The organism is Deltaproteobacteria bacterium (assembly GCA_016178705.1).
Lineage (GTDB): Bacteria > Desulfobacterota > Binatia > HRBIN30 > JACQVA1 > JACOST01.
The window spans coordinates 748,289-849,945 of sequence record JACOST010000028.1; the positions used below are offsets into that span (position 1 = coordinate 748,289).

A 101,657-nucleotide genomic window follows, 5' to 3' on the forward strand; every position below is an offset into this window, starting at 1 on the left:
AAGGCGGCGACTGGGGCGCGATCATCACCACCTGCCTCGGCTCGCAGCACGCCAAGCAACTGGCCGGCATTCACCTCAACATGGTGGTGGCGTTCCCGCCCGATGAAGCCAATCCGGGCGACGGGCTGAACGAAGCGGAGATCGTCCGGTTGATGGAGATGCAGCGCTTCATGCGCGAAGAAACCGGCTATCAGCAGATCCAGGGCACCAAGCCGCAGACGCTCGGCTATGCGCTCAACGACTCGCCCGCCGGGCTCGCCGCCTGGATCGTCGAGAAGTTTCGCACCTGGACCGATTGCAATGGCAACGTCGAGAGCCGTCTCAGCAAAGACGAGATGCTCACCAACATCACCATCTATTGGGTGACCGAGACCGCACCGTCGTCGATCCGCTTGTACTGCGAGGCGATGCGCTCCGGGTTATTCCCGCCGCGCGGCATTCGCATCGACGTGCCGACTGGCTGCGCGATCTTTCCGAAAGAATTGTTCAAGCCGCCGCGCGCGTGGGCGGAGAAAGTTTACGACGTGCAGCGATGGACCGAGTTCGAATCGGGCGGACACTTCGCTGCGATGGAAGAGCCGCAGGCGCTGGTCGATGACATTCGCGCGTTCTTCCGCCCGTTGCGCGGTTGAGCGGCGCGGCGGCGGTTGATCGCGCGGGCCGGCATGCGACGGGGCGGAGTCGAATGGCTGGTGCCGGCGGCGCTGGCCGCCGCGATGCTGGCGTTCACCGCGCTTTACGCTGCCGACGTGCCGTTCTCCGATTCGTGGGATCACACCGAGCTGATCGCGGGCATTCGTCCGCTCACGCTCGAATACCTGTGGCAGCAACACAACGAGCATCGCTTGATCTACGAGAAGCTGCTGCTCGCCGCCGGCTGGTGCCGGGCGACGCATTGGAACGAGTACGGCGCCGCGTTCGGTTGCACCATTCTCCTCGTACTCGGCGGATTCGTGTTCCTGCGCGGCGCGCTCCGCGAACGGCCGCAGCTCAGCGCAACCGTACGCGTGCTGCTCGTGGCCAGTCTCGCCGGCTGGTTGTTCACGCTGCGGCAGTGGGAACACATGGTGTGGAGCAGCGGCTTTTCATGGGGCGTGTTGTATCTGTTCATCGTCCTGTTCGGCGAAGCATTCCGCCGCTACGTCGACACCGGCCGCGGCGGATGGCGAGTCGCGGTGTTGGTGGTGGCCACGCCGCTCGGGCTGATTCACGGTCTGGCCCTCTCGCTGTTCGTGCTTGTATTCGGTGCGCTGACACTCGCCGCCCGCGAGTCACTGCCGCGCGGCTATCTCGGGCTCTGTGTGGTGGCCGGGCTGGTGCTGGCGACGTACTTCATCGGCTACGAAAAACCCGCCGGCCATCCCGATATGCTGGCGGCGCTGGTGGATCCGCTCGCCACGCTCAAGTACGTGCTGATCTGGCTCGGCAGTCCGTTCTTCCCCCGGCCATGGGGCGCCGGCGTGTCGGGGATCGCTCTCGTACTGGCGGTGCTGGCCTGCCTCGTCCGCACGATGGCGATGAGTGATCCGCTCCGCGCGCTGCGTGATGTCGCGCGGCGCTATCCGCTGATGATCGTCGGCGCGATCATCCTGGCGATGACGATGGTTGGCCGCGTCGGGTATGGCTACACGCAAGCGATCACGCCGCGCTACGTTCACCTCTCGCTCCTCATCGTGGCCAGCGCGAGCTTGTTCGTCTTCGACTGCGCCCGCAATTGGCCGCGCCGCGCGCGCACGGCGCTCGTACTCGTGCTGCTGTTGGTCTCCGCCCGAAGTTGGGTGGCGGGATCCGCCAACGCCGCGATCGATGCCGCGACGCTGCGCGCCGCGCGCCTCAACTATCGCGACTGCGTGCTCGCGCACGGCGACGACTTCTCCGGTTGCGATCCAACCGCCCTGTATCCCGGCGGCCACCGGGTGCACGAGCGCACCGCCATTTTGCGCGAACACGGACTCAGTTTCTTCCGGCGTTGACGCCGAGGGATCGTCCTACGGCCGCACTTCGTAGTACGCGTTGACCGGATTCTCGAAGTCGTGACGGGTGAAGCGGGTGAAGCCCGCGGCGGCCGTCATCTCGCGCGCCACTTGCTCGGTGAACCCGAGCGTGCCCAGTCCGGCGCCGCCAGGCTCCGACAAGGCCGACGACATGCAACTCATGATCGAGAAGCCGTACATCATCGCCACCATCGGATTGCGTTCGAGGTTCTCTTCGAACGTCGGCTTGCCGTTGATGTCGGCGATCAGCAAGGTGCCGTCGAGTTTGAGCGCCCGACGGATCGCGCCGATCGCCACGTCGGGATGTGCCATGTCGTGCAGGCAATCGAAGGTGGTGATGAAGTCGAAGCCGGCGTCGCCCGGCAACCCATCGGTACGCGCATCGTGAAACGTGGTGTTGGTGACGCCCGCCGCTTGCTGGTTCACCGCCGCGCGCGCCAAGGCGTGCTTGGAGATGTCGTAACCGTGAAAGGTGGACTTCGGATACGCCTTCGCCATCTCCAGCAACGCCACGCCGGCGCCGCAGCCGACGTCGGCGACGAGCGCGCCGCGCATCAGCTTGGCAACGACACCATCCAACTTCGGCAAAGCCACCGGCACGAGGAACGTCCGGAACCACGGCGCGAGGAATCGTTCGATGCCAACCGCGCCTTCGGGGCCAAGCGCGTCGTAGGGCAAACCGACGCCCGTCTTGAATGCCTCGGGAAGCTTTTCGAGCACAGCGAACTGTTGCGGCAACGAGCAAAAGCCGCCGGCCGCAAATGCCGGGCTGTTCTCTTCAGCGAGTACGAAGGTCGCCTCGATGCCGAGTTCGAACCGACCATCTCCTTTGTACTCGATCAGATGCGCGCCGGCTTGCGCCCGGAGCCACTCCCTCACCCAGCGCTCGTTGAGCCCGGTCTTGCGCGCGAGCTCGTCGCTGGTTACCGCGCCCGCGCCTTGCAGCGCGCGATACAAGCCGAGCCGATCGCCGAGATAGATCATCCCCGAAACCGTCGCCCCGCTGAGGAAGCCGAACACATGCTCGATGAAGGTTTTCACCTTTTCAAAATCAACCTGCTGCGAATCTGTGGCCATAGCTGTAACGCTCCCCTTCTCTGGATTGACTCCGCCGATTCACGACTCCCGATTCACGACTCCCGATTCACGAACACGAGTCACGATTCACGAACACGAGTCACGATTCACGACCTCACCGATGAATCACCAGCCGCCAGAGCGGTGGTGCGTGCTCCACCAGATCGACCGCGTAGCCTTCGGCCTCGGCTGCACGCGGGATGTCGCGCGCGCCCTTTTCGTCGTCTAGCACCAGCTCCAACGCGTCGCCGTGCGGCAGCGCCTCGAGGTGCACCTTGGCCTTGGCCCAACTGAGAGGGCAACGCACTCCCCGCAGGTCAAGGTGCTTGGGCTCAGACATGGGCTTCCGTACACGCATCACACAAAGCTACGGTGCGTTCTTTTGCCGCTGCGCCGCCGTTGCTATAGTTGAGCCGTCTCATGTCTCTCATTGCCGCTGTGCGTGCCGCGCTGTTGCCGGCCGGCCTCAACTTGGTGGCGGCGCTGCCGGTCGAGCGCTACGACCGCGACGTACCGGAACGCTATCGTCTGCGCAAGCGCTATCCCACGAGCCAGTCGCTTATCGTCATCGGCAATGGCGGCGGGCCGTTCTGGGAGGGGTTTCGTCAGCATCGCGATGGGCGCGATGCGCAACCGCAAACCCAGGAACCGAATCCGCTCGATTGTTACGCGGCGACGATCATCGAGCGTGATGTTCCTCCTGTGCTCGCTAGTATGGGGACCGCGGGGCGCTTCCTCTATCCGTTTCGGTTCGATGAAGAGCCGGTGTCGTTCATCCATCTCGGCGCGCTCGCCGGATTCGGAGCGCGCAGCCTGCTCGGCGTGTTGGTGCACCCGGAGTACGGGCCGTGGATCGCGCTACGCGCGGCGTTGCTGCTTGACGTCGCGATCGAGTCGACGCCGGTGACTCCGTTCGATCCGTGCGGAACATGCGCCGACAAGCCGTGCATCAGCGCCTGCCCGGGGGCGGCGATCAGCGAGCGCGGCTGGGACGTGCCGGCGTGTACGGCATATCGCGCAGGTCTCCCGGTTCATCGAAGAGAGCGACAGGGTGAGCCGCGCAACGCACCGGCGCTCCACTCTAACCCTCACCCAGGGGGAGAGGGGGCGGAGGTGCCAGGAAACTGCGCCGATCGTTGCCATGCTCGGTGGGAGTGCATCTATGGTCGCGCGCATCGCTATCCGGCGGATGCGCTCGCGTACCATCAGCGCCGCGCGCTCGACGTCATGCGGGCCAGCGATGCCGCCTGAACCGGAGAAATACACGTTGCGGCGCGGGCTGCTGCCGCCGCGCGAGCCCGAGTTTCGCATCGAGTATGCGCAGCAACTCAATCCGGCGCAGCACGACGCGGCGACTTCGCTCGACGGGCCGTTGCTGGTCATCGCCGGCGCCGGCACCGGGAAGACCCGCGCCCTCGTCTATCGGGTGGCGCGCTTGGTGGAGTCGGGCGTCGATCCGCACAACATCTTGCTGCTCACCTTTACGCGCCGCGCGGCCGCCGAGATGCTGCGCCGTGCCAGCCAACTGCTCGACGGGCGCTGCGAGCGGGTCGCCGGCGGCACGTTTCACTCGTTCGCCAACACTGTCCTGCGTCGCCACGGCACCGCGCTCGGCATCCCGTCGGCCTTCACCATTCTCGATCGTGGCGATTCGGAGGACGTGATCAACCTGCTGCGCGCGCAGCTCGGCTTCGACAAGAAGGAGAAGCGCTTCCCGCGTAAGCAGACCATCGCCGAGATCTACAGCATGGCGGTCAACAAGTCGGTGGCGTTGCCCGACTTGGTCGAGGGCGAGTATCCGCACCTCATCGAACTTTTGCCCGATCTGCTGGCGCTGCAGGAGCGCTACGCGATTTACAAACACGAGCGCTATCTGGTCGACTACGACGATCTGCTGGTGAAGTTGCGCGATCTGCTCGCGCAGCACGACGACGTGCGCCTGCGTTTGTCGCAGCAGTACCGCTTCATCATGGTCGATGAGTACCAGGACACCAACGCGATCCAAGCCGACATCGTCCGCTTGCTCGCCACCGCGCACGACAACGTGATGGTGGTCGGCGACGACGCGCAGAGCATCTATTCCTTCCGCGGCGCGGATTTCCGCAACATCATGGAATTCCCGACGCTGTTTCCGAGCGCGCGGCTGATCAAGCTGGAAGAGAACTACCGCAGCACGCAGTCAATCTTAAACGTCACCAACGCCATCATCCGCCGCGCGCAGGTCGGCTACGCCAAGGAGCTGTTCACCAGCCGCACCGGCGGCGAGGCGCCGTTGCTGGTGGTCGCCGACACCGAGCAGTTTCAGTCGCGCTTCGTCAGCCAACGCGTGCTCGAATTGCGCGAAGAGGGTGTCCCGCTGACCGACATCGCGGTGTTGTTTCGTTCGAGCTTCCATTCGTTCGATCTCGAAATCGAACTAGCGCGGGCGGAGATTCCGTTCGTGAAGCGCGGCGGCTTCAAGTTCATCGAGTCGGCGCACATCAAAGACGTGTTGGCGCACCTGCGCATCGTCGCGAACCCACGCGACGCGGTGTCGTGGCATCGCGTGCTATTGCTGCTCGAAGGCGTCGGCCCGCGCACCAGCGAAGAGATCATCGATTGGGTCTTCGCAGGCGCCGATCCGGCGACACAGCTCGCCAGCTTTCCCAGGCGCAGCTTCTCCACCGATCTGCACGCGCTCGCCGGATTGCTGCGACGGCTCGCCGACGAAGGGCGCAAGCCCGCCGAGTTGCTCAACGAGGTGTGCAAGTACTACGAGCCGATTCTCAAGCGCGTCCACCGCGAAGACCATCCGAAGCGGCAGAAGGACCTCGATCAATTTGGCGCGATCGCGATGCGGTTCGAGAGCCTGCAGTCGCTGCTCACCGACATGGCGCTCGAACCGCCGACCGACGTGGTCGGCGACACGCTGGCGAGCGGCGAAGACGACGAGGGGTTGCTCACGCTGTCGACGATCCACTCGGCGAAGGGATTGGAGTGGCACAGCGTGTTCATCATTTGGGCCGTCGATGGCCGGTTTCCGTCGTTCTACAACGTCAACGACGAGAAGGATCTCGAAGAGGAGCGCCGCCTGATGTACGTCGCCGCCACGCGCGCCAAGCAGCAACTCTACTTCGTGCAGCCGGTGAACATTTACGACCGCGCGCTCGGCATGGTGTTGGGCAAACCATCACGCTTCATCGACGATCTGCCGCGCGAGTTGTTGCGCCCGGTAATGTTGGTCGACGATACCGCCGCGGTGTGAGCGGGTTGCGGCAGCGGACTCAACTCCGATTTCCAGGCCGACTCCGTTTGCCCACTCTTCGCACACGCTGCTAGGCTGCCACCCGTTGCGAAGATTGTCGTCGGTTTCGATGGAGAATCCGATCCAGGCCAGCAAGTAGTTTGAGGCACTCGAGCAAGTTCAGGTGCAACGCGGTGAAGGATCATTTCCGACGAGAGGCATATTGGATGGCGGTGCTCCCTCTGGCGCTGATCACCCTCGCGTTCTTCGTCGCGCTCCTGGCGCCCAGGCTCCTGCGCCAGGTTGCCATCGATCGTTGCCTCGATCGGGGCGGCAGGTTCGACTATACATCGAGCAAGTGCGAATCGACGGCTCCCACGGCCGCTCCGTCTGCGGATTGATGAGAGGGCGTTCCACGACCTCTAACGCGCCGCCGGATCTGGCGGTGGGCGGGAGCCGGCATAGTTGTGCGAACTTCGCGTTTGCCTGCGGCAGCTCGACTCCATAGTGCAACTCTCCGACGATTCACAAGCCTCGTTCCGTCGGCTCGCGCTGGCGTGGTATGGTGCGCCCGATTCAGGAGGCTGACTGTGGCGTACCAACATCTCATCGCGGATTGTAGCGGCCCGATCGCGACCATCACGCTGAACCGGCCGGAGCGGCGCAACGCGCTGTCGCTGGCACTGATGACCGAACTGATCGATTGCCTCACCGCCATCGGCGGCGCGCGGGACACACGCGCGGTGATTCTTGCCGGCAACGGTCCGGCGTTCTGCGCTGGACACGATCTGAGCGAGATGATCGATCGTGACATCAATGCCTATCGCCAGCTCTTCGACGTGTGTGCGCAGCTGATGCACACCGTGCAGGCGATCCCGCAGCCGGTGATCGCGCGCGTGCACGGCATCGCGACCGCGGCGGGCTGCCAATTGGTTGCGACCTGCGACCTCGCGATTTCCGCCGACACGGCGCGCTTCGCGACGCCGGGGGTGAAAATCGGGCTCTTCTGCACCACGCCGATGGTGGCCTTGTCGCGCGCCGTCGGCCGCAAGCGCGCGATGGAGATGCTGCTCACCGGCGAGATGATCGATGCGCCGACGGCAGCCGAGTGGGGGCTGATCAATCGCGTCGTGCCGGCCGCCACGCTCGACAGCGAAACGCGCGCCTTGGCCGAGAAGGTCGCCGGCGCTAGTTCGCTGACCGTGGCGATCGGCAAGCAAGCGTTCTACGCCCAGATCGACCTCGATCAGCCGAAAGCCTACGCCTACGCGAAAGAGGTCATGAGCATGAACGCTCTGGCCGCCGACGCGCAGGAAGGCATGAGCGCGTTCGTCGAGAAGCGCACGCCGTGCTGGGTGGGACGGTAGGTTCGATTGCGGAATGTGGATTGGGGAGTGCGGAATAGCGAATGCGGAATGTGGGCATCGTGAGCGCTCGTAGCCACATTCCGACGCCCGAAGCCACCGAGATGACGCCATACCTGTGGGCGTTGCTCGGCATGCTGGTGTCGGCGACCGTCTTTGACGCCTTCAACATTTCGATTCTCTCCACCGTCGCCCCGATCATTCAGGAGACCAATGGGCTGAGCAACACGCAGTGGGGACTGGTCAACATGGTGATCCGCGTCGGGGCGGTGTCATCGTTCTTCGTCCTCTCGCTCGCGGACCGCTACGGCCGCCGCCCGATGATCACGATCAGCGTGCTGGGCTACGCGGTGTTCACCGGCCTCACCGGGTTTTCGCGCTCGATTGAAGTGTTCACCTTCTACCAGTTCTGTGCGCGCATCTTTCTCGCGGCGGAATTTGCGCTGGCGCTGATCATCATCGGCGAAGAGTACCCGACGCGCTGGCGCAGCGTCGGCATCTCGCTGCTGGCGGGCGTCGGCGCGCTCGGCACCATCGCCGCCTTTGTCACCGCGCGCTACGTGCTGGCGAGTTACGACTGGCGCACGATGTATTGGATCGGCCTGGCGCCGATCGCGTTGGTGCTGCTGGTGCGCTTGGGCATGCGCGAGACGCGGCGGTTCGCGCACGTGCAGCAGCGCGACGGGGCGATGTCGTTCCGCCAACACCTCGCCAATATGCGCGTGCCGTTTCAACCGCGCTATCGCTTTCGCTCGCTCTTGGTCACGCTGATCTGGAACTGCAACCACTTCGTCACCGCGCCGGCGGTGACGTTCTGGACCATCCACGCCGCGCGCGATTTGCACTACACGCCGCAGCAGTACTCCGTCGTGGTGGCGGCTGGCTATCTGTTCGGCTTCCTGACCGGAGCGCCGACGGCAGGGCTGCTGATGAATCGCTTTGGTCGCAAGCGCACCTGCGCCTTCTACTACATCGGCGCGGCGGTGGTGATCTTTGGTCTGTTCGCGTCGACCAGCACCTCGTTAGCGATACAGACCGCGCTGATGTCGGTGAACATATTCTTCTTCCTCGGCGCCGGCGCGTCGACCAACACCTTCGCCACGGAACTGTTCCCGACCGAGATCCGCGCCACCGGTTACAGTTGGACCACCAATCTGTTCGGCCGCTTCTCGGAGATCCTCACGCCATTCGCCATCGGCATTTTGGCTGATCGCATCGGCATCCCGTACGCCGTGGGTATCATGGCGATCGGGCCGATCGTCGGCGGACTGATCATCCTGCGCTACGCGCCCGAAACCAACAACAAGACGCTGGAGGAAATCAGCGCCGAGTTGGACGGCGCGGCGACGGCCGCTTGATGACTTTGCCGACGTAGACGTAGTCGAGATCGAGGGACGTCAGCGGGGCGTCGTCACGACGTAGCGTAACGCGCTCGATGTGGGCCACGAACAACGAGTGATCGCCGGCGGCGTATTGCGCGACGACCCGGCATTCGAACGTGGCGGTGGCGGCCGCAAGCAGCGGCAACCCCTTCTCACTGAGCGTGTGCGCGATGTCATCCAGGTTGTCAGGCCGCTGCGCGGCGGCGGAGTAGAAGTAATCTTCCAACTCGCGCCCGCGTTCGCCGACGACGTTGAGTGCGAACGCTCCCGTGCGTTCGATCAGACCGTGTGTGGCGTGCCGCTGATCCACCGCCGCCATCAGCAGCGGTGGGTCGCCCGACACTTGGGTCACCCACGACGCCGACATCCCGTGGCGTTGTCCGGCGGCGTCCGCAACGGTCAACACATAGATGCCGGTGGTGAGGAGAGCCAGGGCGTCAGCGAGGTCTGAGTCCATGGTAACCGGATCGCGGGGCGCGACGATAGCGCTCGGCGTCGGTCCGCAGCAAGGTGAAGTACAAGAATTGTTAGGAGGGCGGACAGGGCCGGAGTTGCCCGGACCCTGTCCATTCGGCGGGAGCTTGCAACCGCGGTTACGCGGCGAGGGCGTCGGCGATGTGCTTGTCGGCGAAGTTGCCGGTGAGCACAACGCGCTGCGTCTTCAGCATATGGGCGATGATCGCGACGACTTCCTCGTCTGTACCCGCGCAATCTTGAACCGTTTGCACCAGCTCCAGCATCGTGGAGCGACGTGTCTGTTTCTTCATGACGGATCTCCTCGGTACTCCTTCGATGCCGCGGCTGGACGTACGTTACGCGAACTCCACCGCCGTGCGGAACGGCAGCGGGACCTTGCAACAGATCATACCGATGATCCGGCCGTTCCGTCTCACCGAGTACGCTCGCCAGCTGGGTAACCATGTCAGCTTGATCATGTGCTCGCTCTCTTCTGCTCACGGTAATGAGCAGGTGCCGTGCCAGGCCCAGGAATGGCCCACACAAACAAACCCGCTCGACATCTTCAGACACGAGTGCCGCAATGCGCTGCGGACAGAGCGTTTCAACATGCGGTAGAAGTGTCGCTGCGGCGAGAAATAGCCGGCACATGGCGCGGCACCTGCCACGCGGCCCCGTTGATACCGCGAAGAGATGCCTCCTGCCTTATCGGCGCCGATCATCCCCTGCATTCGGTATCCCAGATTCGACGATTTCAGCGCGCCGTTCGCTTGCGAGCGCGGTTGTGGGGACGAAAACGGATTGGCCGCGTCGCGCGGCGGCCGAAGTCGCCTCGATCACTGACGCTTCCTCGGGCAAGTTGCCACCACCACGGTCACTCTGGTAGGGTCCGCCGTGCGTTCGCGAGGGCAACGGCTCTGGAGTCGAGCGTGGCTCGACTCGCCGATTTTGAAAGGAGACCTCTCATGGCAGGCGGAAAAACATTCAAGCGCGATCAGAAACGCCGCAAAGAGATGGCCCGCAAGCTGAAGCAAGAAGAGAAGCTGCGCAAAAAAACCGAGCGCCGCGAGAACAAGACGGGAAGCGAGGACGACGTCGAGAACATGGAGCCGTTGACCGCGCCGATCCACATCATCGATAGCTGATCATCTGCTACGGCGGAGTGTTGCGCCGCGTCATCGAGTGTCGACTGAGCCCAGTCGACGGGCCTACTCACTCAATTTGGTGAGGTGCTCGGGGCTGAACCACTCATCCGCAAAATCCCGCACGAACGTCTCGCGGGTGTAACGTCCGGTGGGCGTGCCGCGATTCTCCCGTTCGTTGATCCCGGTCATCAGGAACGCCGTCGGGGCGGCGAACTGGCCGTCCGGCGTGCGCCCCCAGCCGGTGCCGCAGAAATTGGTTTGGAACTGGTCGCCGCCTTTCGAGTACCCGATCTTATAGTACGCGTGGTAGAGTTCGCGGTCGATGTACAGGATGACCTTGCCGAGGTCGTAGTATGGATCGCGCGGCTTGCCCTCCACGATCCACACCGGCCGCCGCACGAACACGTTGCCGAGCGTCAGCCACGGCGCGCCGGTTGCGCCCGGCACTTCGTAGACCGCGCGGTTGTATGGCACCTCCATGACCCAACGCTGACCCTTCTCGCGCTTGAGCGGGCGCGCGTACGGCGAGTCGGTGCCGAGCGGCCCGATCACTTCGCCGCTGCCCACCAGTTTCCACTCGAAGTATTCGACCTTGCCGTCGTAGCAATCGGCGTCGTCGCCGTAGACTTCGAAGCCGGGGATGCGTTCACCACGCGTCGATGTGCGCACGCGCCGCACGCGGCGGATCGACGGCAGGTACGCCCACACTTGGTCCCACGTCGTCCAGTCGTTGAACCGCCAGGTCAGCACGCCGACGCCGGCCACGTCTTTCGGTTCGGTGGCCGCCGCGAGTTGGCGCGACTCGGTGTTGTCGGGCAGCGTCTTCGGAGGCACGCTGGTTGTCCCGAGATAAAATTTGTACGAGAGAAAAATCTGCACCGAGCGCAACACCTGGCTGTCGGCGGTGACGTCGGCGAGTGAGAAGTAGTGGATCGCACCGTCGCCCTGCATCTGGCGCAACCGATAGTTGTGCAGGATCTTGGCCCCGGAGAGCGGATCGCCGGCGTCGATCGTTGGGAACGGCAAGCCGTACAGCGCCGTCGGACGCGCCTCGCCGCCGGCCTCCTTCAGCCCGCCGGTGACCACGTCGATGGCATACTTACCGGCGTTGTTTTCACTCGCCTTCCAAAACCGATCGGTGTAGTTCGCCCGGAACTTCTTCGCATCGACCGGGACGACTTTGAAGTAATACTCGCCTGCCTTGAGCCGGTGGTAGATCGGCTCGGGCAACAACTCTTTGTACTGCTCGGCGTTGTCCTTAGTCAGCATCCAGGCGCCGGCCGGGTCCGCCGCCGCCGCCGCGGAGCGGATCAACGTGGCGACCAACAGCGTCGCGATCATTCCACCGGCGGCGCGCATGCCTTGCCTGTCTGCTGACGACACGACTATAGTTTCCGCGCTCGCAAGCCAAGAGGAGATCTCATGCGTGTTCGTCTGATCGCTCGTTTCATGCCGCTGGTCCCGGTGCTCCTGGTTGGGCTCAGTGGTTGCGTGTTTGTTTCCGCCAACCTCAATCCCTTCGGCGGGAACATCGAACCTCTTGCCGAGCGCAAGGTCGCCGGTGAGGGCAAGGACAAGGTGCTGCTGGTGGACATCACCCGCACGATCACCGCCGACGAGCAGCCGGGTTCGTTCGGATTCAAGCGTCAGGAGAGCACGGTGGCGCGGCTCGAATCAGAGCTCCAGCAAGCGGGGGAAGACGAACGCGTCAAGGCCATCGTGTTGCGCATCAACAGCCCCGGCGGCACGGTGACCGCCAGCGACGTGATCTACCATCGCTTGATGGCCTTCAAAGCCGAGCACCACGTGCCGGTGATCGCCCACTTCGGCGATATGGCAACCTCGGGCGCATACTACGTTGCGCTCGCGGCGGATGAAATCGTCGCCAGCCCGACGAGCGTGACCGGCAGCATCGGGGTAATTCTGTTCGGGCTCAACGTCAAGGGTCTCATGAGCAAGCTCGGCGTGACGGATCAGACGATCAAGTCGGGCGTGCACAAAGACATCGGCTCGCCGCTGCGCAAGATGACCCCGGAGGAAGAGGAGATCATGCAACGCGTGCTCGACGATATGCGCAACCGCTTCGTCGGGCTCGTGCGCGAGCGGCGGCCGCAGTTCGATGGCACTGCCTCGTACATTGATGGCCGCATCCTCACCGCGTCGCAGGCGCTCGACGGCAAGCTGGTCGATCGCATCGGCTACCTCGACGACGCGATTGCCACGGCGCGGCGACGCGCGCAGCTCGATCAGGCGAGCGTCGTGATGTACCGCCGCCCGGGCGAATTCGCTGAGAGCATCTACTCGAAGCCGGTGGTCGGCAGCGGCGCGACGCAAGTGAATCTCAACCTGCTCAACATTGATCTGGGTGGGCTGCTGCCGGGCGGGCCGCGTTTCATGTATCTCTGGCAGCCGGATGCCGAGTAGCGGGTGAGTCGGGGCACGATCGCACTGCGGCCGGCGCGCACCACCCGCGTGCTCACTGCCGCGTGGCTGCTGTTGCTCGCCAGCAGCGCCTTCTACTTTCTCTCCACCAACGAAGCCGACAACGATCTGTGGGGCCACGTGTACTTCGGCCGCGCGATCGTGCAGGCCGGCGACGTGATCCGTCACGACCCCTACACGTACACCGCGCCGAACGCGCCGTGGATGAATCACGAGTGGCTCAGCCAGGTCCTGCTCTACGCCGCCTATGCGCGCGCCGGCGGACCGGGGCTGTGGGTCTTGAAGTTCGCCGTGACGCTGGCGACAGCTGCGCTGCTCTTCGCGCGCGTGCGGGCGGTCGCCATCCGCAACGCCGCCTCTCCATGGGTGTGGGGGCCGGTCGGGCTGTTGGCACTCGCGGTGTTGTCACGCGGCGGTGCGATCCGTCCACAGATGTTCAGCTACCTTGGATTCGCCGCGGTGCTGGCATGGTGCGATCGTGAGCACGCCCGCGGTGGATGGTGGCTGCCGCTTGCGTTTGTGGTCTGGGTCAATCTCCACGGTGGCTTTGTGCTCGGTCTGGGCGTGTTGGCACTATACGCAATCGTTGCGATCACGACGGGTCCGACATCGCAGCGTGGTCGAACGCTGGTGCTGTTGATGCTCAGCCTCGCGGCGACGTTGGTGAACCCGTACGGCTGGCGCTTGCTAACGTATATCGCCGGCGAGCTGACGGTCGAGCATCCCATCACCGAGTGGCAAGCGGCGGCGGTCGGTGATGTGTCGCAGCAGACGTTCTTCGCACTGCTCGCACTGTACATCGTCACGCTGCCGTTCGCCCGCTGGCGCGAACAGTCGTGGCAAACGGTGCTCGCGATCGCCACGGCCGCGATGGCGTTGCAGCACCAGCGCCACACTCCAGTGTTTGCGATTGCCGCAGCGGCGCCCACCGCGGCGCAGATGGCCGCGGCGGTGCGATGGTGGCCGTGGCGCCGGTTCGTGTTCAGTGCCGGCGCGCAGCGTCTGCTCGGTGGCGCGTTGATCGCGCTTGCGCTTGCTCAAGTGACGCTGCAGGGTCGGCGACTGGTGGCCGATCGCTTCGCGGTCGTGTTCGATCCCAACGACTATCCGGTCGATGCCGTCCGCGCGTTGGCTGCAGACACCGGCGACCTCAACCTCGCGGTGCCGCTCGATTGGGGCGAGTACGTGCTGTGGCACGTCGCGCCGCGTGTGAAGGTGTCGCTCGATGGTCGCTTCGCCACGCTGTTCCCGCCGGCGGTGGTGCGCGACAACTTCAACTTCTTCGCCGGTGAAGGCGAGTGGACGCGCTTGCTCACCGCCTATCCGACCGAGGCCGCGCTTGTGCCCCGCGCCGCGCCGTGCCTCATCCGCCAACAGCCCGGCTGGCAGCGGGTCTACGTGGATAGCATCGCCGAGATCTACGTGCGCTCGGACCGCGTTGCTTCGGTGCACTTGGGCGCCACACTGCCGCAACCGACGTCAGGAATCTTTCCGTAGGTTCTCTGATGAAGGCCGTCGTTTTGTGTGCCGGCTTCGGCACGCGCATGCGTCCGCTGACAGACCATGTCGCGAAGCACCTGATCCCGGTCGCGAACAAGCCGGTCCTGTTCTATGCGCTCGAGAACATCGTCGCGGCCGGCGCGCGTGACATTTGTATCGTCGTCAATCCGGCGACCCACGAGCAGATCGAGGCGCAGGTTCACCGCGGCGAGCGCTTTGGGGCGCGCGTGCAGTACGTCGAGCAGCCCGAGCCGCTCGGCTTGGCGCACGCGGTACACTGCGCGCGCGAGTTCGCCAGTGACGAGCCGTTCGTGCTGTACCTCGCCGATACGCTGATCGACGAACCGATCGCCAACGCGACGGCGCGATTCGAGCGCGAGCATGCCCGCGCAGTGGTGATGCTCGCCGCGGTCGCCGACCCGCAGCGCTACGGCGTCGCCCAGGTCGACGGCGATCGCATCATCCTATTGGTCGAGAAGTCGGCCCAGCCGCCGTCGAATCTCGCCTTCATCGGCGCGTGCGTTCTCGATCGTCACATTTTCGAGGTGATCGAGAACCTGCAGCCCTCGGCCCGTGGCGAATACGAGATTACCGACGCGATTCAAGCGCTGGTGGCGCGCGGCCGACTCGTGTTGCCGCACGTAACGACGAGGTGGTGGAAGGATACCGGCACACCGGCCGCCCTGCTCGATGCGAACCGCGTATTGCTCGATCGCATCTCCCCCGACATTCGCGGCAGCCTCGACGCCGCCTCGAGCGTGACCGGCAAAGCGATCATCGGCGCCGGCACTGTCATCCAACGCAGCCGCGTCGTCGGGCCAGTCCTGATCGGCAACGACGTCCGCATCGACGATGCGACCATCGGTCCATACGCGTCGATTGGCGACCGCTCCGATATCCGCCGGACGATCGTGGAAGACAGCATCGTCATGGACGGATCCATCTTGGATGGAGCGGAGAAGCGGGTCACCGGCAGCATCGTCACTGCGGGCGTTCGTTTACGCGCACGACAGTAGAATCGTGGTCATTGCTCTCCCGGCGCTGCGCTAGTAAGGACGCGCGTGATGCTGACGCGATGGATTCGTGCGTGGTTGCTGGTGATGCTTCTTGCCACCAGCGTTCCGTCTCTTCTTCGCGCCGATGAGCGCCCCGACCACACCGTTGTGGTGCTGTTGTTCGACGGCTGGGCGCCGTCGCTGGTGCAATCGATTCCCGCGCCCGCGCTCGATCGCATGCGCAAGCAAGGCGCGTGGACGCACCACATGCTGCCGGCGTTCCCGACCATCTCGCTGATCAATCAGACGACGATCTCGACCGGTTGTTGGCCGGAGCATCACGGCATCGTGACCAACGTGTTCCTCGATCCGCAACGTGGCGAGTACGATCACTCGCACGACGCCGATTGGCTCATCGGCTGCGAGCATTTGCATCAAGCGGCGGAACGCCAGGGCGTGCGATCGGCGGCGCTCGGTTGGGTTGGGCGCTACTCTACTGCGCGCGGAGATTTGGCGACCCACGCGTCTCCCGAGCGCGCCTTCGCGGAGTTTCCCACCGATCAAGAACGCACCGATCAGGTCGTCCGGCTGCTCCAGCTACCCGACGCCGACCGGCCGCGTCTGATTCTCGCCTACTTCAAGGGGCCCGACGGTGTGGAGCACTTCAAGGGCATGGATTCCGACGCGACGCGCCAAGCCGCCATCGAGAGCGACGCGTGCGTCGGCAAGATCCTCGATACGATCGCGGCGCAGCCGTTCCACGATCGCGTAACCCTCATCGTCACCACGGACCACGGCATGATTCCCGTGACCCACGACGTCAACATCAGCAAGATCCTGCTCAATCACAAGATCGACGCACAGTACCGCTCGACCGGCACGACCTCGTTTCTGTACTTCGCCGACCGCGCGCAGGTCGACCGCGCCTTCACTGAGCTGTCCGGTTACAAGGAGTTCGACGTCGTGCGGAAAGACGCGCAGCCGGCCGATTGGCACATCGGCACAGGTCCGCGGGTTGGCGATCTGATCATCTCCACGCATCCGCCGTACTTCATCGAAGACATCAGCCGCTGGCCGAAGTGGGCGCACTGGCTCGGCACCTGGGGTCCCGAGTTTCTGCCGGCGACCTTCGCGCTCAAAGCCACCCACGGTTACCCCGCCGACACCCCGGGCGTCGCCGGCATCTTCTACGCATGGGGCGCTGGTGTCGCCGCCGGACACGAAATCGAGAGCATTCGCGCGATCGACATTCACCCAACCGTCACGCACCTGCTCCGCATCGCGCCGGGGAAGCCAGTCGACGGACAGGTGGCGGAAGCGTTCTTGGTGCCGAAGCCGGATTGAGCCGAGTGTGTAGGGTGGGCACTGCCCACCACCCGCTCTACTCACCGACGGTGTCGGAGATGTCGGAGAAATCAGGAGATGAAATCGTCCGCCCCTCGCACACGCAACACCAACTCGTCGTGTATGCACCACGCCGAACCCAACGCGCAAAGCTGGAGTATGGCCAGAGGTGCGGGCAGCTCACCAGCCCGTGTTTGACTGGGTTGTAGTGAAGGTAATCGATGTGTCGCTCCAGGTCTCGTTCGTCGCGGATCGCGTGCTCCCAGAAGCGGCGCTGCCAAATGTTCCGGTCACGATGCCGCAGCCGCGAACGCGAGTTACCGGGCTCCGTGTGCGATTCGCTGAGTGATCGGGTGAAGAGCACCTTCAATCGACCCACACGCGACGAAAAGTCTCCATCATCCTCGGGCAGCGCCCAAACGAAGTGAATGTGATCTGGCATCACCGCTGCGGCGACAACCTGGAAGGGGCGTTCGCGCTTCACAGCCGCCAGGGCAAGCCGCAGGCGTGCTGCGTTGTCGGTCTCTGCCAGCAGGCGCTGGCGTTCGAACGTTACCAGTGTGAGGAAGAACGTGCCTCCCGGCACGTACGCTCTGCGGTACTCTGGCATAGACACGACCAACTATTGGCTAGCGCAGATGTGGCGCGTTGGACCAGCGATGACGCTCCCCTTCCGGTGGTGGGCAATGCCCACCCTACTGAGAACTGAGAACGACTGCATCTTGTCCAATGTGTAGGGTGGGCACTGCCCACCATCCGCTCTACGACACTAGGCGACGCACCTGAACGAGGATTGCCCTCACGAAGCTGGCTTGCCTCGCCGCGGACGTGCGGGCTTGCGCTTGAAGCTGGCGAGTTGGTGTTCGAGCCGTTTCACGCTGCGTTCGAGGCGGGCGATCTCATGTTGGATTGCGGGATGCGCGGTGAGGCGATCCACTGACTCGCGCACTTGGGCGTCGACGCGTTTCTGTAGCTGATCGAGTTGCTTCTGCGGGGCTTCGAGAATCTCGCCGAGCAAGCCCTTGCCGCCCGGCCGCCCACGACCCACCAGTTGCTGCACGCCCTTCTCCACCGACTCGCGCGCGCTGTCGAGCACCTCGCGGCCGCGATCGACCCGTTCCATCACTTCGTGCAGCGCTTCGCCGCCTTGGTGGATGATCCAGCGCAACACCGGCACCGACAGCAGACCGCTCTTGCGCTTCTCTTCCTCGAAGATGATCTGCGCGAAGGTGACGGCGGTGAGATCCTCGCCCGTATCGTTGTCGACCACCTGCAAATCGGTGCCCCGGCGCACGAGATCGCCGATCCCGTCGAGCGTGATGTAGACGCTGGCCTCAGTGTCGTAGAGTTTGCGATTGCCGTACCGCTTGATCACGTGCGCCATAAGCGGCGCGGGCGTACCACGCACCCGCCGCCGGAGCAAGGTTGACCCATCGGGACCCCTTGGATAGCTTCGCGGCGTTCATCATGACGCCCCGTCGCTTCCTCGCTGCCGCCGTGCAGCTCTGTGCTGGTTCCGACCAGCGCGTCAACCTCGATAAGGCCGAAGCCTTCGTGCGCGACGCCGCGAGACTGGGGGCGATGCTGGTGGCGCTGCCCGAGGTGTTCGCTTGGCGCGGACCGCGCGAGCAGGAAATCGAGGTCGCCGAGCCGATTCCTGGTCCCATCACCGACCGACTCGGCAATCTAGCGCGCGAACTCCGCATTCATTTGCTCGGCGGCTCGCTGCTCGAACGCGCGCCGGGCGCGACGAAAGCCTTCAATACCAGTTGCCTGTTCGATCCGCGCGGTGAGTTGATCGCTCGCTATCGCAAGACCCACCTGTTCGATGTCGACATTCCCGGCCATGTGACCATCCGCGAATCCGATACGCGCCAGAGCGGCAGCGATGTCGTCACCGCCGACACCGAGTGGGGACGCATCGGGCTTACGATCTGCTACGACCTGCGCTTCCCCGAACTCTATCGCAAGTTAACCGCGTCCGGTGCACTCGTGATCACCATCCCGTCCGCGTTTACGTTTCCGACCGGCGCGGCGCACTGGGAGATTCTGCTGCGCGCGCGCGCGATCGAGAACCAAGTGTACATCATCGCCCCCGATCAAATTGGCCGCAGCCCGAGCGGCGTCAACGACTTCGGCAACTCGATGATCATCGATCCGTGGGGCAAGCCGCTCGCCCGCGCCGCCGATCGCGAGACGGTCATCGTCGCTGAAATTGACCTCGACTATCTCGACCGCGTGCGGCGAGAACTGCCATGCCTCGATCACGTCAAATTCGCGCAGTAGCCGCACGTCCGGTCAAGGCGTTCTTTCAAGTCGTGACCACCGACGAAGCACGCCGGTGCATCGCCGCGTTCGCGCCGGTCGGGACGGAAACGGTCGGCGTGGCCAAGGCGCTCGGCCGCGTGCTCGCGCGCGATCTCACCTCGCCGATCGATCTGCCGCACTTCCATCGCGCCAACATGGATGGTTTCGCCGTGCGCGCCGCCGACACGTTTGGAGCGACGGCCAGTATCCCGGCCTATCTGAAAATAGCGGGCACGGTTGAGATGGGCGCAGATGCCAGCAAGCGCGCGCTCAAGAAGGCCGAGGCCATGCGTATCGCCACCGGCGGCATGCTGCCGCCTGCGGCCGATGCAGTGGTGATGATCGAGCACACCGACGAGGTCGGCGATGGGACGGTGGAGATCCATCGCGGCGTGTCGCCGTGGGAGCACGTTTTGCAAATCGGCGACGACGTCGCGCGCGGCGCGGCGATCTTCGCGCGCGGACGGCGCCTGCGCGCGCACGATCTCGGTGCGCTGACGGGGTTGGGCATCACCAAGGTGCCGGTGTTCAAGCGGCCGCGCGTCGGGTTGCTGTCGAGCGGCGATGAAATTGTCCCGCCGGAAACCACACCACGTCCGGGCCAGGTGCGCAACATCAACGAGTACGCGTTGGTGGCGATGGCCGGCGAAGCCGGCGCGGTGGTGACCGACTACGGCGTGGTGCGCGACCGCGCCGATGCGTTGCGCAAGACGCTTGCGCAGGCGCTAGCGCGCAACGACATCGTGCTGATCTCCGGCGGCAGCTCGGTCGGTACGAAAGACATTACGCTCGACGTGATCACGTCGTTCCCGCAATCGGAGATTCTCTTCCACGGCATCGCGGTCGCACCCGGCAAACCGACGATTTTGGCGCGCGCGTTGAACAAGCCGGTGCTCGGCTTGCCGGGTCATCCCGTATCGGCGCTGGTCATCTTCGAACTGTTCGGTGCGCCGCTGTTGCGCGTGATCGGCGGAGAAGACAGCGGAACTGTTTTCTCCCCTCGCCATGTTGTCCGCGCCCGACTGGCAGAGAACGTCGCCTCGCAACCCGGCCGTGAAGATCACGTGCGCGTCCAACTCGTGCGCGATGGCGACGCGCTGCTCGCACGTCCGCTACCCGGCAAGTCGGGCGCAATCTTCAATCTGGTGCAAGCCGACGGTCTCGTCCGCGTCGATGCGTCCGCCGAAGGACTGGAAGCGGGCAGCGAAGTGGACGTGGTGGTGTTCTGAAGGATGGACAACAACGGATTTGCGAGTTGCTCACTCAGCGAATCTCCGCAATCCGTTTAATCCGCTCAATCCGTTGTAAAGAACTCCTCGATGGCCCGTACTCGCTACCTCAACAAGAAATCGCTGGCCGAGACGCTCGCGCTGTTCGTCGACGGTCTCGCCATTCAGCGGCGGCCCGCCGAGGACATTCCGGTCGAAGCGAGCCTCGACCGCATCACCGCCGCACCCATCGTGGCGCGGATCTCGGCGCCGCACTATCACGGCTCGGCGATGGACGGCATCGCCGTGCGCGCTCCCGACACCTTCGGCGCCGGCGAGACGCGGCCGATCGAGTTGCAGCTCGATCCGACCGGCGCCGCCGCGAACCGGCCGTTCGCCTACGTCGACACCGGCCAGGCGCTGCCCGCATGGGCCAACGCGGTGGTGATGATCGAGAACGTCTACCGCCTCGACGACACACGCATCGCGATCCGCGCGGCGGCCGGACCGTGGCAACACGTGCGACTGGTCGGTGAAGACATCGTCGCCACCGAGCCGCTGCTCCCGCGCGGCCATCGCATTCGTCCGTTCGACATCGGCGCGCTGCTCGCCGCCGGGCATCTCACCGTGCCGGTCGCGCCGCGGCCGCGCGTCGCCATCATCCCAACCGGGAGCGAGCTGATCGAACCCGGCGCGCCGGCCGCACCCGGCAACATCATCGAATTCAACTCGCGCGTCGTGGCGGCGTTTGTCACTGAGTGGGGCGGCGAGCCGTGGCGGATGGCGCGCGTGCCCGACGTGCTCGAACAGATCACCGCCGCTGTCGACGCCGCGGCGCGCGACTACGACATCGTCGCGGTGATTGCCGGCTCGTCGGCCGGTGAGCACGATTTCACCGTCGGCGCGCTCGGATCGCTCGGAGACATTCTCGTTCACGGAATCGACATCATGCCCGGCAAGCCGGCCATTTGCGCAGTGATCAGTCAGCGTCCGGTGCTCGGGCTGCCCGGCTATCCGGTGTCGACCATCATCGTCTGCCAGCAAGTGTTGCGGCCGTTGATCGCGAAGTTCCTCGGCGCCGCGCCCGCGCCGGCCGAAGTTGTCCGAGCCGTCGTGCCGCGCAAGATTCCTTCCAAGCTCGGCTTGGAAGAATTTCTGCGCGTCACGCTCGGGCAAGTTGGCGATCGCCTCGTCGCGACGCCGCTAGGACGCGGAGCCGGCGTCATCACCACGATGGTGCGCGCCGACGGTTTTCTCCGCATTGGACCGTTGTCGGAAGGCATCAACGCCGGTGAAGAAGCATCGGTCGAGCTGCTGCGCTCGCGAGCGGATATCGGCAACACCGTCGTCGTCAGCGGCAGCCACGACTTGAGTCTCGGTATGCTGGAGGATTGCCTCAAACAACGCAATCCGGCGCTCAAGCTCTCCGCCACCAACGTCGGCAGTCTCGGTGGATTGCTGGCGATGAAGCGCGGCGAAGCCCACGTCGTCGGCACCCACCTGCTCGATCCGGCGACCGGTGCGTACAATCTGCCCGACATCCAGCGCCACTTGCGAGGCGAGCCGATCGTCGTGGCGCACCTGGTCGTGCGCGATCAGGGGCTGATGATCGCGCGCGGCAATCGGAAGGGATTGAGTGGGCTGATTGATCTCACGCGTGCGGATGTGCGCTTCGTCAATCGCCAGCCGGGGGCAGGCACACGCGTGCTGCTCGACTACGAACTCGCGCAACTCGGCATCACGCCCGCACAGGTGAAGGGCTACGAGCGCGAGGAGTTCACGCACATGGCGGTCGCCGTCGCAGTGGCCAGCGGTCTCGCGGACTGCGGCCTCGGCGTGAAGTCGGCGGCGTTGGCGTTGGGGCTCGATTTCATTCCGGTCGCGCGCGAAGAGTACGATCTTGTCTTCCGTCGCGACTGCTTCGAGTCGCCGCTCGGGCACCTGTTGCTCGATGTGATTCGCTCCGACACCTTCCGCACTGCCGTCGAAGCGCTTGGGGGCTATGACGCGAGTCGATCGGGGACGATCAAATCGTTACCGGCCAAGACGGCATCGTCGCGACCAGTGCGAAGGGCGAAGCGGAAGCGCGCGGTGGCGAAGCGACGTACACGGTGATCCGAGTCGCCGCGGTCAGTGAGCTGGAAAAATCTCTTCGTGTCGTTTGCCCGCCAACGTCGACTGCAACTGCGCCACCGCGTCGTCGGGCGTCGCCGCCAACGCCATCAGGCTATGATCGGCGAGCGTCAGTTGCACTTCGCACGGCACGGCGGTGAAGAACCCGTTCGGCAGACTCGACACCATGACGAAGAACGCCTTGCCGTCCGGCGCACGAAATTGGAACCACTCGACCTTCTGAACCACATACGGTGTATCACCCATCGGTGCCCATCTCCCTTCGTACCGCGTCTCGGCTTGCCAGATTAAGCGCGTTGCGCCAACCACTCGCGCAGGCCCTTGGCAGCGCGGCGACGGAATTCGTCGTTGAGATCGAAACGCTCGACCGCTTGCTTGAGCGCGCGCGCGGCTGTCGGGACCGGGTGGGCGCGGAAGAAGGCGGTCACGTCGCGCTTGTATGCCGGCGTTTGCAACTGCGGCGTCGCATCGATCACGCGCGACACCATCATCGGCGGCAGCCGCTTCGCGAGCGGCTCCCAGCGGTCTTTGATGAACTGCCAAGCCGATTCGCGCGCAGCGCGGTTGCCGAGCAGCCGCACCAGCATGATCCCGACATCTTGTGTAGAGACCTCGTCCGTCAACGTGAGCGCGTGCGTGCGCGCCAGCAGCGTGACGTCGCGAAAGTCCGTGAGCGCGAGTTCGAAGCGCCGCTTCTCCTGGGGCGTCGGCGCGGTCTGAACAGCGGCCCGCAACTGTTCGTAGCAGGCCGCGTCGCCGCAGCGCGCCGCCATACTCACCACCGAATCAGCCAAGTTCGGGTCGAGCGCGTGGCGGTCGGCGAGATAAACAGCGAAGCGCGCCGACGCTTCGCGGACAATCGCCGGCGCTTCGGCGATTTCGCCGAGCACGCGCAAGAGCGACGCGCGCCGCAGCCGTGTATCGTCCGGCTCTCTGGCGGCGACATCCCAGCCGAGCGTGCGCCACGCCGCATCGAATACCGCAGTGAGCCAACGTCGGAACGCAGGCCTGCCACCGACCGCGTCGGCCAACTGCTCGTCCACGAAACGCAAACAGCCGGCGAGGGTATCGAGAACATCAAAGTCGGTTTCGCCTCCGAAACCGGCGGCAAGATCCAGGAACCCTTCGATGCCGGCGTGTCCGCCGCGCACTGCCGCCCATTGGTGTTCGATCAATCCGAGCCGCTCAACCGAGGTCAGCGCGTCGAACATCACGCCGCGCAGCGCCGCCAGCGTCGCGTCGTCGTGCAGTGGCCGATAAAAGCCGCCCTCGGCGGCGTTGGCATACACCCACGTGGTGCGACGCGACGGACCGAGTAGCAATTCGTCGCGCCCTTTCGTCATCAGATGGCGCGTCGGAGTACGGGTCCCGCTGGTCTTGACGACGACCGGAACCGGCCAGCGCTGCCGCGTCGGTTTGGCCTTGGGGTTGGTAAAGTAGCGCGTTTGCCGCAGCGCCAGCACGGCACGGCCGTTACGATCGGAGCGATCGACACGCAGCAGCGGAAAACCGGGCTGCTCGATCCAACCGCGCGCCACACGAGTGACTTTCTGCCCCGACGCCTCTTCGAGCGCGCGCCACAAATCGTTGGCGGTGGCGTTGCCCTCGCGATGCCGGCGAATGTACTTACGCACGCCGGCGCGGAACGCGTTCGCGCCGAGATAGCTCTCGATCATGCGCACCACCGACGCACCTTTTTCGTAGGTGATGGCGTCGAAATTCTCGGTCGCCTGCGCCGGACTCTTCACTTCGGCGTAGATCGGATGCGTGTGGCCGAGCGCATCGAGGCTGAGGGCGGCGGCGCGATGGTGCGCGAAGTTGGTCCACATGCGCCACTCCGGCTTCCAGTCGGCGACGACGCGGAACGCCATCCACGTCGCGAACGCTTCGTTCAGCCACAGGTCGTTCCACCAGGCCATGGTGACGAGGTCGCCGTACCACATGTGGGCGAGTTCGTGGGCGACGACTTCGGCGACGCGCTTCTTCTCTGCGAGCGTGATGGTGGCGGGATCGACAAGCAGCAAGGTCTCGCGAAACGTCACGGCGCCGGCGTTCTCCATCGCCCCCGCTTCGAAGTCGGGCACGGCGATAAGGTCGAGCTTCTCGTACGGATACGGCAAGCCGAAGTACTGTTCCAAGCGCGTCAGCGATTCGACCGCCGCCTCGAGGGCAAATGCCGTGAGATGTCCTTTACCCGGCACGTGCCAGATGCGAATCGGCGTGCGGCCGACGAAACGCGCCTCGGATGATTCAAGCTCGCCGACGCACAGCGCGCACAGATACGTGGACAGCTTCGGCGTGGTGGTGAAGTGGACGGTCTTGTGGCCGTCACCGTGCTCGTCGACGCGCGCGATCGGGTTGTTCGAGATCACCGCGTTGCGGGACTCGGTGGTGACCGAGAAGGTGAAGCGCGCCTTGAAGCTCGGCTCGTCGAAACACGGGAAGAAGCGGCGGGCGTCGGCGGCCTCGAGTTGCGTGAAGGCGTAGCGCCGTCCGTTGCTGGTGGCGCTGTAGAGCCCGCGCAGATGCTTTTGCAGCGGACCGGAGAAACCCAGCTTCAGCAGCGCGGCACCCTTGGCAATCGCGGTCGGGAGCGTCAGCGTGACCGTCTCGCGTTTTGTATGGGCGAGCGGAGTCGCCACCTGGGTGACGCCAGCGGTGATGACGGTCGCGCGCTCGATCGTGAGATCGGCGGCGTGCACCTCGATCGCGGTGTGGGCGCGAGCGAGCGTCAACTCGATCCGCGCTTCGCCGTGAAAGGTTCCGGCCTCGAGGTCCGGCGTGACGTGCACGGCATAGTGCGTCGGCTGAACCAGCGCCGTCAGACGGAATTCCGCGTCCGGGACGCGTACCGGCCACGGGCGCGTCCGACTTCTCTGGTTGGATTTCTGTTGCTTACGCGGCGCCGCTAGCTTGCCCTTCACAATTGCCTCCGTCTCACCATTTCACGATTCACGAGTCACGAGTCACGTTTCACGTCTCACGTCTCACGTCTCCGCGTAGCGGAACAGGCGCTGGCCGATCAAGAACGACACGCCGCCGTAGGCGAACAGGAATAGGAGTTCCGGAGCGATTTCCATGAGTGTCTTCTCGCGGAGCATGACATCGTGCAAGGCCAACATCGACCACGTCGTCATCGCGGCCTGCGCAATCGTTTGCATCCACTTCGGCTGTTCGAAGAACGGCCACCAGCAACCGCCGATCGACGCGAGGATGAACATCGACGACAACCCCGCCGGAATGATCTGCTCCCGTGTCCGCGCGATGGCAGCAATGATCATGCTGAAGCACGCCATCGAAAACACGATGGCGAACACCGTGAGCACAAAGGCCACAACGGAGTGTCCGAGCGAGAGGTGATACATGAAGTGCCCAAAGCCGAGCAGCAAGGTGAGCTGCGCCGCACCGACGAGGATGCGCGCGAACAGTTTGCCGCCCAATACCGCCCACGGTGTCACCGGTGCGATCGCGATGCGGCCGCTCGTGCCCCATGCTTCTTCGTCGCGCAGACCGAACGACACGCTGAACAACAGACTGAGCAACACGAAGGTCACACTGAACCCCGGCACGTTCTGTTCGAGCGATGAAAACTTCAGTCGCTTGCCAGTGAGCGCTCGCTCCTGCAGGTCGAGCAGTTCTTCGTGAAACGGATCGCCGAGCGAGGCAGCTTCACGGTCAGCGAGCAGCATCACTGCCTTGATCGCGCTCAGCTCCGTGCCTTGCGCGGGATCGGTGAGCAGCTCGATGGTCGATGGTTTGTTGGTGAGGTAGCGCTTACTCATACCGCCGGGAAGCACCAGCATGGCGGCGGCTTGGTTCTCGTCGCGCACCAGCGCCTCGGCCCTGGCGCGATCAACTACCTGCACGTCGAGGTGCTCGCGGAATACCTTGATCAGCGCGTTCGCCACCGGTCCCTCGTCTTCGTTGACGATCGGTAACAGAATGTTGCTGCTGCCGCCGCCCTGGGTTTCGGCGACGACGAGGATGACGATAATCGGCACCACGATCAGCGACACCAACGCCGAGCGATCACGGGCGATCAAACGCAGATCCTTGCGCGTGACCCACAGCAGTTTGCGCCAGTTCATCACGCGGTATCGTCTTGGCCGCCGAACTTCTTGCGCATGCTCTCGAGCAGTGCCTCGATCGAGCCCTTGCTGAGCTGGCGGTCGAGCTGCTGGCGGAAGTTGTCGGTGAGGCTCAAGTCCTCGACTTGGATGTCGATGGCCAACCAGCGCGCAGCGGCCGCGCGCATTCGGTAGGTCACCATGAACTCGTCCTTGGGTGTGACGATCTTGGTGTCGACGCGGGTGAACCCGTCGCCCGGCGTCTCGCCGACGTAGTCGAACACCGGCTTCTCGAAGAACAGCAGCTTTTGGAGATACGTGCGCTGAAACAGGGTGCGGAAGAGCGCGAGGAACTCGCGTTGCTGCGCGGGGCTGAATTGGGTCCAGTGATCGCCGAGCGCCGCGCGTCCCATCGCATCGGTGTCGAGAAAATCCTTGAGCACCGCTTCCAGCTCGGAGAGCTTCTGGTTGTGCAGATGGTCACCGTTCACGATCGCGCGGGCGCGCTCAAGGGTGTCCTTGGTGTAGTCGAGCGCGTTGACGGCGAGGACGGGGCGAGAGAAACCCAGTACCGCCGCGAACAGAAGGCCGATCCACGTTACACTGTGTGTAGGAGCGCTTTCGATACGATCGCTTCGCGATCTACTCGGGCAAACGGGTATTAGGCTTCCCGAGGAAAAACCGCTTCCCCGAGTAGCCGCCCTGAGTAGAAGCCGAAAGGTTCGTATCGAAGGGCGGCGTATCGAGGGGTCACCCTTTGCGAAAATCCGGGTAGGGGCGACGCATGCGTCGCCCGTTCCTCGCGGGAACCGATGCAGTTCGGTCATCGAACTTCAGTCCCGCAGTTCCTTGCCGGTCAGACGCAGGAAGAGCGTCTGCAGACTCAGCGGCGCGATTTGGATGGTGACGCGATCGGCGTAGCGGCCGATGATCGCCGTCAGCGCGGGCAGCGCGCGCGCCGCGCCTTGGGTGAAGACACGCACCGTGCCGTCACTGCGTTCGGTGCTGCAGACTCCGGCCGCCGTTTGCAGGCCGCTGAGATCAACCGAAAGGGGCAAGCCGCGCACCTCGATCACCTCGGCGCAGCCGGCGTCGGCGAGCAGATCGCTGAGACGCCCCATTGCGATGATGCGGCCCTCGTCAACTATCGCGATGCGGTCGCACAGTTGTTCCGCTTCTTCCATATAGTGCGTCGTGTAGACGATGGCCGTGCCGTCGTTGCGCAGGCCGCGGACGATCTCGAAGATGTGCTCGCGCGAATGCGGATCGACCCCGACGGTGGGCTCGTCGAGCAGCAGCAACCGCGGTTGGTGGACCAAGCTCACCGCCAAGTTGAGCCGGCGCTTCATGCCGCCGGAAAAATTTGCGACCGGCTCGTTGGCGCGGGTGTCGAGTTCCACCAACGACAGTAGTGTGCGCACACGTTCGCCGAGGTCGCGCCGGCGCACGCCGAACATGCGCCCGAAGAAGCGCAGATTTTCCGCCGCCGTGAGGGTTGGATAGATTGCAATTTCCTGCGGCGCCACGCCGATCAGGTGGCGCACGGCTCCCACCTCGCGGGTGACGTCGTGGTCAAACACTTGCGCGGTTCCGGCCGACGGTTGCCGCAGCGTGGCGATGATCGAGATCGTGGTGGTCTTGCCGGCGCCATTCGGACCGAGCAGTCCGAACACCTCGCCGGCACGCACTTCAAAGGAAACCCCGCGCACCGCTTCGATCTGGTCGTAGTTCTTGCGCAGCTCGTGAACCCGCAGCGCCACGCCCGGTGCCGGGCTGCGTTCCGGCACGGACTGTAGTATCGGTTGCGACCGCTCAACGGGCTGGGGCACAACGGTGAGGCTGGGCATCTTGTTTGTCAGTTCGGCGCTCGATCCGAGGGTACCGGATTCCCGCCTGGCAGATCCGCAGGAAACCAGATTTGGTAGGCTGGGGGAAGGGCTGCGGCCAACTTTCTCGTTTCAGTTGTTAGGAGGGTCGCGATGCGTGCAATCATCAACGGATGGTCGAGATTGGGATTGTTGCTCCTGGTGGTGTTGGCGCCGGCGGCGCGCGCCGCGGACTCGGACGCCGCGCCGTGGACGCTCAGCCGCTGCATTCAAGCCGCGCTGCGGTCCAGTCCAGACTTGGCCGCCGCTGCCGCCGACATCGCCGCGGCGCAGGGTCGTTTGCGCGAGGCTGAGGCCGGCCGCTACGGCGAGGCCGGGTACACGCAGTTACTCGGGCTGGTCAACAAAGCGAACGGTAACGCGGTCGCTTCGAACGACAGCAAGAACGATTTCTTCAACGGCCTCGGTCCGTTCACGCGCATGGACTTGCACCTCGCCGTGCCGCTGCTGACGTTCGGCAAATTGCAAGCCGCGCTGGAAGCCGCCCAGCACGGGCTGGCGAGCGAGCACGCGCGCAGCGCCGAGCGCCGCGACGCAATCATCGCCAGCACCAAGCAGCTCTATTACGGCTTGCTGCTGGCGCGGCAACTCGCCGACATCTTGCACGACATGCAGGAGACGCTCGACAAAGCCGTCGCCACCACAGAGAAACGGCTGGCGGACAAGACCCCGGGCACAACGGAGCTCGATCTGCTGAAACTGAAAGTCGGCCGCGCCCGCTTCGCCAAGGGCATGGCGGACGTGAACGCCTCGGCGCTGCTGGCGCGCAGCGCACTGGCGCGCACCGTTGGAGTCGCCGATGGCGAATCGGGTGGCAGCGAATTCGATGTCGCCGATCGCAAGCTGCAACCGGTCAAGGCGGAGCTGAAGCCACTCGACGACTACCTCGCGCACGCGCTCGACCGCCGTCCCGAGTGGACGCAACTCGAAGCCGGCGTGGCCGCCCAGCGCGCGAAGGTCGCACTCGAAGAGGCGGACTACTATCCCAAGGTGTTTCTCTCCACCGGGCTGCAGTTCGCGCGCGCCGGCAATCGCACCGAGCAGAGCAATCCGTTCGCCTATGACGACTTCAACTACCTGCGGCCGGTCGGTGTCCTCGGGATGAACTGGGACCTCAACTTCTGGACCACCGGCGCCAAGGTGGATCAAGAACGCGCCGCACTCGACCGGCTGCGGGCCCTGCGTCGCGACGCGGAGACCGGGCTGCCCCTCGAATTGCGGACCGCCTACATCGAAGTGACCAAACAGCACGACACGCTGACAGCGGCGGAAGATGGTCGCAAAGCGGGGCGCGGCTTGCTCATCCTCACCGTCAGCAACTTCGACCTCGCCATCGGCACCGCCGAGGAACTGTTCAACGGCCTCGGCGCCTATACCGAGAGTAGCAGCGACTACTACCGCGCCGTCCACGACTACAACGTCGCGGTCGCGTCGTTGAGCCGCATCGTCGGCGAGGTGACCGACCTCCAATACTGAGGCGGGCTACATCTCCGGCAATTGGTGGCGAGCGGCACGCAGTGCATCGCGCCAGAAGGCGGGCTGCAGAAACATGCGCCACAGCAGATCGTCGGGAGCGAAGGTACCGTCCATGTCGGCATCGCGCCATGCGTGCAACGCGCCGCTGAGTGCGGCGCCGCGATTGGTTGCGCCCGATTCCAGTAGCGTGCGCACCAGCGCCCGCGCCGAGCACCATTTCACGCTGGCGGCGAGCTGCGCGGGCGCCGCCTCGGCGCGCTGCTCCGTCGCCTCGCAATACAGCAGATACGGCAGATTGATTCCGCAACGCGTCGCCAGTTCGATCCACAGCCACGGGCGCGGGTTAGCGTCGAGCAACTTCAACTGCCCGTCAGCCGCGTCGCGCTTGAATTCGAGATCGGCGATTCCAGTGAAGCCCGCCTGCTCAACCAGCCGCCACACCGGCGCCGCCAATTCCGGCAGTGGCAAGCCCTCGACCACCGACCCATCGCCGAAGTCGCGCGGCACCTGCGCCAACTTCCGCGCGGTGAACAGCGCGCGATTGCCGTCGCGCCCAACAAACACGCCCGCGGTGAGCAAGTCCGTGACCTCGCCCGGGACCGGTCGCTGCAGCATCATCTCGTACCCCAGCTCGTGCGCGCGGGTGACGATCGCCCGCGCGTGGGCGACGTCGGGTGCGAGCAGCGCCTTACATCCGAAGTCGTGGCGGAACGACCGCAGCGCATAGTCGCCGACCCAGATCACGCGCTGCGCTGGCTTGACCACGATCGGGTACGACAGATCGGTAGGCCAGTGGGTGGCGGTGAGCACCCAGGTCTGCGGTGTCGCCACCCCAGCCGCTGCGCTCGCTTCGTATAGGCGCGGCTTCGACACCCAGCGTGCCAGTTGCTCCACCGGCGACAGCGCGATGCGGAAGTGCTGCGCCAACTCATCGCGACCGCGTTGTACGAGCAACATCGACGACTCGTCGGTGACGAACAGCACCGGCGGTGTGGCGAACGTGCGGCCGATCGTCATCACGGCATCGAGAAACGCGCGGCCCGCGCTCGGCGGCGGACAGGTGACGACGCGCGCGTGACGCGAATAGCGTGCCGGCCCGAGCGCGTTCCACGCCGCGACCGTACAGGCCACGCCGCGCGGCGCCAGGCTGCGGACGAGTCCCAGAGCGGTCAGGCTGTCGGGAACGATGACCGCCGGCGCGAGATCGGTACGAGGTTGCACGAGGTCCGGTCCTCACACCGGCGATGGCGGGCACTGGGTGTGGAGCACGTCGACCGCGGTCTCGCCGCGCCGAATCAGGTGCAACACGCCGCGCACATCAACGAAGTACACCGGCGCGCGCGGCCGGGTGAACTGATTGGCGCGCGCGATCGAGTACGCGCCGGCATCGAGGATCGCGACCGGATCGCCGACCTCGAGCGTGGGTGCCGGGTGATCGTAGAAGAGCACGTCTTGCGTCGCCAGCGTCGGCCCGCCGAAATGCCAACGCTCGGTGGCCGGCTGGTTGGCGCGAGTCGGAAACTGCACGCGCCATTCGGAGAACGAGAGCTTCTCGGGCAAATCGTTGAGGCTCACGTCGAGGAAGACCCACGGTGGTTTGACGACGCCGACGCGGGCGAGCATCAGGCCCGCGCTGGCCACCAACGTGCGACCCGGTTCGAGCCCGACCGTCAACGGCAGATCGTGTCGGCGGCGCAATTCCACGATGCGCGCGGCGATGCGCGCGGCCATTGACAGACTCGACTCCATCGGTGCCTGCATCACGCCGAAACGCTCCGCGACGCGCGCAAAAGCGAACCGACGCGCGACGCGCAGGTTCAGCATCGCATCGGCGGGCAGACCGCCGCCGAGATTTACCTCATCGATCTGCACGCCGCGCTGGCGCAGGTGCGCCGCGGCGGCGAAAAACTGATCGAGCGTGGCCAGGTAGCGCTCCGCGCGCGTCACCTGCGAACCGACGTGCGCCATCAGGGCCGTCCACTCCAACTCGTCGGCGTGACCGATGATGTCCGCGAGCCGATCAATATCGGCGATCGGAAATCCGAATTTCTGCCGATACGTGCGGACGATGTGGTGATACTTCGGCGGCGGCAGCGCCGGCTCGACCCGCAATCCGATGCGCACGCGTCGCCCGGCGCGTTGCGCCAAGCGACGCAGCGTCGCGATCTCTTCCGCAGACTCGACGTTGATGAGGTAAATCTCATCGGCAATTGCGCGCGCCAACTCCGCTTCATCCTTCAGCGGGCCATCGAAGACGACACGACTCCAGTCGAACCCGGCGCGCTCGACGGCGAGCCGTTCCACACCGCCGGAGATCTCAGCGCCGCAGCCGAGATCACGCAGGGTCGTCAATACGCCGGTCTCGAAGTTCGATTTGACCGAGTAGTACAACCGTACCGGATCAGCGGCAGCGAGCGCGTGCCGGAGCGCGGCGTAGTGATCGCGGAGGGACTGCTCGAACATGACGTACGCGGGCGTACCTGTGTGCGCCGCGAGCGCGGCAAGATCGGCGACCTTCGGCGTGGCGCCAAAGATCGCCGCAGCGGAGGATACCGCCGACGATGACGCAAGCATGATCTCTAGTCATGTAGCGTTCCCACCCGTGAAAAGGCAAGGCGAAAATGGGTCGCCGGTCTACGAAACGGGCCAGATCGGAAAGCGCACACATAGCGCACGCACGTCGGCGGCGATGCGCATGCGCAGCGATGCATCGTCTGGTTGATGCAACACCGCGCCGATCCATTGGGCGATCTGCCGCATCTCGACGCTGCCCATGCCGCGCGTGGTCAGCGCTGGCGTCCCAAGCCGCAAGCCGCTGCAAATCGTCGGCGGGCGCTGATCGTACGGGATGGTGTTCTTGTTGGCGACGATGCCGGCTTCTTCGAGTAGATTCGCGGCCACTTTGCCGGTGAGATGCTGCGGCCGCAGGTCGATCAGCATCAGATGGTTGTCGGTGCCGCCCGACACCAGCCGGAATCCCGCATCGATCAACCCCGCCGCGAGTTCCCGCGCGTTGACGATGGTCTGTTGCTGGCGTGCGCGGAAGCCTTCGCTCATCGCTTCGCGGAACGCGATCGCTTTGGCGAAGATCGTGTTCACGTGCGGCCCGCCCTGCGTGCCGGGAAAAACCGCCTTGTCGATCTTTGCGGCCAATGCCTTCCGGCAGAGGATCACGGCTGAGCGTGGACCGCCGAGTGTCTTCTGGGTCGTGGTGGTGACGACATCGCAGTGCGGCACCGGATCGGGATGCACACCGCCGACTATCAAACCGGCGATGTGCGAGACATCGGCCATCAGATACGCGCCGACGCGGTCGGCGAGGCCGCGCCACGCGGCGAAGTCCCACAGCCGCGGGTACGCGGTCGCGCCGGTGACGATCAGTTTGGGTCGCACGCGTTCCGCGAGTTCGGCGATGTCGTCCATGTCCAACCGTTCGGTTTCGCGATTCACGCCATAGTGAATGAAGCGATAGAGCTGACCCGACATATTCACCGGACTGCCGTGCGTGAGGTGGCCGCCCTGGTTGAGATCGAGGGCGAGCACCGTATCGCCGGGCTGTAGCAGCGCGAAGTAGACGGCGAGATTCATCTGCGCCCCGCTGTGCGGTTGCACCGAGGCGTGCTCGGCACCGAAGAGTTGCTTCGCGCGGTCGATGGCGAGCCGTTCGATGGCATCGCTGGGGCCGCAGCCGTTGTAGTAGCGCGCGCCGGGGGCACCCTCGGCGTACTTGTTGGCGAACACGTTGGCGACGGCGGCGATCACGGTCGGGCTGGCGTAGTTCTCCGACGGGATCATCATCAGCGTGTCGCGTTGGCGCGCTTCCTCGGCGTCGAGGATGGCGGCCGCATCAGGATCGATCGAATGGAAGTCCATCTGTGCCTCCGTTGGAGAGCCGAAACGAAAAACGCCCGGACTCCCCTCTACGGGGACCCAGGCGTTCGGCCCACCAGCGTCAGCACTCCCTCGTGGTCGGTTCCACGCGATCCCGATGCGGGACCCTCCGGAGTTCCACCGGAGTCGCCAGTCGTGCAGTCGATGACTACCGCAACCCTAGTCCGGGTGAGCGCATTACGTCAAGACTGCCAGATGCGGCCACGTTTGCGATGGGCTCACGATCGTACAAGCCATTTTCCGGGCAAGCCGTCGATGCCGCAATCGATGGCCACCGCCGCTTCGCTCCGCAGCGCTTCGATCGCACGGGTCGCGCGTCGGCGATCGCCGACAACGCTCACCACATCGTTGAACGTCGCGTAGATCACCGCCTCCAGATAGCGGCGCGTCACCTGCGCGGCCGCGTGATCTTCTTTGAGTCGACGCGCCTCGCTGACGCGCTCGGGATACCGGCGCGCCACCAGATCCCACACGTAGGTGAACGGATCGTATCGCACCTCGCGCATCGCCACGTAGAGTCGCTGCTGGAGCTCGGCGAGGGCGCCATCGAAGGTGCGGCGTTGGCCAGGGCGGGCCAAATTGACCGCCAGCTTCAGCGCCAATGTATCCTGTGGGCCCTCGCGATGCAGGACGTCGAGCACGGCCTTGGCCGCCGGTGAGAGCAACCCGTCGCGATACTCGCGCACGTAGTCGCGTTGCGGACCGAACAGCCGGTAGACGGCCGGGAACAAATCCCAGGCGACGAAGATCGGTTTGCCGCGAATCAGTTTCGCGTAGAACACCTCGCCGGCGGCGGGAAGCGCGTCTTTCAATCGCCAGGCGAGACTGACTTCCGGGTCGTGATGACTGTGGTGCGGGAACTGCGGATCGCGGCGCCCGCAGACTGCAACCCACAGCGAGGGCAGATTGAGCGCGCGGGTGGCGAACAAGGAGGCGAGGCCGGCCTGGTTGAGAAACGTCAGCGCGCGCCGCGCGCCCTGCACACGCAGCCGCGGCAGGCGCCGGAAGGTACGATCGCGGCGTGCTTCGAGCCGATCGAGTGAGATCGCTTCGGTTGCGGGCATCGCAACGCCTTACAAAATTGGCGAACTTGAGTAAAATTGCCCGCGCGTATTTTGCCGGCGAGCAAAACACAGTAGAGAAGGGGCTCGCAGGAGGAACGACACCATGGCAGAGAGCACCCTCACGGTCACCGATAGCCGCACCGGCAAACAGTACTCGCTGCCGATCAGCGACGGCACCATTCGCGCCACCGATCTGGCCCAGATCAAAGCCGGGCCGGACGACCCCGGCCTGATGAGCTACGACCCGGCGTTCGGCAACACCGCCTCGTGTCGCAGCTCGATCACCTTCATCGACGGCGACAAGGGCATCTTGCGCTATCGCGGGTACCCGATCGATCAACTGGCGGAGAAGAGCACGTTCCTCGAAGTCGCCTACCTGATCGTCAAAGGCGAGTTGCCTTCCACGTCGCACCTCAAAGCATTCGTGCACAACATCACTCACCACACCATCATCCACGAGAACATCAGCAAGTTCATCGACGGGTTTCACTACGACGCGCACCCGATGGGCATTATGGTGAGCACGGTCGGCGCGCTGTCCACCTTCTATCCCGACGCCAAGAAAATCTTCGACGCCGAATCGCGCAAGGTGCAGACGCATCGCCTGATCGCCAAGATGCCGACGCTGGCCGCGTTCGCCTATCGCCATTCGATCGGTATGCCCTACGCGTATCCCGACAACGACCTCAGCTACACCGGCAACTTCCTCAACATGCTGTTCAAGAAGACCGAGCTGAAATACAAACCCAATCCGGTGATCGAGCACGCGCTCGACGTGCTCTTCATCTTGCACGCCGATCACGAGCAAAACTGCTCGGCCAACGCCATGCGCTGCGTCGGCAGCTCGCTCCCCGATCCGTATTCATCGGTGGCGGCGGCCACCGCGGCGCTCTACGGTCCACGCCACGGCGGCGCTAACGAGGAAGCGGTGCGGATGCTGCAGGAGATCGGCAGCGTCGGCAACATCGCGAACCACATCAAGCGCGTGAAGGCGGGCGAAGTGCGGCTGCAAGGCTTCGGCCACCGCGTGTACAAGAACTACGATCCGCGCGCCAAGATCATCAAGACGATCTGCGACCAGGTGCTCGAAGTCACCGGCCGCAATCCGTTGCTCGACATCGCCCTCGAATTGGAACACATCGCGTTGCAAGACGACTACTTCGTCTCGCGCAAGCTCTACCCCAACGTCGACTTTTATTCGGGCATCATCTACCAAGCGATGGGATTTCCCAGCGACATGTTCCCCGTCCTGTTTGCCATCGGGCGGACGCCGGGCTGGATCGCGCAGTGGCAGGAGATGTTGCTCGATCCCGAAACCCGGATCGCCCGCCCGCGCCAGATCTACACCGGCCATGGCGCGCGCGACTACGCGCCACTCGATCAGCGCACGGAGCAGTAGAAGTGTCGCGTCGCGCAAATCTCAACAACGCCGAAGCTCGCATATCGTTCGATCGCTCACCCATTTTCTCCGAGACGGTCGATTTGTTCTCTGAGTGTAGGGGCGATGCATGCATCGCCCTCCGTCTTCTCGGCAGCGGACATCTCGGTTCGCGGGCGACGCATGCGTCGCCCCTACAGGGAACGGCGGAAACAGCGCAGCGGCGCGCTTATGGACAGTCTCCTCTGAGAGAGCAAACCCTACTCCGGCAAGGCTTCCACCCGGAGCGAAGCACTATCGTCGCGTCGCGACGGCGTTGTACGAGATGCGGCTGCCGGGCGGCACCGATTCCACCAGCCACACGTTGCCACCGATGACCGAGCCGCGACCGATCACGGTCTCGCCGCCGAGGACGGTGACCCCCGAATAGATCGTCACATCGTCTTCAATCGTCGGGTGACGCTTGCGTTCGCGTTCGCGCAGCGCAGCCACGTTCTCGCCGCGGACGCTGAGCGCACCGAGGGTGACGCCTTGGAAGATGCGCACGTTGTTGCCGATCACGCTGGTCTCACCGATGACCACGCCGGTGCCGTGATCGATGAAGAAGCGCTCGCCGATCCGGGCGCCAGGATGAATGTCGATGCCAGTGCGGCTGTGCGCCTCTTCGGTCATGATGCGCGGGATCATCGGCACCTGTTCGACATAGAGTTCGTGCGCAATCCGATGCGTGGTGATCGCGTGGATGGCCGGATAGCTAAAGACGATCTCCTCCACGCTCTTCGCGGCGGGATCGCCGTCGAAGGCCGCGGCTACGTCGAGGTTCAGCAAGCGGCGCAGCTCGGGCAGCTTGCTGAACAAACGTAGGACGGCGGCCTCGCTCCACTGCGCGTCGCGCTCGGGGCCAACGCGGCAGCACATCTGCTCGTAACTCACCGCGCGGCGGATCTGCTCGACGAGGACGCCCCACGCCGAGTACAGTTGCTCACTGATCGAAAAGCGGAGGTTGCCACGGTCGAGCGGCCGCGTGCTGTAGAACCCGAGATAGATGACCGAGTGAAGACTGCGCAGCGCTTCAATGATCGCACGGCGGTTCGGCAACGCGGCGCTTTCGAGGCTATCGATCGGATGGCTGCCATCGTAGCTGGCCATCACCAGATCGACGATCGCTTCCAGTTCGCCTTGGCGGCTATCCTTGGTCCCCATCGATCCCCCTTCGTGCGCCGTCATTATGCGCTGATGCGCCGGGGAGACAACCCGGGATGGTGAGCATGCGTGGACACAAGCTGGAAAGCCTGTGCCACCACTGATTTCGCACAAGGAGTGGCCCCTCGATACGCAGCTCTTCGATACGAAGCCTTCGGCTTCTACTCAGTGCCGCTACTCGGGGAAGCGGTTTTGTTTCTCAGCAATCCACCACCCGTTTGCCCGAGTAGCTCGCGAAGCGATCGTATCGAGGGCCGGCCCTTACGGCGACTACAGCTCGTCGCGGGTGCGGACGATCTTGTGGATCAGGCCGTACTTCTTGCCTTCGTCGGGGCCCATCCAATAGTCGCGGTTGGTGTCGGTGGCGACCTTCTGCACCGTCTGCCCGGTTTCGGCGGCGATCAACTGATTCGCCTTGTCGCGCAGCTTGAGAATTTCCTGCGCGGTGATGTCGATGTCCGCCGCCGAGCCGTGCAATTGGGTCGAGGGCTGATGGATCAGCAGGCGGCAGTGCGAGAACGCGAAGCGGTGTTCCTTCTTGGCAGCGATCAACACGATCGTCGCCGCGCTGGCGACCAGTCCGACCGCGATCGTCTTCACCGGCGGCTTGATGAACCGAATGGCGTCGAAAATCGCGAAGCCGCCGTCGGCCGAACCCCCGGGTGAATTGATGAACAGTCGGATGTCTTTGGTCGCGTCCATCGCTTCGAGCAGGAGCAGCTGCGTGATCATCCGCTGCGTAACTTCGTCGTTGATCTCCTGGCCGAGGATCAGGTTCCGCGACTCCAGCAGCTTCTGCATGATCGAATCGGATTCGTTCGCCTTGGCGTGTTCTTCGTTCTTCGGCACGGGGATCTCCTCAGTTGGGGACTTACTCGTAATACTCGCGGCCGAGGTGAGTGATGAGTTCCTCGCCGCGGAGGTAGCGGAGCGTGTTCTTGAGTTTCTGTTGTTGGATGAACAGGTCGTGTTCCGGATACAAGCCGGGCGCCGTTTGCGGGCTCTTGAAGTAGAACGACAGCCATTCCTGGATGCCGTGCATGCCGGCGCGCTGCGCAAGATCGAGGAACAGCGCGAGGTCGAGCACCAGCGGTGCGGCGAGAATCGAGTCGCGACACAGGAAGTTGATCTTGATCTGCATCGGGTAACCGAGCCACCCGAAGATGTCGATGTTGTCCCAGCCTTCTTTGTTGTCGCCGCGCGGCGGGTAGTAGTGAATGTTCACCTGATGCACGTAGTCGCCGTAGAGATCGGGATGACGATCGCGCGGCAGGATGACATCGAGCACGGAGAGCTTGCTGGTCTCCTTGGTCTTGAACGACGCCGGCTCATCGAGCACCTCGCCGTCGCGATTGCCGAGGATGTTGGTCGAGAACCAGCCGCGGAGCCCGAGCGCGCGCGCCTTCAAGCCCGGTGCGATGATGGTCTTCATCAACGTTTGGCCGGTTTTGAAGTCCTTACCGCACACCGGCACGCCGTTGCGTTGCGCCAACTCCATCATCGCGGGGATGTCCAGGGTGAGATTGGGGGCGCCATTGGCGAACGGGATATCGAGCGTGAGCGCGGCGTAGGCGTAGACCATGCTCGGCGCGATGGCGGGGTCGTTGCGCCGCAGGCCGTCTTCGAAACTCGCCAGCGAGGCGTGGACGGCTTGGGGTTGGAGAAACGCTTCGGTGCTGCCACACCACACCATCACCATGCGCGTGGCGCCGCTGCCGCGCTGAAACTCTTCGATGTCGCCGATCAGTTGACGCGCGAGATCCATCTTGGTCGGGGCCGACTTCACGTGTGTACCGTCCAGGCGCTTGACGTACTCGCGATCGAATACAGCAGGCCACGGATTGATGGCTTCCAGTTCGGGCCGAATCATTTCGAGCAGCGGGCGATCGAGCACCTGCGCCCGCAGCGCGGTCTGGTAGGCGTTATCGGGAAAAATGTCCCAGCCGCCGAAGACCAGGTCGGAGAGTTCCGCCAACGGCACGAAATCTTTGATCAGCGGATTGCGCCCCTCGGTGCGTTTGCCGAGGCGGATCGTCCCCATTTGGGTGAGCGAGCCGATCGGTTTGCCGCATCCCTTTTTCACCAGTTCGACGCCGGCGATGAACGTGCTGGCGACGGCGCCGAGTCCGGGCAGCAACACGGCGAGCCGGCCGGTGGGTGGAACGAGTGGTGTCGGTGATTCGGTCACAACGATGGCGCGCCGTTCGCGCGTGGCCTGTCTCATAAAGGACGGCGCCGAGCGACGCAAGTCTGGCGTGAGACGTGAGACGGGATTCGTGAGTGGTGAATCGTGAATGGATGAATCGTGAGGGGTGAGTCGTGAGTGGCGTGAGTGCTCAGCGCCGATGCGCTACTGCCTACCAACACGCCTCACGGTTCACGTCTCACGGTTCACGACTCTCGACTCACGTCTCACGAGTCACCATTCACGCCGCGCCGCCGCTTTGCGGGCGCGTCCCACTGTGGTACGGCAGCGGGCGCCGAAAAGGGGGCCGCGGTCACTCGATGAATCGGATTGCGTTTGTGGGGGGCACGGGCCCGGAAGGAATGGGGCTAGCCTTGCGCTGCGCGCTGGCCGGCGAAGCGATCGTGATCGGTTCGCGCGAGGCAACGCGGGCCGAGTCCACCGCGGAGAAGTTGCGCATGCAGTTGCGTGGCGCCGGCTCATCGGTCGACGTGCTCGGACGCGCCAACGGCGACGCGGTGGACGGCGTGAACATCGTCGCGCTCTGCATGCCGTTCGCAGGCTTGGAGCCGGTGTTGCGAGAGTTAGCGCCAAAGCTGAGCGGAAAGATTCTGCTCGATCTGGTGAACCCGCTGGTGATGCAGAAGGGCAGCTTTGTGTTGCAGGCGGTCGCGGCCGGCTCGGCCGGCGAGTTAGCGCAGCAGTTGGTGCCCGACGCTTACGTGGTCAGCGCGTTCAAGAATCTCAGCGCTGAAGAACTTTGCGAGCTGACGCATACACTGGTTGGCGATGTCGTGTTGTGCGGCAATCACGACGAATCGAAGCGCCGCATCGTCGAGTTGATCGGCCGCATCCCGACGCTGCGCGCCGTCGACGCCGGCGGGTTGGTTAACGCCCGTCACCTCGAAAGCATTACCGCGCTGCTGCTCAACCTCAACCGCCGCCACAAGGCGATCACGTCGATTGAGATTCTCGGGTTGAAGTGATCGCGATGAGTTGGTCAGCAGCCCGCTGAAAACCCCCGAGCAGCCATCACGCGGCAATTCCCTCTCCCGCATCGCCTGCGGGAGAGGGCGAGGGTGAGGGTTCCCGTCAGCGGGCCGGAGGCCCGCTTGGCCTTGCGCCGCAAGGCGTCCGAACATGGTGCCCTCACCTCAATCCTCTCCTGCGAGTGATGCGGGAGAGGAGGTCTCGCTGGTTTCTCCCTCTGATTGTGACAACGTGCGTTCTTCACCGGGCGGTTAGCGCGGCGGCTCAACAACGATCGTGCCGCTGATTCCGTCCGCTGGCACTACGTGGCCTTCGGGGTCGGCGGCTCTGAGTCCATTGATGGTGAGCGGATAGCTCCCGGCGACCGCATTCGCAGCGATGGCCACGCGGCAGCGATAGAGTTCCACTCCGTCGGGAATGAGAGCATCGTCGCCGTCCGTAAGACCGGGAGCGACAATCGCACGAATAGCCGTGCAGTTGTTGGTCTCCATACATCCTGGAGGTGACTCACTATGGAAGGCGAAGCCGCTCAAAGACTTGTGGAGGTCCGGATTCACGCGGCAGTCTGGTTTGTGCCTCGCCGTTGCGGCGATCTGTAACGGCGCATCGAAGTAAATTTCGTTTTGAACGCCAAGGATCTCGCCGGTCCGGACGTGCAGCGTCACCGCGAACTCGACGTCCTCGCCCGGCCTGCCGGACGCGGTGCCGATTTCGATCTGAGCCCCCGACACAATCGTTGGCGTCGCAGTCGGACAGCCCAGTACTGGATCGCATGGCGTCGCTGTCGCGGTCGGTGTGCGCGTCGGCGACGACCCCACCACGAAGATCTCCCCGTCAACACCCGATGCCGGCAAACGCCTGCCTCTCGCATCCGCGGCAACCAATCGCTCGATGCGCAGCGGCGATCGCCCCAAGGGTGCATCGGCATGGATTAATACATCGCAGGAATAGAGCGCTCCGTCGGGAATCGGATCCAGATTGACGGGTGAGAAGACGAGCACGCGCAGAGTGGCGCAGGTTCCACTGTCGCCGCAGCCGGACGGAATAAGGTTGGAGCCGACCTGCTTGCGGATAGCGGGATTCAGCGAGCAGGGACCGACAGACAGAACAGCGGGATCGAAGGCGATGTCATTCTGCACGCCTACGACTTCGGCACCGACGACGTTTAGAATGACAACAAGTACAGCGTGTCCTGCACGCGGACCCGCAAAGCTTTGAAGCTCGATCGATACGAACGGTGTCCCACAATCGAGCGCGGGGTCGCACGGCGTTATCGGTGCAGGGGGTGTTGCTGTCGGCGATGGCGTTCGGCTGTGCGTCGCAGTGGGGCAGCCCGTGATCGGGTCGCACGGCGTCGGGGTAAGTGAAGGTGGAGCCGAAAACTTCGGTGCCGCAGTCTGCGTCGTTGCCGGCGTCGAAGCTGGGAACGCGAGTGGAGTCTGCTGAGTGCCTACGGGCGGGACGATCGTGCCGCCGCAGCCGCTTGCGAGCAACGCAACGAGAATCAATCTCGACAGCCGAGTCGTCATGATAGTCCCGAGACGGACTGTGATGAGACTACTCGCCGCTGCGCGAGCAAAGCAAGCAGAATCGAATTGATGACGAGAGTGGCGGGCGTACCGCTCGCCGCACAGGCACGGAGGCCTGTGCCCAGCCGAACGCGCGGACCGGGACGCGCTGACAGTCGCGCGCTCAGGTCGCCGGTTGGTATTGCGCGATGATGCGTTCGGCGACGCGGGTCTTGAGATCGAGCGAACCGACGGGGACGTAGCTGCAGAGTTTCGCCATCGCACCGAGGTGACGCGTTGCCGTCTCCGCGTCATTCGACAGCAAGCGGCGCGCGGCTTGGCTGAAGCGCTCGCTGGTGTCGGCGGCGACTAGTCGCGTGAGATCGATCTCGGCGGCGCACGCGTCGGCACCGCGTTGGCGGATCAGCTTGAGCGTGCGGCCCAGCGCGCTGTCGAGCGCGTAGACTTCGCAGATCATGTCGCTGAACAATTCGAGGTGCTGCTGCTTGCGGCTCAAGTCGGCCGGCTCGCGCTCGACCAACACGCCGGCGGCGTAGGCAGTGAGACGCTTCGCGCCGTCGAGCGCCGCTTGCTCGGCGGCTAACAGAGCGCTGCTGTCGTTCGCCGGCGGCGCGTCGAGTTCAGCGTGCACATGATGGATGAAATCGAGCAGCGGCAACGCACCGGTCATGGCGCGCTTCATCAGCGTGCCGGGAATCAGCAGCCGGTTGATCTCGTTGGTGCCCTCGAAGATGCGATTGATGCGCGAGTCGCGGTAGCGGCGCGCGAACCCGTACTCTTCAATGTAGCCATAGCCGCCGAGCATCTGCAGCGTCTCGTCGACGCAGAAGTCGAGCGTCTCGCTGCCGTAGACTTTCAGGATCGATTGCTCGATGGCGAATTCCTCGGTGACCTTTTGCACGTCGCTCCAATACGACGCGGCGCCGCGGTCGAGCCGCTCGCAGCCGGCGTCGAGCAAACCGGCGGTGCGATAGGTCATGCTCTCGGACGCATAAATGCGCGCGGCCATGTCGGCAATCTTGCGCTGAATGGCGCCGAATTGAACGATCGGCGTCTGAAACTGTTTGCGCGCCACCGCGTAGCGCATCGCTTCGTGCAGCGAGCCCTTGGCCCCCTCGGTGGCGATGCCGCCGAGTTTGAGTCGGCCGATGTTGAGGATGTTGAACGCGATCTTGTGGCCGGCGCCGATGGTGCCGAGCACGTTGGCGACCGGCACGTCGACGTCTTCGAGGATGAGCTGGCACGTCGACGAGCCTTTGATGCCCAGCTTGTGTTCTTCGGGACCGATGCTGACGCCGGGCGTGGCGCGCTCGATCAGAAATGCGGTGAACTTCTCGCCGTCGACTTTGGCGAAGACGGTGAAGAGATCGGCGAAGCCGGCGTTGGTGATGAACTGCTTCACGCCGTTGAGTCGGTACGTCGACCCGTCGGCGGACAGCACCGCCTTGGCTTTGGCGCCGAGCGCGTCGCTGCCGGAACCCGGTTCGCTCAACGCATACGCGGCGAGCCACTCTCCGGTGGCGAGTCGAGGAAGATAGCGCGCGCGCTGTTCGTCAGTGCCGTAGAGCACGAGCGGCAGCGAGCCGATGCCCGTATGGGCCGTCCATGAGACGCTGAACGAGCCGCACACGCTGCCGCGCGCAGCCACCAGCAACGCGACGGTCTTGCTGACGCCAAGTCCGCCGTACTCGCTGGGAATCTCCAGCATCAGCAGCCCGAGTTCGCCGGCGCGCTTGAGCAGGTGCGGCATGAGGCCCGGCTCCTGCGCCTCGATGGCGTCGATGCGCGGCAACACTTCCTTCGCGACGAAGGCGTCGGCAATCGCCGCGAAATGCTCGTCGTCGGGCCCGAAGTCTTCGCGGATGAACGGCTCGCGCTCGGTGACCGGCTCGATCAAGAACGCGCCGCCGCGCGGGGCTTCGGTGCTACAAACCATGCGTGCTCCTTCTCAGTCTGTGCATTGTTGTCGGGCATTGCCGCGGTGTGTTACTGCTCGTGCCGTGGTGCGTCAAGTGGCTTGCGCTCGCTGTCGATGCCGTCCGCACGGTCCGAGTCCAAGACTCATGCCTCTGCGATGCCGGCGCGGCGGGGCGGTTTCACTGCGACTCATCTGCGCCCGACTGCCGAGCGCTGCTCGCAACCCGTCGCACTGAGGCGGTTGCAACGTCTCGCGAGACAGCCGAGCGGCCACGCCGGCACGCACCTGCGACGACGCATTCCCTCGCAAACTGCCGTGGGATTGACGTAGCGCAGGACTATGCGTATCTTCTACGCAAAGTAAGGAGCCCCAATGCAACCCGCCATCGATCGCACCGCGCAGGAGCTGCAACAGCAGTTCGCGCGACTCAACGCCCCGCGCATGTACAGCGAAGCCGCCTGCGGCGACATCGCCGCGTTGGTGACGCGCATCCGCCAGCTCAAGGCCGAGCGCAACGCGGTGGTCCTGGCGCACAACTACCAGCGCCCGGAGATTTTTGAGGTGGCGGACTTCGTCGGCGATTCGTTGGAGCTGGCGCGGCAAGCCAACGGGGTAACCGCCAACGTCATCGTGTTCTGCGGCGTCCACTTCATGGCCGAGACGGCGAAGATCCTCAATCCGGAGAAGACCGTTTTGCTCCCCGATATGCGCGCCGGTTGTTCACTCGCTGACAGCGTGAACGCCGAGGAATTGATCGAACGCCAAACCGAGCTGCGCAAACTCTATCCGGACCTCATGACGGTCGCCTACGTCAACACCACCGCCGAGGTCAAAGCCGTGGTCGACGCTTGCTGCACCTCTTCCAACGCGGTGCAGATCGTCGAGGCCCTGCCGACACAGCACATCCTGTTCGTACCCGACGAGCATCTCGGGCAGTACGTACAGAGCAAAACCGCGAAGACGGTCATCTCGTGGAATGGTAACTGTTACGTCCATCACCAGATCACGCCGGCCAACATCCAGGCGGTGAAGGACTCACTGCCGAACCTCAAGGTGCTGGTGCATCCCGAGTGTCGCGCCGACGTGGTCGCGTTGGCCGACGCTGTGCTGAGCACGAGCGGGATGGTGAAGTACGCCAAGGAAAGCAGCGCCACCGACTTTCTCGTCGTCACTGAGTGCGGGCTGTCCGACCGTCTGCTGATCGAAGTGCCCGAAAAGAAATTCTACAAGGCGTGCAAGCTCTGCCAGTTCATGAAGATGATCACGCTGGAGGGCACGATGCAGGCGCTCGAACGGATGCAATACGAGGTCGTGCTGGAGGAAACAGTGCGCGCTGGCGCCGAGCGTTCGCTGCGTCGCATGCTCGAATTGAGTCAGTAGGCCGACCGTTGGCAGTTGGGTCGTCCCTGAATCCGATCTCCCTGCAGCTCTGCCTCGATGAAGTCCGCGCACGGCCAGAACCATCCCTGGGTCGCCGTCGACGTGGTGATCTTCACCATCGACGAGGGTGAACTGAAGGCGCTGCTGGTGAAACTGAAGGACGGGCCGTTCACCGGTCGCTGGGCGTTGCCGGGCGGCCTGGTGAGCGTTGGCGAACCGCTCGAAGCGGCGGCGACGCGCGAACTGTCCGAAAAAACCGGGTTACGCGATCTCTACCTCGAGCAGTTGCGCAGCTTCGGTTCTCCGACGCGCGATCCCCACGCGCACGTGGTGTCGGTAGCGTACTTTGCGCTGCTGCCGCACAAGGACCGCGACACGCTGGCACATCCGAAGTACGCACGACTCGAATGGCGCGCGGTCACGGCGCTGCCATCGCTCGCATACGACCACAACGCGGTGGCGCGCTACGCACTTGATCGCCTGCGGGCGAAGCTGGCGTACACCAACATCGTCTACAGCTTGCTGCCGCGCGAGTTCACCTTGGGGCAGTTGCAAGAGATTTATGAAGTCATCCTCGGCCGCTCGCTCGATCGCCGCAACTTCCGCAAGAAGCTGCTGGCCACCGGGCTGCTGCGCGCGCTTCCAAAAGTCCGCCGCGGCCCGCACCGCCCGGCAACGCTCTACGCTTTCACCCACCGCCGGCCGATGAATATTCCAATGCTGTGAATTCCACCTTGACTTGAAGTGGCAAATCCGGTGACGTGACGACTCTCAACATGGACGGCGATGCATCATCCCTGGCGCTCACTGCCGACGCGGCGAGTGTAGCCACGACGGCGCGCGCCGAACTGCGGCGCACGATCTGGAACCTCGCCTGGCCGGTGATCGTCACCTTTCTGTTCGAGTCGATGGTCGGCCTGGTCGACACGTTGATGGTCGGCCGACTCGGGGCGGCAGCCGTGGCCGCGGTCGGGGTCGGCGCGCAAGTGTTGTCGGGTGTGAGCGTCGCCATGACCGCGGTCGGCACCGGCACCTTGGCGCTGGTGGCGCGGCATATCGGTGCGGGCGAGCCCGATGAAGCGCGGCGCGTGCTAGCGCAGTCGGTGGTAACGGCGGTGGCGCTGTCGTTGGTGATGATCACGCCGGTGATCTTGTGGGCGCCCGCGATCGTCCACGCGTTCGGCGTGGAGGCGAGCGTCGTCGATCTCGGCGGCGCGTTCGTGCGTTTGGTGATGCTGTCGATTCCCGCCTCCGCGGTGTTGTTCGTCATCGGGTCGGCGCTGCGCGGCGCGGGCGACACGCGCACACCGTTGGCCATCGGTCTGACCGTGAACATCATCAACATCGCTGGCAACTACGTCTTGATCTTCGGCAAACTCGGCCTGCCCGCGCTCGGCGTGCGCGGTTCGGCGATCGCCACGGCGGTCGCGTTCACCAGCGGCGCCACGTTCGGCCTGGTGCTGTTGGCGCGCGGCACGTTGGTGTTGCGGCTGGTTGCGGCGCACCTGCGGCCGCACCTGCACACCGTGCGGCGCGTCCTCAGCATCGGCTATCCCGCCGCGGCCGAGCAGATGCTGATGCAGTTCGGCTTCTTCATCTACCTGATCTTCGCGGCCCGCTACGGGACCAGCGCGGTGGCGGCGTATTTCATCGGCGTCCGCATCTTGGCATTGTCGTTTCTGCCGGGCTTCGGCTTTGCCGCCGCGGCTGGCGCGCTGGTCGGGCAAAATCTCGGCGCGCGCAATCCCACTCGCGCCGAGCAAGCCGGATGGATGGCCAACCGCATGTCGGTGACGATGATGTCAGTCACCGGCGTCATCATCTTCATGAGCGCCACGCACATTGCCCGCGTGTTCGTCGACGATCCGGCAGTCGTCGACGGCACGGTGTGGTTCATCTACATGCTCGCCGCGGCGCAGCCGCTGATGGCGGTCGATTTCACCATCGGCGGCGCCTTACGCGGTGCCGGCGATACGCGCTTCCCGCTCATCACGGTGCTGGTCGCATTCTACGGTTGCCGGTTGGGATGCGCGTACCTCGCGTCGTCCGTACTGCACCTGTCGCTGAAATGGGTGTGGGCGGCACTAATCGGCGACTACGTTGCGCGCGCCGCACTGAAATCGTGGCGCTTCCGCAGCGGACGTTGGAAGACGATCTCCGTGTGACGGAGGCGTGATTCGTGAATGGTGAGTCGTGACTCGTGAGTGGTAAGTCGTCCGGCTCCCACTGCCTAACTGCCTACTACCGTCTGCCTACTACTTACTATCTTCCGCCTACTGTCTTCGCCAGGAGCGCCGGATCGAACCGCTCAGGCGAAACGCTCGGGGGCTGACTCCACTTCAGGGTCAGCGTGCTCATCGTCCGCATCTTGAAATCTTCCATCGTCACCGTGGTCGGCAGCCACTTGCGGCCAACCAACACCTGATCGCTGTTGCGTTGCATCTTCACCAGATTGTTGGGCGTCTGTTGGTAGTACATGACCTTGAGGGGAATGTTCCGCTCGGTATCGAAAGTGACCACCAGCAAACAGTAGGGCGAAGCCTTCGGGGCGATTGAAACGGTCATGCGGCCGGCCCCCTCATCGCTGATGCGAGTGTCGGCGAAGTTCGCGATCCGCAGCGGTTGCAGATCCTCGCGCGCGAACTCGCTGTCCGCGAGCGTCGCGTCGGCTGGAAAGGGTTGCGCCTGCGTGGCGCCCTTGGCGAGACGGAACGCTTGCGTGCCGTCGTTCAAGATGAGCGCCTTGCCGCCGTCGTTGCCCAACTCGACGTAGAGATCAGTGCCGACGGTGCCCGGCCGGTAGATCAGGATGGCGGGAAAGCGATGGGTTTCCTCCGGCGAGGCGACGGTCAGCTCGCCGTCGGCGCGCACTAGCGCGGTGACACGCGATTCCTCCTCGACGGCGCGTAGCAGAGCGGGCAGGCGGCCGGTGTCCTGTGCCGCGACCCGGGAAGCGACCAGCGTCGCTATCGCCGTCGCTCCAATCACCCAACTGCGCATCCGTTCCTCCTGTTCAGCCGCGAAACGCGACCATCTACGCCGATGCGCCATTGCGTTGTCAAGGCGGGTCGGGTTTATTCGCACGCGGGAGAGCGAGCGGAAGAGAGAGTGATGCGGCGCATCGGTTGGGGCCGGCTGCTGGCCTTCGTGCTGATCATCGAGAACGGCTTCTTGCTGTTCCCGATCGTGCGCGACTTCGTGCTCAGCAGCGAGGAGAGTCCGGCGGCACGTGGGCGCCAAGTGGCACTGAATCTGGGTTGCTTCAACTGCCACGGTCCCGACGGCCGCGGCAACGTGCCCAATCACGGCAGCAAGTTCGACACCGTGCCCGGCTTCGGCGAGCAAACGTTGATGATGTTCGTGAAGAGCGACGCCGAGCTACGCGAATACATCCTCGATGGCGGCCCGCAACGCCGCCTCCAGAGTGAAAGCTACCGCGACGAGATGGCAGCGCAGGCGCTGCGGATGCCGGCGTTCCGCGGCTGGGTGAGCAATCGCGACGTCGACGCCCTAGTGGCGTATCTGCGCGTGGTGTCCGGTCTGTTGAGTCCAAAGGATGCAATTGTAGTCAGCGGCGAGCAACTCGCCGGCAAACTTGGTTGCTTTTCCTGTCACGGCGAGATGGGGATGGGCGGCCGGCCGAACCCCGGTTCGCTGAAGGGATACATTCCCGGTTTTCTCGGTGAGGATTTCCACGAGTTGGTGCACGACGACGACGAGCTGATGACCTGGTTGCGCGACGGCGCGTTGCCGCGCATCGGGGGCAGCGGCCTCGGGGGTTTTTTCTTCAAACGCCAGCGCGTTCGGATGCCCGAGTACAAGCGATTCGTTCCGGAAGAAGACCTGCAAGCCCTGGCGGCCTACGTGCGCTGGCTCGCCGCCGGCACGTGGCGCCACGAGCAACTGTCATCGTAGGCACCGCGGCGGGCGCTGCCGGTTTTTTGGGCGGCGCCCAACATCTGGGCATAACTACGCCCGGCGCAGGTCCGCCCCCCGTGCGGCGCAAACTCACGGCCTTCAGGCGGCTCGTGGCACCGGCGTTGCTCTGCTTGGAATTCTCACAAACGCAGGCAGCAGTCTGCACATCATAAGGAGGGGACAATTATGAGAAGGCACACTACGGTACGTCTGGTCGCGGTCATGGCAGGTTGGGCGGGCCTGGCGCTCGTTGCCAACGGCACGGTCGCGGGCGCGCAAACGCTGCAGGAGCGCGTCGACGCGCTCGAGAAGAAAGTCGGCGACGGGAGCAAGACTGCCGTCGACGACTACGGCATCAAGTTCCACGGCTTGATCGCGGTCGACTATACCTACGACATCAATGCCCCCGACAGCGGCGGGCCGTTTTTGACTCTGTTCGATAACGAGAAGAACAGCTTCCTGCTCAATCTTGCCAACCTGCACGTCGAGCGGCAGTCGGAGAAGGGGGTCGGCTTCGTCTTCGATATGGACTTCGGCAAGACCGCGGACGTGGTCAACAACACCACGTTCTTCGGCAAACACGACAGCTCGGGCGCACCCGTCACCGGCAACGGCACGGACTTCTTCGATGCGCGTCAGTTCTACATCACCTACAAGGTTCCGGTCGGCAGCGGCCTGAACTTGAAGGTCGGTCGCTTCGTCACGCTGGCGGGCGCGGAGATCATCAAGTCGTACAACAACATCAACTACAACATCAGCAACTCGATTTTGTTCGGCTTCGCGATTCCGTTCACGCACACCGGCATCATGGGCAGCTATGCGTTCAACGACCAGCTCAGTGTCGACCTCGGGTTGGTGAACGGCTGGGACGACGTCTCCGACAACAACAACGGCAAGAGCTTCCATGGCGGCATCACGGTCGCGCCTGATCCCCGCTTCTCGTGGTACACCACGATCATGTACGGACCGGAGCAGAACGACCGCTCGGGTTCCAAGCGCTTCCTGGCCACGACGTTGTTCACCGTCAAGGCCACCGATCAGTTGACTCTGATTGCCGACTACAACTACGGCAATGAGAGCAACGTGTCATTGACCAGTTCGGGCCTACCGAACGCGACCTCCACCACGGCGCTCTATGGCGCGCCGGGCAACGCGGAATGGCAAGGCGTCGCGGGTTACATTGTCTATGCGCCGCTCGATGAGTTGCAGCTCTCGTTCCGCAGTGAAGTCTTCGACGATCCGGATGGCGTCCGCACGCTGGTTCAGCAACCCGGCTACGGCCCTGGCGCCACCTATTGGGAAGTCACGCCCACCGTCAGCTACCGAATCGCCGACGGACTCTGGTGGCGCAACGAGTACCGGCACGACGAGGCGGACAAGCAAGTCTTCCCGACGAGCGACCACATGGCTCGCGGTCAGGACACGATCGCGACCGAGTTGATTTACACGTTCTGAGGTATGCCACGCTGCAAAGGTCGACAACTTTTGTAGCTTCCTCCCGTGAGGGTCTCGCCGCCACTCTCCCTGGCGGCGAGGCCCTCTTCTCACGTGCCGCGATTGGCTGTGCCTGTGAGTCGTTTCGGTGATCAAACACGTTCTCGTTGTCGATGATGACCCGTCGATTCGGCTGGTGATCGAACACGCGCTCGCCGGTGAGGGTTACGAGGTCAGCACCTGCGACGATGGCAGCGAAGTGATGGACCGGCTGGCGCGCACGCGCTTCGATTTGGTCGTGCTCGACCTGTACATGCCGGGCATGAACGGATTCGAAGTGCTGCGTCAGATCCGCGCGCGGCCACTCGGCACGCTGCCCAAGCCGCAGACACCGCCGACGGTCAAGATCCTCGTGATCTCCGCGCACAGCGACCCGGCGACGACCCAGTTCGTGCTCAAGCGCGGCGCCGACACCTGTCTAGCCAAGCCGTTCGATCTCGGCGATCTTCTGCAAGTGGCGCGGCAGCTCACCCAATTGCCACATGCGGCGCGCGCACGTCGCGGGCGCAACAATCTGACCACAGCCTAACGAAGCACGGCGCTTTTTCTCTTCGAACCCCTGTTAACTATTGACGCGCAGTCGTGCTAGGAAGGCGCCACTTTCGCCTGAGGAGTACGAGCATGTCGTCAGCCCAAGCGCGCGGGACGCCGCCAACCTATCGCATGTACATAGACGGCGCATGGTGCGACGCCAGCAACGGCGCCACCTACGATCTGCCGAATCCGGCCACCGAAGCGATCGTAGCGCGCGTTCCCAACGCCACGCGCGCCGACATGGAACGCGCCATCGCCGCCGCCCGGCGCGCGTTCGACGACGGGCCGTGGCCGCGCACCAGCCGGCATGATCGCGCCAAGATGATTCGCCGCATCATCGACGGAATGGAGAAGCGCAAGGAAGACCTGCGCCAGTTGCTCATCATCGCCGCCGCCGCGGAATACGTCTCGCATCCAATTCAACTCGACCTGCCGTTCGAGTTGCTGGCGAACTACGCCGACCTCGCGCTGTCGTTCGAGTTCGAGAAGATGCTGCCGACCATCATCACACAGAGCCCGATGGGCGCTCAGGCCGTCAGCGCCATGGCCTACCACCAACCGGTGGGTGTCTGCGGCATGATCCCGACCTGGAACTTTCCGCTCTTCGTGAGCGTGCAAAAACTCGGTCCGGCATTGGCCGCCGGCTGCACGATGATCTTCAAACCCTCGCCGTACATGCCGCTGATCGATCTCGCCCTCGCCGAGATCATCGAAGAGTGCGATCTGCCCAAGGGTGTCTTCAACGTCGTGACCGGCGAGAGTCCCGACCTCGGTGCGTTGCTGGTCGAGAGTCCGTTGGTCGACAAGATTAGTTACACCGGCAGCGTCGCGACTGGAAAGCGGATCATGGCCGCCGCCGCCGGCACGTTGAAGCGGGTGCACTTGGAGTTGGGCGGCAAGTCGGCGGCGATCGTTCTCGATGACGCCGATCTCGACTTGGTGGCCCCATACACTTCCGGTCCGAGTTTCTTCCACGCCGGGCAAGGCTGCGCGATGTGTACGCGGGTGATGGTGCCGGCCAGCAAGCACGACGCGGTGGTCGAGCGCCTGGCGAACTTCGTCAACATGATTGTGAAGATCGGCGACCCGGCCGATCCCACGGTGATGCTCGGCCCGGTGATTCGCGCAGAACGGCGCGCGAAGATCGAGGAGTACATCGAGTCCGGCAAGCAACAGGGCGCTGTGCTCGCCACCGGCGGCGGGCGGCCGGCGGATCTGCCGAAGGGTTACTTCTTGCAACCGACGATCTTCGGCGGCGTACGCAACGACATGCGGATCGCGCGTGAAGAAATCTTCGGCCCGGTGTTGTCGGTTATGCCGTTCAAAGACGAGGACGACGCCATCCGCATCGCCAATGATTCGCCCTACGGCCTCGGCGGCGCGATCTACAGCGCCGACCGCGCCAAGGTGATCGCGATGGCCAAGCGCATCCGTACCGGCACGTTGAACATCAACGGCGCCGTCAGCTTGATTCACCTCCCGTTCGGCGGCTTCAAAGACAGCGGCATCGGCCGCGAAGGCGGCTGGTGGGGCGTCAACGAGTACACGGAGATTCAAGCCATCGCATGGACGTGATCAACGGCTGATGGCAGATAGCCTATCGTCGGGCAGCATCCACCGATTGACCATGCGCCATCAGCGATAGGCCATCTGCCATAAGCGATCCCATGGACCTTTCCTACACTCCCGAACAAGAAACCTTTCGCTTGCGGCTGCGCCGCTGGCTGAAAGAGAACCTGCCGCGCGGTTGGGGCAGCGATGCGTTTCCGCCATTCGCTACCTACGAAGATGAAGTCGCGTTCATGCGTGATTGGCAGGGCCAACTCTACCGCGCCGGTTGGGTCGGCCTCGCGTGGCCGAAGGAATACGGCGGACAGGGCGCGACGCTAGTCGAACAGGCAATCTACAACCAAGAAATGGCCCGCCTGCGCGCGCCCGAGCTGATCAACAAAGTTGGCGTCAACAACGTCGGGCCGACGCTGATCATGTTCGGCAGCGAAGAACAGAAGCACCGGTTCATGCCGAAGATTCTCTCGGCGGACGAAATTTGGTGCCAGCTCTTCAGCGAGCCGGGTGCCGGTTCCGATCTCGCGTCGGTGCGCACCAAAGCGGAGCGCGACGGCGACGGGTACCGCGTCAGCGGCCAAAAGGTCTGGACCAGCTACGCGCAGTTTTCCAAGTGGGCGATCTGTTTGGCGCGCACCGATCAGGACGCACCCAAGCACAAGGGCCTGAGCTATCTGATCGTCGACATGGAAGCGCCGGGCATCGAGATCCGCCCGCTGCGGCAGATGACCGGCGGCGCCGAGTTCAACGAAGTCTTCATGGACAACGTGTTCGTGCCGCGCTCGTACCTGATCGGCGGCGAGAACGAGGGCTGGCACGTCTCGATGCACACCCTCGCGCACGAGCGTGGCACTGCCTTCTGTTTCAAGGAACAGGTGAAGCAGAAGATCTGGGTGGATCAACTCGTCGAATTGATCCGCGAGCGTGCCGCGGGCGGACAGCCCGTCTCCGCATCGGTGCGCGACGAAGCGGTCAAGGCGTTCATCAACGTCGAAATCATGGGCTTGATGAATTTGAAAACGATCACCCGTCTCGATCGCGGCGAATTACCCGGACCCGAATCGAGTTTGGTGAAGGAATTCTGGACGCGCATCTCGCAGCACTTGCAACAGGTGGCCGTGGCCGCCGAAGGGGTCCACGGCCAGCTCCTGTCGGGCGACGCGCACGCGCTCGCCGGTGGCCGCTGGGCGACGACCTATCTCTACGCCCAATCCAACGGCATCGCCGGTGGCACGTCGGAAGTGCAGCTCAACATCCTTGCGCAACGCATGCTGGGCCTGCCGAAGGGCTGACCTCGTGAATCGTGAGACGTGAATCGTGAGGGCGTACTCGGAGTGTATTCCTCCGACTCACGACTCACGTTTCACGATCTCACATCGGTAGCAGAAACTCTTTCACCGCCGCATTGAACTCGTGCGGAAATTCGACGTTGGTGATGTGGCCGGCGCGCGGGATGCGAACGAGACGCGCGCCGCGGATGCCGGCGGCGAGTTCCTCGGAACAAATCGGCGGCGTGACCCGATCCTCGTCGCCAACGATCACCAACGTTGGCACGGTGATCTCGCCCAGGCGGTCGCGTGCGGCGAAGGTCATCGCGGCGCGCGCGGCGCGTACGTACACCGCTTTGTCGTTGCGAGCCACTTGATCGATGAAGTAGTCGCGCATCACCGGGTCGACGCGTTCGGAGAACGCGTTGGTGATGCGCGCCTTCGCGATCACCCCCATCGAGTTGTCTTCGATGAACTGGAGCGCCTCGCGCCCCACACTCTCGAAACCGACCGGCGCTGCGGCCAAGGTGTCCGCAAGCACAAGGCTGGCGGCGGCGAGCGGGAAATCGAGCGCGAGCTGTTGCGCCACCATGCCACCGAGCGACAGGCCGCCGATGTGCGCGCGTTCGACGCCCTGGGCGCGGAGCAAGCGGACTATGTCGCGCGCCATGTCGGCGATGGTGAAGTCGGTGTCACCACCGGTCGACTCACCATGGGCACGCAAGTCGACCGTGATCACCGGAAAGCGATCCGCAAACGCGAGCACCTGATACAGCCACATCGCGTGGCTGCCGCCGAGTCCGTGAATGAACACGATCGGCGCACGCCCAGCGCGCCACGGCTCGCAGAAATCGTGTAGCTCGTAAAATAGTCCGATGTCACCAACGCGCTGGTGGGGCATGAGAGAACCTCCGCGGGCGGGAACAGACCATGGGGGGTCGAGGGCGTCAATGGCTGTGGCACGCATCGCCGATGGCCGATGGCTTGAGGTCGGAGAAGATCTCGATCTGCCCGACCTACCATCAGCCATCTGCTATCAGCCACCAGCTCATCCGCCATCTGCCATCAGCGAGTTGACCTAACCGCCGCGCCCGCTTACTGTCGCGGCGATGTTGCTGGTGTCCATCGCCGTCTTGGTCGGGGCTATCGCGGTCTACGCGCTGACCCCGGCGCTGCTGATCTATTGGAAGTACCCGTGGCCGATTTACGGCGCGATGCTCGCGTCGGTCGCGCTCGCGCTCGGCAGTCGCCGCCGCGGCATCCTACGCTACGCCACCGTTGGTCTCACCGGATTGGTGACGGTCGGGTTCCTGATGGTCACACTGTTCACGACTAGGCTCGATCACGGCCAGCTTGCGCTGCGACCAGGCGATCCCTTTCCCGATTTCACGCTGACGACTTCCACCAAGCACCCGTTCTCATCCGCCGAACTCAAGGGCCAGAGCGCGGCGTTGTACATCTTCTATCGTGGCGATTGGTGACCCTTCTGCCGTGCTGAGCTCGGGCAGCTCACAAAATACTACGGACAGATCGAGCAGCAGGGGGTGAAACTGTTTGCGGTCAGCGTCGACGAGCCGGACGCGTCGGAAGCGCTGCGGCAGCGCTTGCACTGTGACTTCACGTTCCTCTCGGATTCCAAGGGCGAGGTGCTCGATCGGTTGAACATCCGCCATCGCAACGGCCACGAGGGTCACGACATTGCGTTCCCCACCCAAATCCTGGTCGACAAGAGCGGCATCGTGCGCTGGACGTTCGAGTCGGACGACCTGCGCGTCCGCGTCGAACCTGAGCAGATCTTCACTGCCATCGCCGCACTGCCGTGACTCGTGAGTCGTGACAACGCGCTGTGTGGTAAGGATGATCTGATGCGTCTGAAGAGTGCGACCGCCATCGCTGGGCTCGGGATTACCAAGCAAGGGAAAGTCTACGAGCACAACCAAGTCGGCTTCGCCATCGAAGCGATCAAGCTGGCGCTCGACGATGCCGGGCTGACGCGCGCCGATCTCGACGGCGTGTTGCTCAATCCGGGGCTGAGCTGGACCGACGGTGGCATGGGCGCGTTCGGCCTGCAGCAAGCGATGGGGCTGCACAACCTCCGGTTGGCGCACACGATGAACGCGGGCGGCGCGACGGCCGGCGCGATGATTCATCAAGCCGTCGAAGCGATCGCCACCGGCATGGCGACGACCGTCGCCTGCGTGTTCTCCGACGCGCCGCTGAAACCACCGGCGCCCAAAGCCGAAGGCAAGAGTAGCGGCTCGGCGGCGGCGTACGCCTTCGGCCGCGGCCTCGAGGCCGCCTATGGCCAGTTCGGCGTCAATGCGATGTATGCGCTGGTGGCGCAACGCCACATGCATCTCTACGGCACCACCAACGATCACCTCGGTGCCATCGCGGTCGCTGAACGACAGTGGGCCAACAAGAATCCGCAGGCGCAGTTCTACGACACGCCGATGACTCTCGACGACTACCGTCGCTCGCGCTGGATCGTCGAACCGTTTCGCCTATTCGACTGCTGCCTGGTTTCCAACGGCGGCGTCGCGGTGATCGTGACCTCGGCGGAGCGCGCACGCGATCTCAAGCGGCCACCGGTCTACATCTGGGGCATGGGACAAGGCCATCCCGGCGGCGATCCGTCGGAAACCCTCACTTCCGGCGCGCCGCTCGCTAAAGAGCAAGCGTTCACAATGGCCGGCATCACGTTGGGTGACATCGACGTCGTCGAACTCTACGACTGCTACACGTTCACCGTACTGGTGTGCTTGGAGGACTACGGCTTCTGCAAGAAGGGCGAAGGCGGTCCCTTCGCCGCCGACGGCAAGCTCGCGCCCGGTGGTGCGCTGCCGGTGAACACTGGCGGCGGTCAACTGTCGTCGTTCTACATGTGGGGCATGACACCGGTGTCCGAAGGCGTGATTCAAATCCGCGGCGACGGCGGCGCGCGCCAAGTGCCCGACGCCAAGGTGGCACTCGTCAGCGGCAACGGTGGTATTCTCTCCACCCACTCAACACTGGTGCTGGCCAACGAGCCCTAACCACAAACAACAAACCACAGACCCGAAACCAGAGACCAGGGACACATGTCCGCGTACACGAAACCCATTCCCGTCATCACGCCTGAGATGCGGCCGTTCTACGACGCCGCCAAGCGACACGAGTTGGTTGTGCAACACTGCAGCGGCTGCGGTGCGCACCGATTTCCGGCGCGAGGGATCTGCTCGCACTGCCTGTCTCCCGAATCGAGCTGGGTGAAGGTGTCCGGCGAGGGCGAGGTCTTCAGCTTCAACGTCATGCATCAGATCTACCATCCCGGTTTCGCGACCGAGGTCCCGTACGCGGTGGTGGTGGTGAAGCTCGCCGAAGGCGCCAAGATCACCTCGAATCTGGTCGGCGTAAAACCGCACGACATCACCATCGGCATGCCCGTGCGCGTGATGTTCGAGGACATCATCGAGCACGTGACGTTGCCGAAATTCCGATCGGTGGAATAGGGATCGGCGACTGCTCCCCGGCGCGGCGAGAGCGGCGGCCGACCGAGAGCCGGGCACGCGACATAAGTGGGCAGCCAGCATTGACAGTGCGATGCTGGCGTCCTATACGTGCATCCATGCGCATGGATGCTTCTAAAACCCGAGCGGCGGCGTCCGCAAAGACTCGTAAGAAGGCGGCCCGCGATCTCGATGGCATCTTGGAGTCGAAAGTCTTCCGGGCGCTCTGCGAGCCGGTTCGCGTCGAGATCCTCAAGCTGCTGACCGAGCGGGGACGGTCGGACATCGCCACGATAGCCGCCCGTGTTCCGCAAGACCGCTCGGTTGTCTCCCGCCACCTCGCGCAACTTCACCACGCCGGCTTCGTGCGGAGAGAGAAAGTGGGCCGCAACGTCTTCTTCGAAATGGATGGGCCAGCGGTGGTGGCTCAGATCGAGGACGTGCTGGAGCGTTTCAAGGCGCTCGTTCCACTGTGTTGCCCCGGCAAGTGAGCAAGCCGATTTTCGTTCTTTTGGTCCATACACATGCATGGGTGTGCATATACGCAGATGAATCGCGGTCCCGACATCGGGCCTGATGGTTGGAACGACGCAAAGGAGGAAGGCAATGCGGAAGACCTACACGGCAATCGTGATCGCGCTGGTCCTTGGGGGGATCCTGGCGGTCTCCTTGTACGGTGGATCGAGCGTCGACAGAGCGGGGTTCGCTCTTGAACCGAACGAGCCGGCGCTGGAAGAGTTCTCCCGACACAAGCGCTACATCGAGGTCAGCCCATGGCGGGTCGCCTACATCGATGAGGGACAGGGCCCGCCGGTGGTCCTGCTCCACGGTTGCCCGTTCCACTCCTTCCAATGGCGCGATCTCATTCCGCGACTCCGAGAGAAGTATCACGTCCTGGCGCCGGACTTACTCGGCTTGGGGGACACGCAGGTGCGACTGACCGACGACTACCGGCTCCCCAACGACGTGGCAATGGTCATCGGATTCCTCGACGCCCTCGGCATCAGGGAGGCCGACTTCGTCGCGGCCGACCATGGCGCGGCCACGCTGCAACTGCTCATGCGAGACCATCCGGAACGGATTCGACGCGCTGTCATCACGAACGCCGAGGCCTATGACCAGTGGCCGAGCAAACCTGAGATACCATATCTGAAGCAGGTCGTGAGCCCATGGGCGAGCCCCCTGTTCCGCTTCGCACTCCGCTTTACCTGGGTGCAGCGCGAAGTGTTCGGCGTCGCGGTGCATCAGAAGGACGCGTTCACCGACGAGGTGCTCTACGCGTATACGCGGGCTCACATTGCGACGCCGGAACGCTGGGCCCGGCTGCAGCGATTTTTTCGCTGGCAGCTCGATCCCGAGCACAACCGCGTGACGATGGATGCGGTGGAGGGGCTTCGACGGTTCGAGAAGCCGACACTCATCCTGTGGGGGAAGCAGGACACGAATTTCGGCCCGGCGATCGCCGAGCGACTCGCGGGTGACATTCCAGGAGTCGTTGGTGTGGAGTATCTCGACCACTCAGCGCACATGCCCTTTCAAGAAGAGCCGGAGCAATACGCCAGAGCAGTAGCACGCTTCTTGGCCACCGACAGTTCAACCTTGGAGCAGCAGCGGCGCGCGTTTCGCGCAGAGCGAGCCGCCAAGAAAGAAGGAGCAACGCAATGACGATTGAAGACCAGAAGAGCGCCGATGCCGTGCGCGGCATGGTCCGGGAAGGCTACGCCGAAATCGCCCGCAACACGGGCCAGCGCTGTGGTGCGGCCGCCGTCAACGCCGAGGTGATCGCCCGACACATCGGCTACTCGAACGACGACCTCCACGCGGTCCCAAGCGGAGCGAACCTCGGGCTTGGTTGCGGGAATCCACTCGCCTTCGCTCAGGTGCAGCCGGGTGAAACCGTGCTCGACCTCGGCTCGGGCGCCGGTTTCGATATTCTCCTCGCCGCGCAGGCTGTAGGCGCCACGGGTCGGGTCATTGGCGTCGACATGACGCCGGAAATGCTGGCGCGGGCCGAAGCGAACGCTCGCGCTGCGGGCGTTGGCAATGTCGAGTTCCGCCAGGGTTACATCGAAGCGCTTCCGGTCAATGACGCGAGCGTCGACGTGGTTATCTCGAACTGTGTCATCAATCTCTCGCCAGAGAAGACCCGCGTCTTCCAAGAGGCGTTTCGAGTGCTGCGTCCGAAGGGACGACTGGCGATATCCGACTTAGTGCTCAGCGCACCACTGCCGCGCGGGCTCTTCAAAAGCGTGGAGGCCTATGTCGGCTGCGTCGCCGGCGCCATGCAGCGCGATGACTACCTCGCGGCCATCACCAATGCGGGATTTCGGATGGTGGAGGTGGTCGCGGAACATTCGTTCGGGGGCCTGCTTGACCTGCAGAGCCCCGAGATTCTTGCGGCTCTCGCGAAGGACGGATTCACAACACAGGACGCCGAGTGCGTTCTTGAAAGCGTGATGAGTGTGAAGATCGTGGCGCACAAGTAAACGCGCGTACTGGCGCAAACCCGCGGCGAAGATCACCGGCACGGGCGGGAGCGGTGAGGAACTGGGTGTAGGCTTGCTCGACACCAAACCGGGTACGGACCGCAACCGCGGCACGTTGCAGGACGAAATCAATCAGACCCAAGTAGTCGGTGCTCTTCATATTTGCTCGAAGACGATCCTGGCGGCCGCACGAGTTTGAACTGTTCGGCAACATCACAAAGCCCGTTCTCTCTGTGCTGAGGAAGTGGACCGGCACATCGCGAAACACCAGCGCGAGCAGCATGGGAAGAAACGTAACCTCGCTCGGCGTCTTAGACTCCCCGCAATTCTCGGAAGCGTCGAACAAGCTTGTCCCGCCGTTGTTGGAAATCCGAATGCAGCTTACGCGCCTCCCAAGGAAATCGATTGCCCAATAGACACGCCCAGCCACCGCCGCGAACAGCGAGGCAATGCCAGGCACTGTAAATCGATTCGCATTGAGGCGAGGGCGCCGAAAACGCACGCTCGATTCATAGCTCACCTAACCTCGGTTACGCGAGCATCTGATTATCGTGCGAACGATACCGGAAGGTCGTGCGGGAATCCTTGACGTCGTGCCCGCCGTGCACATACGCTCCGCAACGCAAGGAGGTGGTGATGGAGAAGCGGATGGATTCGGGCACCGTTGGTGAGCGCGTCGGCGAACCCGACGTGACCGAGTATTGTCCGAACTGCGGCGCGCGCGGCACCTGGCAGAAATGCAAACTGATCTGTTCGAATCCCAATTGCGGCGTGCGCATCATTTTAGCCTGCGTGGATTGATCTGATGATGAGTGAGCCAGCGCCGACAAAGACGTGCGCACCCGACGCGGGGCGCGTTGAACCGCACATCGACCGCTCGCGTTGCGAGGCGAAGAGCGACTGCGTGCGCGTCTGTCCGTACAACGTGTTCGAGGTCCGCAAGCTGCTACCCGCCGAGCGACAAGAGCTATCGTTCTTCAGCAAGCTGAAACTGTTCGCCCACGGCGGCGAGCAAGCCTTCGCCGTGCGCGCTGCCGATTGCCATGCCTGCGGCCTGTGCGTGAAGGCTTGTCCCGAGAACGCCATCACCTTGGTCGCGGTGTAGCGCATCGCCGTCCCTGGTTTGACGTCGTCGGACAATGGGAGAATGATCGGCAATCCGGAAGAGTTGAGATCGATGCGCTGCGCAGCGTGCAACCACGAGAACCGTGACACGGCGAAGTTCTGCCTCGGCTGCGGACAGCCCCTGGCGCTGCGCTGCACCAGTTGTCAGGCCGAGCTGCCGCCCGGCGCGCGCTTCTGTGACGAGTGCGGCGCTCCCGCAGCTTCAGACGACAAGCCAAAAGCTCAAAGCCAACCCCTGACCCCCAACCCCTCTTCTTACACGCCCAAACATCTTGCCACCAAGATCCTAACCTCACGCGGCGCGCTCGAAGGCGAGCGCAAGCAAGTGACGGTGTTGTTTCTCGATGTCGTCGGCTCGACGCCGTTGGCGGAGCGCATCGGTCCCGAGGAGATGCACGGCATCATGGACCGTTGCTTTCGTCTGCTCGCGGAGGAAGTACACCGTTACGAGGGGACCATCAATCAGTTCACGGGCGATGGCATCATGGCGCTGTTCGGCGCCCCGATCGCACACGAAGACGCGCCCGAGCGCGCGGTGCGCGCCGCGCTCGGCATGCAAGCCGCGCTGCGTCGCTACGGCGATGAGCTGGAGCGCGAGCGCGGCATCGATTTCCGCATGCGCATCGGTATCAACACCGGACCGGTCGTCGTCGGCAAGATCGGCGACGATTTGCGCATGGACTACACCGCGATCGGCGATACGACGAACCTGGCGGCGCGACTGCAAACCGCGGCGGCGCCGGGCACGATTCTCATCAGCGATCACACCGCCAAATCCGTCGCCGGTCGCTTTCTCACTCGTCCCATGGGCGCGCTACAGCTCAAGGGCAAATCGCTGCCCGTGCAAGCGCACGAGGTCGTCCGCACTCTGCCGCGCGCCCCGCTGGTAGCGCCGTCGGAACACGGTCTGACGCCGCTCGTGGGACGCAGCGCCGAGATCACCGCGCTGGAGACGGTGTTCGCCCACGTTCGTGCGGGTCGTGGACAGATCGCGTTCGTCGTCGGCGAAGCGGGCATCGGCAAGTCGCGCCTGATCTACGAGTTCCGTCGCCGGATCAGCGATCAGGAATATACCTGGCTGCAGGGCCGCTGCATTTCGTTCGGTCGCGGCATTCCGTTTCTCCCAATTGTCGACGCGCTCAAGAACAGCTTCGCCATCGAAGAAGCCGACGACGATGCGACCATCATCGAGAAGGTCCGCGCCGGCATCGCGACGCTGGGTGCGACTGTGGCGAGCGCCGAGCCGTATCTCCGCGCGTTGCTCGCGGTCGATCCCGGTGACCCGGCGATCGCGCAGATGGACGCCGGAGCGCGGCGCTTCGCCACCTTCGAAGCGCTCAAGCAACTCATGCTCGCCACCGCGGCGCGTCAGCCGCTGGTCTTGTTGATCGAGGATCTCCATTGGCTCGATCCCGCGTCCGAAGAATTTCTGACCTACATCCTCGATGCGATGGCGGGCGCACGCGTGCTGCTGCTGTGTACGTATCGACCCGGTTACCGTCCAGCGTTGGGTGAGCGCAGCTTCATCACGCGCGTGGCCCTACAACCGCTGACGCCCGATCAGACCGCGACGATGGCGGCGGTGATGCTGGAGGCGCGCGAGTTTCCCTCGGAACTGCGCTCCCTCATCATCGCCAAGGCCGAAGGGAACCCGTTTTTCATCGAAGAGGTCACCAAGTCGCTGGTGGAGATCGGCGCGCTCCGGCGGAGCGCAGACGGCTACGTGCTCGGCCGCCCGGTGTCGGAGATCCTGATTCCCGACCGCATTCAGGACGTCATCATGGCGCGCATCGATCGGCTCGGCGACGACGCCAAGCGGGCGATTCAAATCGCGTCGGTCATCGGGCGCGAGTTCGCCATCCGGCTCCTGCAGCGGGCCAGCGAGCTGGGCGAGAACCTCAATCCGCTGGTCGGTGAGCTGCGCGCGCTCGAACTGATCTACGAAAAGGCCGGCGTCCCCGAACTGGCGTACATGTTCAAGCACGCGCTGACGCACGACGTGGCGTACGAGAGCCTGCTGATGCAGCGCCGCAAGCGGTTGCATCGCACGATCGGGCTGGCCGTCGAAGAACTCTATGCCGACCGTCTCGCCGAATACTGGGAAACGCTGGCGCACCATTTCTATCGTGCAGAGGACTGGCCGCGCGCCTTCGCGTACCTGGTCAAGGCCGGCGACAAAGCGCGCGCGGCGTTCGCCAACCGCGAAGCGGTGCATTTCTACAGTCAGGCGCTCGACGCCGCCGGCCATCAGGCAATCGACACGCGCCAACGCGCGGCGGTCCATGAGGGCAAGGGCCTTGCGCATTTCTGTCTGAGCGAATTTACCGAGGCGATCGACAACTTGCGGCACGCGCTCGAGCTGGTCGAGGACCCCGTCGACCGGGCCGAGATCAATGCAGAGCTGGCGGAAGCCTTGTTATGGGCACACGAGCTTGACGCCGCGCTCGTAGCTGCAGACACCGCAATCGCGCTCGCCGAACCCGCCGGCGCGATCGTGGTGGCGGCGAACGCCACGTTTGTGCGCGGGTTCGTCCATATGCTGCGTGCCCAGTTGACGGAGTCCGCGGCGTGCTTCAGCACCGTCGAACGCATGTCACAGCAAGCCGGGCAACGCGCGCTCGGCGGCCGCGTCCGGCTCAATGTTGCCTTACAAGCGAACTGGCGTGGCGACTACCGTGAGGCGGTTGCAGACTGCGAGCGCGCGTTGGTCGAATTCAAAGATGCGAACGAGTTGTTGCATCTGCTTGAAGGCTACAGTCAGTTCGGCATCATGCTCGGTGGCGCCGGTGACTACGCGCGCATGCTGCCCAACCTTGCGAACGGCATCGCCCTCGCCGAGTCCATCGGTGACAAGGTCTGGCGCGCGCGCATGTGGAACACGCGCGGCTGGGTGCTGACCGAGATCGGACACTACGACGCAGCCGAGGAAGCCAACCGTCGCTGCATCGAGATCGCACAGCAGCTCGGGGCGCTGCGGATTGCGTCCGAGTTGATCGGCAACGCGGAAGCGAACCTGGCGGACGTCGCGCTCGCGCGCGGCGATCTCATCGGCAGCGAGCCGCATCTCGCTGCGGTCGGCGCGATCTTGAGCGACCGCCGCAACGAGTGGATGACCTGGCGCTACGGCATGCATTTCCATGCGAGCGCCGCCGAGTTAGCGCTCGCCCGAAGCGATCTCGACCGGGCGCGCCAGCACATCGAGGCTTGCTTGGCGACCGCGCAGCGAACCAAGTCGCACAGGTATATCGTGCGGGCGACTCGGCTGCTGGCCGCGTGCCACATCTCCGCCGGCAATGTCGTAGAGGCGGAACGCGTGCTCGGCGAGGTGGTGCGCGCTGCGCGCGCGCTGGCGAATCCCCCGCAGCTCTGGCACGCGCTGCTCGCTCAGGGCCGTGCGTTGCACAGCCTGGGCCGCCACGATGACGCCGCGGCCGTGTGGCGCGAAGCGCTCACGTTGGTGGCGGCCGTCGAGCAAACCCTGCCGGCGGAATTACAAACGACGCTGCGCGGCTCAGCGTTGGTAACGACGCTGGGAGAGCTGACGTTGTGAATCGCCGGCACCTTGGTTGAAGTCCTGCCCCTTCATCAGAGAGTCCGTGCTATCCGTTGAATCCGTTGTAAACCTGTACTTCCACGAACATGGCCACGCACCTTCCTGACCATTTGCCGATTGTCGCGCACCGCATGGCCCGCGGCGACTATCGCTCGTGCTACGACGAGCGCGAGATTACCTCGGCCGTTGATCTGTGCGACGAACGCGGCCGGCTGAATCCTGCCGCCATCGGTTGGTCGCGTCAGCCGCTGGTGCGCGCGAATCTCAATGGCCACTGGCCACGCAAGAAGCGGTGGAATTTTTGGAATTGGATCAGTCCGCGCTTCGTGTTCTCAGTCACACTCGCCGACATCGACTACGCCGCCTTCTGCCAGGTGACGTTCACCGACTTCGAAACCAAGCAATCACTCGCCGGCACGGCGCTCGCCCGACCGCACTCGTTCCCGATGCCCGAACACGTCGACCGCGCGATCACGTTTCGCGGCGGTGGGATGGAATATGCGAACGGTCCCACGGATGGCGGCCTCAAGGTCGACTTCACCGGCCAGGCGAAGTCGGGCGAGTCAATCGTGGCCGACTTCGTTGTGCACCGACCCGCGGGGCATGAGACGCTCAACATCGTCGTGCCGTGGAGTGCGACGCGCTTTCAGCTCAACTCGAAGTCGAACACGATGCCATGTGAGGGAATCGTCACCGTTGCGGGGCGCCGCTACGTCATGGATCCCGCCGAATGCCATGCCGTGCAGGACTTCGGCCGCGGGGTGTGGCCATACCGCTCGTTTTGGAACTGGGGCGTATCCACCGGCGTGCAGGACGGCATCCGCATCGGTGTAAACGTCGGTGCGAAGTGGACCACCGGCACCGGCGACAACGAGAACGGCCTGTGCATCAACGGCCGGCTCTACAAGATTATGGAGGACCTGCACTGGCAGTATGACCGGCGCGATTGGAAGCAGCCGTGGCGCGTGCGCGCCGAACACACCAGGATGGTCGATCTAACGCTGCAGCCGATCGTCGCCCACCAGCCCATGCTGAACGTCGGCGTGCTGCGTTCCGGCGGAGTGTGCGCGTTCGGTCGCTGGCAGGGCACGATTCGTTTCGATGGCAACGAGGTGCGTGTCCGCGATCTGATCGGCTGGGCGGAGGAGTTCGAGCATCGTTGGTGATCGCGGGTAGTCGCGTCGGCCCACGCTTCCGCCCGCGTGGGGTTTTGGCGTAGAGTGCCGCCGCCATGGAACCCGAGATTCGCTACGTCCGCAGCGCCGATGGGACCAGCATCGCCACGTGGAAGTTCGGAGCCGGATCGCCGCTGGTCGTGCCGATGCTGCCGCTGGCGCCCCTGCAATTGCACTGGTGCATTCCGGAAGTACGGCGCGGGTTCGAGCTGCTCGCGCAGCAACGCACGGTGGTGATGTATGATTCACGTGGTTGCGGGCTATCCGACCGAGCGGCAACCGACTTCTCGCTTGCCGCGATGGTGTTTGACCTCGAGGCCGTCGCGCGCGGCCACGCACTCGACCGCATCGATCTGCTGGCGCGCGGTCCTATGGGAGCGATCGCCATTACCTATGCGGCGCAACCGGACCGCGTGCGGCGCTTGGTTCTCGTCAATGGCGTCGCGCGTGGCAAGGACTTCAGAATGAACGCGGAGCGGCGAGCGCTCGGCCAACTCATCGCCGTCAATTTTGAGCTGTACTGCCAGACGCTCGCCCTGGTTGATTTCGGCTGGACTGAGACGGCCCGGCTGGTGGCGGCGGAGTCTGCGAAGGGGTGTAACACGGAGATCTTGACGAGGTGGTGGACCGCCCAGCGCGAATGGGACGCGTCCATGCGGTTTCCGGAGGTCCGCTGCCCAACCCGGATCATGCACCAGCCTTCTCCGAGCGGCGGTGTTGGTCTCGATGCGATGCGCAAGATGGCGGCGATGATGCCGGACGCTCGGCTCAGCATCCGCGCGAGACCCGGGCCGATCCTGTTCGTAGAGGATCCGGAAGCCGTGGCTCAAGAGATCCTCGATTTCCTCGATGAGGATCAGCGTCCTGGCACCGTCGCATCGTTGCCCTCCGGCATCGCGATCATCCTGTTCGCTGATATCGTCGATTCGACGGGGCTGACGGAGTCGCTTGGCGACGCGGCATTCCGCGCCAAGGCGCGTGAGTTGGACGACGCGATGCGTGCGGCCATTCGCACCTGCGGCGGCACGCCGGTCGATGGCAAGCTCGTCGGTGACGGCGTGCTGGCCGTCTTCTCGTCGGCGTCGCAAGCGATCGATGCGGCACTGCGCTGTGGCGCAGCCGGCGACGGAGTCGGGCTGAAACTGCATCTCGGCATCCACGCCGGCGATGTCATCCGCGAAGACAACAACGTGTACGGCGGCGCCGTGAACATCGCCGCGCGCATCAGCGCGCTTTCGGCTCCCGGCGAAGTGTTGGTATCCGACACCGTGCGCAACCTGGCGCGCACGTCCGTCACCGCCACCTTCGCAGATCGTGGCGAGCAGACGCTCAAGGGCGTGAGCGAACCGGTGCACCTGTTCGCTATCGCTCCGAGTTTGCGGCAATAGCGGTCCAGGGCGCCTGGCTTGCGCGGCGCGCATGTTATGGGGCACCATCGTCATGATGACAACCAACCGCGACTACGATCGGCTGCGTCGCCATCTCGCGGCGATGGACCCGCTCTTGGTCGAAGCCGCGGACGAAGTCGATCCCGCGCTGATCCAGTGGGCGCTCTCCCTGACACCATGGGAGCGCCTGTGCGCGAGCGCCGATGCGCTTCGTTTCCTTTCAGGCTTCCATCGTGGCACATCCCGACCATCCCAAGTCCGCTGACCTCGCCGGCTTGATCGACGCCCTCTTGGCCGGCGCGATTGAATTCATCGTCGTGGGAGGCGCGAGCGCGGTGCTACACGGGGCGCTGGCGATGACGCAAGACCTCGACATCGTGTACCGCATGACGCCGGAGAACTTCGCACGGCTGACCACGGTACTGGATCGGCTCCAGGCATACGTGCGCGAGCTAGGCCAGCGGCGTCTCCGACCCGACGCCTCTCACCTGGCGAGCGGCGGACAGATCAATCTTCTCACCACACTCGGCCCGTTGGACCTCCTCGGACGGTTGCACGACGGCCGCGGGTACGATGACCTCGTCCCCCATTCAGAAGTGCTCAGCGACGCGGCAGGTGCGAGTCATCGATCTGCCGACACTGATCGAAATCAAATCCAGCGCCGGGCGCGCGAAGGATCGGCTCGTCATCCCGATGCTTCTCGCGCTGCTCCGCGAACGCGAGCACTCGTAAATGGGAGCACCGCTCCGCCCTCAAGAGGTGTGTGCGCCCCGGCGCGACTTGGACCTAGAGTGGTGGAGCAGTGCTCCACCGCTCTACTGCGTCGCTAAGCGAGCCCGATCTTCCCGCGCTGGATCGCGATACGCCTTGCCGGTGACTTCCACGACGACGTGGTCGAGCACGCCGGGCGTGATCGCGGCTGTGCCGCGCAGCGCCGGAGCGATCGGTGTCATGCGCTGGTAGCCGACGGCGAACGGATCCACGCCGTAGCTGATCGGGGTGGTGTGGGGAATGTGGCCGCGGCCGACGGGGACGTCGCCGTACCACAACTCCAAATCGCCGGCGAAGCGGCCGGTGGGCGTGAACGTGGCGCGCGCCAGCACGTCGCCGACAGGCAACTCCACGCTGGCGGAGATGGTGGTGAGCTGGGCGCCGAGCAAGTTGTTGACGTAGTGCAGCCGCCGGCCGGCGAGATACAGCGCGTAGCCGCCGCAGTGTCCGCCGTGGCCGATGATGACGCCATCGCAGTCGCCCTGCGCCGGCACTCGCAGTGACGCGAAGAGCTGGAACGGGCGGTTGCGCAGATTGGGCGCCATCGTCTCCGGAATCGACGAGATGCCGGGGAAGAACGTGTAGCGCTCGCGCCGGAAGCGCGTGTCGCCGAAGCGGCCAGGCTGGTTGTTGAGCGGCAGCACCTGATTGCGCTCCGCTTCCTTCCACCACAGCGCTTGCAGCTCGGCGAGCTTGTCCGGATGTTGCGCGGCCACGTCGTGACACTCCGAGAAGTCCTCGGCGACGTGGTACAGCTCCCAGATGTCGTCGTCGAAACTGCGGGTGGCGTCGCTGCCGTCGTAGGCCATCATCGCCGGCGGATGGAACACCACCGCCTTCCATCCATCGTGGTAGAGCGCGCGCGAGCCGAGCATCTCGTAGTACTGCATCAGATGACGGCTGGGTTCGTCGCCCCCGCTCAGGGTGTGCGCGAAGCTTGTGCCGTCGAACGGCGTCTGCGCAACCCCCGCGATCTCGCGCGGCGCGGCCATGCCGATGAGTTCGAGCAGCGTGGGGGTGACATCGATGGCGTGGACGTACTGCTGGCGGGTCTCGCCGGGCCGGCCGAGCCGCGCCGGCCAGTGCACGATGAGCGGATCGCAGACGCCGCCCTCGTGCGTGTCGCGTTTGAAGCGCTTCAACGGCGTGTTGCCCGCCCACGCCCAACCCCACGGATAGTGGTTGTTGGCGCGCGGCGTGCCGAGATCGTCGATGCGGCGAAGATTCTCTTCGAGGCTCTCGGGCACGAAGTTGAAGAAGTACTGCTCGTTGAACGATCCTCGCGGCCCGCCCTCGGCTGACGCCCCGTTGTCGCTCATGATCAGGACGATCGTGTTGTCGAACTCGCCCAAGCGCTCGATGAACTCGATCACGCGGCCGACCTGCGCGTCGGTGTGGGTGAGGAAGCCGGCGTAGACTTCCATCATGCGGGCATAGAGCCGGCGCTCGTCCACCGACAACGTGTCCCACGCCGGCACCCACGAGGGCCGCGCGGAGAGTTCGGTGCCCGCCGGCAGCAGGCCCGACTTCAATTGCCGCGCGTACACCTGATCGCGCCAGGCGTCCCAACCCAGATCGAACCGGCCGCGATAGGGTTCGATGAATTGGGCAGGTGCTTGGTGCGGCGCGTGGCAGGCACCCGGCGCGAAGTAGAGCAGGAACGGCTTGTCGGCGCGATACGCGCGCAAGTCCTTGATGTAGGCAATGGCGCGATCGGCGAGATCTTCGGTGAGATGATAACCGTCGTCGGGCGAACACGGCGGCAACACCTGATGGTTGTCGTGAATCAGATCGGGGTGGTACTGATCCGTTTCGCCGGCGAGGAATCCGTAGTAGCGCTCGAAGCCCTTGCTGAGCGGCCAGTGATGCCGCGGTCCGCCGAGCGTCATCTCCGTTGCCGGCGTCAAATGCCACTTCCCCAGCGCGAAGGTGGCGTAGCCGTTGCGCACAAGAATCTCCGAGAGGAAACCGTTCTCGGCGGGGATAGTGGCATCGTATCCCGGGAAGCCGGAGGAGAACTCGACGATGCGCGCCATGCCGCTGGCGTGGTGGTTGCGCCCGGTCATCAGACACGCCCGCGTCGGCGAGCACAGTGCCGTGGTGTGGAAGTTCGCGTAGCGCAATCCGCTCGCGGCCAGGCGGTCGAACGTCGGTGTGGCGATGTCGGCGCCATAGCAGCCGAACTGGGCGTAGCCGACATCGTCGAGCAGCACCATGACGATGTTCGGTGCGCCAGCCGGCGCCTGCTCCTTCGGCGGCCACGAGGCCCGCGACTCCGCGAACGTTCGCCCCACCACTCCGTCAAACTGTTTGGCCATGATCACTCCCCTCGCGCGGTCGACCGTAGCGAAGCGACCCCCTACGTGGCAACCGGTAGCCGCGTTGTGTTTGCAGCATGATCGGCAGTAGAGGTAGCCGCGATGATCTGCGCTCGGTGCCGACATGACCATCTCACGCGCGGGGAGTTTTGTGCGCAATGCGGCGCGCGCTGACTTGCACGGCCGTCCGTACGTGGGAGCTGCTGGGGTGATGACCCGACCCCCTGTCCACTACGCCACCACCGCCGACGGTATCGAGATCGCCTACCAGGTGCTGGGCGACGGGCCGATCGATGTCGTCATCGTCCCCGGCATGTCGTCGAACCTCGACTGGAACGCCGAGTTGCCATTCTACGGCGGCTATCTGCGGCGCTTCCCGCGCTTTGCCCGCACCATCGCCCTCGACCGGCGCGGCGGCGGTGTGTCGGATCGCGAGGTCGGCAGCGGCAGCGCCGAGGATCGCATGGACGACGTGCGGGTAGTGATGGACGCGGTCGGCTGCCAGCGGGCGGCGCTCCTCGGTCAGGTTGAGGGCGGCGCGATCGCGGTGTTGTTCGCAGCGACCTACCCGGAGCGGGTTTCAGCACTCGTTCTGGTCGAGACGAGTGCCCGGCGGTTGTCAGCAACGGACTACCCCGCTGGGCAGCCCGCTGAGTGGATCGAAGCTACAATATCGCACAACCGTACGCATTGGGGGACGGGACGCGCGCTGTTCCCCCTCACCTGCGACGCTCGGGACGAGGAGGCGGCGGTCGCCGCGCTCGCCGTGCTCGAGCGCAGCATCGGCACGCCACGCACGATCGGTCGTCAGCGCGACTTCTCCTTCAGCGTCGATGTGCGCGCGGCGCTGCCGCTGATCGAGGTGCCGGCGCTGGTGACGCACGCGCGGCGTTCAGTATGGTCGGAATCCCAGGTGCGCTATACGGCCGACCACATCCGTGACGCGCGCTACGTCGAGACGGAGAAGGGATACGCGAACTGGGACCCGGCAGAGCAAGACGCCTTTGTCGACATCATCGAAGAGTTCCTCACCGGCCAGCGCCCGCCCGTTCACGACATCGACCGCGTGCTCGCCACGGTGCTCTACACCGATATCGTCGACTCGACGCGTCGGGCTGCAGAGCTGGGCGACCGGCACTGGCGCGACGTGCTCGATGCCCACGACGCGCAGGCCGCCGCCGAAGTCACGCGCTTTCGCGGGCGAATCGTCAAGCAGACGGGCGACGGACACCTCGCCGTATTCGACGGCCCCGCTCGCGCCATCCGCTGCGCGCAGGCAATGGCCGCCGCCGCGCGCGGCCTCGGCGTGGAGATCCGTGCCGGGCTCCATACCGGCGAGATCGAGCAGCGCGGTGAAGACGTCAGCGGGCTCGCGGTGCACATCGGGGCGCGCATCGTCGCACTGGCAGGACCGGGCGAGGTGCTGGTTTCGAGCACGGTACGCGAGCTGGTCGTCGGCTCCGGCCTCGAGTTCGACGACCGTGGTGAGCACGAGCTGCGCGGTGTCGCCGGCGTGTGGCGGCTCTTGGCAGCGCGGGTGGGCAAGTGAGCCGATGTCGGCCACCAGCAATTGAACCATTGAGCGACTCATCGGGTCATTGCGGGTCACTACGATGGCGATAACGGAATTGCAGATCGGTGCTGCGCGGATTGAGGTCGTGCGCGGCGATATTACGCGGCAAGACACCGACGCGATCGTGAATGCCGCCAACTCGACGCTGCTGGGCGGTGGCGGCGTTGACGGGGCGATTCATCGCGCCGGGGGTCCAGCGATTCTCGCCGAGTGCCGCACGCTCGGCGGTTGCGCCACCGGCGACGCCAAGATCACCACCGGTGGTACGTTGCGCGCGCGCTACGTCATCCACACCGTCGGGCCGATTTACCGCGGTGGTGCGCATGCCGAGCCGGTGCTGCTGGCGAGCGCGTACCGACGCAGTTTGGAGGTGGCGTCCGCGCGCACCATTCGCACGCTTGCGTTTCCATCGATCAGTACCGGGGCCTACGGCTATCCAATCGCCGCTGCGGCGCGCATCGCGCTGCACACAGTGTCCGACTACCTCGGTGCGCACTCAGACCTGACGCTGGTGCGCTTCGTTCTGTTCAGTGCGAGCGACTTGCAAACGTACTCGCGCGCACTCGGCGAGATCGCTGGGGACTTGTAGGGGACGACCGACGTTGAAGCGAAGTGGTCTCGCCCGAACGCCATGAAGTGGGAATTGTTGTAGGGGCGCTGCTTGCCGCGCCCCGCCGGGCCGGGCAAGCGCGGCCCCTACGGCCCCACCCCCTGCGGCAATTTTCAAAGGAGCCTCAGTTGCGAGTGCGACCGGCGAGACGACGCAACGGCGCGCCGGTGAGGCGCGTCAGAATCCACTCCTTGCGCAGCTCGACGCCAAGACGTTCGTAAAACTTGATCGCCGGCGTGTTCCAGTCGAGCACCGCCCACTCCATGCGCCCGCAACCCTTCTGTATCGCGATGCGCGCGAGCGCCGCCAGCAGCGCGCGGCCGGAACCATGGCCACGTTCGCCGGGAACCACGAACAGGTCTTCGAGATACAACGTCGGACGCGCCAAGAACGTCGAGTAGGTGAACACGTAGAGCGCGAAGCCGACGAGCTGATTTCCGCGGTGGCAGATGAGGGTTTCGAAATATGGACGGCGCCCGAATCCGTGGCGCAGGATGCGCGCGGCGTTGGCCTCGACCTGATCGCCGAGCCGTTCGTACTCGGCCAGGGCGCGGATCAGGTTGAGGATCGCCGGCACATCGCGCCGCGTTCCCCGCCGAATCCGCAGAACCGACTTCTTCATCTCAATAGTGAAGGGCGGTCGGCTCGGCCGACGCGTCGATCTCCAGCCCCATGGCGGCCACCATCGCGTGCGCTTCGTTGTGCGCCTGCCCCGGCGTGGTGAGGTAGCCATCGACGAAGATCGAGTTGGCAATCAACAGCGCGAGCGATTGGAACCAGCCGAGATTGCCCTCGCGGCCGCCGGCGAGCCGCAGATCGGTGACCGGATTGGCAAGGCGGAACAGGCAGAGCGCTTTCAAACATCGCCCCGGATCGAGCTCGCGAGTGTCCGCCAGCGGTGTGCCGTCGATCGAAATCAGAAAATTGAGCGGCAACGAATCCACTCGTAACTCACGCAGCGCGAACGCGAGGTCGACGATGTCGTCGTCGTGCTCACCCATGCCGATGATGCCGCCGCTACAGGTCTGCATGCCGGCGCGGCGGACGTTCTGCACGGTGCGGATGCGATCGGCGTAGCTGTGCGTGCTGCAGATCGTGGGATGGAAGCGTTCGGAGGTATTGAGGTTGTGATTCACCCAGCCGATGCCGGCATCCTTTAGCTGATGCGCCTGGGCTTTTTCCATGATCCCGAGCGAGACGCACAGCTCGAGTTGCGGATATTCCGCTTTGATCGCGCGCGCCGCGGCGGCAAAGCGATCGATATCGCTCTCGCTCGGGCCGCGTCCGCTGGTCACCATGCAATAGCGGCGCGCGCCGGCCGCGACGGCGCGCCGGGCATTGGCGAGCAGCTCCGGCACCGAGTCCAGCCGGTACCGTGGGATGGCCGCGTCGGAGATCGCCGACTGCGAACAGTAGTGACAGTCTTCGGGGCACAAGCCGCTGCGTGCGTTGCGCAGCAGGCACAACTTCACCCGGCGGCCGTGAAACTGCTCGCGCACCCGAGCGGTCGCACGCAACAGCGCGGGCAGCTCCGCATCAGCACAGCGCAACACCGCGTACGCATCGGCGCGCGCCAGTGGTGCGCCGGCGAGCACGGCCTCCGCCAACGCGTCGAAACGCATCGCTAACGGTGCAGCGGTGAGTGGCGCAAGCGACTGCATCGCTCGGCGTGGTATCAACCCGCCGCTGGTGGCGCAAGCTGACCACATCGGAAGTCGTCATGGCGAGGAGCGGAGCGACGAAGCAATCTCGATACAGGTTAGGCCGGTGGAATGACTCCAGAGGTTGTGGAATGCTCCCACTAATGACACGGCGAGGGTTCGTTCTCGGCTGCCTCTTGCTGAGCGCGTGCAAGCCACCGGTGCCACGGCCCGTGTCGCTCCCGCCAACGCCAGCGCTGCAGGAAGAAGTGCTGCGATCAATCGAGCGACCACAGCTCCGCATTCTCGACCTGCACGAAACCCCGAGCCCCGACGGCAAGCGGATCGTATTGACCGGGACGCTGAAGAACGACGGCGTGGGACCGACGCGCGAACTCGTCATCAACATCGAGGGACGCGATGACAACAACGCGGTCGTCTGTAGCGCCGAAGCCGTGCCGAGCACGCAAGAAGTGTTACCGGGCGATACCGTGAGCTTCACTGCAACGATCGACAATCGGCCCGAGACCGCCGACTATCACGTCGAAGCGATCGGTCGCTGACGGTTGTCGATGGCGCTCCTCGATCTCTTGCACCGGCTGGTGCGTGCGGCGGTTGGTAGCGTGCCGACATTGGATCTCCACGGCCTGGGCGTGCGTGAAGCGCTCGCGGAAACCGAACGCTTCTTGCGCGACGCGCAGACACACGGTGTCCGCCAAGTGCGTATCGTCTACGGCAAGGGTCACCGCAGTAAAGGCGGGCGCGGCGTGCTGCGCAAGGTCGTGCCGCATTGGTTCGACACCGACGGCGCGCCATTGGTGACTGACTACAGCCGCCAACCCGACGCCAGCGGTGCCGATGGCGGCGCGCTGGTGTGGGTCCGCCGGCGGCCCGCGCCGTGAGTCACTTCGGGGGAGCCGGCGGCGATGCCGGCGGTGAAGCAGGCATGGACGGTGGCGGGGGTGGCGGCGTGCCGAAGTGTTTCAGACCTTCGGCCAATTGTCGCAGCCGCTGCACGGCCAGACGGTGAATCGTGCCCTCTTCCGCGACGCTGCCGGCCTTGACGCCGCTGAGCACCTCCAAGCCTTCGTCGATGGTGCGAATCGGATAGAGATGAAACTGACCGGCGCGGATCGCGTCGACCACTTCGGGTCGCAACACGAGCCCATCGATGTTCTGCACCGGCATCACCACACCTTGCGCACCGGTGAGACCGATGGCGCGACAGGTGGCGTAGAAGCCCTCGACCTTCTCGTTGATGCCGCCGATCGGTTGGATCTCGCCCCATTGATTGACGCTGCCGGTGACCGCGAGGTCCTGCCGCAACGGCACGCCGCTGAGGCTGGAAATCAGCGCGTACAGCTCGGTCGATGACGCGCTGTCGCCATCGATGCCGGAATACGATTGCTCGAAACACAAACTGGCCGACAGGCTGAGCGGAAAATCTTGCGCGTAGAGCCGGCGCAAGTAGCCGGAGACGATCAGCACACCTTTGTCGTGCGTGTGCCCGCTCAGTTGCGCTTCGCGTTCGATGTTGATGATGCCGGCGCCGCCCATTGCCACGGCGGCGGTCACACGCGAGGGGCGGCCGAATTCGTAGCCGCCGAGGTTCAGCACCGCGAGGCCGTTGACTTGGCCGACTTTGCGTCCGTCGACGTCGACCAGCAGCACGCCGTCGCGAATCAGTTCGCGGAGTTTCTCTTCGATGCGATTGAGGCGGAAGATCCGCTGTTCGAGCGCGTGTTGCACATGCGCGTCATCGACTTCGGCGGCGCCGGCCTTGCGGCACCAGAACGCGGCCTCGCGCATCACATCGGCCAGGTCTTCCCACTGACTCGGCAGTTTGCGGCGGTGGTTGACCGAGCGCGCGCCGAACTCGATCAAGCGGGCCACCGCCGCGCGCCGAAACGCAGGTAACTGCTCGTCGCGCACGATCCGCGCGACTTGCGCAACGAAACTCGCGCGCGCGTCGTCGCCGTCGACTTCAAAGCCAAAGTCAGCCTTCACCTTGAAAATCTCGCGGAACTCTTCGTCGTAGAAATAGAGCAACTGAAATAGCTCGGCCGGACCGGTGAGCACCACGCGCGTCGAGATTCGCATCGGTTCCGGTTTCAACGCAGTGGTGGCGAACAACGCGAACGGATCGTACGCCTCGATCTCCAGCTCTTCACTCTTCAGGCAACGCTTGAGCGGCCGCCACACCTGCGGCTCCGTCAGCGCGTCGAGTGCGTTGATGATGACGCAGCCGCCGTGCCCGCGCAGCAACGAGCCGGTTTTGATGCGGGTGAAGTTGGTGACCAGCTTGCCCGACGGGTCGACCATGCGCTCCACCGAGCCGAACAAGTTCTTGTACGTCGGCGACCCTTCGATGATGATCGGCGCGCCGGTTGTCGCGCTATTGTCCACCAGGACGTTGATCTCGTAGTCGACCAGACCGTCAGCGGCGCTCGCGGTGTACATCCCGGGTATTGGGGGCGGCGCCGGCGCGGGCTCGCGAAAGGCTTCGAGATTGTCGAGCATGTGCTCGTGCACGTCGTTCAGGTACTGATGAACCTCCGCGCTCTCGTAGCGCTGGGCGATGTCGTCGACCATCGGCGCAATCACGTCTGCCGCCACGCGGCGCTCCGCGTCTTTGACCTCGCGTCCGAGCCGGCGCGCGAGCGCCTGCTGGCGGCGCAACATGGTCTTGAGGTCGCGCCCCAACTCGCGTTCCTTCTGGCGCAGCTCGTCTTGCTCCGGCTGACTCAACTTCTGGAACTCCTCGGGCTCCATTGGCTGGCCGTCTTTGCGCAGCGGCAGGAAGAAGATGCCGCCTTGCGGATGGTACTGGACGACGAAACCTTTTTCGGTTGCGCGCTGCTGTAACTCGCGCGCGATCGCTTCGCCCTCGTGGCCATAGCGTTCGGAGAGCGCTTCCTTCTCGTTCTCGAACGTTTCTTTGCGGAAAGTTTCCGGCAGTGAACGCTTGAGGTCTTCGACCAGCTCCACCATGTCGCGCCGAAGCTGCTTGCCCTGCCCCGCGGGTAAGTAGAAGGCGCGCGGCCGATCGCGGTTCTGAAAATTCTGCACGAGGACGCGATCGCCGGGGCGGGGCAGAGTACGGGTCAGTTCGGTTAGCAGCGATGCCACCGTTTGCTCGCGTTGCGTTCCCCCGAGACCGCTAACGTAGATGTTGAAGCCGGCGTGCGCCACGCCGAGGCCCAGCTCGATGGCGGCCAGCGCGCGTTCCTGGCCCTTCCAATCGGGTGTGATCGCCACCTCGGCCGTGGTGGCGAAGGTGAGTGCATCGGCGGCAACCACGAAGGCGGCGTCGCTAGCCGACAGCTCGCGCGGTGGCGCGGCAGCGGCGTGCGCGGAGTCACTCACGACGTTCTTCTCCGCACATGAATGGAGAGGTTGGCGCCTTGGACCTTGGCCTCAATATCGTTGGGTCGCGCCTCGCCCGGGAGCGTGATGGTGCGATGCAAGGCAATGTTCTGTTGCGCGCGTGACCACGCGCTCGGCCCTTCACTGCGCGCCTGTTCGCGGCGCCGCTGTCCGGAGATGGTGAGTGTACGCCCGTGGACTTCCACTCTCAGATCGGCCGCGCGCAACCCCTCGATCGACAGCTCAATCAGCCAGCCGTCGGCGACCTCGCGAATCTCCGTGGGCACCACTTGGCGCGACGCGGGTCCCCAGCGACGATGAATCAACTCATCGAACAAGCGATCGATCTCTTCGAGAATCGACGGCAGCGCCATTGGCTCACCGTTAGCACCGGAAGGATTCGGGGTTCAAGCATGCGCCACGATGAAGGCATCGGGTTGCGGCACGCGTGCGCGCCCGCTAGCAAGGACACACGGAGGGATACATGGCTATCGTTGGACGAGTCAGCGAAGTGTGGCGGTACCCGGTCAAGTCGATGGGCGGCGAGCGACTACAACGCGGCACGCTTGGCCCGCGCGGGATTCCCGGCGATCGCGGCTGGGCCGTGCGCGACGAACAGGCGGGAGAGATTCGCGGCGCGAAGAAGCTACCCGCGCTCTTGCAGTGCAACGCGCGGTATCTCGCGGAGCCGGCGGTCAACGCGATCCCGGCAGCGGAGATCACACTGCCCGACGGCACGCATGTGCGCAGCGACGATGCGACGGTATCCGCGCGCCTCTCCGAACTACTCGGCAAACCGGTCACGCTGTGGCCGCTGCAACCGGACACCGCGACCGATCACTATCGTCGTGCTGCACCTGACAACCCCGACATGATGGCCGAGCTGCGCGAGATCTTTGGCCGCACCGCCGACGAGCCGCTCCCCGATCTGTCGATTTTTCCATCCGAGATCATGGAGTACACCTCGCCGCTCGGGACGTACTTCGACGCGTTTCCTCTGCACGTGCTGACGACGGCATCCCTCGCCATGCTGAGCGCACGCACGCCAGGGGCGCGCTTCGAGCCGCGGCGCTTCCGCCCCAATTTCGTCATCGAGCCGGTTGGCGGCGCGAGCAAGGGATTGATCGAGAGCGCCTGGTCGGGCCGCACACTGCGCATCGGCGGCGCGCGCATCAAGATCGAGATGCCGTGCGTGCGCTGCGTGATGACGACGCTGCCGCAAGGCGATCTTCCCAAGGACCCATCGGTCCTGCGCACCATCGTGCGCGACGCCGAGCAGAATGTCGGAGTCTATGCGACGGTTGTGGCAGCCGGCAGCGTCAGCGCCGGCGACGAGGTGGCGCTGGAGTAAACCGATTGCAGTTGAGGCTCGTAGACGTAAGGGACACCACGATGAGATCGAGTGAAGGCAGTCGGCTTTGGCGCTTCCTAAACAGCCCCATCGTAGTTCTGGCGATTGGAGCTGCTCTATGGCCTGCCATTTCAGCCCTATCCGCGTCGATCAGTACACGATGGAGGATCGCGGCGGCCGCAACTGAACTGCGTGCGCTTGCCGAGAATCAAACGGCCAACTCCGAGGGCGGGAGTGTCAAGCTGCTGGTGTCAGGCTTCATCTCGCAAGCGGCGGATGGCTTCAGAGAGGCCTTTTCGCAGGTCGGCAACGATCACGCGAAGTCGATCGCAGAGATCCGTCAGATCCGGCCTCTGCTCGTGGTTTCCGAGGTCGCCGCGACCGCGTCCTCTGGGCCGTGGAAGGAAAAGATCGTTGGCCGGGTCGTGAATAACGCTGACGTTGCCGTGGAAAACCTCAACCTGTGTGTCATGTTCTTTGATGGTGATGGACATCTCATCGACGCCGAATACAGTTGGCTAAGAGATCAGCAGGTCGTCGAACCGAAGCAGACCGTGGCTTTTGCAATCGAACGTTCTCTTGGCCAGGGAAACGAGCCTATGAGTGAGCTGGCCAGGCGGAAGTCGCAGCGCATAGATGTGCAAGTTGCAAACTTCACGATCGTCCAGGCTCCAAGAAGCGAGGCAAGCTCAGGCCGGCGCGATCCGAATACGCAATGAACGAAGACCGGATCTGTCTCCGGTCGTAGGGGCGCTGCTTGCTGCGCCCGGAGCGGAGCGGGAGGCGCTCAAGCGGAATGACGGACAAAGCGATACACCCAGCACGCCGCCCTCTTCGCCTGCGCGACTACGACTATGCGAGTGCCGACTACTACTTCCTTACAGTCTGCACGTACAAGCGTGAGTGTTTGCTGGGCCAGGTAGCTGACGGACGTATGCAAGTCAGTGCGGAGGGTGCCGCCGTCACTCAGACGTGGCTTGGTTTGCCGGGACGCTTTCCCGCAGTAGTCCACGATGCGTTTGTGGTGATGCCGAACCACGTCCACGGAGTTTTGGTTCTGCGGCCGACAGATGTGGCCCCGGACTCCGCCGCCCCGGGCGCGGCAAGCAGCGCCCCTACATCGTCTGACCTCGCGCCACCTCATCGTCCCCCAACGCTTGGTGCGGTTGTGCGCGCGTTCAAGTCGATCTCCGCGATTCGTGTCAACCAACTTTTGGCGCGTTCGGGTGCGGTTTGGCAACGCGGCTTCTACGACCATGTCGTGCGTGACGAGCCGTCGCTGCTCAGGATCAAGGAGTACATCGCGACGAACCCACTCCGATGGTCACTCGACCGGGAAAACCCCACGCGGACTGGCGAGGATGATTTCGATCGATGGCAGAGAACGTTTGCGCGACACGGCGAAGGATGAATGATGGAGCGAACGGAGGGGCGCTGCTTGCTGCGCCCCTCCTGCCCTCCGGGCGCACGCCGTGTCAGACACATCGCATCGCATGACCACATACGCCGCTGATCTCGCTGCGGTCCGCGACGCCGCGCAGCGCATCGCCAGCGTCGCCCATCGCACGCCGATGGCCACCTGCGCTACGCTCGACGCGCTGGCGGGGCGATCCCTCTTCTTCAAGTGCGAACAGTTGCAGAAAGTCGGCGCGTTCAAGTTTCGCGGCGCGGCCAATGCGGTGATGAAACTGTCCGACGACGCCGCGGCGCGCGGCGTGGTCACGCACAGCTCGGGCAATCACGCGCAGGCGCTGGCGCTCGCCGCCAAGCTGCGCGGAATTCCAGCGCACATCGTCATGCCGCGCAACGCCTCGCCGGTGAAACTGCGGGCGGTCGAAGGCTACGGTGCGCGCGTGATCGCGTGCGAGCCGACGCTGAGTGCGCGCGCCAGTACTGCGGCTGCGGTGGTCAGCGAGACCGGCGCCACCTTGATTCACCCCTACAACAATCCCGACATCATCGCCGGCCAAGGCACCGCAGCGCTGGAGCTGATGGAACAAGTTCCCCAACTCGATGCCATCATTGCGCCGGTTGGTGGCGGCGGCTTGCTCGCCGGCACGGCCATCGCCGCGAAAGGGCTCAGCCCGTCGATTCGCATCATTGCCGGGGAACCCGAGGGCGCTGACGACGCGGCGCGCTCGCTGGCGGCGGGCACGCTGATCCCTCAAACCGCGCCGAACACGCTCGCCGACGGCCTCCTCACCGGCCTCGGCGAACTGACCTGGCCGATCATCCGCGACCATGTCGAACGCGTCGTCACCGTCAGCGATGCGCAGATCGTCGCCGCCATGCGTCTGGCCTGGGAGCGGGCGAAGCTCTTGATCGAACCGAGCGCGGCGGTGGCGCTGGCGGTGGCACTCAGCGAGGAGTTCAAGGCGTTGCGCGATCTCAATCGCGTCGGCATCGTGCTGAGCGGCGGCAACGTCGACCTCGATCATTTGCCGTGGTAGCGTCCCACGGCTCGCAGAATTATCCAGGAGGACATCAGCGTGGCAGAACGATTGACCGGTAAAGTCGCGGTGATCACCGGCGCCGCCAATGGCATCGGACGCGGCACGACGCTGCGATTTCTGGCCGAAGGCGCGCGCGTGATCGCGGCGGATCTGAATGCGACCACCGGCGCCGAGATGCTCGAACTGGCCGCGCGCGCCGGGCACCGCGAGCGCGTTCGCTTCATCAAGACCGACGTGGCGCAGGAAGTGGACGTGGCAGCGGCGATCGATCTCGCCGTCTCAGCATTCGGCCGCCTCGACTGCGTCTTCAACAACGCCGGCGTGGTCGGCGCGATCGGACCGATCGATCAGCTCGGCGCCGACGACTGGGACTACACGTTTGCCGTGTTGGTGCGCGGAGTCTTCCTCGGCATGAAGCACGCCGCGCGGGTGTTCAAGCGGCAGGGCGGCGGCGGCGCAATCATCAGCACCGCGTCGATCGCGGGCCTCAGCGGCGGCGACGGGCCGCAAGCGTACTCGGCGTCGAAGGCGGCGGTGATCAACCTGACCCGCGCCGTCGCGGTCGAGTTGGCGCCGTTCAAAATTCGCGTCAACGCAATCTGCCCGGGCGGGATTCTCACACCGCTGCTGCACCGCGGCAGCCCCGAGATGATCCAATCCGTGCTCGAGAAGATGCAGCCGTGGCCCGAGGCGGGTCTGCCCGAACACATCGCCGCCGCGGCGCTGTTTCTGGCCAGCGACGATGCGGCCTTCGTCACCGGCGAAGCGCTGGTGGTCGACGGCGGCCTCACGGCGGCGGGCGGCAACGCGATGAAGGCGCTGGGGCAAGGCGAGTTGTCGCTCCAGGTCGTCGGCGTCGATCGCGGCACGACCGGACTCGAATCCACGCTGCGCGCCATTGAGTAGCTTACGAGTAGCCCGCATGCGCCGGCCGATCGTCTACGACCACGAATACAATGGCTGCTTCGGTTGCGGGCCGCACAACCCTGCGGGCCTGCGCCTCCGCTTCTTCGAAACCGAAGACGGCGTCGAGGTGGAGTACAACGTTCCGCCGCACCTGGAAGGCGCGGCGGGTGTCGTTCACGGTGGCATCCAAGCCACTCTGCTCGACGAGACGCTGTGCATGACGGCGTACGCCAAGCTCGGACATTCGGTGGTGACCGGCGAACTCAGCGTGCGCTACGTGCGGCCCGCGCCAACCGGCGCGCCGCTGCTCGCCCGCGGCCGTATCGTCGAGACCAAGGAGCGCAGCGCCTTCATCGAAGGCGCGATCTATCTGCAGTCGACCGGAGAGGAGCTGACGCGCGCCCGCGGGCGGTTCTTCCGCCACGCCGAGTAGTCCAGTTGTGAGTGCCGGGGCGGGCCCGTGGCCCGCCCCGCTAGTCTTGAAGCACTAACGTACGAAGTACGATCCGAGGAGCAAGAACATCTCGTCCTCCGTGGTCACACCGCCGTGCACCGGGCAGGCGTCGCAGACACCGTCACCGCGGCTGGGCGACGAATCACATGACGCGTTGCGCTCGGCGTCGTTCTTCCCACCGCATGCGGCCCCGACATGGCCGGCCACGCAATTGGTCGGCACGAAGCACGGCCCGCCAATCACGGCCGGTGGTGAGTTCGAGCGCGTCTTCACTTCGCTCGGATTGCTATAGCCGTTGTCGTACAGCGAGCAGTACGTGAAGGTGCGCTCGTCCACCAGCGACTGCGCCCCGGGCAGATCCATCGGCGGATCGAAGCGTACCACCGTCGGATCGTTATAGACCAGACTGAGGTACAGCATGTTGGTGGTCGCATCGCGGCTGATGGTGCTGGCTGCGCTGGTGAGCGCGGTCTGTACCGACGCGACCAACTCGTCGACGGTGATCTCGCGATCGCCATTCACGTCCGCGCGCACGCACGCATCGGCCGAGCCATTACCGAGCGCGATGTTCATGCTGATGATCAGTTCGTCGACCGTCACGCTGTCATCGAAGTTGCAGTCGCCGATGTGAATCGTGCGCGTCGACTGACACGGCGCGCCGGCGCAAATGTCGGGACTGACGAAGTCGGTGCCGAGTGGCTCGCACGCGGCGCCCGCGTTGGATCCACCGCTGCATGTGAACGACCCGCGGAACGCTCGGAAACGCTTGCCGTGACGATGGGTGTGCGAGGTGATTTCGAAGACGTGCGAGTCAGGCGGGAACAAGAAGGTGTTGCAGACCTCCTCGGTGGTAAACGCCGGCACCGACATCGCGAAGATGTGGTTGACGTCGAAGATGTTCTCGACGATGTTCTCCTGCTCCGCCGGCGACGCGAAGGTCAAGTTGATCCACGCTTCGAGTTTGCCGGGCGTGTCGGTGAGATTGAAGGCGTGGGAGTTCCACGTGATGATCCCCTTCAACGGAAACTCGGTGTACACGCCGTCGGCGAAGGTGTGTTGCACGGCGGTCTGCTGCGTCCCGGTCACGCCGAAGGTGTTGAAGCCGAAGCCTGCGTCCGGCGGACCAAAGCCGATACAGCCAATGCTGGGCACCGGGTCGGTGGCGCATTCGCCGGCGCCGCATTCGCCGAGCGCGGTCGGATCGCATCCAGTGCCGTCGTGCGCACCGCCATGGCAGGTGAAGTCGCCCCACGCGGGATCGTCGGGCTCGGCGGTGCCGCCGTACGGAAATGCGATCATGTGATGGCTGAGCGGGTCTTGGCGGATCTGGCTACGCTTGAGGCGAAACTTGGTGCCGGTCGGATCGCGGAACTCGGCCGGGACTTTGTCGGTGAAGTCGAAGTACGTCGCGAAGCAAACTTCCTGTTCGTGCATCGGTGCGAGCACCAAGCGCGGCATATGGAGTTGCACGCCCTCGCCGGCAGCGGGCGGCGGCAACGGGTCGATGGTGATCGGCTTCGGCGGGGGTAGGCAGGCGTCGAGCAACTCACCGGTCTGCGCGACGACGCCGTCGCGCGAGGCGCCGAACTCGATCCAGCGTCGCACGGCCTCGACTTCATTTCCGCTCAGCGCCGGCAACGGATCGAGCGGCATCGCCCGCAGCGGCGCGTGAAACTCGCTCGGCAGCGTCTTGGCGGCGAGGTTCACAAACAGCAAGCTGTCGTCGGGTTGCCCCGGAATCACGCGCTCCCATCCAGGCGCACTGTGTGACAGCTTACTGACCAGGCTATCGTAGGAAGCGCCGGCGCGAAGATCGAGTCCACTCGCCATGGCTTCGCCGTGGCAGACCGCGCTGGCGCAGCCTTTGTTTTCGAAGATAGCCTTCTGAATCAATGCGAAGGTGCTCGGAAACGTCGCGTCGCAAGTTTGCTCCGCGCGCGCGGGCAAGACGGCAGCCAGCAGTGCACCAACCAGAATCAAGCCCATCAAAACGCCGCGCCGAAATCGCATACACCCTCCGCTCCGGATCGTAGACAGGTAAGGTAGCATCAGGCGCAATGCTAGCTCAAGCCAATTTCTTCTTCGTCAAACTTCGAGGATCCAATGCCCCGACGGGAGCAGCGGAAGACACAAGCTAGAAGCCTGTGCCACCATCACTAGATCCCAGTAGATGGAACCTCAAAATAGTGGCACCGGTATCTTGCCGGTGCATTCACGCAACCTGATCGAGATACTCCGACAGCCCGTAGCCGACGTGATTGCCGCAGCGCCATTCGGTCATGCCTTCGCTGATGCGGGTGATTTGGCCGTCTTTACGATTGCGCAGCGGGATCATCGTCAGCACCTTGCCCCTGATGTCGAAGTCGCCGATCGCGGTGTGCAGCTTCGCCGTGATGCGGTCATGGTAGTGAGCTTCGCCAGCCCAGTCGGTGTGAAGATCGAGATGAGTCACGAAGTGGTTCTCGCCGTCCTTGAATACGAAACCCGACAGCAGCTCGGTACCGTTGCGCATGACGATCTGTGAACCCATGAACCCGAAGTCATCGTCGAACTCGCAGGTGAGCCAGCGATAGTACGCCGGCGACTGCCACGAGCGCGGTCCCCACGAATGATCCCGCAGGCCGTGGCCGGTGAGCGGCGTGGTCTGACCGTTGATAGTGATGCTGCCCACGGCTTTGACGTGCTGCTCGTAGTGACCCTTGGCGAAGACCATTGCGCTGTTCTCCGCGTCGCTCTCGCCGCCGTAGAGCGGGCTGAGTCCGGCGTAGTCGAGCTGCAGCGTCACCGGTTGGTGCGGGTTGCTGGTGAAGGCGCGCTTCGGGTTCTCCAATTCGAGGGGCCGGGCCAAGTACACCGCGGTGCCGTCATAGCTGACCCGCAGATGTTTCACCGGCTCGACGACCTCGAACTTCATCCCGCCGGCGTTGAACGCGGAGTTGTCGGCGATCTCGGGTCGCATGTAGTTGAACAACGCGGTGCCGTCAGGCTGATACACCGCCAGGGTCACCTCGGCGTAGCGCTCGTTGGCGCGGTTGCCGACGCGCGCGAAGCCACCCAGCCGTGCCGCGCGGTCGTAGAAGTTGAAGTACATGCTCTCGTTGAAATTCGACTCGCCGGTGTTCTCGTGCATGTACTCGTCTTGGGGTTTCACGGCATGCATGGTTGCTCCTTTGTTTGTCGGCTCTTGCCTGGTCTACGGAGGTTTTACAACGGATTGAACAGATCGAGCGGATTCGGCCACATACTTCGAATCTTCTTCCGGAAATCCGTTCAATCCGTTTAATCCGTTGTAGACTATCCGGCTCCTACGATCCCTGATCCAAGGCCTCCACGATCTCGATCAGTCGACGCGTGCCGTTGCGGAGATTTTCGATTGAGAGCCGCTCGTTGGTGCCGTGGACACGACTGTCCTCGTCTTCGCTGACTTCAAATGGAACGAAGCCGTAACTGACGATACCCTTGGTGCGGAAGTAATGACTGTCGGTGAATCCTGTCAGCACGCTCGGCACCACCGGGATATGCTCGCGCGCGGCAACCGCTTGCACCGCGCGATACAGCGGGGTGTCGGTCGGCGACGACGACGGCGGGAAGCTGAGCAGCTTCTCGATCGTGATCGCGTCGTCGTTGACGACTTGCGTGACGGCCTGAATGAACGTCTCGGGATTCTCGTCGGGCAGGAGGCGGCAATCGACCTCGGCGGTCGCGGTGCGCGGGATGACGTTGGTCTTGTTGCTCGCGTTCAACACCGTCGGCGCAGTGGTGTCGCGGACCAACGCGGCATCGTGACGATCGGCGAGGAACTCAGTGCGAAAGTCGGCGTCACCCAGCGCCAGCTTCAAGTCGCGGTAGCCCGCGCGGCGGGCCTCCGGCGCGGTGTCGGCAAGCGCGGCGTAGTAGGCGGCGACCTCGGGCACCACGCGCACCTCGGGTTGATAGTGGTGCAAGCGGTCGAGTGCGCCGACCAGGCGCGTCACCGCCGTCTCCGGCCGCGGCGCGGAGCCGTGCCCCGCCTCGCCGGTGGCGGTCAGTTTCAGCCAGCACGGCGTCTTCTCCGACACCGCGACCTCGTAGGCGCGGCTGCCATCGGCGCGGATCTGGATGGCGCCGCCTTCGTTCAACAGGAACTCGGCGTTGCGCACGAGATCGAGGTGATGGTCGGCAAACCAACCGGCACCGTTGAGCCCACCGGCCTCTTCATCCGCGGTACCGACGAAGATGAGATCGCGCTTGAGGTGAACCCCGGCGCGCTTGAGCGCGATCATGGCGGTGGCATCGACCGCGCCGACGCCTTTGCAATCCATCGCTCCACGACCCCAGACGTAGCCGTCGCGAATCGTGCCGGAGAACGGCGGCAGGTCCCAGCCGCTGGCATCCGCGGGCACGACATCGAGGTGATTGAGCAACACCAGCGGCCTCTCCGCGCCCGTGCCGGCGAGACGCGCGACCACGATCCCGCGCCCCTTACTCGACTGCAACACTTGGTTGTCGATACCGGCGTGCTTGAACTGCGCGGCGAGAAACTTCGCCGCAGCGATTTCGTTGCCCGGCGGATTGGTCGTGTCGATCCGAATGTACGCGCTCAGCAACTGCGCCGCCTGATCTCCCGCCTGCCGCCAATCGATGTCGGTCGCCTGAGCGCTGAGCGGCAGCAGCGCCGACCACATGCAAAACTGCAGAAGTCTTTTCATCCCAGTCCCCAATCCCTAACCGCCAACCCCGCCCTCCTTCAGCTCCACGATGTATCCGTCGGGGTCGCGAACATAGATCGACAGTCCCATCCCGGTCGCGCCCATCCTTGGCACCGGCTGGTCGTCGATCAACTCGATGCCGCGCGACTTGAGCAGCGCGATCAGCTCGATCAGCGGCGGCTGCGCGACTCGCACGCACAGGTGCATGAAGCCGCCGGCGTTCATACCGACCGCGGGATCGTAGGTCGAGTCGGGAACAAGGTCGATGAGCTGCCCGCCGACCCGCGCCGAAACAAACGGCCGCGTACCGGCGCGGTACTGATCGAGGAACTCGATCGGCAAGCCGAGCAGCTCGCCATAGAAACGCAGCGACGCGTCGAGATCGCGAACGCGGAGTACGAAGTGATCGAGTCCTTCGACCTGAATCGCCGCGTTCATGCTTGCTCCCGATGCTTCAATGACGTTGCTACACCACTCACGACAACGCTCACGATAGCGTTCACGACACCTTCGGCCGCACGTCGCGCGCGAAGCGCTCCATCGCACGCACGAAGGTATCGACCGACGTCGCCGGGTCGTGCGGGATGCCGAGGAAAAAATCGACCAGCACGTCACCGACACCGATCTCGCGATAGGCGGCGAGACGCGCCACCATGTCGTCGGCGGTGGTGATCATCTGACCATCGTCGCTGCCCTTGGCGTCGGCAAACCAGGTCGGCAACCGCAGCGAGATCGTGAAACGATCCAGCGCGCGTCCCCTACGCTCCGCTGTACGGCGCAGTGTGGCGATGCAATCCTTGGTGTCGCCGAGCGAGGTGCGCACCGGTTGCCAGCCGTCGCCGAATTCGACGGCGCGCCGAATGGCGCGCTTGCTGATGCCGCCGATCCACAGCGGTGGATACGGTTGCTGCACTGGCTTCGGTTCGAACTTCAAGTCCTTGAACGTGCGATAGCGGCCCTGAAACTCCGGATCCTCTTTCGTCCACGCTTCCTTGTAGATCCGCAGATACTCGTCGGTCTGTTCGCCACGCTCAGCAAACTTCTGACCGAGCGCTTCAAACTCGGGCTCCAACCATCCCGACGCCGCGCCGAAGATGACCCGCCCGTGCGACAGTTGATCGATGGTCGCGATCGTCTTCGCGGTGATCAGCGGATCGCGGTAGGGCACGATGATCACGCTGGTGCCGAGTCGCACTTTCTTGGTGACCGCCGCCGCGTAGGTGAGCACGGTCAGCGGTTCCCAGAAGCTCGATCCGAAGTAGCCGAGCACGACGCTAGGCGCGACGACGTGATCGCTGACCCAAATCGAATCGTAGTCGAGCGCTTCCGCGGTCTCGGCGATACGGCGAATGTTCTCGGTGGTACCGAAGCGGCCGAAGTGAGGGAGGTGAATTCCAAAGTGCATGGGCGGCATCCTGCACCAGGGGAAGACGAGTAACAAGCCGCTTCACACAGATGGTAGCGTCTCAGTGATCGTAGGAAGTGTTGATCCAGTTTACGCCTGGACAACCACTTCCGCCGAATTGACTCTCCAACGGGCACCGTTCCCATCAAGTTGCAAATCCTCAGCTCGTGGAGGCGAAAAGATCTGGCGGTTCCCGAACGTTCCAAATGCAGGATGACCTTCGTCACCTCGCGCGATAGTCAGCCAGTCCAACGTCCTGAACTCGGAATGAACCTCGAAACTGCTCCCCGCCCACGGACATTTGTCAAAATCAAGGCCATCCTTTATCGAGGTCCTGGTACGCATGTTCTACGCATGGAACAGCTGGGCGGATCACTGTGGATATTGGCGGCGACATTCCGTTCGAGCTTAAGGTCGTTTGAACCTTCCTGTAGTTCTGGCTTTGGCCCGTGAATGAAGGTACGGAACGTAAAGGTCGCGCAACGCAGATAAATATGACGGCGGGACCCGTTTCCAAGCCAAGAAATAAGCTCGAAAGTTAAGTCACCTCCGAAAAGTTTGCGGTCTGGTTCAAGTGGCCCCGGGCTTCCTCAACGCCCTTGCGATTCGATCGAGTTCGATCCTACCAAGAGCTGGGCGACGCGCACCAACGAAGCCGCTCCCATCTGCCACCGTGGACCCTTTCGTCTCATGAAGGAACAGCTGGCAAATCGCCATGCCGGGCCGGATGTCGATAGGGACTTCACCTACATTGGTCAATTCAAGCGTAAGACATCCGGTAAACCCAGGATGAACGCCGGAAGCGGTCGCTATAATTAGTCCCCTCCTGCCCCATGAAGATCTCCCCATGATATATCCTGCGAGACTTCGTGGAAGGCGTAACCATTCGAGGGTAGCTGCCAAAACAAAGGCGCGCGGATGTAGGATGAATCGCTCACCAAATGCGACGTAATGGCGTCGCATGATCTCGTCCTCTACTCCGAAAGATACTCTACCCTCAGCAACTTCAAGAACGCCGATACGTGGATGACGCGGCGTCATGAACCATGTACCCAATCGAAGATCAACCGCGCCCGCGCCGCTATTCCGTAGCTCATCGGGGTTTGGTGCTGGTGTGATAACTAACGGATCGTTCCCAACCCGTAGTATGCGTGCAATCTCTTCAGCTGAAAGTAGCATTCAGGTGTTCTCGTGTAGCAATGCCTCGATCTCCAGTACCTCCACGTTCTTTAGCACCAATTCGTTGAGGACTTCCAGCTTCCGCTTCTCGATGTCTGGCCGATCCTTCCATATATCTTGGTCATGAAGAGCCACCCATCCGGCTGTGGCTATACTCGCAAGCGATTTTACTTCGGATGCCGGTGTTACCAAACGGAATGCTTCTACTATGGACCTTATCTCAGTGTCGTCCCGTTGTGGAATATTCGCGCCCTCAGCAATTGAGGCAGACTTGTCGAGCAACTGATCGACTAGTTGCTCAAGAACTTTATCCGCAAGGGAACAAAGAAACTCCGATCTCGCGTTTCTAGACGGAAGCAGTTGTTCGCAAAACCAGGATACGTAGTCCGTTGGAGCCTGGGTACCGAATCGCTGCGCGGCCTTGGTAACATTCTGCGCCCTGACGCGCATAGATGGATAGTCTGGTGAACGGTTGGCTAGACCGGGAACGAGAAGATACGCAAAGGCGTGCAGATAGGCGTCGAAGAAAATACGCACTCCTATGAAGTCGCAAAATGTCTCTTCGAGCTGAGACAGCGCCAGCTTGAATGTCGGAGCCCACGTGCTCTGGCCTTCCAAGTCCAGCAAGGCATCTTCGTTTACGTGTGGGAAGTGGGTTTTATATTCCTCCCAGCGTCGCTTTATCTCCCCAACGATCGCTTCGACTAGGGGTGATTGGAAGTGCTCGGCCAGCCGATGCTTTGCCCAAACGGCATGCCCGAGTTCATGACCCGCCAAAGGAAGTACGAGCCCATTGCCAGACTCTGAGGCTGGCATCCCAATGAGTACGAAATCGGGAAGTTCAACCAGGGACTTGTAAGTGAAAGGCGAAAACTCCCACTCGGAGGAGAGTACCAATCTTACGCCGGGACCGATCAGTTCCTTGGCTAGCCGGTATAATGGGTCGTGTAGCTCGAAAGCGTTTCTAACATTGGTGGAACGCAGAAAGAAACCAAGGAGAGGAAGGTGCAGGAAAATCTGCTGGAGTGCCTCCCCGCATGCTGCTTGGATAACATCCGGATTATTTTGCGGCGTGAGTCCCTCGATCAAAGCGATGCGGTCAGTGAACTGGCGTTTTATGAGTTCCAAACCCTTGCGACAATCGGCACGTGGGAATTCAGCCGATTCAAGTCTGGCGATTTCTGAAAGAACGGCCCGCAACCGCGCGAGTGTGTGTTCCTTGACCACACGAGACATCCATTGCTTTAGACGCGGTGTGGGTGTTGCGAGCGCGAGCTTTCGTAGTTTGCCTGGAGATGGGAACTGGTGATCCGCGAGAGCGCTATGCAGAAGAGGCGCAACTCACGCAACCGTTGGTCGTCCTGCTGCCCGACTTCGGATGCCTTCATGAGCGAAACAACAAGAGCTCGGGCTTGCTCGACCAACATGGCGATGGTCGTTATTGGCTTCCCATGTGTTTCGCTGAGCGCATCCGTGAGGGTCTCGACCGTAATTGGATCGAGGAGGGAGCATTGCGACGACGAATTTAGCTCAGTGGAGGATCGGAGCACAAAAGCGAGAGCTGAGATTGCCTCCGTGGTTGCCGACCTCCGCAGCATAATGTTATCCAGTTCGATTGCAGCCCGTGCTGCGAGAAACGGGAGATTGGGATCCAGAGCCCGCAAGCGTCCCGTGGGTTCCGCGCTATCCATTGTCACCTCCGCCAAATAGGCAGTCCTAGCGCATGAGCCGCGCCCAGACAACCTGCACCATTAAAGCTCAACACCACAATGATCGCGGTACACGCGGCACCGATAAAACAGAATTCTCAGGATGTCAAACCAAAAACCCCTGGGCGGTGATATGCCCGTCTTGGGCAGGCATCAGAAAGCAAGGCCGGTCCGCTAATTTACTTTGATTTCTACCGCGCCCGCGCGGCCTTCTTCGCAATCTCAGATCGCCGCTTCTTGCTGAGCGTCGCCGCTCGCGCTGGTCCCCCGATCAGCCCGCCCTTGCGCGCGTACTCCTTGCCGGTCTCGGGTGCGTCGTCTTGAATCTCGACGGTAGCAATCCCATCACCTGGACCGCGCACGCGACCATGTCGGCGGGTCTGCGCTGGCCTTTGGGTTCCTTGCATGCGGACAAGATCGCATGATTGCCGGAGCGTTCCAAGACCGTTGGAAATTCAAACTGAGACACTACCCGCGCAACCGGTGCGTGATCGCTTTGACCAGAGAGCGGTTCAGCTAGCGCCCCACGATCAGACCCGATGAGGTGCCGCTGGTCGTGAACTTCGCCCACACGCGGCCGGCGCTGGCATCGAAGAACCAGCCGCTCTCTGAAGACTCAAGGCCGGCGAACGAATCGACGCGCGGCAGCGAGGTCCCGTCGAGTGCGACATCCGACACCGAATCGACCAAGAGCCGGACGATGTATCCGCGTGGGCGGCCGGCGATCTCGATCGTCCATTGCTCGCACGGCGCCGGGGGGGCGCACCCATCGGAGTGAGTGACGTGGAACGTGGAATCACCTTCGTCCTCATGCAGAGTGAATGCGGTTCCACTCGGCGGATACACGTCGAGCGTCAGACGGCCCTCGGACAGCGGCTTGCTGCCGTTGCCGTTCACGTCGCTGTGAACGTCCAGCGGCAAGATGCCTCCCGCTCGCACGTACAATGGGATGCGTCCGAGCGGGGCCGGCGCGGTGATCGTGGCGGGTCCGTCAATGCGATGCGAGGGTTCCCAGTAATCGATCCATTCGCCGGCAGGGAGATGTACATCGCGAACGCGGTCGCCGACATGCCACAGGGGCGCGAAGAGCAGATCGTGACCGAGGAGAAACTCATCGAAGAGATTGCCGACGGTAGGATCGTCGGGAAAGTCGAACACCAGTGGACGCGCCAGGGGACGACCGCTGGCGTGCGCCTCGATCGCCAAGCTGTAGAACAGCGGCACCAGTTCGTGATGGAGCGTAACGAAGCGGCGGTAGATGTCGATCATCTCCGCATCAGGCTCGCCGTCGGGCGGCATCGACCACGGCGCGTGCTGGCCGCCGCCTTGATTGCCGCCGCCGATTTCCATCAGCGGACAGAACGCGCTGAATTCGATCCAGCGGGCGAAGACGTCGCGATCGCCGAACTGATAGTACCCGCCGGTGTCGGAGCCCCAGATCGGGAAGCCCATGAACGCCACGCGCGCAAGCTGCACGATCGCGGCGCGCAGACCGAGATCGGTGGGCTCGCCGATGCCGAACGTGTTGCGGCCGGTCGAGTCGCCCCCCCAGAAGATGCCGTATTGCTGACTGCCCGCGTACCCAGCGCGCAGATAGTGCACGAAGTCGGTGCTCATCAGCTTGTCGGCGAACGCGTTGTAGTGCACGCGCGCGTAGTCGATGGTGTAGCCGTTGATCATCTCGCGTCCGTTGCGGCCGTCGGCGAAGATGTCGGTGGCGCGGTTGGGCACGGCATCGGGCAGCTCCGTCATGTCGAACTCGCTGCGATCGAGTTTGATGCCCGAGATCCCGCGATCGACCAGCGTCTGCACTTTGACGGCCCACCACGCCGCGGCGGCCGGGTTGGTGTAATCGATCAAGATGCTGCTGCGCGGTGCGTAGTAGCCGAACTGGTGCGCGTCGGCGGCGAACTCGCCCAACGCCCACGGCGCGCCGAAGACAAAGATGTGATAGCCGCGCTGGGTGAGCGCGGCGAGCATCTTGTCGGTGTTGGGAAAGCGCTCGGGATCGAACGTGAAACTGGCGAAGCCGGCGTAGCCCGAGATGAACGGCGACGGCGGCGAGTCGCCACTAGTCCACGGGCGATCGAACTCGTAGTTGCCGGGCGGAATGTCGAGCGCTTCGTACATGGTGATATCGTTGACGAGGTCGGCGTTCATCTCGACGCCGTCGAGCTGCGCCGGCGTGTCGATGTGATGCTCGTCCCGCCAGCGCAGATGGCGGAAGCCCCAACGCGGCGGCACGAACGGCCGGCCGGTAAGAGCGGTGTAGTCATCCAGAATCGCGTCGTGATCACCGACGAAGTACACCAGGCTGTGTTCGTTGGTGCGGCGATTAAACTCGAAATCCATTTTGACGATGGCAGAGTCGGTCTTCGCCACATCGTAGGTTCCGGTCATCGTCCCTTCGACATACGCGCCGTAGCCGCGTGAGCTGTGAAAGAACGGCGTGTAGAGCGAGATCGTCGGCGTCACCACCATCGTGACCGTTTCGCCACGGCGATCGAGCGAACCGCCTGCGCCCGGCGCGATCTCGCTCGGTCCACGGTTGTCGACGGTGCGCTCCGTCAGTCCGTAGAAATGTTCGCCGGGTGCGGCGCTCACCGTGCTCACGACGCGCGTGATCTGTGCGCCGGCGGCGGGGCGCAGGCGCGTGCGCACGGAACGAGCGGTTGGAAACTCGACCGACCACTCCACCGTCAACGTCCCAGCGTCCGCAGTCAACGCGATCCCACGGGCGGTGTGCTGCACATCGCGCAAGTGCTGCAGCGGTTCGGCGCTGTTGCCGATTTTCAATGACGGCACACCGGCGTTGGTGAGCCCGGTGCCGGCGGCATTGCCGAGCGTCAGATTGCCGGTGACCTTGTCGAGCCGCGCCGTCGCGACGTGCGAGCGCAGGGTTACCGCGGCCGCGTTTTCGCTCACGCGAATCTCATCGGGTGCCACTGCAGTGAAACGAAGATAGCCGGGAATATCGGCCGCGGTGACCGCGGCGTCGTCGTTCCAGTCGTGCGTGGCGCACAACGGATTCGCACTGTCGAATACACAGGCCGCGGTGCCGGCGATCGGCGCGATATCAAGCGCCGCGGCAGTATGTGGCCCGGCGAGTGCGACCACGAACAGTGCAATCAATCGGCGCAGCGAAGTCACGATCTCGCTGGCTAGCACTGAGCGCCGGACTTCTGCAACTGGGATCTGGCATCTGCGGCGGCCTTCGGTATGATCAACCCCACACAGAGGAGGGTCTATGGACGCGAAGTATACGGGGATGACGCCCGACTTGTATGCGTATCTGGTTGCGCACGGCACGGCGCGCGATGCGATACTCGATGATCTGTCGAGAGAAACCTCGGCGCTCGGGCCGATCAGCATGATGGAGATCGCGCCGGAGCAAGGCGCCTTCATGACCTTGTTGGCGCGCGCGATTGGCGCGCGCTCGGCAATCGAGGTCGGCACCTTCACCGGCTACAGCGGCGTGTGCATCGCCCGCGGTCTGGCGCCCGGCGGTAAGTTGCTGTGCTGCGACATCAGCGAGGAGTGGACGACGATCGCGCGGCGTTACTTCCAACGCGCGGGGCTCACCGATCGCATCGAGCTGCGTATCGCGCCGGCGCTCGAGACGCTGCGCGCACTACCTCTTGGCGAGACCGTCGACTTCGCCTTCATCGACGCCGACAAGAGCGGCTACCGCGTGTACTACGAGGAAATCCTCAAGCGTCTGCGGCCGAACGGGCTCATCCTGTTCGACAACGTGCTGTGGCAGGGTCAGGTCATCGATCAAACGAACGCCAGCGACGACACCAAAGCGATTCGCGACCTGAACGAATTTCTCGCCCGCGACGCGCGCGTGCAGGCGGTGATGCTGTCAGTCTCCGACGGCCTGACCATTGTCCGCAAGCGCGCCGCGGGCGAGTGAGCGGGGCGCGGATCTTACGGTTCGCACATCAAGTTGATGAGATCCGAATCGAAGAACCCCACCGGTGAGTTCGCCAGCGAGTGGCTGCGGGTGATCAAGCGGACGTGATTCTTCTGCCGGACCCCATTGGGGGTGCGCCGCAGCGGCACGCGAATCGGGAACGGCGCGGTGCACGCGTCGGTCTGCTCTTCGCTGAGCGGCAACGTCAGCGTCGCGCCAGTGACCGGGTCGCGCAGCGACCGCAGGGCGTTGACCAAACTGGCGCGGTTGGCGGCATCCCGCGCCGTCGGGGCCAAGACGTGAATCGGATCAGCGACACCAGCTTGGGGGCAGCTGGCCAGATTCGGATCGACGTTGTTGAGACACGCCACTACCCGGAACTCACAGGTATCGTTCGTGGCGCTGCCGTCGAAGTCGCAGGTCGAGTCGTTGTTCTTGCAGTGCTGGGTGTGATGCGGCCGGCCATTGAGATCAGTGGCTGGCTGATTGTTCGGATTGACGACTGACCACTCCACCAAGCAAGCGTGAACGTCGCGCGAACCCACGCCGTAACCATCGCCCGGAATCAGCTCGTAGGTGCAATCGGCCGCGCAGCCGTCGCCGTCGTCGCTATTGCCGTCGTCGCACTGCTCGCCTGGACTGAGCGCGCCGTTGCCGCAACCGGGCAGCGTGCAGTTGGAGTCGCAGCCGTCCCCGTTCACCGCGTTGCCATCGTCGCACTCCTCGAAGGGATCGAGCACGCCGTCGCCACACAAGGTCGCGTGGAACACCAGCGTACCGCCCGCTGGTTGATCGAACTGCGCAACCTCGAAGCGAACGGTTTGGCCGGCGACCACCGGCACTTTGACGAGCGACGTCACGTCGGGGTCGACGTCATCGCTGCACGCCAATTCGGTTGGCGCCGCGCATGCACCACTGGAGGCGGTGAGCACCGTATCGTAGTCACTGCCGTCGGTGCGGGCGAACACCATCCCGTTGCTCGATGCCGTGAAGCTGTACCAGACACTGTTGGCGTTCGGCCCATCGGTGCACGACTGCCGCGGATCGCTCGCAGCGCTGGTCGCGGCGGTAGTATCCACTGCGTCAGCGAACGGGAGCGCGGGGATCAGCGTCGCCGCGGCGCAGGTGTCGTTCGTTGCGGGCGCAACGAAATACGAGTTGAACACCACCGTTCCGCCTCCGGGGTCGCCAAACTGGGTAACTTCAAACAGGATCGTCTGCCCGGCCAACACCTCGAGCGCCGCAACAGATGTGAAGGGGTCCGCCCCATCGTCATCGTCACAGGTCAGCTCGGTCAGTGCGCCACAGCCGCCGCTATAGGCCGTCAGCACCGTGTCGTAGTCACTCCCATCGGTGTTGACGACAATCGTACCGTCGGCGGACGCGATGAAGCTGTACCAGACACTGTTGGAGTTCTGCCCTGGGGCGCAGGACTGTTCGGGATCGCTCGCAACGGCGGTGGCGTCAACGGTGTCAATTGTGTCGCTAAAGACTGGAACCGAAACCACCATGGGCGTCGTGCACTCATCGTTCGGCGGCGCAACAGCGTAGCTGCGTCCGGCCGCAGCGATCGCGATCAGCAGGCCTACGAGCGACAGGGTTTTCATGGCTCCTCCGTGCTGATGGTCACGAACCGATCACTTGGTCGAGAAGGTCCAGTTCTGAATGTAGGGTTGCAGCACGCGCACCAAGGTCGGGCTGGTCACAACGGAAGACGGAGAAGGCGCCGTAAACCTGCCCACGCAAAAGACACCGCCGGCGGTCGGCGCGTAGGGATTGGCGAGTCCGCTCACAGACGCTTGCATGCCGCTCAGCGCCGAATTGTCGTCGTAGCCGAAGTTACCGAGCAGGCCGGGCAAGGTATCGGTAGCGATGCACGGTCCCGTAGTGCCCTTCGCGGCGCAGGAGTCGCCGCCGTCGGTGCGACAACCGATGCGGTAGTCGCCGGCGCAGTAGCCACAGAACTTGCTCGCGCCGTCCGCCGTTAAGCTCGTGCCCGCCGTACTCAGCACGTTGGGCTCCATCAAAGGGACGCCGAGCTTCGACCAGGAGACGTTGTCGTCTACGGGCAAACACGCTGCATCGGTTCTTCCATCCAGCGCGCTGCAATGCCCGAAGGCATTCGCCCCGCTGTCACACAGTTGTGCTTCGCAAACCGGACAGATCGAGTGGCTCCCTAACAGGACAAGGATTTCCTGCTCGGTTTGCGTCAACGAGGTCATCGCGCCGGTGTCGAGGTTCACGAAGCCGAACGATACAAGACCACCTTTGCAGCGACCCGGGGACGCGCAACCGGCGTCGTTGTCGCAGGCGAGCCCGTTGCTCGTGCCGCCCGCGCAGTGACCCTTGTCCGACTCATCAAGGTCGGCGGTGACCTTCGGAACGCGTGCAAAACGCGGGACGATGCAAGTCGCAATGACGCCGCTGAGCCTCGGTGTCGGTGCGCCGATGAGGTTGCCGGGCTCGACGCTCGACCCACGGGTCTCACAGACCGTCTGACCCGCCGCTGTGCACAACGCCTGCGCGCCCGCCGCGACGCCACTAGTCGGGTTCGGTGCGCACGTCCCCGCACCGCCGCACGTGCAGCAGTCGGGAACGCACGCCGCTGGCGGTGCCTTCACGCCGCCGCGCACGCACTCGCTATCTTCGACGCACGGCTGGCCATCCGAGGCGCCGGCGTTGGTACAGCGCGCCAGATACGCCGACGCCGCATCGCCGCCAGGTCCGCTGCCGTCGTTCAACGCCGGCAGGAACTGCGTCAGATTCGGCAAGCTGATCAACGTACGCTTGCGCGGCGTCTTGTTGGTCTTGGCGCCCTGGGGATTGATCGGCACCGCCGTCTTGGTGAGCGCCTGAGTGAAGGTGTCCACCGATCTCGCGTTCACCGTGTCGGGGGCTTGGCCCGCCAGCACGCAGTCCGCCAGATCGTCCACGCTGCTCACACACGCGCCCGTGGTCACGCATGTCCCACCTGCGGTGCAATCAGCGGTGACCGCGCAATGCTGGCCCGTGGTATCGCAGCGGCCGCAATCGCTGATCGTGGCGCACTGTTCGCCGGTGGCCGTGAGGGCGGTGCAGCGTCCTTTGCACGCGCGGCTCGGCAGGCCGAGATCAGGGAGATAGGGGTCCTGACAGGCGGCGCCGATCTTGGTGCGGACTTTCCGCTGCGCCTTAGTGATGTCACCGGCGAGGCCCTTGTCGTTGCTGATCAGACACAGGCTGGTGTCGTTCGGTGCCAAAGCATTGCAGCCCTTCGCGCGGTTACAGCCCTTGTTGAAGTTCTTGCACGTGCCCTCGGTAACGAGGTTGCATCCGGCGGGACCGGTACACGTCTTAGTGGGAAGCAGACTGCAGTAACCGGGACACTCCGGGTCGCCGAGCGCGGCGGCCACCGGTCCATCGCACGTCAATCCCTTGCGCGCGCCGTCGGCGCAGACGCCATTGTTGGCGAGGCACGCGGGCGGCGGAGACGACAGCGAAGGGACGCACACTTTGTTGCCGTCCGCAGCCTTGTTCTTGCCGGCGAGGTTGGCGTCGACCGAAGCGATCACCGCTTTCTGGAGCGCGGCCGCATACGCGCTGGCCTGCGTCATCGCCTCCTTGGCGCACTTGCGGACGTATGCGCAGCCGTCGTCGGAGATGTTCGTGCCGCAGGTGAGGGCGGGGACACGGGAGGCCCCGAGTGACAGTGTGAGCAGCGCGGCCATGATCGTGCGCCGTAGGGTTGCAGGGTTCTGCTTTGAACCGTTGGCTGTCATCGGGACCTCCGTCCTTGGGCGATATGCGTGCCCTCGCGTCTAGAAGCTCTGGAACAAACCGCCACCTCTACTGGCACGGGCCGGTGGCGTTCACGTCCGTATGTTGGTCAGTGCAAGCGCTGCCATTGCCCATGTCGTGCGGAACGCAGGCGGTTGCCATGCCGATGCAGCTTCCACCGCGGCCGTCGGTGGCCTCGAAGTGCACGTGGTAAACGCGGCCGTCACCGGTCCCGTTTCGCTCAGCACGCACGATCGCTGTTGCCCCGCCGATTCCCATCCCATCGGGGCACTTGTCTCCGCTGCCCTGACCAAGCAGCGGTTCATCCTGCGTGATCTGCGTGACGGTCACATTGATCGGATCGCCGTCAGGATCTGAGATTCCAGCGACCGCGAGGCGGACCAAGGCGTGATTCGGCGGCCACAGCGTGCTCACCGGCGCCAGAACGGCGGCAGCGCAGCTCGGAGACCGGTTCGCGAGCGGATTCGCGGCGACGAAGACGTCGTGAACACCGTTCGTGTCGGCGGGCACAAGGTTCGTCGATCCGCTGTCCCATGAGATTAAGCGCCCATCGCCCGACATCGCGGTGACGATGAGGTCCGAGCCGTTCCCGCTCGCTTCTCCGCCGTCGAACGCGAGCGAGACACGCGCCGTCGTACCGGTCTGCCGATCATGGACGAAGACGTCGTCGCAGGTCGCGCTCGTGTCGCCGGCGACGAGATTCGTGCTGCAGCTCTGAAAGGCGACGAAACGGCCGTCCCCGGAAATCGAGGTATTCCCGCTATCGCTGTTGCCCGTCGTACCGCCGAGACCGACCGTGATCTGCTCGGTCAGTCCCGCCAGTCGATCGCGTACGAAGATTTGGTCGCGCCCGTTGTAGACCGTCGTGTACAAATCTTGGGCGCGGCTGGTGAAGGCGACGAAACGGCCGTCGGCCGAGATGGCGGGAGACTTGTCCCCGGCTGCGCCGATACTCGCCTGGCCGCCGTCAGAAGCGACGTCTGCCCGTTCGGTCGCGCCCGTGAGCCGGTCGTGCACAAAGAGATCGGTGGCCCCGTTCGTGTCGTCCGCGACGAGGTTCGCGGCGGCGCTGAAGAACGTCACGAACCGACCGTCCGCGCTGATCGCCGGCAGGCGGTTGCTGTCGAGTCCAGGGGCCGACTGACTGCCGTCAGACGCAACGTTCGCTCTTTCGATGCTACCGGTCAGCCGGTCCTTCACGAAGACGTCGAAGTCGGGATCCGAATCGACATCGAAGTTCGATGCGGAGGTTGTGAATGCGACGAAGCGCCCGTCGGCCGAGATCGCCGCGCCGAACGAGTTGGCGCCGGGGTCCGCCTCTTCTCCGCTCGGACCGACGCTGACCCGATCGATGGTCGCGTTTAGGCGGTCGTAAACGAAGACGTCGTTGTTGAAGTGGTCGTTCGGGACGAGATTGTTGGCGGGGCTATTGAAGGCCACGAACCGCCCGTCGCCCGAGATCGCCGGCTCTTGACTGAAGGAGCTCGCCTCACTCCCATCGGACGCGATGCTCACCCGCTCCGTCATGCCGGTCATGCGGTCGTGGACAAAGATGTCGGCAGCACCATTCGCATCGTTCGGGACGAGGTTGTCGGCATTGCTCTCAAAGGCAACGAATCGGCCGTCGGCCGACATACGCGGCGGCGCGAAGCGCCCGCTGGGACCGTTGGCTTCGATCGCCAGCGAATCGACGCTCACCCGCTCTACCGCATGCACGATGGACGGCGAGCCAAAGCAGACAGCGAACATGACGAACAAGAGACCCTTCTGGATAGCGATCATGAGATCCTCCTTGGGCCGGTCACAACCGGCGAGATGTGATGTAGTGAATGAACACTTCATACGGTGACAACTGCGTTCCACACCGACCGTTGAGGCTGTAGAAAAACTGCGCGGGTCGGTGTAAATCAAGGGTCAGCGAGCATCTGGGGGATGTTCGGACGGCTGAGGTGATGGGGAGGGGCGGATGGCGCGGTACAAGCCGTACAATCTGAAGCAGGCCAAGATGA

91 protein-coding genes (1 of these 91 cut by a window edge) are annotated in these 101,657 nt (G+C 64.1%); 51 read left to right on the plus strand and 40 right to left on the minus strand.

All coding sequences use genetic code 11. The annotated features are described in order from the left end of the window. Positions 1-632 carry the 3' portion of an epoxide hydrolase gene (locus tag HYR72_20370; protein ID MBI1817335.1) on the plus strand. The gene continues 520 nt to the left of window position 1, outside the view, so 632 of the gene's 1,152 nt are visible here — the last part of the coding sequence; its start codon lies off the left edge, out of view; its stop codon occupies positions 630-632. 33 nt (positions 633-665) lie between these two features. Then, on the plus strand, positions 666-1,973 hold the full coding sequence (locus tag HYR72_20375) for a hypothetical protein (GenBank protein MBI1817336.1): 1,308 nt from the start codon (positions 666-668) through the stop codon (positions 1,971-1,973). Between the two features lie 15 nt (positions 1,974-1,988). Here HYR72_20375 and HYR72_20380 read toward each other — a convergent pair whose 3' ends face one another. Together HYR72_20380 and HYR72_20385 are read right to left on the minus strand one after the other, a co-directional pair. Then, positions 1,989-3,071: a class I SAM-dependent methyltransferase gene (locus tag HYR72_20380; protein ID MBI1817337.1), complete on the minus strand. Its 1,083-nt coding sequence runs from the start codon at positions 3,069-3,071 to the stop codon at positions 1,989-1,991. A gap of 115 nt (positions 3,072-3,186) precedes the next feature. Continuing rightward, a complete protein-coding gene (locus HYR72_20385) occupies positions 3,187-3,411 on the minus strand; it encodes a sulfurtransferase TusA family protein (protein ID MBI1817338.1) in 225 nt (74 codons plus the stop codon). An 80-nt stretch (positions 3,412-3,491) separates the two neighbouring features. Between HYR72_20385 and HYR72_20390 the strand changes: the two genes are divergently transcribed. From HYR72_20390 to HYR72_20405, 4 genes are all read left to right on the plus strand, one after another. Next, the gene (locus HYR72_20390; GenBank protein ID MBI1817339.1) at positions 3,492-4,322 is read left to right on the plus strand and encodes a hypothetical protein; all 831 of its coding nucleotides are present in this window, start codon (positions 3,492-3,494) and stop codon (positions 4,320-4,322) included. After that, complete coding sequence (locus tag HYR72_20395) at positions 4,312-6,315, plus strand: ATP-dependent helicase (protein ID MBI1817340.1); 2,004 nt, start codon at positions 4,312-4,314, stop codon at positions 6,313-6,315. The genes HYR72_20390 and HYR72_20395 overlap by 11 nt, the downstream gene beginning before the upstream one ends. A 569-nt stretch (positions 6,316-6,884) precedes the next feature. Next, positions 6,885-7,661, plus strand: a complete 777-nt coding sequence (locus tag HYR72_20400; GenBank protein ID MBI1817341.1) for an enoyl-CoA hydratase — start codon at positions 6,885-6,887, stop codon at positions 7,659-7,661. A gap of 59 nt (positions 7,662-7,720) precedes the next feature. Continuing rightward, positions 7,721-9,016: an MFS transporter gene (locus HYR72_20405; GenBank protein MBI1817342.1), complete on the plus strand. Its 1,296-nt coding sequence runs from the start codon at positions 7,721-7,723 to the stop codon at positions 9,014-9,016. Here HYR72_20405 and HYR72_20410 read toward each other — a convergent pair. Beyond that, complete coding sequence (locus HYR72_20410) at positions 8,979-9,497, minus strand: flavin reductase family protein (protein MBI1817343.1); 519 nt, start codon at positions 9,495-9,497, stop codon at positions 8,979-8,981. The two genes, HYR72_20405 and HYR72_20410, sit on opposite strands and share 38 nt — an antisense overlap. A 136-nt stretch (positions 9,498-9,633) precedes the next feature. After that, a complete protein-coding gene (locus tag HYR72_20415; protein ID MBI1817344.1) occupies positions 9,634-9,807 on the minus strand; it encodes a hypothetical protein in 174 nt (57 codons plus the stop codon). Between HYR72_20415 and HYR72_20420 the strand changes: the two genes are divergently transcribed. Further along, complete coding sequence (locus tag HYR72_20420; protein MBI1817345.1) at positions 9,806-10,114, plus strand: hypothetical protein; 309 nt, start codon at positions 9,806-9,808, stop codon at positions 10,112-10,114. The two genes, HYR72_20415 and HYR72_20420, sit on opposite strands and share 2 nt — an antisense overlap. Positions 10,115-10,461: 347 nt before the next feature. Continuing rightward, positions 10,462-10,641, plus strand: a complete 180-nt coding sequence (locus HYR72_20425; protein MBI1817346.1) for a hypothetical protein — start codon at positions 10,462-10,464, stop codon at positions 10,639-10,641. A 63-nt stretch (positions 10,642-10,704) separates the two neighbouring features. Here the strand turns inward: HYR72_20425 and HYR72_20430 are convergent, their stop codons facing one another. Next, a complete protein-coding gene (locus HYR72_20430) occupies positions 10,705-12,024 on the minus strand; it encodes a DUF1329 domain-containing protein (GenBank protein MBI1817347.1) in 1,320 nt (439 codons plus the stop codon). Between the two features lie 66 nt (positions 12,025-12,090). Between HYR72_20430 and sppA the strand changes: the two genes are divergently transcribed. Genes sppA through HYR72_20450 form a run of 4 tightly spaced genes read left to right on the plus strand, consistent with a single transcriptional unit; the run spans position 12,091 to position 16,922 of the window. Then, positions 12,091-13,065, plus strand: coding sequence for a signal peptide peptidase SppA (gene sppA / locus HYR72_20435; GenBank protein MBI1817348.1), 975 nt, complete (start codon positions 12,091-12,093; stop codon positions 13,063-13,065). Positions 13,066-13,068: 3 nt separating this feature from the next. After that, positions 13,069-14,580 carry a hypothetical protein gene (locus HYR72_20440; GenBank protein ID MBI1817349.1) on the plus strand — a complete coding sequence of 504 codons (1,512 nt, stop codon included), beginning with the start codon at positions 13,069-13,071 and terminating at the stop codon, positions 14,578-14,580. Positions 14,581-14,588: 8 nt separating this feature from the next. Beyond that, positions 14,589-15,599, plus strand: a complete 1,011-nt coding sequence (locus tag HYR72_20445; GenBank protein MBI1817350.1) for a glucose-1-phosphate thymidylyltransferase — start codon at positions 14,589-14,591, stop codon at positions 15,597-15,599. A 48-nt stretch (positions 15,600-15,647) separates the two neighbouring features. Next, positions 15,648-16,922: an alkaline phosphatase family protein gene (locus HYR72_20450; protein ID MBI1817351.1), complete on the plus strand. Its 1,275-nt coding sequence runs from the start codon at positions 15,648-15,650 to the stop codon at positions 16,920-16,922. 37 nt (positions 16,923-16,959) lie between these two features. Here HYR72_20450 and HYR72_20455 read toward each other — a convergent pair whose 3' ends face one another. Together HYR72_20455 and HYR72_20460 are read right to left on the minus strand one after the other, a co-directional pair. Beyond that, a complete protein-coding gene (locus HYR72_20455; protein ID MBI1817352.1) occupies positions 16,960-17,532 on the minus strand; it encodes a transposase in 573 nt (190 codons plus the stop codon). A gap of 189 nt (positions 17,533-17,721) precedes the next feature. Further along, positions 17,722-18,297: a hypothetical protein gene (locus tag HYR72_20460; GenBank protein ID MBI1817353.1), complete on the minus strand. Its 576-nt coding sequence runs from the start codon at positions 18,295-18,297 to the stop codon at positions 17,722-17,724. A gap of 92 nt (positions 18,298-18,389) precedes the next feature. Here HYR72_20460 and HYR72_20465 point away from each other — a divergent pair, with 92 nt between their 5' ends. The 3 genes from HYR72_20465 (at position 18,390) to HYR72_20475 (ending at position 22,552) form a co-directional block, all read left to right on the plus strand. Beyond that, positions 18,390-19,208 carry a carbon-nitrogen hydrolase family protein gene (locus HYR72_20465; protein MBI1817354.1) on the plus strand — a complete coding sequence of 273 codons (819 nt, stop codon included), beginning with the start codon at positions 18,390-18,392 and terminating at the stop codon, positions 19,206-19,208. Continuing rightward, entirely contained in the window at positions 19,178-20,458 is a 1,281-nt protein-coding gene (locus HYR72_20470) for a molybdopterin molybdenumtransferase MoeA (GenBank protein MBI1817355.1), read from the plus strand. Before HYR72_20465 ends, HYR72_20470 begins: the two co-directional genes overlap by 31 nt. 90 nt (positions 20,459-20,548) lie before the next feature. Further along, positions 20,549-22,552, plus strand: a complete 2,004-nt coding sequence (locus tag HYR72_20475; GenBank protein MBI1817356.1) for a molybdopterin biosynthesis protein — start codon at positions 20,549-20,551, stop codon at positions 22,550-22,552. 15 nt (positions 22,553-22,567) lie between these two features. On the opposite strand, the gene HYR72_20480 is transcribed toward HYR72_20475, so the two are convergent. The 5 genes from HYR72_20480 to HYR72_20500 all read right to left on the minus strand — a co-directional run bounded on the left by HYR72_20480 (position 22,568) and on the right by HYR72_20500 (position 28,484). Continuing rightward, positions 22,568-22,816, minus strand: coding sequence for a hypothetical protein (locus HYR72_20480; GenBank protein MBI1817357.1), 249 nt, complete (start codon positions 22,814-22,816; stop codon positions 22,568-22,570). A gap of 41 nt (positions 22,817-22,857) precedes the next feature. Next, complete coding sequence (locus HYR72_20485) at positions 22,858-25,494, minus strand: M1 family metallopeptidase (GenBank protein MBI1817358.1); 2,637 nt, start codon at positions 25,492-25,494, stop codon at positions 22,858-22,860. Positions 25,495-25,557: 63 nt separating this feature from the next. Continuing rightward, the gene (locus HYR72_20490) at positions 25,558-26,658 is read right to left on the minus strand and encodes an ABC transporter permease (protein MBI1817359.1); all 1,101 of its coding nucleotides are present in this window, start codon (positions 26,656-26,658) and stop codon (positions 25,558-25,560) included. After that, the gene (locus tag HYR72_20495; protein MBI1817360.1) at positions 26,658-27,128 is read right to left on the minus strand and encodes an ABC transporter substrate-binding protein; all 471 of its coding nucleotides are present in this window, start codon (positions 27,126-27,128) and stop codon (positions 26,658-26,660) included. Before HYR72_20495 ends, HYR72_20490 begins: the two co-directional genes overlap by 1 nt. Positions 27,129-27,470: 342 nt before the next feature. Next, on the minus strand, positions 27,471-28,484 hold the full coding sequence (locus tag HYR72_20500; GenBank protein MBI1817361.1) for an ABC transporter ATP-binding protein: 1,014 nt from the start codon (positions 28,482-28,484) through the stop codon (positions 27,471-27,473). 132 nt (positions 28,485-28,616) lie between these two features. Between HYR72_20500 and HYR72_20505 the strand changes: the two genes are divergently transcribed. Continuing rightward, the gene (locus tag HYR72_20505; protein MBI1817362.1) at positions 28,617-29,999 is read left to right on the plus strand and encodes a TolC family protein; all 1,383 of its coding nucleotides are present in this window, start codon (positions 28,617-28,619) and stop codon (positions 29,997-29,999) included. A 6-nt stretch (positions 30,000-30,005) separates the two neighbouring features. On the opposite strand, the gene HYR72_20510 is transcribed toward HYR72_20505, so the two are convergent. The 4 genes from HYR72_20510 to HYR72_20525 form a co-directional block, all read right to left on the minus strand. Further along, a complete protein-coding gene (locus HYR72_20510) occupies positions 30,006-31,220 on the minus strand; it encodes an ATP-grasp domain-containing protein (protein ID MBI1817363.1) in 1,215 nt (404 codons plus the stop codon). Positions 31,221-31,232: 12 nt separating this feature from the next. Further along, entirely contained in the window at positions 31,233-32,573 is a 1,341-nt protein-coding gene (locus tag HYR72_20515; protein ID MBI1817364.1) for an alanine racemase, read from the minus strand. Between the two features lie 60 nt (positions 32,574-32,633). Next, a complete protein-coding gene (locus tag HYR72_20520; protein ID MBI1817365.1) occupies positions 32,634-33,872 on the minus strand; it encodes a serine hydroxymethyltransferase in 1,239 nt (412 codons plus the stop codon). A gap of 236 nt (positions 33,873-34,108) precedes the next feature. Further along, positions 34,109-34,954 (minus strand): hypothetical protein, encoded by an 846-nt coding sequence (locus tag HYR72_20525; protein ID MBI1817366.1) that lies wholly within the window; start codon positions 34,952-34,954, stop codon positions 34,109-34,111. 103 nt (positions 34,955-35,057) lie between these two features. Here HYR72_20525 and HYR72_20530 point away from each other — a divergent pair, with 103 nt between their 5' ends. Then, positions 35,058-36,353 (plus strand): citrate synthase, encoded by a 1,296-nt coding sequence (locus HYR72_20530; protein MBI1817367.1) that lies wholly within the window; start codon positions 35,058-35,060, stop codon positions 36,351-36,353. A gap of 273 nt (positions 36,354-36,626) precedes the next feature. Here the strand turns inward: HYR72_20530 and HYR72_20535 are convergent, their stop codons facing one another. From HYR72_20535 to HYR72_20545, 3 genes are all read right to left on the minus strand, one after another. Continuing rightward, entirely contained in the window at positions 36,627-37,481 is an 855-nt protein-coding gene (locus HYR72_20535; GenBank protein MBI1817368.1) for a serine acetyltransferase, read from the minus strand. A gap of 324 nt (positions 37,482-37,805) precedes the next feature. Continuing rightward, entirely contained in the window at positions 37,806-38,390 is a 585-nt protein-coding gene (locus HYR72_20540) for an ATP-dependent Clp protease proteolytic subunit (protein ID MBI1817369.1), read from the minus strand. Between the two features lie 16 nt (positions 38,391-38,406). Next, positions 38,407-39,759, minus strand: coding sequence for an inositol-3-phosphate synthase (locus tag HYR72_20545; GenBank protein MBI1817370.1), 1,353 nt, complete (start codon positions 39,757-39,759; stop codon positions 38,407-38,409). Positions 39,760-40,082: 323 nt separating this feature from the next. Here HYR72_20545 and npdG point away from each other — a divergent pair, with 323 nt between their 5' ends. Further along, positions 40,083-40,706, plus strand: coding sequence for an NADPH-dependent F420 reductase (gene npdG / locus HYR72_20550; GenBank protein MBI1817371.1), 624 nt, complete (start codon positions 40,083-40,085; stop codon positions 40,704-40,706). Between the two features lie 255 nt (positions 40,707-40,961). Here npdG and HYR72_20555 read toward each other — a convergent pair whose 3' ends face one another. After that, the gene (locus HYR72_20555; protein ID MBI1817372.1) at positions 40,962-41,849 is read right to left on the minus strand and encodes a hypothetical protein; all 888 of its coding nucleotides are present in this window, start codon (positions 41,847-41,849) and stop codon (positions 40,962-40,964) included. Positions 41,850-42,402: 553 nt separating this feature from the next. Further along, positions 42,403-44,175, minus strand: a complete 1,773-nt coding sequence (locus HYR72_20560; protein MBI1817373.1) for an acyl-CoA dehydrogenase family protein — start codon at positions 44,173-44,175, stop codon at positions 42,403-42,405. A gap of 423 nt (positions 44,176-44,598) precedes the next feature. Here HYR72_20560 and nadA point away from each other — a divergent pair, with 423 nt between their 5' ends. Genes nadA through HYR72_20575 form a run of 3 tightly spaced genes read left to right on the plus strand, consistent with a single transcriptional unit; the run spans position 44,599 to position 47,702 of the window. Beyond that, positions 44,599-45,537 (plus strand): quinolinate synthase NadA, encoded by a 939-nt coding sequence (gene nadA, locus HYR72_20565; protein ID MBI1817374.1) that lies wholly within the window; start codon positions 44,599-44,601, stop codon positions 45,535-45,537. Between the two features lie 57 nt (positions 45,538-45,594). After that, positions 45,595-46,263 carry an NUDIX hydrolase gene (locus HYR72_20570; protein ID MBI1817375.1) on the plus strand — a complete coding sequence of 223 codons (669 nt, stop codon included), beginning with the start codon at positions 45,595-45,597 and terminating at the stop codon, positions 46,261-46,263. A 35-nt stretch (positions 46,264-46,298) separates the two neighbouring features. Next, complete coding sequence (locus tag HYR72_20575; GenBank protein ID MBI1817376.1) at positions 46,299-47,702, plus strand: MATE family efflux transporter; 1,404 nt, start codon at positions 46,299-46,301, stop codon at positions 47,700-47,702. A 97-nt stretch (positions 47,703-47,799) separates the two neighbouring features. Here HYR72_20575 and HYR72_20580 read toward each other — a convergent pair whose 3' ends face one another. Continuing rightward, a complete protein-coding gene (locus HYR72_20580; GenBank protein MBI1817377.1) occupies positions 47,800-48,537 on the minus strand; it encodes an outer membrane lipoprotein-sorting protein in 738 nt (245 codons plus the stop codon). Between the two features lie 111 nt (positions 48,538-48,648). Between HYR72_20580 and HYR72_20585 the strand changes: the two genes are divergently transcribed. The 5 genes from HYR72_20585 to HYR72_20605 all read left to right on the plus strand — a co-directional run bounded on the left by HYR72_20585 (position 48,649) and on the right by HYR72_20605 (position 54,341). Next, positions 48,649-49,452, plus strand: a complete 804-nt coding sequence (locus HYR72_20585) for a c-type cytochrome (GenBank protein MBI1817378.1) — start codon at positions 48,649-48,651, stop codon at positions 49,450-49,452. 189 nt (positions 49,453-49,641) lie between these two features. Further along, positions 49,642-50,910 (plus strand): porin, encoded by a 1,269-nt coding sequence (locus HYR72_20590; protein MBI1817379.1) that lies wholly within the window; start codon positions 49,642-49,644, stop codon positions 50,908-50,910. 127 nt (positions 50,911-51,037) lie between these two features. After that, complete coding sequence (locus HYR72_20595; protein MBI1817380.1) at positions 51,038-51,478, plus strand: response regulator; 441 nt, start codon at positions 51,038-51,040, stop codon at positions 51,476-51,478. A 92-nt stretch (positions 51,479-51,570) separates the two neighbouring features. After that, positions 51,571-53,058, plus strand: coding sequence for an aldehyde dehydrogenase family protein (locus HYR72_20600; GenBank protein MBI1817381.1), 1,488 nt, complete (start codon positions 51,571-51,573; stop codon positions 53,056-53,058). Positions 53,059-53,150: 92 nt separating this feature from the next. Continuing rightward, positions 53,151-54,341: an acyl-CoA dehydrogenase family protein gene (locus HYR72_20605; protein MBI1817382.1), complete on the plus strand. Its 1,191-nt coding sequence runs from the start codon at positions 53,151-53,153 to the stop codon at positions 54,339-54,341. Between the two features lie 79 nt (positions 54,342-54,420). Here the strand turns inward: HYR72_20605 and HYR72_20610 are convergent, their stop codons facing one another. Next, positions 54,421-55,218 (minus strand): alpha/beta fold hydrolase, encoded by a 798-nt coding sequence (locus tag HYR72_20610; protein MBI1817383.1) that lies wholly within the window; start codon positions 55,216-55,218, stop codon positions 54,421-54,423. Positions 55,219-55,426: 208 nt separating this feature from the next. On the opposite strand from HYR72_20610, the gene HYR72_20615 reads away from it, so the two are divergent. The 14 genes from HYR72_20615 to HYR72_20680 all read left to right on the plus strand — a co-directional run bounded on the left by HYR72_20615 (position 55,427) and on the right by HYR72_20680 (position 68,264). Further along, a complete protein-coding gene (locus HYR72_20615; GenBank protein ID MBI1817384.1) occupies positions 55,427-55,798 on the plus strand; it encodes a hypothetical protein in 372 nt (123 codons plus the stop codon). 48 nt (positions 55,799-55,846) lie between these two features. Beyond that, complete coding sequence (locus tag HYR72_20620) at positions 55,847-56,140, plus strand: redoxin domain-containing protein (protein ID MBI1817385.1); 294 nt, start codon at positions 55,847-55,849, stop codon at positions 56,138-56,140. Between the two features lie 42 nt (positions 56,141-56,182). Continuing rightward, a complete protein-coding gene (locus HYR72_20625; protein MBI1817386.1) occupies positions 56,183-57,352 on the plus strand; it encodes a thiolase family protein in 1,170 nt (389 codons plus the stop codon). A 45-nt stretch (positions 57,353-57,397) separates the two neighbouring features. After that, positions 57,398-57,808, plus strand: a complete 411-nt coding sequence (locus HYR72_20630; GenBank protein ID MBI1817387.1) for a Zn-ribbon domain-containing OB-fold protein — start codon at positions 57,398-57,400, stop codon at positions 57,806-57,808. Positions 57,809-57,930: 122 nt separating this feature from the next. After that, positions 57,931-58,296 (plus strand): winged helix-turn-helix transcriptional regulator, encoded by a 366-nt coding sequence (locus HYR72_20635; protein MBI1817388.1) that lies wholly within the window; start codon positions 57,931-57,933, stop codon positions 58,294-58,296. 115 nt (positions 58,297-58,411) lie between these two features. Beyond that, positions 58,412-59,470 (plus strand): alpha/beta hydrolase, encoded by a 1,059-nt coding sequence (locus HYR72_20640; GenBank protein ID MBI1817389.1) that lies wholly within the window; start codon positions 58,412-58,414, stop codon positions 59,468-59,470. After that, positions 59,467-60,291 (plus strand): arsenite methyltransferase, encoded by an 825-nt coding sequence (gene arsM, locus HYR72_20645; GenBank protein ID MBI1817390.1) that lies wholly within the window; start codon positions 59,467-59,469, stop codon positions 60,289-60,291. Before HYR72_20640 ends, arsM begins: the two co-directional genes overlap by 4 nt. Positions 60,292-60,927: 636 nt before the next feature. Next, a complete protein-coding gene (locus tag HYR72_20650; protein ID MBI1817391.1) occupies positions 60,928-61,092 on the plus strand; it encodes a hypothetical protein in 165 nt (54 codons plus the stop codon). 4 nt (positions 61,093-61,096) lie between these two features. After that, the gene (locus HYR72_20655; protein ID MBI1817392.1) at positions 61,097-61,396 is read left to right on the plus strand and encodes a 4Fe-4S dicluster domain-containing protein; all 300 of its coding nucleotides are present in this window, start codon (positions 61,097-61,099) and stop codon (positions 61,394-61,396) included. Positions 61,397-61,468: 72 nt separating this feature from the next. Then, positions 61,469-64,966, plus strand: coding sequence for an AAA family ATPase (locus tag HYR72_20660; GenBank protein MBI1817393.1), 3,498 nt, complete (start codon positions 61,469-61,471; stop codon positions 64,964-64,966). A 134-nt stretch (positions 64,967-65,100) separates the two neighbouring features. Then, positions 65,101-66,135, plus strand: coding sequence for a DUF2804 domain-containing protein (locus tag HYR72_20665; protein ID MBI1817394.1), 1,035 nt, complete (start codon positions 65,101-65,103; stop codon positions 66,133-66,135). Between the two features lie 65 nt (positions 66,136-66,200). After that, positions 66,201-67,532, plus strand: coding sequence for an alpha/beta fold hydrolase (locus tag HYR72_20670; protein MBI1817395.1), 1,332 nt, complete (start codon positions 66,201-66,203; stop codon positions 67,530-67,532). 52 nt (positions 67,533-67,584) lie between these two features. Next, complete coding sequence (locus HYR72_20675; GenBank protein ID MBI1817396.1) at positions 67,585-67,797, plus strand: hypothetical protein; 213 nt, start codon at positions 67,585-67,587, stop codon at positions 67,795-67,797. A 308-nt stretch (positions 67,798-68,105) separates the two neighbouring features. Beyond that, the gene (locus HYR72_20680; protein MBI1817397.1) at positions 68,106-68,264 is read left to right on the plus strand and encodes a hypothetical protein; all 159 of its coding nucleotides are present in this window, start codon (positions 68,106-68,108) and stop codon (positions 68,262-68,264) included. 83 nt (positions 68,265-68,347) lie between these two features. Here the strand turns inward: HYR72_20680 and HYR72_20685 are convergent, their stop codons facing one another. Then, positions 68,348-70,621 (minus strand): arylsulfatase, encoded by a 2,274-nt coding sequence (locus HYR72_20685; protein MBI1817398.1) that lies wholly within the window; start codon positions 70,619-70,621, stop codon positions 68,348-68,350. Positions 70,622-70,832: 211 nt separating this feature from the next. Between HYR72_20685 and HYR72_20690 the strand changes: the two genes are divergently transcribed. Next, positions 70,833-72,170: an adenylate/guanylate cyclase domain-containing protein gene (locus tag HYR72_20690; GenBank protein MBI1817399.1), complete on the plus strand. Its 1,338-nt coding sequence runs from the start codon at positions 70,833-70,835 to the stop codon at positions 72,168-72,170. A gap of 64 nt (positions 72,171-72,234) precedes the next feature. After that, positions 72,235-72,783, plus strand: a complete 549-nt coding sequence (locus HYR72_20695; protein MBI1817400.1) for an O-acetyl-ADP-ribose deacetylase — start codon at positions 72,235-72,237, stop codon at positions 72,781-72,783. 145 nt (positions 72,784-72,928) lie between these two features. Here the strand turns inward: HYR72_20695 and HYR72_20700 are convergent, their stop codons facing one another. Beyond that, positions 72,929-73,426: a GNAT family N-acetyltransferase gene (locus tag HYR72_20700; GenBank protein ID MBI1817401.1), complete on the minus strand. Its 498-nt coding sequence runs from the start codon at positions 73,424-73,426 to the stop codon at positions 72,929-72,931. 1 nt (position 73,427) lies between these two features. After that, positions 73,428-74,426, minus strand: coding sequence for a biotin synthase BioB (bioB, locus tag HYR72_20705; GenBank protein MBI1817402.1), 999 nt, complete (start codon positions 74,424-74,426; stop codon positions 73,428-73,430). 182 nt (positions 74,427-74,608) lie between these two features. Between bioB and HYR72_20710 the strand changes: the two genes are divergently transcribed. After that, the gene (locus tag HYR72_20710; GenBank protein MBI1817403.1) at positions 74,609-75,007 is read left to right on the plus strand and encodes a hypothetical protein; all 399 of its coding nucleotides are present in this window, start codon (positions 74,609-74,611) and stop codon (positions 75,005-75,007) included. Between the two features lie 9 nt (positions 75,008-75,016). Further along, positions 75,017-75,346, plus strand: a complete 330-nt coding sequence (locus HYR72_20715; GenBank protein MBI1817404.1) for a Smr/MutS family protein — start codon at positions 75,017-75,019, stop codon at positions 75,344-75,346. Position 75,347: 1 nt separating this feature from the next. Here the strand turns inward: HYR72_20715 and HYR72_20720 are convergent, their stop codons facing one another. After that, positions 75,348-77,810 (minus strand): AAA family ATPase, encoded by a 2,463-nt coding sequence (locus HYR72_20720; GenBank protein MBI1817405.1) that lies wholly within the window; start codon positions 77,808-77,810, stop codon positions 75,348-75,350. Next, complete coding sequence (locus HYR72_20725; protein MBI1817406.1) at positions 77,807-78,184, minus strand: Hsp20/alpha crystallin family protein; 378 nt, start codon at positions 78,182-78,184, stop codon at positions 77,807-77,809. Before HYR72_20725 ends, HYR72_20720 begins: the two co-directional genes overlap by 4 nt. Before the next feature lie 110 nt (positions 78,185-78,294). Between HYR72_20725 and HYR72_20730 the strand changes: the two genes are divergently transcribed. The 6 genes from HYR72_20730 (at position 78,295) to HYR72_20755 (ending at position 82,953) form a co-directional block, all read left to right on the plus strand. After that, positions 78,295-79,161, plus strand: coding sequence for an MOSC domain-containing protein (locus HYR72_20730; GenBank protein ID MBI1817407.1), 867 nt, complete (start codon positions 78,295-78,297; stop codon positions 79,159-79,161). 41 nt (positions 79,162-79,202) lie between these two features. Next, positions 79,203-79,880, plus strand: coding sequence for a hypothetical protein (locus tag HYR72_20735; protein ID MBI1817408.1), 678 nt, complete (start codon positions 79,203-79,205; stop codon positions 79,878-79,880). 77 nt (positions 79,881-79,957) lie between these two features. Continuing rightward, positions 79,958-80,572 carry a transposase gene (locus tag HYR72_20740; protein ID MBI1817409.1) on the plus strand — a complete coding sequence of 205 codons (615 nt, stop codon included), beginning with the start codon at positions 79,958-79,960 and terminating at the stop codon, positions 80,570-80,572. 82 nt (positions 80,573-80,654) lie between these two features. Continuing rightward, entirely contained in the window at positions 80,655-81,611 is a 957-nt protein-coding gene (locus HYR72_20745) for a pyridoxal-phosphate dependent enzyme (protein MBI1817410.1), read from the plus strand. Between the two features lie 39 nt (positions 81,612-81,650). Further along, positions 81,651-82,520, plus strand: coding sequence for an SDR family oxidoreductase (locus tag HYR72_20750; GenBank protein MBI1817411.1), 870 nt, complete (start codon positions 81,651-81,653; stop codon positions 82,518-82,520). 16 nt (positions 82,521-82,536) lie between these two features. Continuing rightward, positions 82,537-82,953 (plus strand): PaaI family thioesterase, encoded by a 417-nt coding sequence (locus HYR72_20755; protein MBI1817412.1) that lies wholly within the window; start codon positions 82,537-82,539, stop codon positions 82,951-82,953. A gap of 54 nt (positions 82,954-83,007) precedes the next feature. Here HYR72_20755 and HYR72_20760 read toward each other — a convergent pair whose 3' ends face one another. The 9 genes from HYR72_20760 to HYR72_20800 form a co-directional block, all read right to left on the minus strand. Further along, entirely contained in the window at positions 83,008-84,984 is a 1,977-nt protein-coding gene (locus HYR72_20760) for a hypothetical protein (protein MBI1817413.1), read from the minus strand. A 202-nt stretch (positions 84,985-85,186) separates the two neighbouring features. Further along, the gene (locus HYR72_20765; protein MBI1817414.1) at positions 85,187-86,134 is read right to left on the minus strand and encodes a hypothetical protein; all 948 of its coding nucleotides are present in this window, start codon (positions 86,132-86,134) and stop codon (positions 85,187-85,189) included. A gap of 145 nt (positions 86,135-86,279) precedes the next feature. Further along, positions 86,280-87,662, minus strand: coding sequence for a M20/M25/M40 family metallo-hydrolase (locus HYR72_20770; protein MBI1817415.1), 1,383 nt, complete (start codon positions 87,660-87,662; stop codon positions 86,280-86,282). A gap of 15 nt (positions 87,663-87,677) precedes the next feature. After that, positions 87,678-88,100, minus strand: a complete 423-nt coding sequence (locus HYR72_20775; GenBank protein ID MBI1817416.1) for a VOC family protein — start codon at positions 88,098-88,100, stop codon at positions 87,678-87,680. 61 nt (positions 88,101-88,161) lie between these two features. Continuing rightward, complete coding sequence (locus tag HYR72_20780; GenBank protein ID MBI1817417.1) at positions 88,162-89,067, minus strand: LLM class F420-dependent oxidoreductase; 906 nt, start codon at positions 89,065-89,067, stop codon at positions 88,162-88,164. Positions 89,068-89,637: 570 nt separating this feature from the next. Further along, positions 89,638-90,246 carry a dCTP deaminase gene (dcd, locus tag HYR72_20785; protein ID MBI1817418.1) on the minus strand — a complete coding sequence of 203 codons (609 nt, stop codon included), beginning with the start codon at positions 90,244-90,246 and terminating at the stop codon, positions 89,638-89,640. Next, positions 90,247-91,473, minus strand: a complete 1,227-nt coding sequence (locus HYR72_20790) for a hypothetical protein (protein MBI1817419.1) — start codon at positions 91,471-91,473, stop codon at positions 90,247-90,249. A gap of 673 nt (positions 91,474-92,146) precedes the next feature. Beyond that, positions 92,147-92,317, minus strand: coding sequence for a hypothetical protein (locus tag HYR72_20795; GenBank protein ID MBI1817420.1), 171 nt, complete (start codon positions 92,315-92,317; stop codon positions 92,147-92,149). 154 nt (positions 92,318-92,471) lie between these two features. Then, positions 92,472-95,105, minus strand: coding sequence for a hypothetical protein (locus tag HYR72_20800; protein MBI1817421.1), 2,634 nt, complete (start codon positions 95,103-95,105; stop codon positions 92,472-92,474). Between the two features lie 118 nt (positions 95,106-95,223). Here HYR72_20800 and HYR72_20805 point away from each other — a divergent pair, with 118 nt between their 5' ends. Next, positions 95,224-95,871 carry an O-methyltransferase gene (locus tag HYR72_20805; GenBank protein MBI1817422.1) on the plus strand — a complete coding sequence of 216 codons (648 nt, stop codon included), beginning with the start codon at positions 95,224-95,226 and terminating at the stop codon, positions 95,869-95,871. A gap of 14 nt (positions 95,872-95,885) precedes the next feature. Here HYR72_20805 and HYR72_20810 read toward each other — a convergent pair whose 3' ends face one another. From HYR72_20810 to HYR72_20820, 3 genes are all read right to left on the minus strand, one after another. Then, complete coding sequence (locus HYR72_20810) at positions 95,886-97,478, minus strand: DUF4215 domain-containing protein (GenBank protein ID MBI1817423.1); 1,593 nt, start codon at positions 97,476-97,478, stop codon at positions 95,886-95,888. Positions 97,479-97,508: 30 nt separating this feature from the next. Beyond that, positions 97,509-99,629: a hypothetical protein gene (locus HYR72_20815; GenBank protein ID MBI1817424.1), complete on the minus strand. Its 2,121-nt coding sequence runs from the start codon at positions 99,627-99,629 to the stop codon at positions 97,509-97,511. 67 nt (positions 99,630-99,696) lie between these two features. After that, complete coding sequence (locus tag HYR72_20820) at positions 99,697-101,430, minus strand: PD40 domain-containing protein (protein MBI1817425.1); 1,734 nt, start codon at positions 101,428-101,430, stop codon at positions 99,697-99,699. Positions 101,431-101,657: the final 227 nt, after the last annotated feature.

Coding starts and splice junctions, on each gene's coding strand:
- HYR72_20700 (MBI1817401.1), bottom strand. CDS start 73,426: ATGAAGAAGTCGGTTCTGCGGATTCGGCGGGGAACGCGGCGCGATGTG.
- bioB (MBI1817402.1), bottom strand. CDS start 74,426: ATGCGTTTCGACGCGTTGGCGGAGGCCGTGCTCGCCGGCGCACCACTG.
- HYR72_20455 (MBI1817352.1), bottom strand. CDS start 17,532: ATGCCAGAGTACCGCAGAGCGTACGTGCCGGGAGGCACGTTCTTCCTC.
- HYR72_20545 (MBI1817370.1), bottom strand. CDS start 39,759: ATGAGACAGGCCACGCGCGAACGGCGCGCCATCGTTGTGACCGAATCA.
- HYR72_20685 (MBI1817398.1), bottom strand. CDS start 70,621: ATGGCCAAACAGTTTGACGGAGTGGTGGGGCGAACGTTCGCGGAGTCG.
- HYR72_20560 (MBI1817373.1), bottom strand. CDS start 44,175: ATGGTTTGTAGCACCGAAGCCCCGCGCGGCGGCGCGTTCTTGATCGAG.
- HYR72_20690 (MBI1817399.1), top strand. CDS start 70,833: ATGACCCGACCCCCTGTCCACTACGCCACCACCGCCGACGGTATCGAG.
- HYR72_20670 (MBI1817395.1), top strand. CDS start 66,201: ATGGAACCCGAGATTCGCTACGTCCGCAGCGCCGATGGGACCAGCATC.
- HYR72_20475 (MBI1817356.1), top strand. CDS start 20,549: ATGGCCCGTACTCGCTACCTCAACAAGAAATCGCTGGCCGAGACGCTC.
- HYR72_20470 (MBI1817355.1), top strand. CDS start 19,178: ATGCCTCGATCACGTCAAATTCGCGCAGTAGCCGCACGTCCGGTCAAG.
- HYR72_20735 (MBI1817408.1), top strand. CDS start 79,203: ATGAGATCGAGTGAAGGCAGTCGGCTTTGGCGCTTCCTAAACAGCCCC.
- HYR72_20725 (MBI1817406.1), bottom strand. CDS start 78,184: ATGGCGCTGCCGTCGATTCTCGAAGAGATCGATCGCTTGTTCGATGAG.
- HYR72_20765 (MBI1817414.1), bottom strand. CDS start 86,134: ATGCATGCCGTGAAACCCCAAGACGAGTACATGCACGAGAACACCGGC.
- HYR72_20775 (MBI1817416.1), bottom strand. CDS start 88,100: ATGAACGCGGCGATTCAGGTCGAAGGACTCGATCACTTCGTACTCCGC.
- HYR72_20710 (MBI1817403.1), top strand. CDS start 74,609: ATGACACGGCGAGGGTTCGTTCTCGGCTGCCTCTTGCTGAGCGCGTGC.
- HYR72_20715 (MBI1817404.1), top strand. CDS start 75,017: ATGGCGCTCCTCGATCTCTTGCACCGGCTGGTGCGTGCGGCGGTTGGT.
- HYR72_20625 (MBI1817386.1), top strand. CDS start 56,183: ATGCGTCTGAAGAGTGCGACCGCCATCGCTGGGCTCGGGATTACCAAG.
- HYR72_20605 (MBI1817382.1), top strand. CDS start 53,151: ATGGACCTTTCCTACACTCCCGAACAAGAAACCTTTCGCTTGCGGCTG.
- HYR72_20395 (MBI1817340.1), top strand. CDS start 4,312: ATGCCGCCTGAACCGGAGAAATACACGTTGCGGCGCGGGCTGCTGCCG.
- HYR72_20815 (MBI1817424.1), bottom strand. CDS start 99,629: ATGACAGCCAACGGTTCAAAGCAGAACCCTGCAACCCTACGGCGCACG.
- HYR72_20745 (MBI1817410.1), top strand. CDS start 80,655: ATGACCACATACGCCGCTGATCTCGCTGCGGTCCGCGACGCCGCGCAG.
- nadA (MBI1817374.1), top strand. CDS start 44,599: ATGTACAGCGAAGCCGCCTGCGGCGACATCGCCGCGTTGGTGACGCGC.
- HYR72_20590 (MBI1817379.1), top strand. CDS start 49,642: ATGAGAAGGCACACTACGGTACGTCTGGTCGCGGTCATGGCAGGTTGG.
- HYR72_20415 (MBI1817344.1), bottom strand. CDS start 9,807: ATGAAGAAACAGACACGTCGCTCCACGATGCTGGAGCTGGTGCAAACG.
- HYR72_20375 (MBI1817336.1), top strand. CDS start 666: ATGCGACGGGGCGGAGTCGAATGGCTGGTGCCGGCGGCGCTGGCCGCC.
- HYR72_20535 (MBI1817368.1), bottom strand. CDS start 37,481: ATGGCCAGCTACGATGGCAGCCATCCGATCGATAGCCTCGAAAGCGCC.
- HYR72_20755 (MBI1817412.1), top strand. CDS start 82,537: ATGCGCCGGCCGATCGTCTACGACCACGAATACAATGGCTGCTTCGGT.
- HYR72_20655 (MBI1817392.1), top strand. CDS start 61,097: ATGATGAGTGAGCCAGCGCCGACAAAGACGTGCGCACCCGACGCGGGG.
- HYR72_20810 (MBI1817423.1), bottom strand. CDS start 97,478: ATGAAAACCCTGTCGCTCGTAGGCCTGCTGATCGCGATCGCTGCGGCC.
- HYR72_20380 (MBI1817337.1), bottom strand. CDS start 3,071: ATGGCCACAGATTCGCAGCAGGTTGATTTTGAAAAGGTGAAAACCTTC.
- HYR72_20805 (MBI1817422.1), top strand. CDS start 95,224: ATGACGCCCGACTTGTATGCGTATCTGGTTGCGCACGGCACGGCGCGC.
- npdG (MBI1817371.1), top strand. CDS start 40,083: ATGGGGCTAGCCTTGCGCTGCGCGCTGGCCGGCGAAGCGATCGTGATC.
- HYR72_20570 (MBI1817375.1), top strand. CDS start 45,595: ATGAAGTCCGCGCACGGCCAGAACCATCCCTGGGTCGCCGTCGACGTG.
- HYR72_20760 (MBI1817413.1), bottom strand. CDS start 84,984: ATGCGATTTCGGCGCGGCGTTTTGATGGGCTTGATTCTGGTTGGTGCA.
- HYR72_20530 (MBI1817367.1), top strand. CDS start 35,058: ATGGCAGAGAGCACCCTCACGGTCACCGATAGCCGCACCGGCAAACAG.
- HYR72_20600 (MBI1817381.1), top strand. CDS start 51,571: ATGTCGTCAGCCCAAGCGCGCGGGACGCCGCCAACCTATCGCATGTAC.
- HYR72_20515 (MBI1817364.1), bottom strand. CDS start 32,573: ATGCTTGCGTCATCGTCGGCGGTATCCTCCGCTGCGGCGATCTTTGGC.
- sppA (MBI1817348.1), top strand. CDS start 12,091: ATGCCGCTGGTCCCGGTGCTCCTGGTTGGGCTCAGTGGTTGCGTGTTT.
- HYR72_20580 (MBI1817377.1), bottom strand. CDS start 48,537: ATGCGCAGTTGGGTGATTGGAGCGACGGCGATAGCGACGCTGGTCGCT.
- HYR72_20465 (MBI1817354.1), top strand. CDS start 18,390: ATGACGCCCCGTCGCTTCCTCGCTGCCGCCGTGCAGCTCTGTGCTGGT.
- HYR72_20390 (MBI1817339.1), top strand. CDS start 3,492: ATGTCTCTCATTGCCGCTGTGCGTGCCGCGCTGTTGCCGGCCGGCCTC.
- dcd (MBI1817418.1), bottom strand. CDS start 90,246: ATGCTACTTTCAGCTGAAGAGATTGCACGCATACTACGGGTTGGGAAC.
- HYR72_20425 (MBI1817346.1), top strand. CDS start 10,462: ATGGCAGGCGGAAAAACATTCAAGCGCGATCAGAAACGCCGCAAAGAG.
- HYR72_20820 (MBI1817425.1), bottom strand. CDS start 101,430: ATGATCGCTATCCAGAAGGGTCTCTTGTTCGTCATGTTCGCTGTCTGC.
- HYR72_20730 (MBI1817407.1), top strand. CDS start 78,295: ATGGCTATCGTTGGACGAGTCAGCGAAGTGTGGCGGTACCCGGTCAAG.
- HYR72_20585 (MBI1817378.1), top strand. CDS start 48,649: ATGCGGCGCATCGGTTGGGGCCGGCTGCTGGCCTTCGTGCTGATCATC.
- HYR72_20615 (MBI1817384.1), top strand. CDS start 55,427: ATGTTGCTGGTGTCCATCGCCGTCTTGGTCGGGGCTATCGCGGTCTAC.
- HYR72_20665 (MBI1817394.1), top strand. CDS start 65,101: ATGGCCCGCGGCGACTATCGCTCGTGCTACGACGAGCGCGAGATTACC.
- HYR72_20780 (MBI1817417.1), bottom strand. CDS start 89,067: ATGCACTTTGGAATTCACCTCCCTCACTTCGGCCGCTTCGGTACCACC.
- HYR72_20505 (MBI1817362.1), top strand. CDS start 28,617: ATGCGTGCAATCATCAACGGATGGTCGAGATTGGGATTGTTGCTCCTG.
- HYR72_20520 (MBI1817365.1), bottom strand. CDS start 33,872: ATGGACTTCCATTCGATCGATCCTGATGCGGCCGCCATCCTCGACGCC.
- HYR72_20680 (MBI1817397.1), top strand. CDS start 68,106: ATGACCTCGTCCCCCATTCAGAAGTGCTCAGCGACGCGGCAGGTGCGA.
- HYR72_20640 (MBI1817389.1), top strand. CDS start 58,412: ATGCGGAAGACCTACACGGCAATCGTGATCGCGCTGGTCCTTGGGGGG.
- HYR72_20610 (MBI1817383.1), bottom strand. CDS start 55,218: ATGCCCCACCAGCGCGTTGGTGACATCGGACTATTTTACGAGCTACAC.
- arsM (MBI1817390.1), top strand. CDS start 59,467: ATGACGATTGAAGACCAGAAGAGCGCCGATGCCGTGCGCGGCATGGTC.
- HYR72_20385 (MBI1817338.1), bottom strand. CDS start 3,411: ATGTCTGAGCCCAAGCACCTTGACCTGCGGGGAGTGCGTTGCCCTCTC.
- HYR72_20410 (MBI1817343.1), bottom strand. CDS start 9,497: ATGGACTCAGACCTCGCTGACGCCCTGGCTCTCCTCACCACCGGCATC.
- HYR72_20695 (MBI1817400.1), top strand. CDS start 72,235: ATGGCGATAACGGAATTGCAGATCGGTGCTGCGCGGATTGAGGTCGTG.
- HYR72_20525 (MBI1817366.1), bottom strand. CDS start 34,954: ATGCCCGCAACCGAAGCGATCTCACTCGATCGGCTCGAAGCACGCCGC.
- HYR72_20740 (MBI1817409.1), top strand. CDS start 79,958: ATGACGGACAAAGCGATACACCCAGCACGCCGCCCTCTTCGCCTGCGC.
- HYR72_20770 (MBI1817415.1), bottom strand. CDS start 87,662: ATGAAAAGACTTCTGCAGTTTTGCATGTGGTCGGCGCTGCTGCCGCTC.
- HYR72_20490 (MBI1817359.1), bottom strand. CDS start 26,658: ATGAACTGGCGCAAACTGCTGTGGGTCACGCGCAAGGATCTGCGTTTG.
- HYR72_20480 (MBI1817357.1), bottom strand. CDS start 22,816: ATGGGTGATACACCGTATGTGGTTCAGAAGGTCGAGTGGTTCCAATTT.
- HYR72_20450 (MBI1817351.1), top strand. CDS start 15,648: ATGCTGACGCGATGGATTCGTGCGTGGTTGCTGGTGATGCTTCTTGCC.
- HYR72_20650 (MBI1817391.1), top strand. CDS start 60,928: ATGGAGAAGCGGATGGATTCGGGCACCGTTGGTGAGCGCGTCGGCGAA.
- HYR72_20500 (MBI1817361.1), bottom strand. CDS start 28,484: ATGCCCAGCCTCACCGTTGTGCCCCAGCCCGTTGAGCGGTCGCAACCG.
- HYR72_20445 (MBI1817350.1), top strand. CDS start 14,589: ATGAAGGCCGTCGTTTTGTGTGCCGGCTTCGGCACGCGCATGCGTCCG.
- HYR72_20630 (MBI1817387.1), top strand. CDS start 57,398: ATGTCCGCGTACACGAAACCCATTCCCGTCATCACGCCTGAGATGCGG.
- HYR72_20420 (MBI1817345.1), top strand. CDS start 9,806: ATGACGGATCTCCTCGGTACTCCTTCGATGCCGCGGCTGGACGTACGT.
- HYR72_20675 (MBI1817396.1), top strand. CDS start 67,585: ATGATGACAACCAACCGCGACTACGATCGGCTGCGTCGCCATCTCGCG.
- HYR72_20660 (MBI1817393.1), top strand. CDS start 61,469: ATGCGCTGCGCAGCGTGCAACCACGAGAACCGTGACACGGCGAAGTTC.
- HYR72_20635 (MBI1817388.1), top strand. CDS start 57,931: ATGGATGCTTCTAAAACCCGAGCGGCGGCGTCCGCAAAGACTCGTAAG.